The sequence below is a fragment of the Bradyrhizobium sp. USDA 3315 genome (assembly GCF_054056795.1).
This window is the reverse complement of sequence record NZ_JBSRYP010000001.1, coordinates 8,378,512-8,490,970: the sequence shown is the minus strand read 5'-3', so window position 1 is coordinate 8,490,970 and position 112,459 is coordinate 8,378,512. Positions and strand designations below refer to the sequence as shown.

General features: G+C 64.2%; 103 protein-coding genes and 1 pseudogene (1 of these 104 cut by a window edge). 59 read left to right on the top strand and 45 right to left on the bottom strand.

Annotation, left to right across the window (positions count from 1 at the left end; translation table 11 throughout):
* Positions 1-113: 113 nt before the first annotated feature.
* Both ACVIYL_RS39805 and ACVIYL_RS39800 read right to left on the bottom strand, forming a co-directional pair.
* Positions 114-1,220, bottom strand: coding sequence for a DUF2336 domain-containing protein (locus ACVIYL_RS39805; RefSeq protein WP_456781142.1), 1,107 nt, complete (start codon positions 1,218-1,220; stop codon positions 114-116).
* A gap of 57 nt (positions 1,221-1,277) precedes the next feature.
* Positions 1,278-2,426, bottom strand: coding sequence for a GGDEF domain-containing protein (locus ACVIYL_RS39800; RefSeq protein WP_456781141.1), 1,149 nt, complete (start codon positions 2,424-2,426; stop codon positions 1,278-1,280).
* Positions 2,427-2,843: 417 nt separating this feature from the next.
* Here ACVIYL_RS39800 and ACVIYL_RS39795 point away from each other — a divergent pair, with 417 nt between their 5' ends.
* The 4 genes from ACVIYL_RS39795 (at position 2,844) to ACVIYL_RS39780 (ending at position 6,895) form a co-directional block, all read left to right on the top strand.
* Positions 2,844-3,413, top strand: coding sequence for a sigma-70 family RNA polymerase sigma factor (locus ACVIYL_RS39795; RefSeq protein ID WP_016843228.1), 570 nt, complete (start codon positions 2,844-2,846; stop codon positions 3,411-3,413).
* Positions 3,410-4,129 (top strand): hypothetical protein, encoded by a 720-nt coding sequence (locus tag ACVIYL_RS39790; protein ID WP_310880737.1) that lies wholly within the window; start codon positions 3,410-3,412, stop codon positions 4,127-4,129. Before ACVIYL_RS39795 ends, ACVIYL_RS39790 begins: the two co-directional genes overlap by 4 nt.
* Before the next feature lie 483 nt (positions 4,130-4,612).
* A complete protein-coding gene (locus tag ACVIYL_RS39785) occupies positions 4,613-5,848 on the top strand; it encodes a S8 family serine peptidase (RefSeq protein WP_456781140.1) in 1,236 nt (411 codons plus the stop codon).
* A 552-nt stretch (positions 5,849-6,400) separates the two neighbouring features.
* The gene (locus ACVIYL_RS39780; RefSeq protein WP_456781139.1) at positions 6,401-6,895 is read left to right on the top strand and encodes a TIGR03809 family protein; all 495 of its coding nucleotides are present in this window, start codon (positions 6,401-6,403) and stop codon (positions 6,893-6,895) included.
* Positions 6,896-6,986: 91 nt separating this feature from the next.
* Here the strand turns inward: ACVIYL_RS39780 and ACVIYL_RS39775 are convergent, their stop codons facing one another.
* Positions 6,987-8,360: a TIGR03808 family TAT-translocated repetitive protein gene (locus tag ACVIYL_RS39775; RefSeq protein WP_456781138.1), complete on the bottom strand. Its 1,374-nt coding sequence runs from the start codon at positions 8,358-8,360 to the stop codon at positions 6,987-6,989.
* Between the two features lie 462 nt (positions 8,361-8,822).
* Between ACVIYL_RS39775 and ACVIYL_RS39770 the strand changes: the two genes are divergently transcribed.
* Complete coding sequence (locus tag ACVIYL_RS39770) at positions 8,823-9,113, top strand: hypothetical protein (protein WP_057015652.1); 291 nt, start codon at positions 8,823-8,825, stop codon at positions 9,111-9,113.
* 32 nt (positions 9,114-9,145) lie between these two features.
* Here the strand turns inward: ACVIYL_RS39770 and ACVIYL_RS39765 are convergent, their stop codons facing one another.
* From ACVIYL_RS39765 to ACVIYL_RS39705, 13 genes and pseudogenes are all read right to left on the bottom strand, one after another.
* The gene (locus ACVIYL_RS39765) at positions 9,146-9,793 is read right to left on the bottom strand and encodes a pyroglutamyl-peptidase I family protein (RefSeq protein ID WP_456781137.1); all 648 of its coding nucleotides are present in this window, start codon (positions 9,791-9,793) and stop codon (positions 9,146-9,148) included.
* A complete protein-coding gene (meaB, locus tag ACVIYL_RS39760) occupies positions 9,790-10,782 on the bottom strand; it encodes a methylmalonyl Co-A mutase-associated GTPase MeaB (protein WP_310880742.1) in 993 nt (330 codons plus the stop codon). The genes ACVIYL_RS39765 and meaB overlap by 4 nt, the downstream gene beginning before the upstream one ends.
* A gap of 303 nt (positions 10,783-11,085) precedes the next feature.
* Positions 11,086-11,868: pseudogene (locus ACVIYL_RS39755) on the bottom strand (RsiV family protein).
* Between the two features lie 57 nt (positions 11,869-11,925).
* Positions 11,926-12,132: a HepT-like ribonuclease domain-containing protein gene (locus ACVIYL_RS39750; RefSeq protein WP_456781136.1), complete on the bottom strand. Its 207-nt coding sequence runs from the start codon at positions 12,130-12,132 to the stop codon at positions 11,926-11,928.
* A 1-nt stretch (position 12,133) separates the two neighbouring features.
* Entirely contained in the window at positions 12,134-12,430 is a 297-nt protein-coding gene (locus tag ACVIYL_RS39745) for a nucleotidyltransferase family protein (protein WP_028345360.1), read from the bottom strand.
* Positions 12,431-12,464: 34 nt separating this feature from the next.
* Entirely contained in the window at positions 12,465-14,621 is a 2,157-nt protein-coding gene (gene scpA, locus ACVIYL_RS39740; RefSeq protein WP_456781135.1) for a methylmalonyl-CoA mutase, read from the bottom strand.
* 55 nt (positions 14,622-14,676) lie between these two features.
* Positions 14,677-15,147 carry a GFA family protein gene (locus ACVIYL_RS39735; protein WP_028331649.1) on the bottom strand — a complete coding sequence of 157 codons (471 nt, stop codon included), beginning with the start codon at positions 15,145-15,147 and terminating at the stop codon, positions 14,677-14,679.
* Positions 15,144-17,018 carry a methylmalonyl-CoA mutase family protein gene (locus ACVIYL_RS39730; RefSeq protein ID WP_456781134.1) on the bottom strand — a complete coding sequence of 625 codons (1,875 nt, stop codon included), beginning with the start codon at positions 17,016-17,018 and terminating at the stop codon, positions 15,144-15,146. Before ACVIYL_RS39730 ends, ACVIYL_RS39735 begins: the two co-directional genes overlap by 4 nt.
* A 105-nt stretch (positions 17,019-17,123) precedes the next feature.
* Positions 17,124-17,615, bottom strand: coding sequence for a 2-amino-4-hydroxy-6-hydroxymethyldihydropteridine diphosphokinase (gene folK / locus ACVIYL_RS39725; protein ID WP_456781133.1), 492 nt, complete (start codon positions 17,613-17,615; stop codon positions 17,124-17,126).
* Between the two features lie 6 nt (positions 17,616-17,621).
* Complete coding sequence (folB, locus tag ACVIYL_RS39720; protein WP_016842351.1) at positions 17,622-18,002, bottom strand: dihydroneopterin aldolase; 381 nt, start codon at positions 18,000-18,002, stop codon at positions 17,622-17,624.
* Positions 17,999-18,856: a dihydropteroate synthase gene (folP, locus tag ACVIYL_RS39715; protein WP_456781132.1), complete on the bottom strand. Its 858-nt coding sequence runs from the start codon at positions 18,854-18,856 to the stop codon at positions 17,999-18,001. Before folP ends, folB begins: the two co-directional genes overlap by 4 nt.
* An 87-nt stretch (positions 18,857-18,943) precedes the next feature.
* On the bottom strand, positions 18,944-19,351 hold the full coding sequence (locus tag ACVIYL_RS39710) for a DUF4332 domain-containing protein (protein ID WP_456781131.1): 408 nt from the start codon (positions 19,349-19,351) through the stop codon (positions 18,944-18,946).
* Positions 19,352-19,407: 56 nt separating this feature from the next.
* Positions 19,408-19,773: a hypothetical protein gene (locus ACVIYL_RS39705; RefSeq protein ID WP_016841849.1), complete on the bottom strand. Its 366-nt coding sequence runs from the start codon at positions 19,771-19,773 to the stop codon at positions 19,408-19,410.
* Positions 19,774-20,112: 339 nt separating this feature from the next.
* Here ACVIYL_RS39705 and ACVIYL_RS39700 point away from each other — a divergent pair, with 339 nt between their 5' ends.
* Positions 20,113-21,738: a helicase HerA-like domain-containing protein gene (locus ACVIYL_RS39700; RefSeq protein WP_456781130.1), complete on the top strand. Its 1,626-nt coding sequence runs from the start codon at positions 20,113-20,115 to the stop codon at positions 21,736-21,738.
* A gap of 95 nt (positions 21,739-21,833) precedes the next feature.
* Positions 21,834-23,234 carry a M20/M25/M40 family metallo-hydrolase gene (locus ACVIYL_RS39695; protein WP_456781129.1) on the top strand — a complete coding sequence of 467 codons (1,401 nt, stop codon included), beginning with the start codon at positions 21,834-21,836 and terminating at the stop codon, positions 23,232-23,234.
* 103 nt (positions 23,235-23,337) lie between these two features.
* On the opposite strand, the gene ACVIYL_RS39690 is transcribed toward ACVIYL_RS39695, so the two are convergent.
* Both ACVIYL_RS39690 and ACVIYL_RS39685 read right to left on the bottom strand, forming a co-directional pair.
* Positions 23,338-24,117: a class II aldolase/adducin family protein gene (locus ACVIYL_RS39690; protein WP_028331642.1), complete on the bottom strand. Its 780-nt coding sequence runs from the start codon at positions 24,115-24,117 to the stop codon at positions 23,338-23,340.
* 146 nt (positions 24,118-24,263) lie between these two features.
* Positions 24,264-25,913 (bottom strand): glycosyltransferase family 39 protein, encoded by a 1,650-nt coding sequence (locus ACVIYL_RS39685; protein WP_028331641.1) that lies wholly within the window; start codon positions 25,911-25,913, stop codon positions 24,264-24,266.
* A 339-nt stretch (positions 25,914-26,252) separates the two neighbouring features.
* Here ACVIYL_RS39685 and ACVIYL_RS39680 point away from each other — a divergent pair, with 339 nt between their 5' ends.
* Positions 26,253-27,140 carry a DUF308 domain-containing protein gene (locus ACVIYL_RS39680; RefSeq protein WP_456781128.1) on the top strand — a complete coding sequence of 296 codons (888 nt, stop codon included), beginning with the start codon at positions 26,253-26,255 and terminating at the stop codon, positions 27,138-27,140.
* Positions 27,141-27,317: 177 nt separating this feature from the next.
* Positions 27,318-27,731 carry a MucR family transcriptional regulator gene (locus ACVIYL_RS39675; protein WP_057015640.1) on the top strand — a complete coding sequence of 138 codons (414 nt, stop codon included), beginning with the start codon at positions 27,318-27,320 and terminating at the stop codon, positions 27,729-27,731.
* 4 nt (positions 27,732-27,735) lie between these two features.
* Here ACVIYL_RS39675 and ACVIYL_RS39670 read toward each other — a convergent pair whose 3' ends face one another.
* Both ACVIYL_RS39670 and ACVIYL_RS39665 read right to left on the bottom strand, forming a co-directional pair.
* Positions 27,736-28,170: a SufE family protein gene (locus ACVIYL_RS39670; RefSeq protein ID WP_456781127.1), complete on the bottom strand. Its 435-nt coding sequence runs from the start codon at positions 28,168-28,170 to the stop codon at positions 27,736-27,738.
* Positions 28,171-28,314: 144 nt separating this feature from the next.
* Positions 28,315-28,695, bottom strand: coding sequence for a DUF5330 domain-containing protein (locus tag ACVIYL_RS39665; protein WP_316394540.1), 381 nt, complete (start codon positions 28,693-28,695; stop codon positions 28,315-28,317).
* A gap of 433 nt (positions 28,696-29,128) precedes the next feature.
* Here ACVIYL_RS39665 and ACVIYL_RS39660 point away from each other — a divergent pair, with 433 nt between their 5' ends.
* On the top strand, positions 29,129-30,940 hold the full coding sequence (locus ACVIYL_RS39660; protein WP_253609530.1) for a PAS domain-containing sensor histidine kinase: 1,812 nt from the start codon (positions 29,129-29,131) through the stop codon (positions 30,938-30,940).
* Positions 30,933-31,697 (top strand): peptidoglycan-binding domain-containing protein, encoded by a 765-nt coding sequence (locus ACVIYL_RS39655; RefSeq protein ID WP_253609529.1) that lies wholly within the window; start codon positions 30,933-30,935, stop codon positions 31,695-31,697. The genes ACVIYL_RS39660 and ACVIYL_RS39655 overlap by 8 nt, the downstream gene beginning before the upstream one ends.
* 123 nt (positions 31,698-31,820) lie before the next feature.
* Here the strand turns inward: ACVIYL_RS39655 and ACVIYL_RS39650 are convergent, their stop codons facing one another.
* Positions 31,821-33,464 carry an ankyrin repeat domain-containing protein gene (locus tag ACVIYL_RS39650; RefSeq protein ID WP_456781126.1) on the bottom strand — a complete coding sequence of 548 codons (1,644 nt, stop codon included), beginning with the start codon at positions 33,462-33,464 and terminating at the stop codon, positions 31,821-31,823.
* Between the two features lie 225 nt (positions 33,465-33,689).
* On the opposite strand from ACVIYL_RS39650, the gene ACVIYL_RS39645 reads away from it, so the two are divergent.
* A complete protein-coding gene (locus ACVIYL_RS39645) occupies positions 33,690-34,034 on the top strand; it encodes a DUF1491 family protein (protein ID WP_016841837.1) in 345 nt (114 codons plus the stop codon).
* Here the strand turns inward: ACVIYL_RS39645 and ACVIYL_RS39640 are convergent.
* Positions 34,031-34,963, bottom strand: a complete 933-nt coding sequence (locus ACVIYL_RS39640) for a DUF2336 domain-containing protein (RefSeq protein WP_456781125.1) — start codon at positions 34,961-34,963, stop codon at positions 34,031-34,033. The two genes, ACVIYL_RS39645 and ACVIYL_RS39640, sit on opposite strands and share 4 nt — an antisense overlap.
* 295 nt (positions 34,964-35,258) lie before the next feature.
* On the opposite strand from ACVIYL_RS39640, the gene ACVIYL_RS39635 reads away from it, so the two are divergent.
* On the top strand, positions 35,259-35,453 hold the full coding sequence (locus ACVIYL_RS39635; protein ID WP_024579523.1) for a hypothetical protein: 195 nt from the start codon (positions 35,259-35,261) through the stop codon (positions 35,451-35,453).
* A gap of 16 nt (positions 35,454-35,469) precedes the next feature.
* Positions 35,470-36,237, top strand: coding sequence for a hypothetical protein (locus tag ACVIYL_RS39630; protein ID WP_038379546.1), 768 nt, complete (start codon positions 35,470-35,472; stop codon positions 36,235-36,237).
* Position 36,238: 1 nt separating this feature from the next.
* On the opposite strand, the gene ACVIYL_RS39625 is transcribed toward ACVIYL_RS39630, so the two are convergent.
* Positions 36,239-37,099, bottom strand: coding sequence for a LysR family transcriptional regulator (locus tag ACVIYL_RS39625; protein WP_456781124.1), 861 nt, complete (start codon positions 37,097-37,099; stop codon positions 36,239-36,241).
* Positions 37,100-37,190: 91 nt separating this feature from the next.
* Here ACVIYL_RS39625 and ACVIYL_RS39620 point away from each other — a divergent pair, with 91 nt between their 5' ends.
* Positions 37,191-38,033: an MBL fold metallo-hydrolase gene (locus tag ACVIYL_RS39620; protein WP_456781123.1), complete on the top strand. Its 843-nt coding sequence runs from the start codon at positions 37,191-37,193 to the stop codon at positions 38,031-38,033.
* On the opposite strand, the gene ACVIYL_RS39615 is transcribed toward ACVIYL_RS39620, so the two are convergent.
* From ACVIYL_RS39615 to ACVIYL_RS39605, 3 genes are read right to left on the bottom strand one after another with little or no spacing between them, the layout of a single operon-like run.
* Positions 38,030-38,650 carry a DUF1254 domain-containing protein gene (locus tag ACVIYL_RS39615; protein WP_057020197.1) on the bottom strand — a complete coding sequence of 207 codons (621 nt, stop codon included), beginning with the start codon at positions 38,648-38,650 and terminating at the stop codon, positions 38,030-38,032. The two genes, ACVIYL_RS39620 and ACVIYL_RS39615, sit on opposite strands and share 4 nt — an antisense overlap.
* On the bottom strand, positions 38,647-39,225 hold the full coding sequence (locus tag ACVIYL_RS39610) for a DUF1214 domain-containing protein (protein WP_016841830.1): 579 nt from the start codon (positions 39,223-39,225) through the stop codon (positions 38,647-38,649). The genes ACVIYL_RS39615 and ACVIYL_RS39610 overlap by 4 nt, the downstream gene beginning before the upstream one ends.
* A 1-nt stretch (position 39,226) precedes the next feature.
* Positions 39,227-41,500 carry a transglycosylase domain-containing protein gene (locus ACVIYL_RS39605; protein ID WP_253609526.1) on the bottom strand — a complete coding sequence of 758 codons (2,274 nt, stop codon included), beginning with the start codon at positions 41,498-41,500 and terminating at the stop codon, positions 39,227-39,229.
* A gap of 288 nt (positions 41,501-41,788) precedes the next feature.
* Here ACVIYL_RS39605 and ACVIYL_RS39600 point away from each other — a divergent pair, with 288 nt between their 5' ends.
* The 7 genes from ACVIYL_RS39600 (at position 41,789) to ACVIYL_RS39570 (ending at position 50,445) form a co-directional block, all read left to right on the top strand.
* A complete protein-coding gene (locus ACVIYL_RS39600) occupies positions 41,789-42,325 on the top strand; it encodes a YcgN family cysteine cluster protein (protein ID WP_016841827.1) in 537 nt (178 codons plus the stop codon).
* Between the two features lie 159 nt (positions 42,326-42,484).
* A complete protein-coding gene (locus tag ACVIYL_RS39595) occupies positions 42,485-44,080 on the top strand; it encodes an MDR family MFS transporter (RefSeq protein WP_456781122.1) in 1,596 nt (531 codons plus the stop codon).
* Between the two features lie 479 nt (positions 44,081-44,559).
* Complete coding sequence (locus ACVIYL_RS39590; protein WP_076833190.1) at positions 44,560-45,783, top strand: ABC transporter substrate-binding protein; 1,224 nt, start codon at positions 44,560-44,562, stop codon at positions 45,781-45,783.
* 93 nt (positions 45,784-45,876) lie between these two features.
* Positions 45,877-46,752, top strand: a complete 876-nt coding sequence (locus tag ACVIYL_RS39585) for a branched-chain amino acid ABC transporter permease (protein WP_018270667.1) — start codon at positions 45,877-45,879, stop codon at positions 46,750-46,752.
* 1 nt (position 46,753) lies between these two features.
* Positions 46,754-47,680 carry a branched-chain amino acid ABC transporter permease gene (locus tag ACVIYL_RS39580; RefSeq protein ID WP_057020202.1) on the top strand — a complete coding sequence of 309 codons (927 nt, stop codon included), beginning with the start codon at positions 46,754-46,756 and terminating at the stop codon, positions 47,678-47,680.
* Positions 47,681-49,159 (top strand): ATP-binding cassette domain-containing protein, encoded by a 1,479-nt coding sequence (locus tag ACVIYL_RS39575; protein WP_028331621.1) that lies wholly within the window; start codon positions 47,681-47,683, stop codon positions 49,157-49,159.
* 41 nt (positions 49,160-49,200) lie between these two features.
* On the top strand, positions 49,201-50,445 hold the full coding sequence (locus ACVIYL_RS39570) for an ABC transporter substrate-binding protein (protein ID WP_456781121.1): 1,245 nt from the start codon (positions 49,201-49,203) through the stop codon (positions 50,443-50,445).
* Between the two features lie 155 nt (positions 50,446-50,600).
* Here the strand turns inward: ACVIYL_RS39570 and ACVIYL_RS39565 are convergent, their stop codons facing one another.
* Together ACVIYL_RS39565 and ACVIYL_RS39560 are read right to left on the bottom strand one after the other, a co-directional pair.
* The gene (locus ACVIYL_RS39565; protein WP_456781120.1) at positions 50,601-51,815 is read right to left on the bottom strand and encodes an NAD(P)/FAD-dependent oxidoreductase; all 1,215 of its coding nucleotides are present in this window, start codon (positions 51,813-51,815) and stop codon (positions 50,601-50,603) included.
* A gap of 83 nt (positions 51,816-51,898) precedes the next feature.
* Positions 51,899-53,533 carry a thiamine pyrophosphate-requiring protein gene (locus tag ACVIYL_RS39560; RefSeq protein WP_456781119.1) on the bottom strand — a complete coding sequence of 545 codons (1,635 nt, stop codon included), beginning with the start codon at positions 53,531-53,533 and terminating at the stop codon, positions 51,899-51,901.
* Between the two features lie 424 nt (positions 53,534-53,957).
* Between ACVIYL_RS39560 and ACVIYL_RS39555 the strand changes: the two genes are divergently transcribed.
* Entirely contained in the window at positions 53,958-54,122 is a 165-nt protein-coding gene (locus ACVIYL_RS39555) for a Flp family type IVb pilin (protein WP_016841801.1), read from the top strand.
* A 30-nt stretch (positions 54,123-54,152) separates the two neighbouring features.
* Here ACVIYL_RS39555 and ACVIYL_RS39550 read toward each other — a convergent pair whose 3' ends face one another.
* Together ACVIYL_RS39550 and ku are read right to left on the bottom strand one after the other, a co-directional pair.
* Positions 54,153-54,380 carry a hypothetical protein gene (locus ACVIYL_RS39550; protein ID WP_016841800.1) on the bottom strand — a complete coding sequence of 76 codons (228 nt, stop codon included), beginning with the start codon at positions 54,378-54,380 and terminating at the stop codon, positions 54,153-54,155.
* Positions 54,381-54,434: 54 nt separating this feature from the next.
* The gene (ku, locus tag ACVIYL_RS39545; RefSeq protein WP_456781118.1) at positions 54,435-55,412 is read right to left on the bottom strand and encodes a non-homologous end joining protein Ku; all 978 of its coding nucleotides are present in this window, start codon (positions 55,410-55,412) and stop codon (positions 54,435-54,437) included.
* 264 nt (positions 55,413-55,676) lie between these two features.
* On the opposite strand from ku, the gene ACVIYL_RS39540 reads away from it, so the two are divergent.
* The 8 genes from ACVIYL_RS39540 to ACVIYL_RS39505 all read left to right on the top strand — a co-directional run bounded on the left by ACVIYL_RS39540 (position 55,677) and on the right by ACVIYL_RS39505 (position 60,220).
* The gene (locus ACVIYL_RS39540) at positions 55,677-55,829 is read left to right on the top strand and encodes a hypothetical protein (protein WP_016841798.1); all 153 of its coding nucleotides are present in this window, start codon (positions 55,677-55,679) and stop codon (positions 55,827-55,829) included.
* A 415-nt stretch (positions 55,830-56,244) separates the two neighbouring features.
* Complete coding sequence (locus ACVIYL_RS39535) at positions 56,245-56,403, top strand: hypothetical protein (RefSeq protein ID WP_168856472.1); 159 nt, start codon at positions 56,245-56,247, stop codon at positions 56,401-56,403.
* Positions 56,404-56,564: 161 nt separating this feature from the next.
* Positions 56,565-56,762: a hypothetical protein gene (locus ACVIYL_RS39530; protein WP_028331616.1), complete on the top strand. Its 198-nt coding sequence runs from the start codon at positions 56,565-56,567 to the stop codon at positions 56,760-56,762.
* Positions 56,763-56,931: 169 nt separating this feature from the next.
* The gene (locus ACVIYL_RS39525; protein ID WP_057020207.1) at positions 56,932-57,210 is read left to right on the top strand and encodes a hypothetical protein; all 279 of its coding nucleotides are present in this window, start codon (positions 56,932-56,934) and stop codon (positions 57,208-57,210) included.
* A 55-nt stretch (positions 57,211-57,265) separates the two neighbouring features.
* On the top strand, positions 57,266-57,682 hold the full coding sequence (locus ACVIYL_RS39520) for a hypothetical protein (RefSeq protein WP_456781117.1): 417 nt from the start codon (positions 57,266-57,268) through the stop codon (positions 57,680-57,682).
* 93 nt (positions 57,683-57,775) lie between these two features.
* A complete protein-coding gene (locus ACVIYL_RS39515) occupies positions 57,776-58,804 on the top strand; it encodes an NAD-dependent epimerase (protein ID WP_375166971.1) in 1,029 nt (342 codons plus the stop codon).
* A gap of 179 nt (positions 58,805-58,983) precedes the next feature.
* On the top strand, positions 58,984-59,241 hold the full coding sequence (locus ACVIYL_RS39510) for a hypothetical protein (RefSeq protein WP_225641843.1): 258 nt from the start codon (positions 58,984-58,986) through the stop codon (positions 59,239-59,241).
* A gap of 769 nt (positions 59,242-60,010) precedes the next feature.
* Complete coding sequence (locus tag ACVIYL_RS39505; protein ID WP_456781116.1) at positions 60,011-60,220, top strand: hypothetical protein; 210 nt, start codon at positions 60,011-60,013, stop codon at positions 60,218-60,220.
* Positions 60,221-60,407: 187 nt separating this feature from the next.
* Here ACVIYL_RS39505 and ACVIYL_RS39500 read toward each other — a convergent pair whose 3' ends face one another.
* The gene (locus tag ACVIYL_RS39500) at positions 60,408-60,596 is read right to left on the bottom strand and encodes a hypothetical protein (RefSeq protein WP_028331611.1); all 189 of its coding nucleotides are present in this window, start codon (positions 60,594-60,596) and stop codon (positions 60,408-60,410) included.
* Positions 60,597-61,262: 666 nt separating this feature from the next.
* Here ACVIYL_RS39500 and ACVIYL_RS39495 point away from each other — a divergent pair.
* Complete coding sequence (locus ACVIYL_RS39495; protein WP_018270679.1) at positions 61,263-61,637, top strand: helix-turn-helix domain-containing protein; 375 nt, start codon at positions 61,263-61,265, stop codon at positions 61,635-61,637.
* Positions 61,638-61,650: 13 nt separating this feature from the next.
* Here ACVIYL_RS39495 and ACVIYL_RS39490 read toward each other — a convergent pair whose 3' ends face one another.
* Entirely contained in the window at positions 61,651-61,956 is a 306-nt protein-coding gene (locus ACVIYL_RS39490) for a hypothetical protein (RefSeq protein ID WP_456781115.1), read from the bottom strand.
* Between the two features lie 119 nt (positions 61,957-62,075).
* On the opposite strand from ACVIYL_RS39490, the gene ACVIYL_RS39485 reads away from it, so the two are divergent.
* Positions 62,076-63,494: an undecaprenyl-phosphate glucose phosphotransferase gene (locus ACVIYL_RS39485; RefSeq protein ID WP_456781114.1), complete on the top strand. Its 1,419-nt coding sequence runs from the start codon at positions 62,076-62,078 to the stop codon at positions 63,492-63,494.
* Positions 63,495-63,522: 28 nt separating this feature from the next.
* Here the strand turns inward: ACVIYL_RS39485 and ACVIYL_RS39480 are convergent, their stop codons facing one another.
* The 5 genes from ACVIYL_RS39480 to ACVIYL_RS39460 form a co-directional block, all read right to left on the bottom strand.
* A complete protein-coding gene (locus ACVIYL_RS39480) occupies positions 63,523-64,107 on the bottom strand; it encodes a hypothetical protein (protein ID WP_456781113.1) in 585 nt (194 codons plus the stop codon).
* A gap of 16 nt (positions 64,108-64,123) precedes the next feature.
* Positions 64,124-64,900, bottom strand: coding sequence for a metallophosphoesterase family protein (locus ACVIYL_RS39475; protein ID WP_082190776.1), 777 nt, complete (start codon positions 64,898-64,900; stop codon positions 64,124-64,126).
* 7 nt (positions 64,901-64,907) lie between these two features.
* On the bottom strand, positions 64,908-66,191 hold the full coding sequence (locus ACVIYL_RS39470) for a hypothetical protein (RefSeq protein ID WP_456781112.1): 1,284 nt from the start codon (positions 66,189-66,191) through the stop codon (positions 64,908-64,910).
* 109 nt (positions 66,192-66,300) lie between these two features.
* Positions 66,301-66,585, bottom strand: a complete 285-nt coding sequence (locus tag ACVIYL_RS39465; protein ID WP_316394481.1) for a hypothetical protein — start codon at positions 66,583-66,585, stop codon at positions 66,301-66,303.
* A 104-nt stretch (positions 66,586-66,689) separates the two neighbouring features.
* Complete coding sequence (locus ACVIYL_RS39460; protein WP_456781111.1) at positions 66,690-66,998, bottom strand: hypothetical protein; 309 nt, start codon at positions 66,996-66,998, stop codon at positions 66,690-66,692.
* A 225-nt stretch (positions 66,999-67,223) separates the two neighbouring features.
* Between ACVIYL_RS39460 and ACVIYL_RS39455 the strand changes: the two genes are divergently transcribed.
* The 11 genes from ACVIYL_RS39455 (at position 67,224) to ACVIYL_RS39405 (ending at position 79,757) form a co-directional block, all read left to right on the top strand.
* A complete protein-coding gene (locus ACVIYL_RS39455; RefSeq protein WP_194295410.1) occupies positions 67,224-68,408 on the top strand; it encodes a polysaccharide biosynthesis/export family protein in 1,185 nt (394 codons plus the stop codon).
* Between the two features lie 31 nt (positions 68,409-68,439).
* Positions 68,440-69,945 (top strand): O-antigen ligase family protein, encoded by a 1,506-nt coding sequence (locus ACVIYL_RS39450; RefSeq protein ID WP_456781110.1) that lies wholly within the window; start codon positions 68,440-68,442, stop codon positions 69,943-69,945.
* Between the two features lie 58 nt (positions 69,946-70,003).
* Positions 70,004-70,669 (top strand): hypothetical protein, encoded by a 666-nt coding sequence (locus ACVIYL_RS39445; RefSeq protein ID WP_456781109.1) that lies wholly within the window; start codon positions 70,004-70,006, stop codon positions 70,667-70,669.
* A gap of 129 nt (positions 70,670-70,798) precedes the next feature.
* Positions 70,799-73,072 (top strand): polysaccharide biosynthesis tyrosine autokinase, encoded by a 2,274-nt coding sequence (locus ACVIYL_RS39440; protein ID WP_456781108.1) that lies wholly within the window; start codon positions 70,799-70,801, stop codon positions 73,070-73,072.
* A 13-nt stretch (positions 73,073-73,085) separates the two neighbouring features.
* Positions 73,086-73,898: a hypothetical protein gene (locus ACVIYL_RS39435; RefSeq protein WP_456781107.1), complete on the top strand. Its 813-nt coding sequence runs from the start codon at positions 73,086-73,088 to the stop codon at positions 73,896-73,898.
* Positions 73,895-74,653: a class I SAM-dependent methyltransferase gene (locus tag ACVIYL_RS39430; protein ID WP_310880760.1), complete on the top strand. Its 759-nt coding sequence runs from the start codon at positions 73,895-73,897 to the stop codon at positions 74,651-74,653. The genes ACVIYL_RS39435 and ACVIYL_RS39430 overlap by 4 nt, the downstream gene beginning before the upstream one ends.
* Positions 74,654-74,656: 3 nt before the next feature.
* Positions 74,657-75,772: a glycosyltransferase family 4 protein gene (locus ACVIYL_RS39425; protein WP_456781106.1), complete on the top strand. Its 1,116-nt coding sequence runs from the start codon at positions 74,657-74,659 to the stop codon at positions 75,770-75,772.
* Complete coding sequence (locus ACVIYL_RS39420) at positions 75,769-77,061, top strand: O-antigen ligase family protein (protein ID WP_456781105.1); 1,293 nt, start codon at positions 75,769-75,771, stop codon at positions 77,059-77,061. The genes ACVIYL_RS39425 and ACVIYL_RS39420 overlap by 4 nt, the downstream gene beginning before the upstream one ends.
* Positions 77,058-78,377, top strand: a complete 1,320-nt coding sequence (locus ACVIYL_RS39415) for a polysaccharide transporter (RefSeq protein ID WP_456781104.1) — start codon at positions 77,058-77,060, stop codon at positions 78,375-78,377. The genes ACVIYL_RS39420 and ACVIYL_RS39415 overlap by 4 nt, the downstream gene beginning before the upstream one ends.
* Positions 78,374-79,000, top strand: coding sequence for a class I SAM-dependent methyltransferase (locus ACVIYL_RS39410; RefSeq protein WP_456781103.1), 627 nt, complete (start codon positions 78,374-78,376; stop codon positions 78,998-79,000). Before ACVIYL_RS39415 ends, ACVIYL_RS39410 begins: the two co-directional genes overlap by 4 nt.
* An 85-nt stretch (positions 79,001-79,085) precedes the next feature.
* Positions 79,086-79,757, top strand: a complete 672-nt coding sequence (locus ACVIYL_RS39405; RefSeq protein ID WP_057020220.1) for a class I SAM-dependent methyltransferase — start codon at positions 79,086-79,088, stop codon at positions 79,755-79,757.
* A 21-nt stretch (positions 79,758-79,778) separates the two neighbouring features.
* On the opposite strand, the gene ACVIYL_RS39400 is transcribed toward ACVIYL_RS39405, so the two are convergent.
* From ACVIYL_RS39400 to ACVIYL_RS39390, 3 genes are all read right to left on the bottom strand, one after another.
* The gene (locus tag ACVIYL_RS39400) at positions 79,779-80,498 is read right to left on the bottom strand and encodes a class I SAM-dependent methyltransferase (protein WP_456781102.1); all 720 of its coding nucleotides are present in this window, start codon (positions 80,496-80,498) and stop codon (positions 79,779-79,781) included.
* Positions 80,499-80,506: 8 nt separating this feature from the next.
* Positions 80,507-81,817 carry a nucleotide sugar dehydrogenase gene (locus ACVIYL_RS39395; protein WP_456781101.1) on the bottom strand — a complete coding sequence of 437 codons (1,311 nt, stop codon included), beginning with the start codon at positions 81,815-81,817 and terminating at the stop codon, positions 80,507-80,509.
* Between the two features lie 78 nt (positions 81,818-81,895).
* Complete coding sequence (locus tag ACVIYL_RS39390; RefSeq protein ID WP_456781100.1) at positions 81,896-83,200, bottom strand: glycosyltransferase family 4 protein; 1,305 nt, start codon at positions 83,198-83,200, stop codon at positions 81,896-81,898.
* A 117-nt stretch (positions 83,201-83,317) separates the two neighbouring features.
* Here ACVIYL_RS39390 and ACVIYL_RS39385 point away from each other — a divergent pair, with 117 nt between their 5' ends.
* From ACVIYL_RS39385 to ACVIYL_RS39330, 12 genes are all read left to right on the top strand, one after another.
* Positions 83,318-84,568 carry a glycosyl hydrolase gene (locus ACVIYL_RS39385; protein ID WP_456781099.1) on the top strand — a complete coding sequence of 417 codons (1,251 nt, stop codon included), beginning with the start codon at positions 83,318-83,320 and terminating at the stop codon, positions 84,566-84,568.
* Between the two features lie 112 nt (positions 84,569-84,680).
* Entirely contained in the window at positions 84,681-86,861 is a 2,181-nt protein-coding gene (locus ACVIYL_RS39380; RefSeq protein ID WP_456781098.1) for a bi-domain-containing oxidoreductase, read from the top strand.
* Position 86,862: 1 nt separating this feature from the next.
* Positions 86,863-88,851 carry an alginate lyase family protein gene (locus ACVIYL_RS39375; RefSeq protein ID WP_456781097.1) on the top strand — a complete coding sequence of 663 codons (1,989 nt, stop codon included), beginning with the start codon at positions 86,863-86,865 and terminating at the stop codon, positions 88,849-88,851.
* Positions 88,821-90,002 (top strand): glycosyltransferase, encoded by a 1,182-nt coding sequence (locus ACVIYL_RS39370; RefSeq protein ID WP_456781096.1) that lies wholly within the window; start codon positions 88,821-88,823, stop codon positions 90,000-90,002. The genes ACVIYL_RS39375 and ACVIYL_RS39370 overlap by 31 nt, the downstream gene beginning before the upstream one ends.
* Positions 90,003-90,676: 674 nt before the next feature.
* Positions 90,677-91,948: a calcium-binding protein gene (locus tag ACVIYL_RS39365; RefSeq protein ID WP_456781095.1), complete on the top strand. Its 1,272-nt coding sequence runs from the start codon at positions 90,677-90,679 to the stop codon at positions 91,946-91,948.
* A gap of 459 nt (positions 91,949-92,407) precedes the next feature.
* Positions 92,408-93,022 (top strand): class I SAM-dependent methyltransferase, encoded by a 615-nt coding sequence (locus tag ACVIYL_RS39360; RefSeq protein ID WP_057020229.1) that lies wholly within the window; start codon positions 92,408-92,410, stop codon positions 93,020-93,022.
* A 194-nt stretch (positions 93,023-93,216) separates the two neighbouring features.
* Positions 93,217-95,451: a peptidase domain-containing ABC transporter gene (locus tag ACVIYL_RS39355; protein WP_057020230.1), complete on the top strand. Its 2,235-nt coding sequence runs from the start codon at positions 93,217-93,219 to the stop codon at positions 95,449-95,451.
* The gene (locus ACVIYL_RS39350; protein ID WP_456781941.1) at positions 95,441-96,787 is read left to right on the top strand and encodes an HlyD family type I secretion periplasmic adaptor subunit; all 1,347 of its coding nucleotides are present in this window, start codon (positions 95,441-95,443) and stop codon (positions 96,785-96,787) included. Before ACVIYL_RS39355 ends, ACVIYL_RS39350 begins: the two co-directional genes overlap by 11 nt.
* A complete protein-coding gene (locus tag ACVIYL_RS39345) occupies positions 96,784-98,820 on the top strand; it encodes a tetratricopeptide repeat protein (protein ID WP_456781094.1) in 2,037 nt (678 codons plus the stop codon). Before ACVIYL_RS39350 ends, ACVIYL_RS39345 begins: the two co-directional genes overlap by 4 nt.
* A 334-nt stretch (positions 98,821-99,154) precedes the next feature.
* Positions 99,155-101,359, top strand: coding sequence for a glycosyltransferase WbsX family protein (locus ACVIYL_RS39340; RefSeq protein WP_456781093.1), 2,205 nt, complete (start codon positions 99,155-99,157; stop codon positions 101,357-101,359).
* Between the two features lie 11 nt (positions 101,360-101,370).
* Entirely contained in the window at positions 101,371-102,294 is a 924-nt protein-coding gene (locus tag ACVIYL_RS39335) for a glycosyltransferase family 2 protein (RefSeq protein WP_456781092.1), read from the top strand.
* A 503-nt stretch (positions 102,295-102,797) separates the two neighbouring features.
* The gene (locus tag ACVIYL_RS39330) at positions 102,798-104,045 is read left to right on the top strand and encodes a glycosyltransferase family 92 protein (RefSeq protein ID WP_456781940.1); all 1,248 of its coding nucleotides are present in this window, start codon (positions 102,798-102,800) and stop codon (positions 104,043-104,045) included.
* A gap of 116 nt (positions 104,046-104,161) precedes the next feature.
* Here ACVIYL_RS39330 and ACVIYL_RS39325 read toward each other — a convergent pair whose 3' ends face one another.
* From ACVIYL_RS39325 to rfbA, 3 genes are all read right to left on the bottom strand, one after another.
* The gene (locus ACVIYL_RS39325; protein WP_225161215.1) at positions 104,162-104,728 is read right to left on the bottom strand and encodes a hypothetical protein; all 567 of its coding nucleotides are present in this window, start codon (positions 104,726-104,728) and stop codon (positions 104,162-104,164) included.
* 165 nt (positions 104,729-104,893) lie between these two features.
* A complete protein-coding gene (gene rfbB, locus ACVIYL_RS39320; RefSeq protein WP_057020236.1) occupies positions 104,894-105,961 on the bottom strand; it encodes a dTDP-glucose 4,6-dehydratase in 1,068 nt (355 codons plus the stop codon).
* A complete protein-coding gene (rfbA, locus tag ACVIYL_RS39315; protein WP_018270712.1) occupies positions 105,951-106,862 on the bottom strand; it encodes a glucose-1-phosphate thymidylyltransferase RfbA in 912 nt (303 codons plus the stop codon). The genes rfbB and rfbA overlap by 11 nt, the downstream gene beginning before the upstream one ends.
* Positions 106,863-106,971: 109 nt before the next feature.
* On the opposite strand from rfbA, the gene rfbC reads away from it, so the two are divergent.
* Both rfbC and rfbD read left to right on the top strand, forming a co-directional pair.
* Positions 106,972-107,526 (top strand): dTDP-4-dehydrorhamnose 3,5-epimerase, encoded by a 555-nt coding sequence (gene rfbC / locus ACVIYL_RS39310; RefSeq protein WP_456781091.1) that lies wholly within the window; start codon positions 106,972-106,974, stop codon positions 107,524-107,526.
* Positions 107,526-108,437: a dTDP-4-dehydrorhamnose reductase gene (gene rfbD / locus ACVIYL_RS39305; protein WP_456781090.1), complete on the top strand. Its 912-nt coding sequence runs from the start codon at positions 107,526-107,528 to the stop codon at positions 108,435-108,437. The genes rfbC and rfbD overlap by 1 nt, the downstream gene beginning before the upstream one ends.
* Before the next feature lie 135 nt (positions 108,438-108,572).
* On the opposite strand, the gene ACVIYL_RS39300 is transcribed toward rfbD, so the two are convergent.
* Complete coding sequence (locus ACVIYL_RS39300) at positions 108,573-109,880, bottom strand: UDP-glucose dehydrogenase family protein (RefSeq protein WP_456781089.1); 1,308 nt, start codon at positions 109,878-109,880, stop codon at positions 108,573-108,575.
* Between the two features lie 232 nt (positions 109,881-110,112).
* On the opposite strand from ACVIYL_RS39300, the gene ACVIYL_RS39295 reads away from it, so the two are divergent.
* Positions 110,113-112,455: a glycosyltransferase family 2 protein gene (locus tag ACVIYL_RS39295; RefSeq protein ID WP_253609492.1), complete on the top strand. Its 2,343-nt coding sequence runs from the start codon at positions 110,113-110,115 to the stop codon at positions 112,453-112,455.
* Here ACVIYL_RS39295 and ACVIYL_RS39290 read toward each other — a convergent pair.
* Positions 112,396-112,459 carry the 3' end of a glycosyltransferase family 2 protein gene (locus tag ACVIYL_RS39290; protein ID WP_456781939.1) on the bottom strand. The gene runs 2,216 nt beyond the window's last position, so the window shows 64 of its 2,280 coding nt (coding positions 2,217-2,280); the start codon falls outside the window, past its right edge — the gene reads right to left on this strand; the stop codon is at positions 112,396-112,398. The genes ACVIYL_RS39295 and ACVIYL_RS39290 overlap by 60 nt on opposite strands.

The following is a 112,459-nucleotide window of genomic DNA, read 5'->3' as shown; positions in this document are numbered from 1 at the left end:
GGGAAGGGGAAGAGAGCTTCGTAGCCCGGATGCAGCGGAGCGAAATCCGGGGCAGCTCCATCCGCGGATACAGGTCCCCGGATTGCGCTTCGCTGCATCCGGGCTACGGGAAATCAGGCCGCGGGCGCGGACTGCTGCATGCGATGGAAGCGTAGCACCTGCTGCGCGGTCGACGGCCGCAGCCGCTCGTAGGTGTCCTTGCATGCCTGCAGATCGGTCGGCTCGCCGCCCGAGATGTCGTCGCGCAGGTTGATGATCGCCCGCACCGTCGACCATGACAGGCCCGAGACCTTGGCCAGGATCATGACGCCCTCGGCGCGGGTTTCGATCATCATGTTCTCGGCGACGCTGACCGAGACGTTGGCGAGCGCGGCGAGCGAGGCATTGGTCTCGTCGAACTTGCCGGCCTCGGCGAAAGCTGCGAGCTGGAATTCGTCGAGCCGGCCGTCCTGGTAGAGCGACTTGACCAAGGCATGCGCGATCGTGGTGTCCGGCGTCACGGCGGCCGGCGCCGAGCGCGCGCGCCGCGTCGCTTCCTTCACCGCGATCGGAATCTCCTTGGCCTGCTGCGGATTGGCGGTCTCGAGCCGCTGCCTGACCGCGTCCGAGGCCTTGGCGACCAGCTTGAGATAGAGATGCCGCGGGATGTTCGGGCGCAGGCCGACGCAGGTCGACAGGTTGTCGTCGCCCTCGGCGCGGCTGACCAGGCGGGTGAAGCCGCGCTCGGTGAATTCCGCGCCGGGATTGTTGACCGCGCTCTGGATCACCTCGTCATTGCCGCGCAGCACCAGCACGTCGGTGACGGCGCCGCTCAGCGTCTTGCGGTTCGAGATCGCGAGCAGATGCGCCTGGCTCTTGCTGCGCGCCGTTTCGATCAGGGTGTCGTCGTCGAGCCGCGGCGACAGCGTCAGCACGGGGCCCGCGACCTCGATCAGGTCGTCGAAGGCAAGGGTGCGGATGGTCTGCGGCGGTGCGGTGTCGATCGGGGCGAGGCGGTCGGCGAGCAGCGCCTTGGCCGAGTTCTCGATGTGCTCGAGCAGGCATTGGAAAACGTCGTCGAACAGCACGATCTGCTCGTTGGAATAGTTCACCGAGCCGTTGATGAAGAGGTCGGTCACGCGGCGCAGCGTCTCGACGCGGCGTGCGACGGTGCCGTGCGCGAGCGTCGTCTGCAGCTCGTCGAGCAGACTTTCGGGGGCGGTCTCGGGCTTCAAACTCATGACTCTGTCCTGGAGCGGTGGCGACGGCTTCTCCGGCGCCGAAGAGGGAAATGGATTTCAGGCGCTGGCGATGCGGTTGCGTCCCCTGGCCTTGGCCGCGTACAGCGCGCCATCGGCGCGGGCGAGCAACGTATCGGAGTTTTCGCGCGGCTTGAGCGTCGTGACGCCCGCGGAGATCGTCACCCGCATGCCGGGCGAGAATGCGCTCCAGTCGAGATCGGCGATGATCGCGCGCAGCCGTTCGAGCGCGCGCATCGCCTGATCCTGCGACAGGTCGGGCAGCACCAGCAAAAATTCCTCGCCGCCGTAACGGCCGAAGCGATCGACGCTGCGGAGGTTGGCGAACATGCCGATGGCGAAGGTGCGCAGCGCCTCGTCGCCGATTGGATGGCCGTAGACATCGTTGATGCGCTTGAAATGGTCGAGGTCGATCAGCGCAACCGCGCAGGAGCTGCCGTTGCGGGCGCAGCGCGCGATCTCCTCCTCGAGCGTGCGCATGATGCTGCGGCGATTGGAGGCGCCGGTCAGTTCATCGAGCTCCGCGAGCTCCTCGATGCGCCGGTAGGCCTCCTTCAGCTTCAGTCCGCTCTGGTACAGCGATTGCTGCATCGAACTGGAGAAGATGCCGAGGCACATGCAGCGCCCGATCGTCAGCGCGAACACCAGCATGGTGGCGAGGCGATCGATCCGGGTCGCGGTCGGCATCCCGATCGCCTTGTCGGTGCCGAGGAACAGCGCGGCGAGGCCCAGCACCATGACGGTCCAGACGATCGCAGTCTGCCGCGCCGAGGTGCGCAGCGCACCGAAGCCGAACACCACGAACAGGTTGCAGAGAAACAGCACGCCGACTTCCGGCGCGATGTAGGTGAACACCAGCAGGTTCACCATGTTGATCGCCGATTGCGGCGCGACCAGATAGTGGTCGCGGAAGCGCTCGTGAAAGCCGCACTCGGAGAGCACCACATAGACGGCGACCAGACAGAGGCCGGTCAGCGCGTAGCCCGCCGCCACCCAATCCGACGTGGTGCCGCCATGCGCGTAGATCAGCAGCACGACGGCGTCGAGCACGAAGCAGGCCGCGATCATCGACTGGATCTGGCGGCGCTGCTTGGCCCGGCGCGCCAGGCGCTCGGCCGTCAGCCTGGGACGGCCGCTTTCCGATGCGCCCGCGATCGGACTGGGAAGTGACGACGCAGCGCTGCCCATGGTCTCGCCATTGGTGAAGTCCGGCGAAAATCTACGTAGGAAAGCCTTTAGGTTTGGTATCTTTTGGAACCAAATCTACCCCGGTGTAGCCCGGTCATCGCCCTTGTTTCGTAAGGGGAATCCGTTCGCAGAGGCGAGACGGGAGCGATGTGCGGCAAGCCTGCGCCGTGGCGGACTTCGTGACGGTGCTGGCGTGCCGATAAAGCCTTGGTATGGTCGCGCCGGATGGTGCCTGTCCGCGAGAGTTTCCACTATTATGATACCGTTTATCGAGTCTCGGCTGATTTTTCGTCATTGGAAGCGCCGACTGTGGCATAGATCACACATGCAGTGCGGACATTGCCGTAATGTGAAGAATCTTGGCTCTCGCGTCGAACCACGCACCGCCCCCTTCAGACCAACTTTGCGAGACGGGCATTGAGCGCGACACAGGCGGCTTCAGACGACGTTCTGATCGCTCGGATCGCTCAAGGCGACCGGCTTGCCATGCAGGTGCTGTACGGGCGGCACCATGTCAGGGTGTACCGCTTCGGGCTTCGGCTCGTGCGGGACGAACAAGTGGCGGAAGACCTCATCAGCGAGGTCTTCCTGGACGTGTGGCGTCAGGCGGGCAAGTTTGAGGGACGATCCGCCGTTTCGACCTGGCTTCTGGCGATTACCCGGTTCAAGGCGTTGTCTTCGCTGCGGCGAAGGAAGGACGCCGAGCTGGACGATGAGGCCGCGAACGCGATCGAGGACACGTCCGACGATCCGGAAACGGTGGTGCAGAAGAAGGACACCGGTGACACGCTGCGTAGGTGCCTGACGGGACTATCGGCGGAACATCGGGAAATTGTCGATCTTGTCTACTATCACGAGAAATCCGTGGAAGATGTCGCTGAGATCGTGGGGATTCCGGAGAATACCGTGAAGACGCGCCTGTTCTATGCGCGCAAGAAACTTGCCGAGTTGCTGAAGGCAGCCGGTGTCGAGCGAGGTTGGCCATGATGGCTGCGAGAACAAAGGTGCAAGAGCCTGACGATATCGAGATGCTGCTGCCCTGGCACGCGGCCGGCACGCTGAACGCGCGTGATGCGCGCCGCGTCGAGGACGCGCTTGCGAGCGATCCGGAGCTCGCCCGGCAATATGCCGTCATTCGCGAGGAATATGCCGAGACCATCGGCCTCAACGAGAGTCTCGGTGCGCCCTCGGCGCGCGCGATGCAGAAGCTGTTCGCCGCGATCGATGCCGAGCCGGAACACAAGCCGTCGATGGGCGCGCGCATGTCGGCCTCTGTCTCGGAGTTCTTTTCGAAATTGTCGCCGCGGACGCTGGCGTGGTCGTCCGGCCTCGGTGCGGTCGTGGTGTTGTTGCAGGCTGGCGTGATCGGCGCGGTGCTGATGCGCAGCCAGCCGGCCTTGTTCCAGACGGCGTCGCTCGATGTCGCCGAGCGCAGTGCGCCGGTCGCGCCCAGTGCGCCGATCACCCGCGACCTCGGCGCCAGCGTGGCGGCGACGCCGACCCGGCTGCTGGTGCGCTTCACACCCGATGCCAGGGTCGCCGACATCACGTCGCTACTCGACAATTACCAGGCCTCGATCCTCGACGGGAAGGGCGGGATGTTCCGGCTGCAGTTCCGCGCAATGGACAAGAGCAGCGTCGCTGCGCTGATTGCGCGTTTGCAGAAGGAGAAGATCGTCAGCCTCGCGGTCGAAACGCCGTAATCGGCGGCTGACGGTTCTGCGCCGAGTTGAGGTCACCATGGCCGCCAACGGCCGGACCAGATTGACGAACCACGCGATCGCCGCGGCCGCAGCCTTGTTGCTAGTCTGTGTTGCCGGCTCCGCCTCCGCTCAGAATTTCATGCGATCGCCGACCGGTGGCGCGCCACAGGTCTCGCCCGGGTTGCGGGCCAATCCCGGTATCGGAAGGGTTGGTGGCAATCCCGCCGGCGGGTTCGGCGGCCCAGTTGGCCGCATGCCGCCGACGGTGGACCGCGGCCCGGCCACGTCGTGGACCTACGATGGCCGCGATTGCGCGTGCCGTCCCCCGTGCGCCCCGCGCCCCGTCTCTCTGCCAGCTGCGATGACGGCGATCGCGGCCAATGTTCCGACCGGCCGGTTGCCGGCAACGGCGGCGGCAAGGGCGCAACGCGGAAGGGCAGGGCCGGCGGTGGCGGCAGTTTGCGTGCACAGGATGCGTCGAGCGTGCGAACCGTGCCGAATGAGCTCGTAGCCGAAATCGACGGTGCCTTGACGGAGGCGGAAGCAGATGCACTCGCGCGCCGTCATGGGTTGAGGCGGATCGCCTCGCAGAATGTCGCGCTGCTGGGTGCGACGATCGGCCTGTTCCGCATCCTGGGCAATCGTTCGGCCGAAACGGCGAGCCGCGAGCTCGCAAGCGATGCCGGCGTCCGCTCCGTACAGCCCAACTACCGTTACGCGCTGCAGGACCAGAAGGCGTCGGGCGGCAGCGATCCGGCGCAATATGCCCAGACACAGCTGCATCTGCCCGCGGCCCACAAGCTGGCGCGCGGGATGAATGTCACCATTGCCGTGATCGACTCCGGCGTCGACGCCGCCCATCCGGAATTGGCGAACACGGTCGCCGATACGTTCGATGCGCTCGGCAGCAAGGATGCTCCAAACGCCCACGGCACCGCCATTGCCGGCGCGATTGCGGCGCGTGTCAGGCTCACGGGGAGCGCGCCGGAAGTGCGGATCCTGGCGATCCGCGCCTTCGGTGCGGTCGCGGGCGGCGCCGGGAGCACCTCCTATGTGATCCTCAGGAGCCTCGACTACGCGGTGGCGCATGGCGCGCAGATCGTGAACATGAGCTTCGCCGGACCGAAGGACGCCCTGGTCGAGCGCGCGGTGGCCGCTGCCGTGATGCGGGACGTCGTGTTGGTCGCCGCGGCCGGCAATGCGGGTGCGACATCGCCGCCGCTGTATCCGGCCGCCCATCCCGATGTGATCGCGGTGAGTGGCACCGATGCCGGCGACCGGCTGATGGCCGCCTCGAACCGCGGCAGCCATATCGCGCTGGCCGCCCCGGGCGCCGACCTCCTCGTGCCGGTGCCTGACGGCAAGTACCAGCTGATGTCGGGCACATCGTTTTCGGCCGCGTTCGTCAGCGGCATCGCGGCCTTGGTGCTGGAACGGAATCCGGCATTGAAGCCCGCCGAGGTGCGACGGGTCCTGACCAGCACGGCGCGCGATCTCGGGACACCTGGACGTGACGATCTGTTCGGTGCAGGGGAAGCGGATGCGCTTGCCGCGGTGATGGCGGCGACCAGTGCTCCCGTTGCCTCTGCCGCGGGCAAACCGTCGCAGCCTGCACAGCAGGCCGACGGCAATAACACTTCCGTGAGCCGCATGTCGAATGACCCCGCGCCGTCGATCGCATCGGAGGATTCCGCAGCAAATCGTCGTGCTGCGCAGTGATTTTCGACGCCGAACGCCTGCAACGGTGCGATGGAACCGCGGCGCGAGAAGGTTAAAAAAATCGCCGGCGATTTGAACGTCCGCCTTCCTCTCACGACTTATGTGTGTGGGAGCGGTTTAACCCTCCCCGGCTATATCAGGCGCGAGCGCCCATCCACCCCAAGCGCCCATATGGCTTTGACCCGTCCGGTTGTCCCCCCGGACGGGTCTTTCATTTTGGGGGCACCCTTGCATGACGGACTCGACGGTGCGCGGCACGATGGCGCCGACCGATCGCAACGGGATGGGCAAACGCGCGACGGCGGCGGTTTGCTGTGGATCTTTCCGCCGTGCGTTGCCCGGGAGCGGTGCGCATCGCCACCATGGCAAGTCGATGACTTGAAGGCAGTTCGCGCGAGAAACTCCGTAGTAGAGCGGACTTCTTCGATCGCCCGTTCGCGATTAAGAATTTAGTTAGACTTTATTTACCTTTTCCACAGAATATCGGCGTCACGTCCAGTTGATTCGGTTCGGTTGCGTCTGCGTCCGTTTCTTTTCCTGCGGGCAAGTTGAATGACACATCGGACCGACGTGGCCAGAGGCCAGGAGATCGTTGCACGCTGGTGCAACCTCGCCGAGCAAAGGCTGGAGCACCTTACCGAACTGTTCGATACCGGGCGCTGGCGGCGCTATCACAGCGAGCAGGCCTTTCTCGAGAACATCAGGGAAGCCCGCGCCGCGGTCGACATCTGGCGCGAATTGCTGTCGCGCGAAGCCTCGCTCGACAATTCGCCGATCGATCTGTCCTGGCTCGGCCGCGGCAGGTCGAAACTGCCGCCGCCCCACATCTCGCCGCCGCCCGAGCGCCGGCCGGAGGCTGCGGTCCTGGCCGAGGCGGCGATGAAGGCGGTCGCGGCCGCGCTGGAAACGGCGGCCGAGGTGCTGGAGCAGCCGCCCACGGTCGCCGACGCGCCGCCGCTGGAAATGCCCGCTCCGGCTGCGCCGCCGCCGGTGCTCGATCTCGACACCATCCAGCGGCGCTATCCGCTGCTGCGCAACGCGCTGTAGGCGACCGCTCTCGCTTATTTTTGAGCATGATCTCCGCGCAAGCGCGTTCCGCGTTTGTCGCGAGGAAAAACCGCTTCGCCCTTTTCCGGATCTAGCGCCGCACCGCGTTCGCGCCGACCACGAGCTGCGCATATTGCTGGGCGCCGCCTGCCGACAGATCCGGCGTGATCGGGCGGGAATGGTCGAGCCCGACCACCGCGCCGCGCGGGGTTTCCGAGATCATGTTGTTGTTGATCAGCGCGGTGCCGGCGCCCGGCACCACCGAGACACCGATGCCGACGAAGGCGTTGCGGACCACGTTGCCTGATATCGCGACATCGCGCAGGTACTTGCCCCAGCCGGCGACGATGCCGAAGGTCGGCGCGTTCTCGATTACATTGCCGGTCACGGTGCTGTCGGCCTCGACATAGATGCCGATGCCGGCACCGTCGTTCGGGTCGGTGCCTGCAGGGCGCTTCGGCAGCAGGTTGCGGATGATGTTGCCCTGGACCACAGCGATGCGGCCGCCCTCGTTGAAATTGCACACGGAGACGCCGATCGCGGCGCCGTCGACGGTGTTGTTGGCGATCACAGCGGCCTCGAACGAGAACTCCGAATAGAGCGCGACCTCGCGGACATTGCTGACGCTGTTGTTGGTGATGTGGATGTTGGAGGCCGAATTGCCGCGCACCGCCGAGAAGTCGCAGTTCTTGATGCGGTTGCCGCGCACGATCACATTGCCGGCGCGGAAGGCGTTGATGGCGTTGCCGTACTGTCCGGAGCCCCCGGGGCCGGCCTTGATGTCCTCGATGCGGTTGTCGGCGACGATCGAGCCGTCGTCGCCGATCGCGGTGCGCAGGATCTCGATGCCGTTGTCGTTGGTGCCCTTGATGGTGTTGCGCGACACCATCAGGCCGAGCGCGTCGAACGACACCAGCGCCGTGGTCGCGATCTCGGTGAAGAAATTGTTGCTGACGTCGCCCGACATCTGCTCGAACCAGACGCCGTTGCCGCCGCTGCCGGTGAACCGGCAATCGGTGATGCGGATGTCGCGGCCGGACAGGCAGTGCACGAGGCCGCGCCGGTTCGGCAGCGGCACGTTGCCGCCGTCGAAGGTGAGGCCCATCAGGACGACGCCGCCGGCGCCTTCGCCTTCCAGCAGCGAGGCGCCGCCGTTGAACACCAGCCGGCTGGCGCCGCGCACGCCGATCAGCTGGCTGCCGGGGGCAAGCCGCAACGGGCCGGTCCGGTAGACGCCGGGCGGGAACGCGAGCGGCACCTGCGCCCGCGCGGCGTCATCGATCGCGCGCTGCAGATTGCGGGTCTGGTCGTCGGGGCTGCCGGGATGCACGCCATATTGCGTGACGTCGCGGCCGAGCGAGCCGGTCGACGGCGCTGCGGCACGCACAGCGTCAGGCGACATCGCAAGCGCGCCGGCTGCGCCGGCGGCGGTTGCTCCGATCAGATGGCGGCGGTTGACGTCCATGGGCCTGGCCCTCGCAACATTCGCGAGCGGTGACGTTCGCGGGTCGAGTGGTAGCGCGAAAGGCGGCGCGGCATGGTGAACACGCCGACGCAGCGGGGCGATTGTTGGCGGTAGGGTTAATCGCGGGTGCAACCGATTCACGTGTCAAACAGGCGTTCCCCGGTGTCATCACGCGCGCATGCGCGGGCCCGACACCGGGGAGATGCGGGCCCACGGCTCCTTCCCAGGCGTCGTCCCGGCGAAGGCCGGGATCCATACGCCGCGGCTTGTGTTGTGAACGGGACTCGTCATTGCAGCGACGCTCAACAATGATCTTTCGTGGTTATGGGTCCCGGCCTTCGCCGGGACGACACTGAATGGCCGTTGCAGACCTCGTCATTCGATCCAATTTTAGCATTTGCCGGGGTCTACGGTTGACGCGTCTGGAGTATTGCTCGCCCGCTGGCTTGAGAGGAGAGACCGGTGTTTGACGTAGGAGACCTGGTTGTCTGCATCGACAATGGCCCGAAGAAAGGAGCCATTGGGCCGGTAGTGCCCATCCATCATCTGCTGCACAAGGGGCGCATCTACCGTGTCAATTTCATCGGGACGACCTGGACGGGGAGTCTGACCGTCGGGCTAGCGGGCGTCGCGCTACCTCCTCCGATGATTGGGTTCGAGCCTTACAGATTCCGCAAGATCGATCCTGCGGAGCCTGAGTTCATTGAAATGATGCGCAGCTTGCGTACGCGTGAGTTGGAGGATGCCAACTAGGGGCGTGTACTTACACCGCCCGATCCGCACGCTCACGCGCGCGAGGCCTGCCGGGTCAGTTTCACCAGCTCCATCAGCATGGCCTCGCCGGCATCGACGAGCGCTTCCAGCGTGATCGATGATTTGCCGGGTGCAGCCGTGCCGTCATGGGCGAGCGGCGGAACGTGGACGAATTGCGCGAGGCGCAAGTCATTGTCGTGGTTCACGGCCTCGATCGCGCGCCAGCTCAGATAGTTGCAGAGATAGCTGCCGGCGTCGCGCGAGGCTCGCGCGTCGATCCCGGTCGCCAGCGCGGCGCGCAGTAATTTTTCAGTATGAGGCCCGAACATGCGCGCATCGGCGCCGCCCTCAATCGATCCCTTGCGTGCATGCTGGCGGCCGGCGTCGGGGAAGCGCGTGGTCACCGCGTTGCGGGCACGGCTTTCGATCCGCAGATAGTCGGTGCGGCCGGCGAGGCCGAACATCAAGAGCGCCTGCGGGCGGTGTTGTGCGATCAGCTCCGGCAATTCGCGATCGACGGCCGCGTAGGTGACGTCGAAGATGTGGCTCGACAGCGCGACGTCGTCGAAGGCCGGGCGGCGCAGAGCGGTCAGCCGCTTCACCAACGGCATGGTCGTGTTGAACGGCGCACCCGGAAACAGCCCGAAGCCGGTGACGAGGATGCGCAACTTGCCGCTCAATGCAGCATCTCCGCGATCTGTTCGGCCGCGACCGCAGGCGAGATGCGGCCGCCGGCGACCTCGGCCTCCATCTTCTTCACCCTGGCGCGGATCGCGGCATCGCTGCGCAGCCGCGCCATCATCCGGCTCTCCAGCATCGACCACATCCACTTCACCTGCTGCTCCCTGCGGCGGCCAGCGAACTCGCCCGAGGCGTTCATCGCGGTACGGTGGTCGAGGATCTTCTGCCAGAGCCGGTCGAGCCCGGCGCCGGTCAGCGCGGAATAGGTCTCCACCGGCGGATGCCAGTGCTCGGAGCGCGGCGCCAGGATGTGCAGCGCGCTGCGATAGTCGGCGGCGGCGAGGTTGGCGCGCTTGAGGTTGTCGCCGTCGGCCTTGTTGATCGCGATCATGTCGGCGAGCTCGACAAGGCCTTTCTTGATGCCTTGCAGCTCGTCACCGGCGCCCGGCAGCATCAGCGCCAGGAAGAAGTCGGTCATGTCGCAGACCGCGGTCTCGGACTGGCCGATGCCGACGGTCTCGACCAGCACGACGTCGAAGCCGGCGGCCTCGCACAGCAGCATCGCCTCGCGGGTCTTCGCCGCGACGCCGCCGAGCGTGCCCGAGGAGGGCGAGGGGCGAATGAAGGCCTGGTCGGAGACGGCGAGCCGCGCCATCCGGGTCTTGTCGCCGAGGATCGAGCCGCCGGTGCGCGCCGAGGACGGATCGACCGCCAGCACTGCAACCTTGTGGCCGCGCTCGATCAAGAACATGCCGAGCGCATCGATGGTGGTCGATTTGCCGACGCCGGGCGAGCCGGTGATGCCGACCCGCACCGCCTTGCCGGTGTCGGGCAATAGCGCCTGCACCAGCTCGCGCGCCGCCGCCTGGTGGTCGCCGCGCCGGCTCTCGACCAGCGTGATCGCCCGCGCCAGCGCGGCGCGGTGGCCAGCACGGAGGTCCTTGGCGAGGGCGCTGATGTCGGGAGCGGCAGGCTTCGGTGAGGTCATGGTGTTGGTTTACAACGGCTGGCCATGGCAGGCGAGGGGAACGCGGATCGGCACGTCGCAGGGGCGCACTGCCAAAATGTCGAAAACAACCCCTTGCAAAGGAGCCGGCGGCTGGCAGCCGGCGTGCGACAAGGCTACTTGACACGTCGGGCAACTCAGCGGCATTCTTCCATTATCCAGAAATCGTGCAGACACCCGTAGCCCGGGTGAGCCAACGGGTCGCGCGAACGCGCGCCCGATGACAGGCTCCGCGATGTCAGGGGAAACCGGCCCACATATCGCTTCGCTCATGCGGGCTACGAACTATTGCTGCTCGTCCGCATCGCCCTTCGGCCGCGCGCCGGCGAAGATTTCTGCGCCATCCGGCGTCAGATAGGGCTTCAGCGTCTCCCACGGAACGAAGATGACATACTGGCCTTCGGCGTAGGGGCCGACGGCATAGGGCGGGTAGTGGAAGGTGAGGCCGGAACTCTTGCCTGACACGGTCGACGGCGCCAGCGTCACGGCGCCGATCTTGAGCAGGGTTGGCTTCAACTCCTTGTACCACTCGGCGGTTGCGGTCTCGCCGGCGCCGCGCCGCTTCCTCTCGGCGTTGAGCGCGCTGACGATGGCCTTGCGCATCGCCGTCAGAGTCGGGCCGTTGTCCGTCGTCTCGGTGAAGAAGGGACGGATGCTGATGCGCTTCTTCGCCGTGGTGTCCCACAGGATGGTGTTGACGTCGGAGTTCGGATGCGCGCCGTGGGTGTCCATGTAGTCGCGCAGCACGCTCACATAGCGGCCGTCGACGACGGAGCGCTCGGAGTATTTGCGTTCGAACGAGTAGCCGCCGCGATCTTTGAAAAGCTCAGGCCCCTGCTTGCGGTCGGCCGCAGCCGCGGCGGCATTCTTCTCGATCTACTTCTTGCCTTCCGCGAGGCAGCCGGCTGCCAGCGCGCTGTCTGCCTTGATCTTGTCGTCGAGATAGACGTTGGCCTCGATGCTTGCGTTCCTGATCGTGGCATCAGGCTTGGGGTCTGCGGCGATGGCGAGGGAAATGAAGACGAAGCCCGATATCAGGGCAACGGCCCACTTCACGATGATAGTCAATGCTTCGATTCCCTGGCGAGTTGATCGACGAACGCCTTCAATGGCAACAGATCATCCTCAATCATGATCCAGAACAAGCCAGCGTCGGTCCGATGATAGGCATGGCGCAACTGCTTCGCTGATCATCTCAAGCAGCCGCTCCACGGCCAGCCGCATCACCAGATTGCTGGCGAAGCTCTCGCGGGTTTGCCCGGCCGTTATGTCCCGAATGCTATCGATCGCTGCGGCAATGTGGCCTATGCGGTCTGCAACGGTTGGCTGCACGTCAGAACACTTCGAGAATATCGTCGGCAATTCGTTGTGCCAGGCGAGGAGGAAGGGATCGCTTCATCGTTGCTTGCGCCTGCAAGCCCGTCGCGTCTTCAATGATATGCTCGACGCCGATCAGGTTGAGTAGCGAAAACGAGGCATCGGGCTCGACTTCAACCAGCACATCGACGTCACTGTCGGGCCGATAGTCGCCGCGCACGCGCGATCCAAAGATCGCAAGCTTCGACACGCCCTCTGCCTTGATGGCATCAGCATTCTCTCGTATCGCTGCCACGATCTCTTCGCGTGTCATGGTTTGGGACCTTGCAATCCCGCTAATCTATCATCTACTCCGCCGCCGCGCTATGGCCGAGCCGGGCGTTGAGCTTGTGGATCAGCTCCTCGGCGGCATCCGAGATCACCGTGCCCGGCGGGAAGATCGCCTCGGCGCCGGCGGCATGGAGCGCGTCGTAATCCTGCGGCGGCACCACGCCGCCGATGATGATCATGATGTCGTCGCGGCCGTGTTTCTTCAGCGCGGCCTTCAATTCGGGCACCGCGGTGAGATGCGCCGCGGCAAGCGAGGAGACGCCGAGAATGTGGACGTCGTTCTCGACCGCCTGACGGGCGGCTTCATCGGCGGTTGCGAACAGCGGTCCGATATCGACGTCGAAGCCGACATCGGCGAAGGCCGACGCGATCACCTTCTGGCCGCGGTCATGGCCGTCCTGGCCGATTTTCGCCACCAGGATGCGCGGGCGGCGGCCCTCGGCCTCCTCGAACGCATCGATCAGGGCCTGCACTTTTTCGACCTTGTTGGACATCGCCGCTGCCTCTCGCTTGTAGACGCCGGTGATGGACTTGATCTCGGCGCGGTGGCGGCCGAACACCTTTTCCATGGCGTCCGAAATTTCGCCGACGGTGGCTTTGGCGCGAGCGGCGTCGATCGCCAGCGCCAGCAAATTGCCGTTGCCTTCGCCCGCCGAGCGGGTAAGCGCGGCGAGCGCCGCATCGACGTCCTTCTGGTTGCGCTCCTTCTTGAGCCGCGCCAGCTTGTCGATCTGCAGCCGACGCACGGTGGAGTTCTCCACCTTCAAGACGTCGATCGGCTTCTCGTTCTCGGGCTTGAACTTGTTGACGCCGATCACCGCCTGGCGGCCGGCATCGATCCGCGCCTGGGTCTTGGCGGAGGCTTCCTCGATCCTGAGCTTCGGCACGCCGGCCTCGATCGCCTTGGCCATGCCGCCGAGTGCCTCGACCTCCTGGATGTGCCCCCAGGCCTTCTGCGCGAGATCGCGGGTCAGCCGCTCGACATAATAGGAGCCGCCCCAGGGATCGATGATGCGGTTGGTGCCGCTCTCCTGCTGCAGGAACAATTGGGTGTTGCGGGCGATGCGCGCCGAGAAGTCGGTCGGCAGCGCCAGGGCCTCGTCGAGCGCGTTGGTGTGCAGCGACTGGGTGTGGCCTTGGGTTGCCGCCATCGCCTCGATCGTGGTGCGCATCACGTTGTTGAACACGTCTTGGGCGGTCAGCGACCAGCCCGAGGTCTGGCAATGGGTGCGCAGCGACAGCGAGCGCGGATCCTTCGGATTGAACTGCTTGAGCAGCTTGGCCCACAACAGCCGCGCGGCGCGCATCTTGGCGACTTCCATGAAGAAGTTCATGCCGATCGCCCAGAAGAAAGAGAGGCGAGGGGCAAAACGATCGACGTCGAGGCCCGCGGCAAGCCCGGCGCGCAGATATTCGACGCCGTCGGCCAGCGTATAGGCGAGCTCGAGGTCCTGCGTCGCGCCGGCCTCCTGCATGTGGTAGCCGGAAATGGAAATGGAATTGTATTTCGGCATCCGCTGCGAGGTGTAGGCGAAGATGTCGGAGATGATCCGCATCGAGGGCGCCGGCGGATAGATGTAGGTGTTGCGCACCATGAACTCTTTCAGAATGTCGTTCTGAATGGTGCCCGACAGTTTCTCCGGCGGCACGCCCTGTTCCTCGGCGGCCGCGACGAACAGCGCGAGGATCGGCAGCACCGCGCCGTTCATGGTCATCGACACGCTCATCTGGTCGAGCGGGATGCCGGCAAACAGCGTGCGCATGTCGTAGATGGAATCGATCGCGACGCCGGCCATGCCGACGTCGCCGGAGACGCGGGGATGATCGCTGTCATAGCCGCGGTGGGTGGCGAGGTCGAACGCGACCGAGAGGCCCTTCTGCCCCGCGGCGAGGTTGCGGCGATAGAATGCGTTGGAATCCTCCGCCGTGGAGAAGCCGGCATATTGCCGGATGGTCCAGGGCTGGTTGACATACATGGTCGGGTAGGGGCCGCGCAGATAGGGCGCGATGCCCGGCCAGGTCTCGAGGAAGTCGATGCCTTCGAGATCGGCCTCGCCGTAGACGGACTTCACCGGGATGCCCTCGGGCGTCAGCCACGGCTCGGCGCTCGCAACCGGGGCCGTACTGGCCACGGGCTGGAAGGCGACATCGGCGAAATTGGGAATGCGGGTCATTCCTGGGCTTCCTCAAACTGGCGATTGCGTTCGATCAATCGCTGTAGCTTCTAACTCAATCATGATCCGGATGCTGATGGCTGACGATCGTCGCCATCTTGTCCGGTCCGTAATTCTGCATCGTGGTCTGGCTCGGCAGGTTGGCAATGCCGACCACCCAGCCGTGGCGGGACTCGGTTCCGAATTGCTGCGTCGGTATCACCCGGTCGGGCCGGTCGAAGGCGCCGGTCATGATCTCGATCCGCGGGCCGTCGATACGGCGGAAGCTCAGGGGTGTTCCGCAGGCCGCGCAGAAGTCGCGCTCGGCGATCGAGGAGGACCTGAACGCGGCGGGCTTGCCGCGGGTCCATTTGAAGTCGTTGCGATCGATGTCGGCGAAGGAGGCAAATGGCGCCCCGGACGCTTTCTGGCACATCCGGCAGTGGCAGATGCTGATCCGGGTCGGTGCCGCCGAGACGGCAAATCGGACGGCGCCGCACTGGCAGCCGCCGGTCAGAACGGGTGTCGATGGTGCCTCTGCGCTCATGTCTGCTCCATCTGCCGATAGGCGTCGCGCAATGTCGCCAGCGCATCACCGCCGGCGAAGACGAACTCGCCGATGCCGGCCGCCCGCAGCGCCGCTTCCTGGTCGCCGGGCCGCCCTGCCAGATAGATATGCCTTGCACCGGCGCCTTGAAGGGCCCTGGCGGCCTCAACGGCGCTGGCGGCATAGACCTTATCCGAGGAACAAATGCACGCCATCGCGGCGCCCGAGGCCTTGTAGGCCGCGGCCAGCGCCGCCGCGTCGGCAAAGCCCTCGCTGTCGATGGCCTCGATCCCGCCGGTTTCGAAGAAACTCTTGGCAAAGGTCGCGCGGGCCGTGAAGTCCGCGGCGGTGCCGAGATTGGCCAGGAATATCTTCGGCCGTGCGCCATGCGCCTTCAGCGCGGCATCCGACTTGTCGCGCAGCGCCTCGAACGGTTCGGCAAGCCGCGTCGGCGCGAGGGCGTCGAATTTCACCTTGGCGCCGGCGAGGGACGCCAACGCTGATGGTTTCACATCCAGCACCGCGGGGGCTGCCTCGCGCAGATCCGGAAATTCGCTGGCGCCGGTCAGCACGTCGCGGCGCTTCGCCACATTGGTCTCGCGCAGCAATCGCGTCGCGGCGACCTTGTTTTGCAGCAGCCCCTGCTCGAGCGCGGCGAAGATGCCGCCGGCCTTCTCGATCTCCTGGAACAGCGTCCATGCCGCCTCGCAGAGCTGCGAGGTCAGCGTCTCGATGCCGCCGGCGCCGGCCGCGGGATCGGACACCTTTGCCAGGTTGGATTCATCGAGCAGCACGAGTTGCGTGTTGCGCGCCACGCGCCGGGCGAAGTCGTCGGGCAGGCCGAGCGCCAGCGTGTGCGGCAGCACCGTGATCGCATTGGCGCCGCCGAGCCCGGCCGCAAAGGTCGCGATCGTCGCACGTAGCATGTTCACATTGGGATCGCGCTGGGTCAGCATCCGCCAGGCGGTTTGCGCGTTGACGAAGATCGGCTTCGGCGCAAGCCCGCAGGCCTCTTCGATCCTTGCCCAGAGGCGGCGCAGCGCGCGGAATTTCGCCATGGTCAGGAACTGGTCGGCATCGGCGCTGAGGCGGAACGAGATGCCCGCGCGCGCCGCATCGAGATCGATGCCGGCGCCTTCCAGCATGCGCAAATAGGCGAGGCCCAGCGCGAGCGTGAACGCGAGTTCCTGCACCTCGGAGCCGCCGGCATCATGGACCGGCCGGCCGTCGGCCAGCACGAACGGCCCCTTGAAGCCGCGCTTGATCAGGCCATTGGCGACCTGGCCGAACGACTTTGCGTAGTCGGCCCAGCTGGCTGCCGCAGCACCGCGCACGGCAATCGTGCTGAGTGCCTGGTAGTTGAAATGCAGGTCGAGCTTGGCCGGGTCGAGCTTGCGGGCCTCGACCATGTCGGCAAAGGTCTCGCCGGCGTTCTCGCGGCCGATCACCGGGTTGAGCGCGATCATGATGCCGGCATCGAGATGGACGCCGCCGCAGGCGCGCGCCAGCGTCTTCTTGCCGGCATCGGCAAGACCGAAGCCGCGCGCGCCGGGACCGCCAGCGAACTCGAATTCGAGGCCAGTCGCGCCGTTCTCGAGATCCTGCAGCGCTTGCGCATTGGCCTGTGCGGCATCGGGATGATCGACCCGTTGCAGGATCTGCCAGGGCGCAGCCGCGGCGCGGCCGGCAAGCGGGCTTGAATTGGTGGCGCGGCGGTAGATCGGATCGATCTTCAGGCCGTCATAGGTCTTGCCGACCAGCTTCTCGAACGGGGCACCCTTCAGCACGCCGTTGACCAGCTTGCGCCAGTCGTCATAGGTCGCAGGTCGAAAATCCGAAGCCAGAGCCAAATCGTCAGTCGAGGTCGTCATCCGCCCAAATCGTCCTTCACCGGCCCCGCGAGGGGCCCCTTGATTTGGCCGGAAATTGCCACGGGCGGGCGGCCAAGCCAAACGGTTGTTTGCGATGGTTTGGCTTTAATCGAGGTCCGCTAGACGGAAAATACCGTCTGTAGAGACCTTCGCCAGCGCATCGGCGACGCGGCGCCCGGCGATGACGCGGTCGGGAACGATTTCGGCGAGCGGCACCAGCACGAAAGCGCGCTCGAACAAACGCGGGTGCGGCAGCGTCAGTTCCGGCCTGTTCAGTGTGACGTCGTCATAGGCGATCAGGTCGAGGTCGAGGGTGCGTGGCCCCCAGCGCTGCTCATTGGCGCGGTCGCGGCCGAATTTGGCTTCGATCTTGTGCAGCGTGAACAGCAGCGCGTGCGGATCGAGACTGGTCTCGATCTCGATGCAGGCGTTGATGAAGCTGTGCTGCTGCTGCTCGCCCCAGGGCGGCGTCGAATAATCCGACGAGCGTGCGATAAGCGCGGCCTGGGTCATGCCGCAGATATTGGCGATCGCCTTGCGAAACGTGGTGCGGACGTCGCCGACATTGCCGCCGAGGGCGATCAGGACGTCAGCCATCTGCGTTCAACCCTGGGGCGGTTGATGGCGCGAGCGGGTCAGCACCACGCCGACATCGTCGAAGATCGCGGCGATCGGCGCGTGCGGCTTGTGCACCGTGACCTTGACCGCCCGGATGCGCGGGAAGCTCGCCAGGATGTCCTCGGCCACCGCACCGGCGGCGCGCTCCAGCAGCTTGTAGTTGGTGTTCTTGAATGCCGATGTCGCGGTCGCCACCACGTTGGAATAGGAGACGGTGTCGGAGAGGCGATCGGTGCGCGAGGATTCCGAGAGGTCGGTATAGAGCTCGAGATCGATGACGAAGCGCTGCCCGACTTCGGTCTCATGTTCCATCACGCCATGACGGGCATGGATGACGATCCCGGTGATGAAGATCGTGTCGGTCATTGTTGTCCCTCGATTGCTGCGGCCACGCGCAGCGCCTGAACGGTTTCGGCGACGTCATGCGCGCGGATGATGCGGGCGCCATTCTGCGCGGCGATCAGATGCGCCGCGATCGAGCCGCCGATCCGCTGTTGCGGCTCCGACGGCACGACCGTGCTGATGAAGCGCTTGCGCGAGGCTCCGACCAGCAGCGGCAGTCGGAACGCGTCGAGCTCGGAGAGCCGTGCCAGCGCGGTCATGCTCTGCTCAGGGGTCTTGCCGAAGCCGATGCCGGGATCGAGCACGATCCGATCGGGCGAAATGCCGGCGCTTGCGGCGATCGCGAGCGAGCGCTCGAAGAAGGCGGCGATGTCCTGCATGATGTCGATCGCCGGATCGGCCTGCTCGCGATTGTGCATGATGATCACGGGCACGCCGCGTGCGGCGACCAGCGGCGCCATGCCGGCATCGCGCTGCAGGCCCCAGACGTCATTGGCGATGACAGCGCCGTGGTCGAGCGCCCAGGCCACGATCTCCGATTTCATGCTGTCGATCGAGACCGGCACGCCAAGCGCGATCACGTCGGCCAGCACCGGTTTAAGCCGCGCCATCTCGGCCTCGGCGGTGACCGGCTGCGAGCCGTAGGGACGGGTGGATTCCGCGCCGATGTCGATGATATCGGCGCCCTCGGCGACCAGCTTGCGGGCCTGTGCCAGCGCCTCTTCGGGTGCGGCGAACTGGCCGCCGTCGGAGAACGAGTCCGGCGTCACGTTCAGGATGCCCATCACGGCCGGATAGGGCCGCGACAACAGCGCCGGCAGCACCGCCGATACGGCCGGGCCGGTCACCGTCGATGCTATAGGCTTGTTCGCCACCATGCGGTGGCTTTGCGCTGACCGCGGCGGCAAGTCAAGGTGTGGCGATGATGGGTGACGCGGCCGGCGGCCGAATGCCGTTAAGACAGGCTAATAGGTGATCTTGGGAGCCAGCTTGCGTGCCTCTTCGATCAGCAACTCGACCGACTTCTCCGACGGCATCACGCGGACGAGCTTACGCCGCACATTGGCGTCCTTCATGCTCTGCGCGAGCCGCGACGGGTTGCGGTGCGCGAGCTCACGCACGGTGGTGACGCCGGCGGCGCGGACCAGGCCGACCTTCGCCTTGCCCATGCCGGGAATCCGCATGTAGTCGGAGATGTTGGCCCATTCGAGCAATTGTTGTTCGCTGATCCCGGTCTTGGCGGCGAGCGCCTTGCGTCCCTTGACGGTGCGGGCGGCTTCAAGCAGTGCGTCGGTCGTGCGGATACCCTGCGATTTCAGTTTGGTGGCGCAATAGGCGGACAGGCCTTCGATCTCGGAGAGGGGGTATGTCATGATACTCGTATGCAGGTAGAAGGGAGCGCACGTGCAATGGCGTTTGGGAAAATGCTTCAGGCAAACTGGCTGAGGCCCGGTGTCCCCGAGATGATCTCGCCCATTTGATCCGCTCCGATTTTGTCGCGGCCGAACCTGAAAAGTTCACGCGCGACGTTCTGAATCTCACTCATGCTCAATCCAAGCGCCATCAGCCGGGTGCCGACAGCCATCAGACCGCCACCCATCAACCGCGATAGACCACCGCTGTTGTTGGAGGCGGCGATTGCCGCTTCGGCGCCGGGGATTTGGTCGATCAGAGCCTGAACTTTGTCGGAAGGTCCCTCGTTACGGAGGAAACCCAGAACGATGCCGATGGTTTTTTCAGCGACAGCACCGTCGATGCCGGCCTTCGCGGCCAGCTGCCCAACCAATTCGTCCATATTGCCCCGCCTCAACCGGTTTTTGCCGGATCATTCTTGAAGATTTATCTTGAGCGCCTGTGTCACGAAATACAAGCGATCCGCGCATTTCAGTTCATTTTCTTTTTCGATCGCGTCGGGAGTGTTGCACCTCTGCAAGATTGAGCGGCGGATTCACACCATCTTGTCGCAATGCGCAATGCCTTTCGTCACTTGGCCGGGAATAAAGTATGAGGAACTGGTGGAGCGACAATATACATCAGTGCGCGCCGATGGTTTCAATCGACCTGCAAGATGCAATATGATGTCATCGGTTCGAATGGATCGAGCCGATTTAAAATCGCGTTAAGAGGCGAAGCGATGGCGACGTCCGACACCAAGTTGGCCGACACCGATGAGAAGATCTTTATCGGCAAGGGCGAGGAAACAGCCTGGCTGACGCTTGCGCTGGCCAACCGCCACGGCCTTGTGACCGGTGCGACCGGAACCGGCAAGACCGTCACGCTGCAGGTCATGGCTGAAGGATTTGCGCGCGCCGGCGTTCCGGTTTTCGCAGCCGACATCAAGGGCGATCTTTCCGGTATCTCCGAAGTCGGCGAGGCCAAGGACTTTATCCTGAAGCGCGCCAAGGAGATGGGCCTGACCTTCCAGCCGGATCAGTTCTCGACCGTATTCTGGGACGTGTTCGGCGAGCAGGGCCATCCGGTGCGCGCCACCGTCACCGAGATGGGACCGCTGTTGCTCTCGCGGATGCTCGATCTGAACGACGTGCAGGAGGGCGTGCTCAATGTTGCCTTCCGTGTCGCCGATGAGAACGGCCTCACGTTGATCGACATGAAGGACCTGCGAGCGCTGCTGGATGCGATCGCCCCGGACGGCAGCAAGAAGGCTGCCGAGGACGAGGAAGATCCGCTGGCGCCGATCCGTAAGGCCGCGCAAGGCTACGGCAATGTATCCAAGGCGACCGTCGGAACGATCCAGCGTCAGCTCCTGGTGCTCGAGAACCAGGGCGGCGCCAAGTTCTTCGGCGAGCCGGCGCTGACGCTGAAGGATTTCATGCGCACCGACCGCGACGGCCGCGGCATCGTCAATATCCTGGTCGCCGACAAGCTGATGCAGAGCCCGCGGCTTTACGCCACCTTCCTGCTCTGGATGCTTTCGGAATTGTTCGAGGAATTGCCGGAGGCCGGCGACCTGCCGAAGCCGAAGCTGGTGTTCTTCTTCGACGAGGCGCATCTCTTGTTCACCGACGCGCCGAAGGCGCTGATGGACAAGATCGAGCAGGTGGTGCGGCTGATCCGCTCCAAGGGCGTCGGCGTCTATTTCGTCACCCAGAATCCGATCGACGTGCCGGACAAGGTGCTGGCGCAGCTCGGCAACCGCGTGCAGCACGCGCTGCGCGCCTTCACGCCGCGCGACCAGAAGGCGGTTGCCGCGGCCGCACAGACCTTCCGGCCCAATCCGAAGCTCGACACCGCGCGGGCGATCATGGAGCTCGGCAAGGGCGAGGCGCTGGTGTCGTTCCTCGAGGGCGGCGGCACGCCGTCGATGGTCGAGCGCGTCATGGTGCGCCCGCCGTCGGCGCGGATCGGGCCGATCACGCCGGAGGAGCGCAAGGCGATCATGGATGCGAGCCCGGTCAAGGGCAAATACGACACCGCGGTCGACGCCGAATCCGCCTACGAGATCATCCAGAAGCGGCTCGCCGGAACGGCGGCGCCGGCGGACGGCAGCGCTGCTGGCGGCGAGGGGGGCGGCATCCTCGGCCAGATCGGTTCGATCGCGTCCACGATCTTCGGCACCAACGTCAAGCGCGGCCGCATGTCGACCGGACAGGTGATCGCGCGCAGCGTCACGCGCTCGGTGACCGACAAGGTGATCGGTGGCGTGGCCGCCGATCTCGGCAAATCGCTCGGCGGTTCGGTTGGCGGCTCGATCGGCCGGGCGCTGGTGCGCGGCGCGCTCGGTGGATTGCTGCGCCGATAGCATAGCGCCGGTCGGCTGAAGCGGGAGACCGGCTTTGCCTCCCGCGGCGGGCGCGCTACAACCTGGCGCAACGTCCAACAAAAAGGATATCCGCGATGTCCAACGCCAAGCTGCAGCCCGTCCTCGACCGTATCGACGCCGATTTCGACAACAGTCTCGAGCGGCTGTTCACGCTGCTGCGGATCAAATCGATCTCGGCCGATCCGGCCTTCGCTGATGACTGCAAGGCGGCTGCCGATCATCTCGCCAACGATATCGCGACAGTCGGCTTCAAGACCGAAGTGCGGCCGACTGCCGGCCATCCGGCCGTGGTCGGCAAGCTGAACGGCTCGACCGACGGACGCCCGCACGTGCTGTTCTACGGCCACTACGACGTGCAGCCGGTCGATCCCTTGAATCTCTGGCACCGTCCGCCGTTCGAGCCTGTCGTGACCGACCATGCCGACGGGCGCAAGATCATCGTCGCGCGCGGCGCCGAGGACGACAAGGGACAGTTGATGACCTTCGTCGAGGCGTGCCGTGCCTGGAAGACGGTGACGGGATCGCTGCCGGTCGACATCACGATCGTCATCGAGGGTGAAGAGGAGATCGGTTCGAAGAATTTCGTGCCGTTCCTCGAGGCGAACAAGGACGACCTCAAGGCCGACTTCGCGCTGGTCTGCGACACCGGCATGTGGGACCCGAATACGCCGGCGATCACCACCTCGTTGCGCGGCCTGGTCTATGACGAGGTCAAGATCAAGGCCGCCAATCGCGACCTGCATTCCGGCGTGTTCGGCGGCGGCGCGCAGAACCCGATCCGCGTACTGACGCGGATCCTCGGCGGCCTGCATGACGAGAATGGCCACATCACCATCCCGGGTTTCTATGACGGCGTGAAGGATTTGCCGCCGGATATTCTGGCCCAGTGGAAGCAGCTCAATCTGACGCCGGAGAGCTTCCTCAAGCCGATCGGCCTCTCGGTGCCCGCCGGCGAAAAGGACCGGCTCCTGATCGAGCAGGTCTCCTCGCGCCCGACCTGCGACATCAACGGCATCGTCGGCGGCTATACCGGCGAGGGCTCCAAGACGGTGATCGCGGCCGAGGCGTCGGCGAAGGTCTCGTTCCGGCTGGTCGAGGGACAGGATCCCGAGAAGATCCGAAAGGCGTTCCGCGACTATGTGAAGGCGCGCCTGCCGGCCGACTGCAAGGCCGAGTTCACCGACCATTCCAGCGCGCCGGCGATCGCGCTCGACTGGAACATGAAGCCACTGGCAGCCGCGCGCCGCGCGCTGACCGACGAATGGGGCAAGGAGGCGCTGCTGATCGGCTCCGGCGCCTCGATCCCGATCGTTGCCGATTTCAAGCACACGCTCGGCCTCGACAGCGTGCTGATCGGCTTCGGACTCGACGACGACAACATCCATTCGCCGAACGAGAAGTACGACCTCAAGAGCTACCACAAGGGCATCCGCTCCTGGGCGCGGATCCTGGCGGCGTTCGGCGACGCCAAATAGCGCAAGGGTAATTCACGTAAAAACGCCGCCCGGAATTGGGCGGCGTTTTGATTCGGTAGTGCAGAGGGTGTTGGCCGATAGCCTACCCGAAGATTGTGAAATTTCAATCACGGTAGCCGGGATTGACTCGGTCGAGCTTGCGCAGCAGCGGCGGCCAGACCAGCTGGGTCGAGCGCAGCTCGGCGCGGTCCGGGTTGGAGAGCAGCTCAGTGTTCTTGTCGATCGCATGCTGGTCGACCGGATAGGCGATCGGTCCGAGCGCGCGGGTCGCCACCTGCATCGAGCAGGCGCGCTCCAGATGGTACATCCGCTCGAACGCGGATGCGACCGAGCGGCCGACCGTCAGGGTGCCGTGATTGCGCAGCAGCATGTGGTTCTTGCTGCCGAGATCGCGCTGCAGGCGCGGGCGCTCGTCATGATCGAGCGCGATGCCTTCATAGTCGTGATAGGCGAGGTCGTGGGTGACGAGCTGCGCGGTCTGGTTCAGCGGCAGCAGCCCGTCGGGGCCGCTCGACACCGCGGTGCCGTCGACGGTGTGCAGATGGAGCACGCAGCCGGCGTCCTCGCGCACCTCGTGGATCGCCGAATGGATGGTGAAGCCGGCCGGGTTGATGCTGTAGTCGCTCTTCGAAAGCTGGTTGCCGTCGAGGTCAACCTTGACGAGGCTCGACGCGGTGATCTCGTCGAACATCAGCCCGTAGGGGTTGATCAGGAAGTGATGCTCGGGCCCCGGCACGCGCGCGGAGATGTGGGTATCGACCAGATCGTCCCAGCCATAGAGCGCGACCAGCCGGTAGCAGGCAGCAAGATTGATCCGCTGCTCCCATTCCGCCGCACTCATATCCGACGGCACTTCCTTCAGGCGCGCTTCCGCTGGCGACATGGCCGATTGCTCCATTGATGGCGTTATTGCTTGGTCCAAGCGTAGCGCCGCCGCCGGACCGCAGCAAGGCAGGGTAACGGCGTGACAGTCATGTCGGCATGCGGCCCACGATCGGAACGGCAATCGTCAGTGGGCAGCGTGATGCGTTACGGCGCTGGGATCGCCAGCAGGCTCGAGATGCTGCGGCCGCGGATGTCGTAGACGCGGGCGAACACGACGTCGTCGCGCTTGATCTCGACCATGACCGGCGCGGCCAGCCCCTTGCAGTAGAATTCGCCGAGTGTCATCGCGAAGTCGGCGGCATTGCTGTCCCATCCGATCGTGAAATCAGGGCCGAGCGCGACCTGCGCGGGGCGCTGCGGTCCGCACACCGCGACCTTCCACTTGCGGTTCTGCGGCGGCACTTCCTGCCGCTCCGCCAGCTGCTCGCGCAGCCCGTCGGATGCCTGCTTCAGCGCCAGGCCCCAATAGTCCAGCATGAAGAAGTTGTCCGCGGTACGCACCGTGCCGGCGATGTGGTTGAAGTGCGTGTACTGATACGGATGCAGGCGGATCATTTCGCTGAGCGGCAGCAAGAGGCCGAACGCGAACATGGCGAGCGCCGCGGGCTGCCAGGCCCGGCGGTTCTCGCCGAGCCAGTCCATGCCGCGCGCGAATGCGACGCCGGCCAGCACCGTCATCGGCGGAATCACGAAGATGAAGTGGCGGATGCCGTTATAGAGCGCCGGCCGCTTCACCATCGCGATCACCAGCGGCAGCGTCGCCGCCAGCGTCAGCATCAGCATGATCGACTTGCGCTTTGCGGTGACGTCGTAGCGCGACAGCGACATCAGGGTGATGACGACGGCGGCTGCCAGCAGCACCAGCAACACTTCGGGAAGCTGCAGCGCGAACAAGGTGGGCAGATAGGACCACGGCATGTCCGGCACCGACACCAGCGCGCCGTCGAACATCTCCTTCCACGGTTTCTCGAAGAAGTGCGAGAAATAGGTCACCGCTTCGAGCGGATGTCCGGGCTCCATGATCGACCACGGCCAGATCAGGCCCATCACGAGATAGCCCAGCACAAGTCCCGGCAGCAGCACATAGACGACATGGGCAAAGCGGTGGGTCGCCTCGCGCGGGCCCTGCTTGCGGAATTCCTCGATCAGGAGCGGGACGAAGCCGACCACGGCGTAGATCAATGCGAGCCCGCCAAGCACGCGGCAGCCGATCGACAGGCCGGCCCCCAGGCCGACGATCAGGATGGTGCGCGGCGAGGGCGCCGGATATTCCTCGATCAGGCGCACCAGGCCCATGATCAGGACCACCATCGCCACGGCGAACGGCGCATCCTTCGGATTCATGAACATGTGGCCGTAGAAGGTCGGGCACAGCGCCAGCAGCAGCAGCGCCGCCAGTCCCGCCAGCGGGCCGCCGACGCGGCGTGCCAGGCGCCAGGTTACGGCAAGGCCGATGACGCCGACGATCGCGCCGAGCAGGCGGCGCGTCTCGAACAGTTCGAGCGGAATGATCTTGTGCAGCAGGGCCGCGGCCATGTCGAAGCCGCCGCCGTACATATACAGATTGGCAAACGACAGCGCGCCGGTGTCCTTGAACCCGGACTCGTACATGCGCAGCAGGAGGTCGGCATATTCAGCGTGGGTGTAATCGTCCCAGCCCAGACCGTAATCGCGGAACGTCAAGCCGGCGACCACGGCGACCACGCCGAGGACGAGGACAGCGAGATCGTCGCAGGTCTTCTCCACCGAGCGCCGCGCAGGCGCCTCGAGGGCAGACGTCGTAATCGATGACATAGCTAGTGATACCGGCGTGCCTGTGGCCCAGATTGGCGCTTTAGGGCCTCATTCCCCGGCATCCATAGCGCAGTTCCGTTTCCGAGTAATTGGTAATTGTGGCGTAATTTCCCAGATGCGTTGCAATAAATTGGCAGCAATTCGTAGCCAGTAAATCTACGGGAGCTGGCTGCCCGACAGCCACTGCGGCCGCGGTGAAGCAACGCATCGCGGCTTGGTTAAGCGGGATTTTAGGGAACTCTGTCTACAATTGGCGGTTGGCGGTGTGGGCAATATGACGGTATCGTGGCGTTGGTGGCCCGCGCCGATTTTCGGATGGGTCTCCCGGGGGTTAGTTCGATGAAGGTTGGTCTGTTGGTCGTCGGCGCGGGCCTGGTCGTGGCGGGCTTGGCGGCGATCGGCCTCGGAATTCCAAACAAGGAATTCAGCGTCGGCGGCACGTTGATCGCAACAGGCGTGACCGGCGCATGTACCGGCGTGATTGTTCTGGCCCTTGCCGCCATCCTTCGCGAACTCCAGGCCATGGGCGACCGGCTCGATGCCGTCGTGGCGGTGGGTCTGCGGTCCTTGTCGCCGTCTGCAACTTCCCCGCGCGGCACTCCCGACGATCCGGTGTTCCCGCCGCCTGAGCCGAAGGTCTCGGCGCCTCCGCCGCTGGCTCCAGCGTTCCCGCCATCCGTTCCCGCGGCGCCGCCGCCCTGGCACGACGAGATCGCCTCGCGCGGCGCATCAGGCGAGGTGCCGCCGCCCGCACCGGCGGCCGCGCTCGCGGATGGCGCTGCGCCGCCCAAGCGGCGCAATCTGCTGTTTTCCTCCTCGCGCAAGGAGCGGAGCCAGGGGCGTGCCGCCGAGCCGCTCACGCCGGATCTGTTGTCGCCGGAACTGCGTCCGAATCCGGGTGGTTCGGCCGAACCGGCGTCGGCAACCTTCGACGATGCCTGGCCGAAGGCCGACCGGCCGCGGCCGGTCGACGTCGCCCCGCGGCGCGGCCCCCGGACGCCATCCACCTTCGGCGAGGCCCAGTCGGCCGCCGCCGCCTCGCCGTCGTCGGGCCATCCGCCGCCGCCCCAGGAGCAGCCGCCGGTGACCGTGCTCAAATCCGGCGTCGTCGACGGCATGGCCTATTCGCTCTATTCGGACGGATCAATCGAGGCGCAGATGCCGGAGGGCATGATGCGATTTGCCTCGATCGACGAGCTCAGGTCGCATCTGGAGCAGCGGCCTTAAGATCCGGGCCAATACTTGCGCGCGGCCGGCCCGTAGCCGGAAACGCGGCCGTTGTTGTCAGATTTGCTGCAATTCGTGCATATTCGCAAAGTAGTACGCGATTCCATTAATGTATTGCTGCGCATGGATACTGTCCGGTGGGCGCCGGGCTGCCGATAGCACGGGGAAGATTGAGCCATGTCCGATACGTCAGGCAAAACGCCGGTCGAGCTGACCGCCAACATCGTTTCGGCCTATCTCAGCAACAATCCGACGCCGGCCTCGGACATTCCGAACCTGATCAGCCAGGTCCACTCCGCTTTGCTGCGGGTGTCGAGCGGACGCAACGACACGCCGAGCGAGCCGGCCAAGCCTGCGGTGTCGATGAAGAAGTCGATCACGCCCGAATATCTGGTGTGCCTCGAGGACGGCAAGCGCTTCAAGTCGCTGAAGCGCCATCTGCGCACCCAGTACAACATGACCCCGGAGCAGTATCGCGACAAATGGGGCCTGCCGGCCGACTATCCGATGGTGGCGCCGAACTATGCGGTGGCGCGCTCGCAACTTGCCAAGAAAATGGGCCTCGGCCAGCAGGCGCGGAAGCGGAAATAGGAGATTACGCGGCGGACGCCAGCGCCTCGCGCGCATCGTTCCGGATGCGGTCGACCATCGAGCGCAGGCCGTTGGAGCGCTGCGGCGTCAGATGGTCGCGGAAGCCGAATTCGTCGAACAGCGCGAGCGCGTCGGTGCCGAGGATTCCCTTGGGCGTTTGCCCGGAAAACAGCGTCAGCACGATCGCGACCAGGCCGCGCACGATGTGGGCGTCGCTGTCGCCGATATAGATCAGGCGCGGTTCGCCGTTGGTGGCATCGCGCTCGATCCGCTTCGACAGCCAGACCTGGCTGACGCAGCCCTGCACCTTGTTCTCGGCCGAGTGCTCCGCCTCCGACAACGGTTCGAGCGTGCGGCCGAGCTCGATGACATAGCGGTAACGGTCGTCCCACTCGTCCAGCAGCGCAAAATTGTCCCTGATTTCGTCGATCGTCGTCATCGTGGCCCGCGTCCTGTCCTTGACGGCTTATATAGGAAGGCGGGCCGCGAAAGCGATGAAAATGGAACCGGTTCCCGGCTGTTTTGACGCGTTTTCTTCACGCGAACCGGTGCCTGCCTCGCTCGACAGCGCCTTGGTTTCCGCTCACGGCGTCGGCGGCAGGCGGAATTCGATCGACTGATCCTCTGCGGTCAGCGTGTCGCGGAACGCGGTGGCTGAATCGGTATCGTCCTGGCCGATCGAGCCGGTGTGATCGGGTGGCTTCTTGTCGGTGATGATCTGGTAGAGCTTGCGCGCCCCGTCGGTCGCGCGCTGGCCGATTGCGGTCGCGGCCTGGCCGCCGACCTCGCAGGCGGACGGCTGGCGCTTGCAGAACTGACCCATGTCGTTGATCGTCGCGGTCGCGGCCGACACCGCGTCCGACGCGCTGATCTGCGGCGCCTTGTCCGCTTCAGGTGTTTTGTCTCTCGGCAGCAGCACGAGCACAAGCCCGAGCCAGAATGCCAAACGCAGCAGGAAGAACATGGCGCGATCCCGGTCGTCTGTCTTGTCTTGCTTCTTGCGCGGTCGATGCCGCTATTGGCCTTGAGGGTTAGCATCGGTCGATAAATCGGAAGTATCTGCCTTGAAGTAAATCCGCCGAAAAATCGCGGAAAATTCGCCTGAATTGATTCGCCGTAAATTTTCGATTGATGGCGGCCGACGCGTGCCGGATGCGCAGGATTCGCCGCGTCCACCATTTCGAAACCATAGAATGTCGCATCCGGAAACCAGCCGTTCACCATCCCCGACAAATGGCCGGTGAATAGCGGGTCAAACCCTCTCCAATGCACGGTGTTTGGCGGCAGGCCGCCCAGCCTTAGCGTTCGCTTAAGTTCGCTCTGACACGTTGACCTGCAATCACGAAGGAGGCGTTCCGGCGCGTCTGTGTTGACGATTGAGCCGAAGCGCGAGTGCTGTGAGTAGTTTGAGTCTGATCCGCGATTGCCTGGATGCGCTGCTGCATCCGTCGGCGCAATATGATGCGCTGACGCGTGCGCGCCATCGTGCCTTCATGGCGCCGCGGCTGCTCGGCAGCCTGGCGGCGCTTGCCTCGTTCCCTGCCTTTCTTGCGATGCGCGGTGCGCCGACGGCGATCGAGGTCGCGGCATTCGCCTGGCTGATCGCGCCGATTCTGCTGTCGTGGTTCCTGTCGCGCACCGGCCGCTATGAAGGCGCGCATGTGCTGTCGTCGCTGGCGCTCGCCGGTCTCGTGATGATGATCGCGGCGACGACCGGCGGCATCGCCTCGTTCGCCGCCGTGTGGCTCGTCGTCATTCCGATCGAGGCGGCGCTGTCGGCCTCGCGGCGTGTGGTGGCGTTTGCGTTCGCGCTGGCGATGATCTGCGCGGCGCTGCTGAGCGTGCTCGGCCATTATCATGTACTGCCGGTCGTCGATCCCGCGGTTGCTTCGAACAGCACGCTGGTCGGTTTCGGCGTCGTGTCGGCGATCTTCTACGCCGCCGGGCTCGCCTTCGGTGCGGAGTCGCTGGCGCGCACCAGCGTGGCGCTGCTCTATGTCGAGGAAGAGCGCTACCGCCTGCTCGCGCATAACATGAGCGACGTGCTGTCGCGGCACAGCCGCAACGGCGCGGTGCGCTTCATTTCACCCGCGGCCGAGAACATGCTCGGCGTGCCGGCATCGCGGCTGCTGGGCCATGGCCTGTTCGATCGCGTTCATGTCGCCGATCGCCCGGCCTATCTCACGGCGCTGTCGGACGCCGCGCGCGGTGACTCCCGCAGCGTCGAGTTCCGCGTGCGCCGTGACGGTGCGCGGGGCGAAGCCGTCGCCGAATTCATCTGGGCCGAGATGCGCTGCCGCCCGCTCGATCAGGCCGCCGCCGATGCCGAGGTCGTCGCCGTGATCCGCGACGTGACCGATCGCAAGGTGCAGGAGCAGGCGCTCGAACAGGCGCGCAATGTGGCCGAGCAGGCCGATGCGTCGAAGACGCGCTTCCTGGCCACCATGAGCCACGAACTGCGCACCCCGCTCAACGCCATCATCGGCTTCTCCGAGATGATCGCGCAGGAAGACGTGCTCGGCCTCGACGTGGCCCGCCGCAAGGAATACGCGCAGCTGATCAACGATTCCGGCCAGCATCTGCTGTCGGTCGTCAACGGCATCCTCGACATGTCGAAGATGGAGTCCGGCAATTTCGAGATTTCGCCGGAGCCGTTTGCGCCGCGGCCGGCGCTGCTCAATTGCTGCAATCTTGTGGCGTTGAAGGCGCGCGAGAGTGGCGTCGATCTCGTCACCCGGGTGCCCGACGATCTGCCGATCGTGAACGGCGATCCGCGCGCGTTCAAGCAGATCGTGCTCAATCTGGTCTCGAACGCCATCAAGTTCACCGAGCGCGGCGGTAAGGTCACCGTGTCGGCCGGCGTCGAGGGATCGCGGCTGGTGCTGCGTGTCTCGGACACTGGCGTCGGCATCGCCGCCGATGATCTCAAGCGGATCGGCGATCCGTTCTTCCAGGCCGGCAAGACTTATCAGCGCCGCCACGAGGGCACCGGTCTTGGTCTTTCCATCGTGAAGGGGCTGGTCGGCCTGCACCACGGCGAAATCAATGTGGAGAGCAAGGTGGGCGAGGGCACCATTGTATCGGTCGCGCTGCCGCTGGCGTTCACCCCGCCCGCCGCCGTCGAGCCGTCCAGCAACGTCTCGACCCTGAAGCCCGCGCTGCGTTCCGGACTACAAGAGCAAACCCATCAGGTGAAGAAGAGTGCCTAGACAGACTTTGGATGACGATGAAACGCCGCGCCGTCGCCGCGGCGCCAAGGCAGTGGCCATCGCGGCCGAGGAGGAACGTGGCCTCGTCCTGCGCCTGCTGCTGCACAGTCCGAAGGATCTGGTTGCCGGCGTGCTGGCGACGTCGGCCATCGTTGCGATCCTGATCAATGCGCTGTTCCTGCAGGCCGGCCGTCATCCGTCGCCGATGTTCGGCGGTTCGGTTGTCACGCTGCCGCCGCCGGCCCCGGTTGCCGCGGCCACCAGCCCGATACCGCGCCCGCGTCCGGCCGAGGCCGCTGCCCGATCGATTGAGCCGGCCGCCATGGAGCCGAGCAAGCCCGTCGACGTGAAGCCGGTGGAGACCAGGCCGGCCGAGACCAGGTCCGTCGAAGCCAAACCGGCAGAACCCAAGGTCGAGGCCAAGCCGGTCGATCCGATGGCCAATCTGGTGCTGAAATCGACCACTGCGCCGCCGGCCGCAGCACCGTCCCCGGCCGCCGCGCCGTCCAGCGTCATTCGTCCGCCGGCGTCGATTCCGACACAGCATCTGAGCCCGGCCGGCAAACGCATCGCCGCGGTCCAGCGTACGCTAACGGAGTATGGCTACGGCCAGCTCAAGCCGACCGGCACGATCGGCGCCGATACCCAGCACGCGATCGCGAAGTTCGAACGCGCCCGCAAGCTGCCGGTGACCGGTCAGATGTCCGATCGCCTGGTACGCGAGCTCGGCGCGATGATCGGCCATTCGATCGAGTAGTCGTCTCTCTGCGAAGGCATTGAATGCGTATTCGTCATGCCCGGGCTTATCCCGGGCATTGACGTCTTTGAGACTTGTTGCAGCCAAGACGGGGATGGCCGGGACAAGCCCGGCCATGACGAGTTAAGGCGCATCGCCCAGCAGAACGTCCCTGACCTCGTCGGAGAACAGCTTCCTGCGTCCGGCCACCAGCACCCATTCCGGATCGTCGCGATCCGGAATAGCGCGCGGCATCCCGTGATCGAGCAGGGCCTGCGCGCAACCCACCCAGTCGCCGCCGCTGACCGGCTCGTTGCAGGAGGCCCATGACAAGGAGCCGGACGTGTTGTCGCCGAAGCCGTGCTGCTCGGTCCACTCCGCGCCGTGCTCGAGTAGGAATCGCGTCAGGCCGGCATTGCCGCGGAACACCGCGTGATTGAGCGCCGACGCATCCCAGTCGCCGCCACGCACCGTGATCGGCCAGCCGAGCTCGACCATCAGCCGCACTGCATCGTCGCCGCTTGCCGCGGCGAGCTCCGGAAGCAACCGCAATTGCTGCGGTGAAAGTGAACCCGGAAGATCGGGCCGACCAGCCTGGATTCGCCGCGCCTCGCTCTCGTCACCACTGCTGCACGCCGCGACGAACCGCTCATCATCGGCAAGCGTCTCATCGCCGGTGCGTTCGCGCAGCAACTCGGCGACATCGGTCAGTCCGAACCGCAATGCGTAGCGGTAGGCGCTGAGCCCGCCTGGTGTTGTGATGCGCGGATCTGCGCCGGCGTCGAGCAGTATCGCGATGCAGGTTCGCGACCGCCGCCGGCGGATCGCCCACAGCAACGGCGAGCCGCATTCGGTCAGCGGCGCGTTGCCGGCGGGTTCGTTTGGATTGCCGCCGTGCCGCAGCAGCAGGTCGAGCGCCGCCACGTTCTCGTCATCGAGCACCTTGTACATCGCGTTGGTGCCGGTGATCCGCGCACCATGCTCGAGCAGCAGGCCTGTCGTCACCGAGCCTTCGAGCGAGTGGTAGAGCGATTCATTGTCGTTCGGATTGGCGCCCGCTTCGAGCAACAGTCTGGTCAGTTCGAGATCGTGGTTGCGGCCGGCGGCGCCATAGAGTGCTGACAGCGGATTGCTGTCATCGGGCGCCTCCAGCGATCCCGGCGGCCAGCGGCTGCTGATGTGCTGGTCGGGATCGGCGCCGGCCTGCAGCAGCAGGCGTGCGCAGCGATGCAGCCGCGTCTGAAATTCCGGAATCTGCAACAGGCCGGAATGCGTCACAGCGACCAGCGGCGGCAGTTTGAACGGACCGCCGGGACGGTTGACCCATGCTGGATCGTCGTTGGCGTTGCGTTGCACCGTCTCCTCGTCGCCGATGGCGCAGGCGAGATAGGGATCGTCGGCGACAAGGCCGGGATCCTCGGTGAGCATCCGCGCCGCAACGCGCGGGTTGGCGCGGTCGGTGGTGCCGGCGACGTCCGCGGCATAGACCAGCTGCAGCCATCGCCGCACGCGATCGGCCTTGCTTTTACCAAGCGGCAATTGTGCGTCGACATAGCGCCGCAGGTCCGGCCAGGAGGCGAAGCCGAGATCGCGCGCCACGCAGGACTGCGCATCGTGCAGCCGCAGATCAAGCGCGGCGATTTGAGCGTCGCTGCGCCCGGCCGCAGCCGGAAGCGCATGCCGGAAACGCGCGTAGGCCTCTGGCGCCTGCCGCCGATAAAGGCGAATGAGCTCCTTGGCCTGCTTCTTCAGATGATCGAGATTCAATCGCGCGGGCGATCGGTCCATGGAAACCTCCGTGCATCATCGCCGATGGTCCACAAAACCGGCTGCACAAAGGCTTGGGTGGCCGCTCAATTGATGCAAGTGGGTTCAACCCTTCCCGTGGACCCGGGCGCGGCTTGCACCGCGGATGCAAGGATATGGGTGACGATTGGTTCGGTCAACCCGCCGCGGCGTGACGACATCTGTGACAATTGGACGTGACCGCGCCGCTGGCTTATAGGTCGGCGCATGCGATTGAAAACAAGCATTTGGGTCGCGGCGTATCTGCGCCGCTGCCAGACCGAGGGCGTGTTCGGCGCGGTCCGCAAGAAGGGCGCCGAGGAAGCCGGGGCCGTGTTCGTCAAGGTGGCGCTGATGGACGGCAACGCGATGCTGTATGCGCCGGCGCCGCAGACGGTCTATGACGACAGCCGTCCGGTCGAGCGGCTGTTCGTGCCGACCGCACCACAGCCGGTATCCGAGCCGTCTGTCGAGGAGCGCTTGACCAAGGAGCTCCGCTTCGATCCCGATGCCTGGATCGTCGAGACCGAGGACCGTGCCGGGCGGCACTTCCTCGATCTGGCGAAGGGCTAACTTCCAGACTTCTGATTTCGGACAGCGGGCGCGCTGCCGGGTTGCAACGCGGGGCGCGTCTGCGAGGATGTCGCGCGCACGCGATGGCGCTCATCGTCATAGAGCGACGAGCGATACCTGGCGCGGGCCACCGCCATGGTCGAGCCGCGCCACGCCGCCAGCATCACCAGCGCCGAGCGCTCGCTCAGGCGATCGTAGAGCCGCGACAGCCGATAGACGTAATTGACCGAGGAGCCGGCTTCCGGATTGAGGAACATCAGGATCCGCTGGAACGCGGCGCTCGACACGTCGAGCGCCCGCATCGCGCAGGCGAGCGGCTCGCCGCCGGGATCGTTGACGACGTCCGCGGCGATCCGCGACGGCAGGATCAGCGCCTCGCCGAGTTCGAGCGTGAAGTTATCGAGGTCCTCGGCAAACGCTGCCATCTCCAGGATATGGATCGCGCGCGCGGCGCGCGCGGCCGGGATCCGCGCCGCAGCCTTCAGCGGCGTCTCCTGCAGATTGTGCAGGATCTGCGCGCGCTCCTTCGTGCTGGCGGCAAAGAACATGTCGGAGATTTCGGCGGCATCGTTCGGCCGCATGGCAAGGCTCGCGGCCATCCGTAGCTCGGCTTCGGTCGGGATCTTGGCCGGCATCGCGGAGGGGGCGGGCGCAGGAATTGGTGCGGCCGCCGGCATCGGCTGGTCGGGACCGACCCGGCGCAGCCCGAGCTTGTCCACGATCCGTGCGGGCGTCGCCGGATAGATCGCAAGCCGCGCGCGGACCGCGGCACGCGTCGCGTCGTCGACCTCGTCGATCAGGCGCGTCGTCAACTCGACGAACTGGCGCTCTTCATCGGCGGAGTGGGCGCTCGCCTGCACATAGAGGTCGGTCAGGACGCGCAGCAGCGTCGGGCGGATGTCGACGCCCTCGCGACGGGAGAGCGTCATCAGCCCATCGAAACCAGGAAATAGCGGAGCTGCGCTCATCTCGGGCGTACGCGACTTGCCAGTGAACTTCGGTTTGAAAGCCTTGTGGCAGCGAGCCTACGCAGGCTGTTTTAAGAGGCAGTTAAGGAAAACAAGCCGTGAAGGTGAATGCTCGGATTTGCGCGTGTCTATTAAGGCACAGCGCCATATCCGTAACCGTCCGTACCGGCGGCTTAAGATGTCATTAACCATGCGCGTTCTTAACTCGGCGTGCGCGGGGCAAATCATGTCCGTGCGGGGCCAGAGAGAACGGAACATGGGCACCATCGTTGAGTTTCCGGCGGATGCGGCTGCACGGCGGCCGAGCATGGCCGGTGCTGCTGGCGAAGGCATGGGGACCGTACTGATCCTTCCCGTCGTCCGGATCGAGCGAACGACGGAGGAGACCGGCGGTGGTCGCGGACCGGAGCAGGGCACTGCGCAGGGCCGCCGTCGCCGACGCCGCTCCTGATCGCGGACATCGGGCAATGCCGGAGCTTGTGCAGCGGACCGTCGCGCGGCGGTCACTCCCGGCGCTGATCCTGCTGCTGGCGGGCTCGGCGCTCGCCGGCTGCAGCGGCGGCGATTTCGGCCGCACCCGGGCCGATTTCCGCAACGACGATATGCATCGCTGGATCGGTGCCGAGGCGACCGGCAGCATCGGCAAGAACGCCTCGCAATTCCAGCTCACCGAACACGAACGTCAGCTGCGCGACCTCGCCTATCAGTTCATCGAGCCGCCGCTGTCGCGTCCGGCGTGGAAGAGCGTATTCGGCGACTACCAGCCGCTGCCTTCGCCGTGGCGGCAGAGGGTCGTGTTCGATCGCACCGCCTATGGCCGCAATTTGATCGACGAGCCGCATCGCTCGTTCGCCTCGCGCTATTCGCTGCTGATCGACGAGGTGCGCGACGACATCACCCGCTTCGAGCCGTTCTTCGCCACCGCGATCCAGGTGATCGAGCTCGATCGCAAGCGCAATGCCAGCCTCCACATGATCGCCGACGTGTCGCCGCGCGAGCGGGCCGATGCGGTGGCGCGGATGGAAGAGAACACGCTGATCGTGCAATGGGTCCAGCAGGCCCTTGAGCGGCGGATCTCGTCCTATCGCTGGGCGCTGGAGCGACTGGTGATCCAGGCGCCCGACGGCATGGCCGCCGACGCCGAACGCCAGATCAACGAGCTCGCCCGGCTCACCGCCAATGCGCCGCTCATATCCGCGCCGGTGACAGGCCAGGCCGTGGTGACGAAGGGCTAGTCTAGGCGCGCTTCGTTTTCTTCGCCGTCGATTTGACCCGGCGACTGTTGGCTTGCCGTGGCAAGCTCGCAATGAATGCCTTCAGCGCATCGGAGGGCGGGTGGGCCGAGGGGTAGGCGAGGCCGACCTGGCGCGTCACGTCGATATCGATCGCGCGCATTGCGACATCAGGATTGCCGCGCGCCACGCCCTCGGGGACGATGGCGATGCCGACTCCGGCTGCCACCAGCGCCATCGCCCACTCCTCGGATTCCGCGATCGCCACCGGCTTGCGCGGCGGTGACGTGCGCTTGAAGAATTCCTGCTGCTCGCAATGGCAGCGATCGATCATCGGAACGCCGGCGAAGTCGGTGGTCCGCAGCGTCTCCTTCAGCGTCAGGGGATGCGAGGGCGGCAGAGCCGCGACATAGCGCTCGCTCCACAGCGGGATGAAGTGCTCGCCGGCGCCGACCATGGTCTTGGCGACGATCCGCGCGTCGGCCTTCTCGCTGGCGCCGACCAGCCGGAGCGCAAGATCGGTATTGCCGGTCAACGGCTTCAGCAACGCGATCGTCCGGGCCTGATCGAGCGTCCGCAACAGGCCGAGCGTCAGCGCCTGCTGCGTCGCGGGCTTGCGGAAGAGATTTCGCGCCGCGTCCGCCTCGTCGATGATCCTGCGGGCGATGCCGTGAAACTGCGCGGCTGAGGCGGTCGGGGCCATGCCCTTCTTGTGCCGGATGAACAGCGTGGTGCCGAGCTCGGCTTCGAGATTGGTGATCGCCGCCGAGATCGACGGCTGCGAGATGAAGCAGCGCTTCGCCGCGGCGGTCAGGTTGCGCTCGCGGTAGACCGCGGCGAAGTAGCGGAGTTCGCGGATATCCATAGGCGTATCCTATCACATGGATAGAAAGACAATATTTTACCTATGGAAACGCGAGTGGCAAGTCTGCGCCTGTTACAGCGGAGGACCTGTCATGCGCATCCACCATCTCAACACCGGCACGATGTGCCCGATCGGAAAGCGGCTCGTGAACGGCAGCGGCAGCATCTTCCAGCGGGCGCGGATGATCTGTCATTGCCTGCTGGTCGAGAGCAATGACGGCCTCGTGCTGGTCGACACCGGGATCGGGCTCGACGACATCGGCGACCCGCCGCGGCTCGGACGCAAATGGGTGCGGCAGACGACGCCGCGGCTCGATCCGGCCGAGACGGCGGTGCGGCAGGTCAAGGCGCTCGGCTTCTCGCCGGACGATGTGCGCCATGTGCTGCTGACGCATCTCGACCGCGATCACGCCGGCGGCGTGCCGGACTTTCCGAAGGCCAAGGTGCACGTCGATCGCAAGGAGTACGACATGGCGGTAACGCATCAGGTCACGCCGCCGCAGGGGCGCTACATCACGGCGCAGTGGCAGCACGGGCCGGACTGGGCGTTCTATGGTGCCGGCGGTGAGGACTGGTTCGGCTTCAAGGGCGTGCGCGCGCTCGGCGACCGCGAGCCGGACATTCTGATGATCCCGTTGCCGGGCCACACGCTCGGCCATTGCGGGATCGCGGTGCGCGACAAGGACAGGTGGCTGCTGCACGCCGGCGACGCCTATTTCCACCACGCGCAGCTCGACGCCAGGCCGCGGATCCCGCTGGTGCTCGGCATGTTCCAGCGCCGGGCGGACATGGATCGCGCGATGCGCATCCAGAACCAGGAGCGGCTGCGGCAATTGAAGGCAGCGCATGGCGCCGATGTGACGATCGTCAACAGCCACGATCCCGTCGACTACGAGACCTGCCGCTGCGGCCGGCACGCGCTCGCCGCCAGCTAGCGCTTCCGTGCCGCAGGCGGCGGGGCCGGCACAGGCAGCGGCGGCGGCGCCTCCTGCTTGGCCGCGACCGGCTCGGTCTGCACCTTGCAGGAGGAGGCGGCGAGCGAGGCCTGCGCCTGCGGCATCAGGCCGGGCTCCGGCGCCAGCGCCTTCAGGAGGATCAGGCCGGTTGAGGTCGGCGAGTCGATGATCAGCCGGTCGGCAGCGGTGATTTCCTCGTCCTCCGGCAGCTCGTTGTGCTGCGCTTCCGTCATCAGGTCGAGCTCGATCACCTTCTTGCCGGCGGAGCGGTCGTTGATCGCGTAATAGGCGACCTCGTTGCGGGTGTAGAACGACACCGACGTATAGGCTTGGCTGACCGGTACGGTGAGCTTGAGCGGCCCGGTGGAGAGATCGTAGCGGCAGATCGCCACCGCGAAGGCCGGATCCATCAGCGGCATCGGCGAATGGCTCGGGTCGGCCAGCGGCAGCTGCGTCACCTCGTTGAGCTTGGTCATCGGCGTCAGCCGCGAATAGGCGTCCTGCGAGGCGATGCGCGGCAGCGCCAGCACGCTGACGAGATGCACCACGCCGCCGAGCAGCACGCCTGCGAGGATGGTGAGCAGCACGCGGATCATGGGCAGCCCGTCGTTGCGATCGACGGCATCGGCGCGTCGCGCTGGGTACGGGTCGCGACCCCGACCGGCGTGTCGTAGAGCCGCAGCATCAGCGCGTAGCGCTCGATGCCGCCGGTCGGCAGCCAGTTGCCGGCGCGCGAGCGCGAGGCGATGTGGATCTCGAACGTGCCGTCGGAGGCGCGCATGATCTCCTGGCTGGTGAAGCCGTAGCGCTGCAGCGTGTTGGCGACCAGATGCCCCTTGCGGTCGAACAGGGTCAGTGTCCAGAACCGCGCCGCCGGCGTCACGCCGCTGACCACGATGTCGCAGCGGCCGTCGAGCGGCTTGTTCTTGTCGTCTGTGGTTGCCGAGAACGCGATACCGTCGCCGGTGCCGATCGGCAGCTCGCCACTGCGCGCGATGGTGGCGCGCGAGTAGGGATCGACATCGGAGGTGCCGCTCTTCGGACGCGCGGTCCAGGCACCGATCTTCAGCGTGCCGAGATCGGTGCCGCGGGTCGCCGTCGCGTAGGTCAGGCCGAGGCCGACGGCGGTGGCGATGACGAGTGCCAGCAAAGTGGTGAGGAGGAGCCGCACGTTAGTTCTTGCGTGGCGGTGCCGGTGTCGCGCCGTCCGGCCCGGCCGCGGCAACGTAGTTTTCGGGGAACGCCAGCGCGCTCGAGGACTCGGCCTTGCCGGTCTTCGAGGACTCGTTCAGCGTGGTCTTGCCGGCGGTCCTGGCGGCGTCATCGAGCAGCTTCTCGACCCGCACCAGGATATCCGCGCCGCGCTTGGTCAAAACCGGCGGCGGGCCCGGCTTGGTCTCCAATACGCGCGGCGCCGTGTTGGCCTGGGCATTGGCCTGCGCCGGCTGCGGCGGCAGCTTCTGGCCCATGCCGACGCCGACCAGCTCCTTGACCTCCACGCCCTGATGCGCCGCGACCATGATGTCGTGCCAGGTCTGCGCCGGCAGCGAACCGCCGGTCATGCGGTTGGTCGGCGAATAGTCGTCATTGCCGTACCAGACCGCGCAGGTGAAGTTGCCGGTGTAGCCGACGAACCAGGCGTCGCGATAGGCGTTGGTGGTGCCGGTCTTGCCGGCGGTCGGAATGCCGTCGAGCGCGGCGCGGCGCGCGGTGCCTTCGCTGACCACGTGGCTCATCATGCCCGCCATATCGGCGGCGATGTTCGGCGGAATGGCTTGCCGCGGCTTCGGACCGTCGCGGTCCCAGCGCCAGACCAGGTCGCCGGCGCCGGTGCGCACCTCGAGCACGGAATGCGGCGTCACTGCCTTGCCGCGGTTCGGGAAGGTCGCATAGGCAACCGCGTGCTCCAGCACCGTGACTTCGTCGGAGCCGATCGGCAGCGACGGCGTATCGGGCAGCGGCGCCTTGAGGCCGAAGCGGCGCGCGACCTCGACGATCTTGGCGCGGCCCGCCTTCGGCCCTTCCTTGCCGCCCATCATGATCGAGAGCTTGACCGGCACCACGTTGATCGAGCGGGTGATCGCCTGCGTCAGCGTGACCTGACCCGAATAGGAATGGCCATAGTTCTGCGGGCACCAGTTGCCGATGCAGACCGGGCCGTCCACGATCTTCGAGTTCGGCGTGAAGCCGTTCAGCAGCGCCGTGGTGTACACATAGGGTTTGAACGATGAGCCCGGCTGGCGATAGGCGTCCGTGGCGCGGTTGAACTGGCTCGCACCGTAGTCGCGTCCGCCGACCATGGCGCGGATGCCGCCGTCGAGATCGGACACCACGGTCGCGGCCTGCGTCGCGTGATAGTCGCGCCCGAACTGTCGCAGCTGGTTCTCGATCGCTTCCTCGGCCGCCTTCTGCACGTTCATGTCGATCGCGGTGCGGACCACGAAGACGCGCTCGGTGTAGGATTTCGGGAAGGTGTCGACCAGCTTGCGCATCTCGTCGAAGGCATAGTCGAGATAGTAGTTCGGCGAGTTCTCGTCGCGCCGGTCGACCGCGACCGCGGGATTGCGGCGGGCACCGAACACCTGGCCCTCGGTCATGAAGCCGGCATCGACGAGGTTGTCGAGCACGACATTGGCGCGGGCGCGGGCCGCGGGCAGGTTGATGTGCGGGGCGTATTTGGTCGGCGCCTTGAACAGGCCGGCGAGCATCGCGGCCTCCGCGAGATTCACGTCGCGCACCGACTTGTTGAAGTAGAAGTGTGCCGCGCCGTCGACGCCGAAGGTGCCGCCGCCCATATAGGCGCGGTCGAGATAGAGCTTCAGGATCTCGTTCTTGGTGAGCCGCGTCTCCAGCCAGATCGCGAGGAAGGCTTCCTTCACCTTGCGCTCGATGGTGCGCTCGTTGTTCAGGAACAGGTTCTTGGCGAGCTGCTGGGTGATCGACGAACCGCCCTGGCGGACGCCGCCGGCCTGCGCGTTGGTGACCAGCGCGCGGGCGAGGCCCGGCACGTCGATGCCGAAATGGTCGTAGAAGCGGCGGTCCTCGGTCGCGAGCGTCGCCTTGATCAGATTGTCCGGAAAATCTTCCAGCGGGATCGAGTCATTGTGCTTGATGCCGCGGCTGCCGATCGGGTTGCCGTAGCGGTCGAGGAACGTCACCGCGAGGTCGGACTTCTTCAGCCAGTCCTCGTCGGCGGTCTCGCGGAAGGCGGGGATCGCGAGCGTCAGCATCAGGATCATGCCGCCGAGCCCAAGGGTTGCGGCCTCCGACAGGGGCTCGATGAACACCCAGCGCTTCCAGCGGCCGACATAGAAGCGGTCCATGAAGGTGGAATAGCGCTCGTAGAGCTCGCGCAGGCCCTTGCCCGACGAGAACAGCGTCGAGTCGATACGCGCATCGAGGTCCAGGAAGAAGTTCCGGACCCTCTGTTTCCAATGCGACGGCATGATCTGAAAGGACCGGACCCTTGATCAGTTCGACAGCGCTGCGGGCGCCCAAACCCGGCACAGGGCAGCGTCTTGCTTCGATGTTGCGGCAATCCCAAGGCGCTTTTGCGTCGATGGGGACTCGTTCGTTGTTCTATCCGAGCGGCTGCCATAAACCAATGGCGCGGCTTGTGAATTTAATGGGAGCCCTAACGCTGCCCACCGGCTTTTTCGACCCCGCAATACCACCCCCTTGCGCAAGCGTTGCCGGCATCCCAAGAAGAGTTGCACCGCCACTTCAGGGATATCATGACCGCACCGCCCAAGCGCCCGTCGGACCAGGAGGGATTCTTCTGGAAAACCAAGACGTTGGAAGAGATGTCCAACGCCGAATGGGAGAGCCTGTGTGACGGCTGCGCACGGTGCTGCCTGGAGAAGCTCGAGGACGAGGACACCGGCAAGATCTATTTCACCCATATCTCCTGCAAGCTGCTCGATTCCGGCCTCTGCACCTGCAAGGACTACCCGAACCGTTCCGACCAGGTTCCGGATTGCGTCCGCCTGACGCCCGAAAACGTCCGGACGCTGAACTGGCTGCCGCCGAGCTGCGGCTACCGGCTGGTGGCCGAGGGGCGGGACCTCTATTGGTGGCATCCCCTGATCTCGGGCGATCCCAACACCGTCCATGAAGCCGGCGTCTCGGTGCGCGGGCGGGTGGAGGGTACCGAACTCGACGTCAACGACGCCGATCTCGAGGATCATATCGTGCGATGGCCGGCTCTGCTGCCGAAACGGGCACAATTGAAGAAGCGGCCGAAAATGCTGGGCAAGACGACCAAAGCGTGACGTCGTCGCCGCGTCCGCGATCACGTCACCGCGAGAACATCGCGGCGGGATGCACCCATGCGCTGGGGTGCCTGCCTCAGCATTCAATTGCTGCATAAATTGCGAAGTAGAGAATGATTCCATCGCGGGACGCGCCCGCGCAGCAGCATTACGCCTCAAATGAACAAGTATGAACGGCAGAGCCGGATTCCTGCCGACCAAGAGACATTGCCCGACGACATTGCCGAAGAGCTGTCCCGCCTTCCGAGCGAGGTGATCGAACTCAGCGAAGCGCCGCCGTTGGCGCCGCCGGCACCGCTCAATCCGGACGAAGTCCGCACCATTGTCATCAGCCTGATGCTGACGATGTTCCTGGCCGCGCTCGACCAGACCATCGTCGCGACCGCGCTGCCGACGATCGGGCGCCAGTTTCACGACGTCACCAATCTGTCCTGGGTGATCACGGCCTATCTGCTCGCCTCCACCGCGGTGGCGCCGGTGTTCGGCACGCTGAGCGACATCTATGGCCGCCGCGTCATGATCATCACCTCGCTCAGCCTGTTCGTGGTCGGCTCGGTGCTGTGCGCAATCGCGCCCAGCATGACGATGCTGATCGTCGCCCGCGGCCTGCAGGGGCTCGGCGGCGGCGGCATCATGCCGGTGGTCCAGACCGTGATCTCCGACGTGGTGAGCCCGCGCGAGCGCGGCCGCTATCAGGCCTATTTCTCAAGCGTCTGGATGGCCGGCGGCATTCTCGGCCCGGTGGTCGGCGGCGTGTTCGCCGAGCATCTGCACTGGTCGATGATCTTCTGGATCAACCTGCCGCTCGCGGCGGCGGCGCTGGCGCTGCTGCTGCCGAAGATGGGCAAGATCCCGGTGTTCCACCGCAAGCGCAAGGTCGACTGGCTCGGCGGCATCCTGCTGATGGCCTCGGCCGTCGTGTTGATGCTGGTGCTGACCTGGGGCGGCACCCGTCTGTCCTGGCTGTCGCCGACCATCACCGCGATGGTGGGTGCCTCGATCGCGCTCGCCGGCGCCTTCGTCTGGCACGCGCGCCGCGCCGACGAGCCGTTCCTGCCGTTATCGCTGCTCGGCGGCTCGGTGGTGCCGTTCGCGATGGGGGCGGGCGGCTGTGCGCTCGGCGCCATGGTCGGCCTCACCGTGCATCTGCCGCTCTATTACGAGGTGGTCTATCATCTCACGGCCAGCGAGGCCGGCCTCGCGCTGATCCCGCTCGCGGCGATCTCGACCTTCGGTGCGGCGATCGCCGGCCGGACCATGGCGAAGGCCAAGCACTACAAGCGCGTCGCCATCGTCGGCACCTCGGTGGCCGCGATCTGTGCCGTCGGCATGGCGGTGACGACGCTGCCGCTGTGGGGATTATTGCTGTTGATGAGCGTGTTCGCGCTCGGCCTCGGCACCACATTCCCGATCAGCGTGGTGTCGTTGCAGAACGCGGTGGCGCGGCCGCAGGTCGGTACCGTGACCGGCGCGATGAACTTCTTCCGCGCGATGATGGCCTCCTTCACGGTCGCCGCCTTCACTACCATCCTGCTGATGACGCTGGGGACCGACATCTCGCTCGCCGGCGAGCATCATGCCGCCTCCGCCGGCACCGTCAGCGCGATCCCGATGGCCGACATGATCCATGCGTTCCGCTACGTGTTCGGCGCCGCCGCCGTGCTGCTGACCACCGCCTCGATCTGCATGATCACGATGGAAGAGCGCCCGCTCGCTGGTCCCGCCGCCCACCCGCCGGCGGAGATGGCGGAGTAGAGGCAGTCGCCTCATACACCGCTGTCGTCGCCGCGGCGGATGTTGTGAATCGGACTCGTCGTTCCAAATCGCGTAACAATGAGCATCCGTGGTTGTGGGTCCCCGCTTTCGCAGGGATGGCACTGAGCTTGTCGCACGGCCAGCGGGCAACAATCCGCGTTCTCGCGACATGAATTGCCCGAGCCGTGCTTTTCGTTCCGCTCTCTCCGCTTCGCTCGCCCCGCGTAATTTGCGCAGCGGGGAATGACGATCTGAGCGATCGGTGCACCACCACTTTATTCCCCCGCTGCCTCATGTTTGTTCATTTGGTGAGCGCCGACCCACTACTTTAGTCGCCGTCCTTGCATGGCGATCTGCGCGCAGTTTCACTTGCTGCGCATTTTGTCGCGGCTATAGTCGCGCCCCAAGAGCTCGAAGCAGCCGAAGAAAAAGAGGAGAGAAACAGGGTGACAAGAACATTGCGACTCCCCGTGCACGCGATGCAGAAACTTGCAGGAGCGGCCGTGTTGGGCCTGTTGGCTGCGGCGCCGAGCGGAGCGCTGGCTGCCGACACCCTCAAGATCGGCGTGATCGCCGAAGCGCAGGCGATTGCCGGTGCATCGATCCCGCAGGCGGCGCAGCTGGCCGCCGACGAGATCAATGCCAAGGGCGGCATCGACGGCCGCAAGATCGAGATCGTCAGCTACGACAACCACTCGTCCTCGGCGGATTCGGTGCGCGCGTTCCAGCGCGCGGTCAACGAAGACAAGGTCAACGTCGTCATTTCGAGCTACATCAGCGAAGTGGTGCTGGCGCTCGAGCCCTGGGCTTCGCGCCTGAAGACGCCGTTCGTCACGCCCGGCGCCGCCTCCAACGAGATCAGCAAGAGCGTCCACGCCGATTACGAGAAGAACAAGTACACCTTCCACGGCTACCTGACCTCGGCCGCGCTGGCGCTGTCGGTCTGCGACGCCGCCAAGGAGCTGCTGGTCGATCAGAAGCACATGAAGACCGCGGTCATCATGAGCGAGGATGCCGCGTGGACCAAGCCGCTCGATGTCGGCTACGAGGAGTGCCTGCCGAAGATCGGGCTCAAGGTCGTCGACCATATCCGTTTCTCGCCCGACACCACCGACTTCACGCCGATCTTCAACAAGGTCGAAGGCTCCAAGCCCGACGTGATCATCACCGGCATCTCGCATGTCGGCGTGCAGCCGACGGTGCAGTGGAAGAACCAGCAGGTGCCGATCCCGATGTTCGGCATTTCCTCGCAGGCGACCAACGAGACCTTCGGCAAGGACACCAACGATGCGGCGGAAGGCGTGCTGTATCAGGGCGTGTCCGGCCCGAACGTCGCGGTGACGCCGAAGTCGGTGCCGTTCGCGGAAGGCTTCAAGAAGCGCTACGGCAACTATCCGTCCTACGCGGGCTACACCGCCTATGACGAGGTCTACTACATCGCCGATGCGGTGAAGCGCGCCGGCTCGGTCGAGGCCGACAAGATGGTCGATGCGCTGGAGAAGACCGACTGGGAAGGCACCATCGGACGCGTCCAGTTCTACGGCAAGGACGATCCGTTCACCCACTCGATCAAGTACGGCAAGGGCCTGATCACCGGACTGATGCTGCAGTGGCAGGGCGGCAAGCAGGTCGCTGTCTGGCCGAAGGAGGTCGCCAAGAGCGATCTCAAGTTCCCGAGCTTCATCAAGGTCACCACGAACTGACTGATGATCATGCTCCCGGGCCCACCCGGGAGCATCCCTGTTCGGTTCTGTGTCCTCCACAACAGGCAGCCCAGCTGCCGCGGCCAATCTGAGATGCTTGCCTTACAAATCCTGATCGATGGCTTTGCCATCAGCGCGCTCTATGCGCTCGGCGCCACCGGTTTCACCCTGATCTTCGGTGTCTCCGGCGTCCTCAACCTCTCCCACGGTGCCATCATGGTGGCCGCGGCGGTCGCGGCCTGGGCCGCGGCCAGCGTGCTGCACCTCGACATCTACACCGGCGCGCTGTTCGGTGTCGGCGTCGCGCTGATCGTGTCGTTCGCGACCTATTTCGCGGTCGTCAAGCCGATCCAGAATTCCAGGCGGATCCCCAACGAGGAGAAGGAAATCTTCGTCCTCACCGGCACCCTGCTGTGGGGCATCATGATCCAGGAGCTGATCGCGTATTTCTTCACCAACAACGCCAAGACGGTGCTGCCGATCGTCGAGGGTGTCGTCGATATCTTCGGCAACCGCACACCGCGCAACAATATCTTCACCGCGCTGGTCTGCTGCCTCGTGATCGGCCTGCTGTGGCTACTGGTGAACCGCACCAGGACCGGCAAGGCGGTACTGGCGGCCTCGATGAACCCGCGCGGCGTCACGCTGCTCGGGCTCGAGCTCACCCAGATCTACATCGTGGTGTGGGGCATCTACGGCATTCTCGCCGGCATCGCCGGCGTGCTGCTCGGCATGTTCCTCGGCGTCAGCTCCTACAGCGTCGGGCCGCTGACCGCGAGCGCGTTCTCGATCGTCGTGCTCGGCGGCCTCGGCAGCGTGTCGGGCTCGCTGATCGCAGCCTTCGTCGTCGGCTATCTCGAGACCATCACGGCCTACATGATCTCGCCGGCCTATCGCACCATTCCGGCGCTGCTGCTTCTGGTGTTCGTGATGTATATCCGGCCTCAGGGCCTGCTCGGGAGGCGCTGAGATGGCCAGCTTCTTTTCCTCGCGCCTGTTCTTCATTTCGCTGGTCTGCGTGGTGGTCGCCGCGACGCTGCCGTTCTACGTCTCGGGCTACATCCTCGGGCTGCTGACCGTCGCGTTCTATTTCGGCGTGTTCGCGATGGCCTGGGACCTCTTGTTCGGCTTTGCCGGCGAGGTGAATTTCGGCCCGACCTTCCTGATCGGCACCGGCGCCTACACTGCAGGAATTCTCAACAACCAGTTCGGCTGGTCGGTCTATCTCTGCATCCTGCTCGGCGCGCTGGCGTCGGTCGTCGCGGGCTTCGTGCTGGCGCTGCCGGCGCTGCGGGTGAGAGGACCGTATTTCGGCCTGACCACGCTGGTGGCGGTCTTGATGCTGCAGAACTTCGTCGTGGTGTTCGCCGATCTCACCGGCGGCGAGATTGGGCTCACCATCCCTGACGTCATCACCATCAATGCCGGCGCCAATTACTGGATCGCGCTCGGCTTCATGACCGTGAGCGCGGCCATCCTGTACGGCCTGTCGCAATCGCCGGTCGGCCTCGTGCTGCAGGCGAGCGGGCAGGATCCGGTGCAGGCCGGCGCGCTCGGCTTCAACATCGTCAAGCACAAGCTCGCGGCCTTCATCGTCAGCGCCTTCTTCTCGGGACTGTCGGGCGCGCTGCTCGTGTTCTACTTCGGCACCGCCTCGGTCGGCACCGTGGTTGACGTTGCGGTCGGCGTGAACGTGATCGTCTCCGCCGTGCTCGGCGGCCGGCGCACCGTGCTCGGCGCCGCATTAGGCGCGATCTTCCTGATCGTCGCCGGCGAATTCCTGCGCCCGACCGGCGAGCTTGCGACCTTCATCGTCTCGGCGGTGGCGCTGCTCGTCGTCCTGTTCTTCCCCGGCGGTTTCCTCGGAGCGGCCCTGTCACGCGAGGCGCGCTCTTAAATGGATCAGACTGTGACCACAGCAACGCTCACCGTCCGTGGATTGACCAAAAGATTCGGCGGCCTGACCGCCGTGAAGAATCTCTCGTTCGACCTGCATCCCGGCGAGATCCTCGGCCTGATCGGGCCGAACGGGTCGGGCAAGTCGACCGCGATGAAGAGCGTGATGGGCATCGAGCGTCCGACCGCGGGCGAGGTGCTGTTCGAGGGCGAGAACGTCGCCGGGCTGCCTGCGCACAAGATCGCGCGCAAGGGTTTTGGCATGGTGTTCCAGCACTCGCGGCCCCTGAACCGGCAGACTGTGCTGGAGAACATCATGGTCGCGCTGTTGCCCGACAGCCTGTTCATGCTGTTTCCCGACAAGGCGCTGACTGAGCGCGCCAAGTGGATCGCCGAGCGCGTCGGGTTGGGGGCGGTGATGGACCGCCGCCCGCCGACGCTGCCGTTCGCCGACCTGCGCCGGCTGGAATTGGCCAAAGCGATCGCGCGCGACCCCAAGGTCGTGCTGGTCGACGAGCCCTTTGCTGGTCTCACCAGCGCCGAGGTCGGTACCTTCTCCGCATTGATCCGCAGCTTCCGCGACGAGGGCCGCGCGGTGATGCTGGTCGATCACAACGTCAAGAGCGTCGCGGCGCTGGTCGACCGCGTGCTCGCGATGTATCTCGGCGAGGAGATCACGACCGGCCGAGCCGAGGACGTGATGAAGAACGAGACCGTGCGGCGGGTCTATCTTGGCGGCGCGATCGAGACCCACGCGCGGCCCGAGACCTCGTTCAAGGATAAGGTGCCGCTGCTGCAGGTCGAGAATGTCAGCGTGCATTACGGCAAGGCGCAGGCGCTGGAGAACGTCTCGATCCACGTCCATGAGGGCGAATTCGTCTCCGTCGTCGGCCTCAACGGCGCCGGCAAGACCACGCTGTTCAACACCATCTCGGGCTTCCTGCCGTATACCGGCGAGATCCTGCGCGGCGGGCAGCCACTGCGCGGCACGGGACCCGCGAAGATCGCTCGCTCCGGCCTCGTGCAATGTCCGGAATCGCGCGAATTGTTCGGCGAGATGACGGTGCGGGAAAATCTCGACCTCGGCGGCCAACATCTCGACGACGCGGCGCGGGCCAAGCAACTCGCCTGGCTGTTCGAGCTGTTCCCGATCCTGAAGGAACGCCAGGGCCAGATGGCGCAGACGCTGTCCGGCGGCGAGCAGCAGATGCTGGCAATCGGCCGCGCGCTGATGATGCAGCCGCAGATCCTGATCCTGGACGAGCCGACGCTGGGGCTTGCTCCTGTTATCCTCGAGCTGCTGTCGAAGGCGCTGGAGAAGCTGCGTCAGACCACCAAGATCACGGTGCTGCTGGGCGAGCAGAACGTGACGTTTGCGCTTCCGCATGCCGACCGCGTCTATGTGCTGGAGCACGCGCGGATCGTCTGGGAGGGCGATCCGGGCCGGTTCGCCGCGGAGGCCGGCAAGGACTTTCTCTGACGTTCGCAGTTTGAAAAGAAGAAAGCAAAACAAGGGAGATCATGATGACGGCATATTCAACCGCGACCCGCGTGAGCCTGTTGGCCTCGGTGCTCGCGCTCTGCCTCGCCGCGCCGGCCTATGCGCAGTCCAAGGACCCGATCAAGATCGGCATCATTGCCGAAGTACAGTCGATCGCGGGTGCGGCGACGCCGGGTGGCGCGCAGATCGCAGCCGACGAGATCAACGCCAAGGGCGGCGTGATGGGCCGCAAGATCGAGATCGTCACCTACGACAACAAGAGCTCGTCGGCGGACTCGGTGCGCGCCTTCCAGCGCGCGGTGAGCGAGGACAAGGTCTCCGCCGTGATCGCGAGCTACATCAGCGAGGTCGTGCTGGCGCTCGAGCCGTGGGCTGCGCGGTTGAAGATGCCGCTGATCACGCCCGGCGCCGCCTCGAACGAGATCACCAAAGCGATCCACAACGACTATGAGAAGAACAAGTACACCTTCCACGGCTACCTGACCTCGGCCGCGCAGGCGCAGCTGGTCTGCGACGCGGCCAAGGAGCTGTTGGTCGACCAGCTCAAGTTCAAGTCGGTCGCGATCATGAGCGAGGACGCGGCCTGGACCAAGCCGCTCGACGTCGGCTACGAGGCCTGCCTGCCGAAAGCGGGCCTGAAGGTGGTCGAGCACATTCGCTTCTCGCCCGACACCACCGACTTCACGCCGATCTTCAACAAGATGGAAGCCGCCAAGCCCGACGTGATCGTCACCGGCATCTCCCATGTCGGCGTGCAGCCGACCGTGCAGTGGAAGAACCAGCAGGTACCGATCCCGATGTTCGGCATCAGCGCGCAGGCGCTGAGCCCGACCTTCTGGGGCGACACCAACGGCGCCGCCGAGGGCGTGCCCTCGCTCGCGGTGGCGACGCCTGATGTTGCCGTCACGCCGAAGACCAAGCCGTTCGCGGCGGCGTTCAAGGCCAAGTTCGGCACGCCGCCGGCCTATACCGGCTACACCGCCTATGACGAGGTCTACATCATCGCCGAGGCGATTCAGCGCGCCGGCTCGACCGATCCGGACAAGATGGTGACCGAGCTCGAGAAGACCGACTTCGAGGGCACGATCGGCAAGATCCAGTTCTACGGCAAGAACGACGAGTTCACTCACGGCATCAAGTCCGGTCCGGGCGCGGTGACCGGCCTCGTGTTCCAGTGGCAGGGCGGCAGGCAGATCACGGTCTGGCCGAAGGCGATCGCCGAGGGCCAGATGAAGTTTCCGAACTTTGTGAAGCTGTCGCAGTAGCAGACGTACGCGCCGTCGTTGCGAGGAGCGTAGCGACGAAGCAATCCATTTATCCCGGCGTGGAGGGGTGGATTGCTTCGCGGAGCCTGTCATCCGGCGGCGCTTCGCGCCGACCGGGTGGCTCGCAATGACGATCGGCGAATGTGAGTCCCAAACTACTTGCGCGTCGGCGGCGCCGTCTGGATCGTCGGCGCGGCCGCCGCGAGCAGCGCGGCGCGGTCGCCGTTGCGTGGCGGATAGATGCGCTGCTGGTTGATGGTCTGCTTGGTGAGCTTGGCGGCGGCGCCTGTGGTGTGCACCTCGCGGTCCCAGCCGGTGGTGTAGAGCGCACCCCAGGCGCCGAGATCGAGCACCGTCACATACCAGTCGATATTGAGCCGCAGCAACTTCTCGCCAAACAGGTCCGCCACCACATTGTGGCCGGCGAAGCGGCCCATCGGCCGCGCGAACTGGCACGACATCACGGTCGGGTGCTCGCCGTCGATCAGGCAGGCGGCGACGTCGCCGGCGGCGAAGACGTCCGCAAGGCCTTCGACGCGCATGGTATGGTCGACCTTGATCCGGCCGAGCGCGTCGCGCCTGGCCGGCAGCGAGGCGGCGAGGGGGCTGGCGCGCATGCCGGCGCACCACACCACGGTTTTGGTCGGAATGATCTCGCCGCCATCGAGCGTGATGCTGTCGGCGCCGACGGCACTGACCCGGACATTCAGCCGCGTCTCGACGCCGAGCGCGGCCAGCGCCTCGTTGATGACCGGGCGGCCATGCGCGCCGAAGGTCGCGCCGACGACGGGATTGGGATCGATCAGGATGACCCGATGATCGCCGGTGATGCCGGCGTGCGCCAGCTTGGCCGGCATCTCGGTCGCGACCTCGATCCCGGTGAACCCTGCGCCGACGACCGCGATGCTCGCGCGTGCCTCTGACGGCGGCTCTTTACCGAGCGCCGCCAGATGCGTGTCGAGCCGCATCGCTGCTTCATACGTGTCGACATCGAAGCCGTGGGCGGCAAGGCCCGAGATGGCGGGGCGGACCAACTCGCTGCCGGTGGTCAGCACCAGCCGGTCGTAGCTCACAACCTCCGCGCCCGCGCCCGTCCTCACCGTGACGGCGCGCGTCGCCGGATCGATCGCCGCGACCTCGGCCACCATGTGGCCGACGCCAACCGGATCGAGCAGGTCCTTGAGCGGCAGCGCGACGTCGCCGAGATCGACCTCGTAATTGCGCACCCGGATGTTGTGATAGGCGTTGCGATCGACGACGAGAATTTCGGCGTCTGCTGCCCGCGCACCGATCTCGTCGCGCTTGCGGGCTGCGCCGAGCGCGGCCCATAGCCCGGCAAAGCCGGCCCCCAGCACCAGGATGCGCGCCATCTCTCCCTCCGAAGTTGCACCGGAGGGAGCTTGCCTGTGCTGGCGCGGTCAAATCAAGTGGCAGAGCGGCGTGTGAGGTGCCCTCACGTCCCGGGCCGCGACACCTCGGTCTCCTTGCTGGTGATGAACTCCAGCAGCACCGGCACGCCTTCCTTGGTCTTCTGGATGCCGCGCTTGATCGCGGGGATGATGTCCTCGGGCTTGGTCACCCGTTCGCCGTAGCCGCCGAAGGCCCGGGCCATCGCGGCGTAATCGCCGGAGATGTCGGTCGAGCGGTATTTCTCGGTCGAGATCGGCATTACCTTCAATTCGATCGCCATCGAGAAATTGTTGAGCAGGATCGACATGATCGGAATCCGCTCGCGCACCGCGGTCTCGAAGTCCATCCCCGTAAAGCCGATCGCGGCATCGCCCCAGACATTGATGCAGAGCTTGTCCGGCTTTGCCAGTTTGGCGCCCATCGCAAGGCCGAGGCCGTAGCCGAGCTGCGTGGTCTTGCCCCAGCCGATATAGGACAGCGGCTCGACGGACTTCCAGAACGGCGAGAGCTGGTCGCGCGGGCTGCCGGCGTCGTGGGTGATGACGGTGTTGTGGATGTCGACGGTGTGCTGCAGGTCCCACAGCACGCGGTAGGGATTGAGCGGCGCGTCGTTGTGCGTCAGCATCGGCATCCACTTGGCGAGCCACTCCTTGTGGGAGGCGGCGATCTCCTCGGCGACCGCGCTTGCGTTGCGGTCCGAGGTCACGGTCTTGCCGATCTCCTCCAGCAGCGCGTCGAGCACCAGGCCGGCGTCGCCGACGAGGCCGACCTTGGCCTCGACATCCTTGTTGATGTGGTTCGGATCGAGCGTCGAATGGATGATGGTCTTGCCCTTCGGCATCGCGATGCCGAATGACGTCTCGGTGAAGGAGCAGCCGATGCCGAAGATCACGTCGGCTTCGGAAAGAAATTTCGGCACCGCGCGCGGCACCGCGAGGCCGCCGGAGCCGAGCGAGAGCGGGTGCGTCTCGGGGAAGGACGACTTGCCGCCGAGGCTGGTGGTGACCGGGATCGCGAGCCGTTCGGCGAGGCGCTTCAGCTGCGGCCAGGCCTTTGCATAGTGCACGCCCTGGCCGGCATAGATCACCGGACGCTTGGCGCCAACGAGCAGGGCGGCCGCTTCCTTCACATGGACGGGGTCGGCGCCGTAGCGGGTGCGCAGCACCGGCGTGTAGTTCAAGGGCTCCGGCACCTCCTCGTTCCACATGTCGGCGGGGATTTCGACGATGACCGGCCCGCCGCGGCCGTTCTTCAATTTTGTAAATGCCCGCCGAAAGATGTTGCAGACCTCGGCTGCGATGTTGATCGGCTCCGACGATTTTGAAAACGCCTTCATCGCCTGGCTGGAATTGAAGTTCGGGTCGATATTCGCGAGCCGACGCGCATAGCCCATCGGCAGCACCAGGACGGGCACGGATTCGCCGTAGCACTGCGCGACGCCGCCCATCGCGTTCTCCGCGCCGGGGCCGTGCTGCATGCAGAAGGCGCCGATCTTCTCGCCCGATGTGACGCGGGAGATTGCGTCCGCCATGTGCACGCCGATGCGCTCCTGGCGCACCATCACCGGGCGGATGTCGGCATTGGCGGCGTATTCTATCAAATGGTTGACCGGGTAGCCCGTGAGGATCTCGATCCCCTCGCGCTTCATGATTTCCGCGATCGCGGTGCCGAGCTTCATGACGGTCACTCCCTTCGTATGCGGCCGGTTCGTTCCGGCCTCGTTGTCGCCTGTCCGATAAAGGAACAGGATTCCGCGGCACCGGTAAAGCGCGGCCGGGGCCGGATCAGGTAGTTCTGATATGCGTTTACGACTGGAGCTGTTTCCGGTCAGACAGGATCAGAACGGAGCTCTAGATACTTGTTTTGACGCGTTTTCTTTGCGCGAGCCGGTGTCCACTTCGCTGGAAAGCGCTCCGGCCGCGGCCCGGTGCCTCGCCCGGCGGCAACCTGATGCAGGCAGAACTAGCAGGGAAATTCCCTGCAACCTTTAAGCGATCGTTCATCCTTTCCCTCAATGGGCCGTCAACCAATGTGGCCTAGTTTCGCAAGCATATTACTACGGCGCGGGAGAAAAAGCCGCGAGCGTCGGACAGGAGCTTTTCATGCGCGCGTTGATGGCAAGGTTTCTGCGTGATGAGGTCGGGGCGACGGCCATTGAATACGCCATCATCGCCGGTGGCATCAGCATCGTGATCGTCGCGGGCGTCAGGGGCATCGGCACCAGTGTAAGCGGCCAATTCAATGCCGTCAGTTCGGCATTCAAGTAAGCGCTGCCGGCAGTTCGCCATTTTCCGGATTCAGTCGTCCCCATTCAACGCGCGCAGCATCGCGATGCGCGCGAACATCAACCAGCCGGCACCTTGTTCCGCCGCATTGATCAGATGCTCGACCGCGATCTGCCAGCGCGTCTCCTGCTGGGTGTCTTCCGATAGCTTCATGATGTAGTCGGCAGCGTGCTGCAGCGTCACCAGCGTGCCGCCGCGATGCAGCGCGATCGGTTCGTCAAACGGCGTCGACCAGGGCATCTCGACCGGGACATCTCAGGCGCTGTGGACCGGGCTCATCTTGCGGTCGCTGCGCTAGCCTGCCTTCTTGCGCGCCGCGGTGCCCTGGGCGCGCGTTGTCTTCTCGGCCTTCTTCGGCTCGGGCTTGGCGGCCTCCTTGGGCTCGCGCTTGCCGCTGCCCGAAATCGGCAGCAGCATTTCGCGCTGGCCCTCGATGCGCTTCTTCGGCTTCTTGCCCTTCGCGGCCTTGGCCTCGGCCTTGGCGGGCGCGGCCTGCTTCTCGTTGGCGAGGCTCTTCTTCAGCGCGTCCATCAGGTTGATGACGTTGCCGCTGGTCTTCGCCGCGGGCTTGGCCACCTTGATGCCGTTGCGCTTCTGGTTGATCAGGTCGATCAGCGCCTGCTCGTAGCGGTCCTCGAACTCCTCCGGATCGAAGTCGGCGGACTTCTGCTCGACGATGTGCCTGGCGAGATCGAGCATGTCCTTGGTGATCTTCACATCCTGGATGTCGTCGAAATACTCCTTCTCGCTGCGCACTTCATACGGGTAGCGCAACAGTGTGCCCATCAGCCCGTTGTCGAGCGGCTCGAGCGCGATGATGTGCTCGCGATTGGTCAGCACCACGCGGCCGATCGCGACCTTGTTCAGGCTGCGGATGGTCTCGCGGATCACCGCAAAGGCGTCGTGGCCGACCTTGCCGTCGGGAACGAGGTAGTAGGGGCGGATCAGATAGCGGCTGTCGATCTCGCTGCGCGGCACGAATTCGTCGATCTCGATGGTGCGGGTCGAATCCAGCGCGATGTCGTCGAGCTCTTCCTTGGTGACCTCGATATAGGTGTCGGTGTCGACCTTGTAGCCCTTCATGATGTCTTCGGTGGAGACTTCCTCGCCGGTCTCGGCGTCGACCTTGGCGTATTTGATCCGGTGGCCGGTCCTGCGGTTGATCTGGTTGAAGGAGACCTTTTCAGTATCCGATGTCGCCGGGTACAGGGCAACCGGGCAAGTCACGAGCGAAAGGCGCAAAAAGCCCTTCCAATTGGCGCGAGGGGCCATGGGGGAACTCCAGGGAAACTCCGATTACGCAACCGACGGTACGGTCAAGGATAACACCGGGCACCCCAGTTTGAAACAACACGGCCCGGTGAATCTCGCAACGGCGTTAACCGTGCCCTCGCGCTGCGCCCGTTTGACGCGGCGGGCGGGATTGCCGTCGGCCCAGCCGTCAACGCCCTCGGAACATCGCTCCCGATCACGCGTTGGCTGTCGAAGGGGCGCGGCAAACGCCGGAATTACAGGCACTTAAGCAAAGAGGTTGCCATGGCAACGGAACGACACGGCCAAATTGTCGAAACCCCGACCGAGGCGCGGCAGGCCGAGCCTGGACCTTCGGTTCTCGCGCTGCTCACGGCCTCGACAGGGCTGGCCGTCCTGATCCTCGGCATTGTCTGGTTCGCCTTTTTCCGCGTGTGAGGCGATTATCATTGGTTGACCGCGTGCGAGGACTTGATTGTTAAACTGAGAGGCAGGGCGAAGCGGGCAGATTGCTCCCGGGAAGAATCCGTTCGGTCGCGCCGGCCTCCGGCGCGCGGCTATCCTGCATGCCGGCCACATCGCATGGTCAAGCTGCACGACCGTCTTGATCGACGTATGTGACGTCGATCGGGCGAGGATCCGAAGGGAAATTCCGGCGCGCGGGCCGCCGCGATCGCCGACGTAAAATTCCTGATCGTGTCGAACGGAATTTCCACTGCGCGATGGCGTGCGGCCTGGCGGCGTTTTGCAGCGGTGATCTGTGATGCGCGATGCGAATGGCTGCTGCGACGCGTCACGAGATCATCGAAATTGACTGCTAGCTGATTTGAATCAGTTACGCCTTGAGCCTGAGATGTTCTACTCGCAAGAAGAAAAAAACTCGTTGCTGGCGCGCTTCAAGGAGAAAAGCGTTTCAGGTGTCTTCGTCGGACTGACGGTGCTGGCGATGGCGGGGTGGATTTATCTTCTCAGCTCGATGTTCCTGAAATTCATGCTCTGGTGGTTCTCCTGAGACGTTCTCTCGCGAGAACAATTATTGTCGACGCCTGATCATTGATGCGTCGTTCGATTGCACAAAAATTCCAGCGGCTGAACAATCTTTCGGCGCGTCCAATCATGATGTCGTCACAACTTCGAATGTTAATAACATCGGGGCGAACGTGGACGGTTGTGATGGTTTCTCCTGCTCTGATTCTCGCGGCGGTGTTCGTCGCAGGCTTCTTCTCCGGTTTCGCCGCGCGCTCGTGGCGGTCGCACAAGCGCCGCGCGCAATATCGGATCTATGCACCGTATGTGGCGCCATCAGCCGCGAAATCGTCGAGGCGGGAACAGCCGGTCAGTGCGTTCGGCCACATGCGTCGCGCGTTCTAGCGGAGTAGTTCGATCGAGGTAGCGCGACGGTGTGCGGTGAGTTGGGGTTGGCTGGCAACATGCAATCGGTCATCATGTCGGCGTCCGTTGCGGCAGGCGGGTTGGTTGCATGCCAGCGTGCCCCTGATCTCGTCGCCAGCCCCGCGGATCGCAAGGGAACTTTCACGTCATGAGTGATCTCAGGGGGCATTCGCCAAGGCGGTATGTCGTCGATGTCAGTGGCAAGCGTGTGCTGGTCGGGTTGACGCTTGAGGAGACGTCGGAGTTCGAGGACCTGGACTCCTCGCTGCCGGGACTGGCGGACGGGCACGATAATGGGACGGGCCTGGTGCCGTCAGCCGGTGAGGGACGGTGGCTCGAACTCTATGACAAGCACGACAAGGCCTGGATCAAGTGGAAAGCCGACCTGAGAGCCGGGCATGAGGGCAATTCACCCTTTTTTAACTAAGACCGGGCGATTTTGACCTGTGCTGCCTCAATGGGCCCGAACCGGATACTGACAGATGTTTCAGCTGTTTTTGCGGTCTCGCGCGCACGACCTGATCAAATCGCGGCGCGGCGAGGAAGGGTTCAAGGCACGCTCGGCTGAGCGCGATGCCGAGACCGATCGCACCCGGATCGGATCGATCATGGCCGCGATCGAGGCCGCGTTGCAGGCGGCCGAAAGCGAGCAATCCGGTCTTGGCCGCCGCGTCGATGATGTTCTGGCCCGCGCCGCGGTGACTCTCGGCAACGGCACCGACGAATATCTGGAACGCGAGGCGCTTGACAACTATCATCAAGACCTGTTTGACGCCGAGATCTTAAACGGCCAGCGCCGGCTGAAGGAATTGGCGACCGAGATTGCGCACTTCAAGTTCATGAAGGCCGCGGTCCTGAGCCGTTTTCCGGACTACGAGCCTCCGGCCGCCAGCAGCTGACGCCTGGCGGCGCGCAACGCGAAGGCAGCCGCGGTTGCCGCGTGTAACGGCGTATCCGACGGTCCGGCGCAAGGCGAAAGGCACAGGCAAGACGTGGTGATCGCAGGCAATCTACTCGTCACGGGCTGCGCCGGCTTCATCGGCTTCCATCTGGCGGAGCATCTGCTGAGGGCAGGGCAGCCGGTCATCGGCATCGACAATCTGAACGACTATTACGACCCGGCGCTCAAGCGCGCGCGCCTCGATCTGCTCAAGCAGCACCGTGGCTTCACCTTCGTGGAGCTCGACCTCGCCGACCGCGCCGGCATGAAGGCGCTGTTCGAGCGTTATCGCTTCGAGGTCGTGGTGCATCTCGCCGCGCAGGCCGGCGTGCGCTATTCCCTGCAGAACCCGCACGCCTATGCGGATTCCAATCTGGAGGGTTTCCTCAACGTCCTCGAGGGCTGCCGGCACACTGCGTGCAGGCACCTGTTGTTTGCGTCCTCATCGTCGGTCTATGGCGCCAACACCAAGTTGCCGTTTTCGGTCCACGACAATGTCGACCATCCCGTCAGCCTGTACGCCGCAACCAAGAAGGCCAACGAGCTGATCGCGCATTCCTATAGCCATCTCTATCGCGTGCCGGCAACCGGGCTGCGGTTTTTCACCGTGTATGGGACGTGGTATCGGCCGGACATGGCGCTCTATGCGTTCGCCGACGCGATCACCAAGGGCAAGCCGATCCAGCTGTTCAACAATGGCAACATGCGGCGCGACTTCACCTATGTCGACGACGTGGTCGAGGCGATGGTGCGGTTGATCGGCCGCGCGCCGGAAGGCGACGTCAACTGGTCGGGAGCGCATCCCGATCCGGGTTCGAGCCGGGCGCCGTGGCGGGTCTACAATATCGGCAACAGCAGGCCGGAAGAACTGATGCATGTGGTGGCGCTGCTCGAGCAGGGCTTGGGGCGACAGGCCGAAAAGCAGTTGCTGCCGATGCAACCGGGAGATGTACTGGAGACGTCGGCCGACGTCTCCGACCTGGAGCGTGAAATCGGCTTCCGCCCGCAGACGCGGATCGAGGATGGCATTGCCAGGTTTGTCGCCTGGTATCGGGCCTATCACGACGTCGATCGGACCTAGGCGCCGCGAGAATCGTCGTCGTGTTTCAGCTCGCAGTCAGAGCTTGATCTTCGCGCAAATGCGATCCGCGTTTTGTTGCGACGGAAAACCGCTTCGCACTTTCGGATCATGCTTTAGTGCGCTCCTTGCGAGTCCGGGCTCGAGAAAAAAACTGATTCAGTTTGGAACGGAGTGTGGCAATGCGAGTTATCTCGGGTTTTGCGATCGCCTCAGCCGTGATCATGATCTCCAGCGCAATGGTTCCCGCGCATGCGATCGACGTGCAGGTGGCGCGCGCCTGCGATGCCTTGGTGGCGAAGGCATTTCCGCCGCTACAGCCCGGCAATCCCGCTTCCGGGAGCGCTCGGGGAGGCGCCAAAGCCCAGCGGGACTATTTCAACAAGTGCGTCGCCAATGGTGGCAAGATGGACGACGATACGCCTCCTAAATCGAAATAGCGCGCGATCGCGACGCGGGGCGAATTAGCGATGCTTATGGCGAATCTTCGCTGTCGCTGCTGTTCGTGGGGACTGTGCAAGCGCGTGCGAATGCAGCGACAGGCGCGCGAAAGGCGTTCACTCCCACTGTTCAAGCCGGACGCTTCGGTCCCGCTCATTTTAATTAGAATAGCGTTAGCGCGGTTGGGTCCGGCGGAGGCGAAATCGCGTTTGGTCCGATGTTCAGCGTTGAATTCATTTCGCTGGATTGCTCGAGCGCTTCTGGGCACCGTCAGCCGCTTCAATATTCGCAACCGGTCGAAACACTCTGCGATCCTTGATGGACGTGGCAGCAGCAGATTTTGCGTCTGCGGAGCAGCTTTGGTGGAATATCTTGTGTGCAGCTGAGCGCGTCCCTTGAAGCGCGATCGCTGTAACACGGCGACATTGTGATAGCCGGACAATGCACGTTCGGTTGAAACAACTCGGCAGCCATCAATGATCACCAAGCAATATCATGCGCTTGGTAGAGCTTCCGACCCACATTGAGCCGCGTTGTCCAGCCGCGCGCCTCATAGCTGCCGCTGCCAACTCATCTGTACGACACATCAAAGGCCGCCGATCGAGCGCTTCGCGATCAGGTTGTGGAACCTGATTGAGAAAATTTAACTCGGAGCCATGTTGGTCGCAAACCTGCCCCATTAACCGCCTTCCATGTGCGCGGAATAACCCTGTCATCGAAACTTCAATCACATCGCTCATACCCTTAACCGCAGAGCGAGGGCGCGCCATGAAGCAGCACAAAGTTCAACATTTGCATCAGCCGATCGAAGAGGCGTTGCTCGCGACCAATCAATCGCTGCGCAACGAAGTCGTTGCGCTGATGCTTGATATCGCTGAGTTACGTGAAATCCAGGAACGCTCGGGCTCGTCGCGTTCGTTCGGCATGTCTCGAGAGCAGAACACCCCGCGCGTCGCGCTGCGCCGGGTTCACAGCTGAAGTCCGTCAGCCTCTTTCTCATCGGCAGAATATGCGGCCACATCCTCGCCAATCCGGCGAGCATGCTGGCGCGCCTGCAGTTGCGGACATTTCAATTCTAAATTGAATGATGCGCTGGCCCGATGCTCGTCTAGGCGAGCTGGCGGACGTTTGCTGCGGATAATCGCGGTCGTGAGGGTTGGGGTGGTCAGTGCTCCAGCGGCACGGACTTGCGTGCCCCGACATCGGACAGACGCTCGCGCAGGATCCAATTCTGCAAGACCAGTTCGACCGCGGTATGCCGGAGCTCGCAATTCTCCGCGACGAGGCGTTCCAGGATGTCGGCCGCCTCGCTTGACGCGGGTTGGTTCCCCTCGAAGACCTTGAGACGCGCCATGGTGTCGATCCTCGCAAAAATGTTGATCAGAGACTGGCTCTGACAAGCGTCAGCACGGAATGGTTCGCGGATTATCGGGCGGACGTGGTTCCGCCTGATGGCCTCGGGTGGGAAAGCGCTTAATTGATAATTCGTGGATCGAGATATGAGTGTTAGGTTTCGTGAAAATAATCCTCAAATATGTTGAAACCCTCATGACACCTAACGTCCTAGTAACTACTGCTGGGCGTGTACGCCCGCAAGCGGCCGGACGCGAAACTCGCGGGATTAATTTGTTAGAAATTTGTGAAAGTTGCGCTTGACCGGTGGGGCGATTATCGCGGCGAGGCATGGCGCACTCACAATCTGTCGAGAGACCGATTGAATATTCTCATTTGCTTCCCGTTTGAGAATGCAAACAGTGCGCCAGTTATCCCGATCAAACTCTCATAACAGAAAGTCGTATAACTTTTTTTATCGGGCCCTTTCAGCGGAGGAATATTCCCCGTATATTCCGCTCAATACCTTGCAGCTTCGGCGTTTCTTCGCACTATGTGTTGCTGCCGACCGGCAAGTTCGAGGCTCCCGAAAGGCCCCCGGGAAACCCTCAATTTGAATTTCCTGTTGCATTTACATAGCTTATAGGCCATGCGATGATTGCTAATCTAGGGGGCAATGAGATGACCAATGAGGCGTCATTCTACTGAGGAGATCAGTTCCAAGGTCAAACAGGCCGAGGAACTCATGGCGCGGGGGCAGTCCCAGGCCCAAGCGTGCAAGGTGCTGGGCGTTAGCGTGATGACATTTCATCGCTGGCGCAAGCAGGAGGCCGCACGCGGCCACCAGGCGAATGGTACTGTTACCGAATTCGCCGCTCGCACCGATGATAGAGATGGGATCCCCCCTGTCCATAACCGTATTGATGAATTACGGCTGGAAAATGAACGGCTGCGCCGGATCGTGACCGACTTGCTGCTCGAGAAAATGAAGATCGAGGAAAAGCTTGCGCTCAGGTCCGGCGGCGGGAGCGGCTTGCCCCGCCGTGGTGAAGCCCAAAGCTGACGTAAGCTATCCGTTAGTGGATGCGTGAAGGCCTGGGAGCCAGCAGCAGCTGGTCGCTCAGATGTGCCTTCTCAGACCTTGCGCGCAGCTCTTCGAAGATCGGACGCAGTCTGGCCTGCGCAAGGTCCAGGCCCCTGACGATGTCCTGATTCGGCATGTCGGCCGGGAAGCGGGCCGCGCGCAGCTTTGTCTCGATCGCCTTGACCAGCAACTCGACGTCGTCGCGGTGCTGGCCCGCGACGAGCTCGGCGCCCATCAGGCGGATGAGGTGGAGGAGGGCCAGCAGCGCGGCCTCGGTTTCGCCAGCCGATGAACTCATGCGCGCTCTCTATCCGATATCCGCAGCAGGTCTTGCGAGCTCACAACCCGCCTGATAATACACATATGAATTGTTAACACGAATGTTAATTCCCGATGACCGACCTTTCGGACGCTCGATTGGCGAAGGTACCGGTTAACTTCGGCGCCTTCTCGTTCGCTTTCGCTTCCCTCGAGGCGTTTGCCGTCGCGTTCGAGATGATAATCGTCGTGCTGTCCAGCATCGTCGGCGGCGCGGCCTATCACCTCTTTTACTACCACACGGTTTATAGCAACAGCTTCGAGGGTTTTCTAGGGATCGGGGTCCTCGCCGCCATCCTTCACATGTTCGTGGCGAAGTCGCAGGGCCTTTACAATGCGCAGGTGCTGGCCGGTCTCGACCGGCGCTGGAGCAGCCTGCTCGGCGGATGGCTGCTGGTCGTTCTGCTGATGACCCTGATCATCTTCCTTTTGAAGGTGGGTTCCGGCGTCTCGCGCGGGTCGGTGCTGTCATTTGGCCTGATCGGCGGCCTCGGGCTGGTCGGCGGACGGATGCTGCTGCAGGCGCCGCTGCAACGCGCGATCGACCGCGGCATGCTGGCCACGCGCCGCGCGGTCGTGGTCGGGATGGCGGACGAATTGTCCCGGGTGCGGCAAGCGAGCCTGCTGCGCGATTTCGGCCTCAGCGAAGTGCGACGGGTCCAGCTCTCCGGATCGTCCGACGACACCGGCGACCGGGCCGCCGTCGCGTCGGCCATTCTTGCAGCCCGCGAGTGCGGCGCCGACGAGATCATCCTGGCCATGCCCTGGCAGCAGGAGCCGCGCATCCAGTTCGTGTGCGATCAGCTGCGGGCATCGCCGCTGCCGGTGCGGCTGCTGCCGGACCGGACCGCGGAGCGATTCCTGGCGCTGCGGATGGTGGCGACCGGCCCGATCCCGACGCTGGAAATGCAGCGCTCGCCGCTTACTTCGCTCGAGCGCGCCGGCAAGCGGCTGTTCGACATCGTGGCATCGAGCGGCCTTCTGGTGCTGTTCGCGCCGCTGCTGATCGGAACGGCGATTGCGATCAAGCTCGACTCCAGGGGGCCGATCTTGTTCCGGCAGCGCCGTAACGGCTTCGACGGCAAGCAATTCACCATCCTCAAATTCCGCTCGATGCACGTGCTCGAGGATGGCGATGTCATCACGCAGGCTCGCCCGAACGATCCGCGGCTGACCGGGATCGGCGCGACGCTGCGCCGCCGCAGCATCGACGAATTGCCGCAGCTGGTGAACGTATTGCGCGGCGACATGTCGCTGGTCGGGCCGCGGCCGCACGCGCTGGCCCATGACGACAAATATTCGAAGCTGATCGCGAGCTATGCAGAGCGTCAGCACGTCAAGCCCGGCATCACCGGTCTCGCGCAGGTGCAGGGGCTGCGCGGCGCGACGCCGGCGATCGAGGACATGCAGCTGCGCGTGGCGCACGACCTCATCTACATCAAGAGCTGGAGCTTCGTGCTCGACCTGCGCATCCTGCTGCGCACGGTCGGCGCGGTGTTGCGTCACAAGGGTATCTGACGGCTGGGCATCTGGCGCCAGGCGCGCGTTACTGCGGAATGCTCTGGTTGGCGTCCTTGAACTCCACCTCGATGATGCGCCGGTTGGCGTCGCCAGCCACGCGATAGGCCTGCCCGATCGCGCCCTTCAGTTCCGGCGCCCGCGTGAGGATCAGGCGGATCTGCCGCTGCAGCAGGTCGACCAATTCGACATCGCGCGTGGCGTCGACCTGCGCCAGGAGGATCAGGCGCGGCGCGATCAGATCGCTGCGGTTGAAGCCAGTATAGTAGGACATCTTGAGCGCCTTCGACGCGGTCGGGTTCAGCCAGTCGAACCGTCCGGTTGCCGAGGCGAGGCCGAACCAGGCGCCGGCGTCCATCGGCGAGAGGCGAAGCGCGCGCGTGAACGCGGCTTCGGCCGCCTCCGGTGACGTCTGCAATTGGCTCCAGCCGTCGCGCAGCCACAGCTCGCCTCTGACCATGCCGACCTCTGCGGCGATCGCCGGTTTGGCGCGCAATGCATCGGCGGCAAGCCACCAGGTCGACAAGGCCAGCGTCGCCGCGCCGATCGCAGCGGCGGCCGGCACGATGGCCGGCGAGAGACGCCTCGCATTCCGGCCGATCGCGTCAGCCATCGTGTTAGCCATCGTATTAGCCATGGCGCGCGGCCCGGTTGCCGGTCATCAGCAGGGTTCGCCGGGCTCCCTCGAGCTTGACGCAGGTCAGGCGGCCGGTCGCATAGGCACCGGTGTCGACATTGATGCGGTTGCGCAGCAGCTCGGCCTCATGCACCGGCGTATGGCCGTGGACCACGACCTTGCCGAAATCATCTTCCGAGATCAGGAAGTCGTCGCGGATCCAGAGCAGATCCTCCTTGCGCTGCTGGTTGAGAGCGACGCCGGGCCTGACGCCGGCATGGACGAAGAAATAGCGTTTGTGCACATAACAGAGCGGCAGCGAGCGCAGGAAGGCGAGATGGGCCGGCGGCATCTGGCGGATCAATTGCCGGGCGAGCGCCCTGCGTTCGGAAGCGTCGGGATTGGGCGAGGGCGTCAGGCCGTAGGACATCAGCGTTTGCAAGCCGCCAAACTGCCGCCATTGCGCGAGCATGTCGGGATTGACGAGAAACTCCAGCAGGCAGGCCTCGTGATTGCCGAGCAGGCAGACCATGCTGCGGGTGCGGCGGCGTTGATCGAGCATGGCGATGACATCGCGCGAATCCGGTCCGCGATCGATATAGTCGCCGAGGAACACCTGGATCGGTCGCGCCGGCCGGAACCGACGGATGTCGGCATCGATGCGGGCGCAGATCTCGTGCAGCAGGTCGGCGTGACCGTGGATATCGCCGACGGCGTAGATGCAGGTCTCGTCGCCCTCATGCTCGAGATCGCCGGTCTGGCCGACAAGACGCTGGAGGAAGCTGCGCATCTGGCGTCTAGCTCGCCTGCAACCGTGAACGGCTGATCCGCTGTGCCAGTCCTGTTCCGATCACGGCTCCCAACACGATCACTCCGGGCAGCGCCGGCAATTCCGGCAAGGTGAAGCTAGCCAGCAGCAGCGTCAGCAGGACGGCTGCGGCCGATGCAGGGTAGGACCAGTCGCGGCCGCGATTGCGCGCACCGGCCGTGAACGCTGCGATGCAGACGATGATAGCCGCGACTAAAGTCCAGAACATGGCGGAACCGAATTGCGCGATCAAGGCCGCGGCGCTGGTCGCAACCACGGGCCGCGTGGTGGCGCCCTGCCAGTCCATATAGGTCGACGCCAGCGTTGCCGTGGTGCCGGCGCCGCTGCCGAGCGCGGGCAGGTCGGCGAGCAGATTGTGGGTCGATTGCACGAACTCGGACGGTGCATGAGCAAAGGCGATCGCAAGCGGCACGTCGGGATGACGATTGCCGATCGCCGTCGCCAGGGCGATCAGCGCGATCGCTGTCGCCGCAGCAGCGCTGCTCCAGCGGTGCAGATGAAGTTTCCGCGCGGCGAAGGTCATCAGGACGAGGGCGATGCCCGCGGCGATCGCGATCGCGGCGCCGCGCCGCCCAACCCAGCAGGCGCTGGCGGCGCAGAGCAGCGCGCCGGCAGCGAGCAGCCAGCGCAGCCGTCTCAATTGGGCGGCGGTGCGGCCATCGGCGTGTCCGCCGACGTCGAGCGCGCGCGCAAGGCCGAGCGGAACGCCAACGAGAACGACGACCAGGAATCCGTTTGCCGTCTCATCGCGTGCAGCGCCAGACCAGACTTTGACCGGATCGCTTGATAGCAGCAGGATCAGGGCCGCGACGGCCGCGGTTGCTGCAACGGTGCGGGCCACCATATCGGCGCGGCGGGCGTCGATCGCGACAGCGGCGGCGGTGATCATGGCTGACATGAGTGACAGCCAGATCAGCAGCGCGCCGAAGCTTGCGCCGGTGTCGATCGTGATGCTGCCGCTGAGCTGTGCTCCCAGCGTTTCGCCGGCGAACTTCCACACCGGATGCGCCAGGGCCGCCAGCGGAAACATCTGCAGGACGATCCAGAGCACCGGCAGAAGCGCCGCCGCAACAGCGGGACCGGCGACCGACTTCAGGAACGACAGCTCACCCGGACGGATCGCCAGCAGGCTTGCGAGCAGCCCTAGCGACGTCGCCGCGCCGACGGCACCCGTCGCGAGCGATGCGTCGATGAGACCGAGCGGAATCGACGCCCCGATCAAGATGCAGATGAAGGCCGTGACGTTCCACACGAGAGGGGGAGGTCCTGCAGAGGATGAGACGCAAGGCAGCGGGATGCCCCGGGCTTGCCGCGAGGTCAACGGAAATCGGCCACGCCAAAGCGGGCAGTGTCATGCCCTGCTATTGCGAACGGCGCAGGGCGAGACGTGGCGTCGAGGTGCGAGACCAGAACAGCGGCGCGAAGGCGCCTGCCAGATATCCGATTTGCAGCGCTACGATCGCAGCGATCATGAGCAGCGCGGTTTCCGACCACGACAGGCGCCCGACTCCGATGGCGGCCAACAGCGCGAGTTCCGCGAGCGCCACCGGCGCCAGCACCAGACAGTGCTGGCGCAGACCGAGAACGGTGCCGCCGATCAAATTGCCAAGGAAAACAAATAACATAACCAAACCCTGCGCCCGCATGGTATCGGGCCGGGCCTAAGCCGGGGTTAACCCGCGCGTCGCCAGCGGGCCGGCGCGGTGCCGGCCGAGCTCGATGGCCTGTGGTTTTGTTAGTCGATTAACATTCAGAACGGGTGCAGATCGCCGTAACTATAGGCAGCCCAATAATCGCGGCCGCCATACGGTCCATAGGCGCCGTAGAGCGGCGCGCAGGAGTAGCGATCGGGACAGCCGTGCCAGCAAACCCGTTTCCACTGGCAGACGTCGCCACGACAATATTGCAGCCGCTGACAATTGCCGCTGACCCGTTGCACGGCGCGCGGGGCCGGGGAAACGCTTAGTTCTGCGGCGAAAACCCCGGAGCCGCCGAGGGCGCCTATCAGCGGCAAGGCGACCATTCCCAACGCGATCGCGGGTAGCTTCCTGCGGGCCATCGAACCCTCAATCGGTTAACTCAAACCATCTCATTCACAGATAACGGGGAGATCGGACGAAAGCAAAGCCGGAGTGACGGCGCGCGGGGCTTTGTCTCACGGCGGTGCGCCGGTGTCGCCGAATTGCCTCACCTCGCTAACATTATTTATCAATTGCATCGCAATATATCGCGGAAACTTGTGATTGTGATAGTCGGCGTGTTACGGCACGGCCGGAGTATTTAGATGTCGCGTGCGATTTTCATTCGGGTGATGTTATTGCTTGCGGCCGCCTGTTGGGTCAGCGGTTGCCATTACATGCCGACCAACGGTCCGACGAGCTCCGATGTCGTGGCCGGGCAGCGCGATCCTGAAAGCCTGCCCTATGCGATGGTCAAGATCACACCGCAGATCGAGAACGTGCTGGCGTCGTTCGCGCCGCAACTCGCCGGTGGCATCCAGGGCCCGCCGCCGAAGGACATCCGCTTCGGCATCGGCGACGTCGTCAGCGTCACGATCTTCGAGGCCGCCGCCGGCGGCCTGTTCATTCCGGTCGAGGCCGGCGTGCGTCCCGGCAACTACATCACGCTGCCGAACCAGAACGTCGATACCGACGGCAATATCTCGGTGCCCTATGCCGGCGCGATCCGCGCCAAGAACCGCACACCGACCGAAGTGCAGCGCTCGATCGTCGATGCGTTGAAGAATCGCGCGATCGAGCCGCAGGCCGTGGTCGCCCTGATCGAGCAGCGCACCTCGCTGATCTCCGTGCTCGGCGAGGTCAATTCGCCGAACCGCTTCCCCGCCAATGCCGCGGGTGAGCACGTGCTTGACGCCATCACGCGCGCCGGCGGCCCGAAAGGGCAGGGTTTTGACACATGGGTCATGCTCGAGCGCGACGGCAAACGTACTACGGTGCCGTTCGGCCAGCTGGTCTACGAGCCCAAGAGCAATATCTACGCCCATCCCGGCGACACCATTTATGTCTACCGCGAGCCGCAAACCTTCGTCGCCTTCGGCGCGTCGGGCGCGCAGGGCCAGTTCAATTTCGAGGCCTGGCGCATCTCGCTCGCCGAAGCCGTCGCCAAGGCGGGCGGCTTGAACGACTCCTCGGCCGATCCGGCCTCGGTGTTCGTCTATCGCGGCGAACTGCCGGAAGTGGCGGCCAAGCTTGGCGTCGACGTCAGCAAATATTCAGGGCCGATCATCCCGGTCGTCTACAACATCAATTTCCGCGATCCGGCCGGCTATTTCCTGGCCACGCGTTTCCAGTTGCGCAACAAGGACGTGCTCTATGCGTCGAACGCGGCATCCGTTGAGGACGCCAAGGTGATGCAGCAGATCCGGCTCGTGACCGCAACGGCGAACGATCCGATCGTGGCCGCCTACAACGCAACCTTACTTCGTAACTCGATCAAGCTTGCGCCCTGATACTGGGGCGTGAGCCGGCACGGCCGGCTTCATGACACGCGTAAGATTACCTTCCGGCTCAAGCGAGGCGACGGCATTGCCGTGGCCGGTGCGCTGGTCATCGTGGCTGTTCTGCGCCGTCATCGCTTTGGCGCCGCTGCCGCTCGGCTCGGTCGGTACAGTTGCGCCCGCGATCTGGTCGATCCTGCTCGGGATTGCACTGCTCGGAGTATTACCGATGCGCCTGCGCGGCAGTCAGCTCGCGATCCTCGCGGTGACGGCGCTGTTGACGGCGCTTGCCATGCTGGTGCTGCACGAGCAGTCGGCTGTCCGGCCCTGGTCGGGTGTGGCGCCAAACGCGTTGTGGGCGCAGGCCGGCAAATTGCTGCCTGCCGAGCTGCCGCCGGCCGCGTCGATGGCGCGCGGTCAGCCGTTCTATTCGATCGGCGTCGGAATCGTTTGCCTGCTCAGCTTCGCCATCGGCGTCGTGCTCGGTGCCAACCGCAGACTGGCGCGCGGGTTGTTGCGGGCGGTGGCCGCGGCGGGGCTGGTCTATGCGATCTGCGGCATCATCACTTTCACGATCGATCCCACCCGGATCTACCTGGTGCACGAGAAGCAGGCGCACCTGGCGTGGCTGACATCGCCCTTCGTCAATCGCAACACGGCCGGCATCTACTACGGTTGCTGCGCGCTGATCTGGCTGTTGTTCGGCTGCGAGTTGATCGAGCGGCATTGGCCGCCGCGCCGTGCCGGCCTGTCACGGCTGCTCGCGCGCCTCGCTATGCCGGCGCGGCGCCGGCTCGCCGGCCATGCGTTCGGCTGGCTCACTTGCCTGCTGGCGATGTTTCTGACCGGCTCGCGCGGCGGCGTCGGGATCTCGCTGCTCGCCGCGGTCGCGGCTGCCGCGATCTTCTTTCGCAACCGGGTGCCGCGCCGCTACGGCATGATCGTGGCGCTCGGGGTCGGCAGCCTGGTCGCGCTGGCACTGCTGCAGCTTCTCGGCGGCGGCGTTGGCGCGCGCTTCAGCACGATGGGCCTGTCCGATGAGGGACGGTTCTCGACCTATCGCGCAACGTTGCGGATGATCTGGGATCACCCGTGGCTCGGCGATGGTTTCGGGACTTTCGAATGGGTTTATCCGGCCTATCGCACCGACGACTTCTCGCTGCGCGGGACCTGGAACCGGGCACACAACAGCTGGCTCGAACTGGCGTCCGACGGCGGAATGTTAATGGCCGGCGCCGCCATGATCGCGCTGCTCGCGGCGTTCGTCGTGCTCGCGCATGGCGTGCGGACCCGTCGCCGCGACGTGATCGTGCCGCTCGCGGCGCTCTGCGCGTCGGCCGCCGGCGCGCTCCATTCGATGATCGATTTCTCGCTCCAGATCACCGGCTATGCCGTTGTTATCGCGGCCTTGCTCGGGGCAGGCCTGTCGCAATCCTTCCGCTCCGGCAGCGGCGCCGGCGGTGGCCGTGACGCCCGTGTTACGGTCGGGCAGCCGGTTAACGCTGATTTCGCGCACCACGGCCCGGCCGCGGCCGGCGAGGCTATTTAATTGGCGCGATAACTCTGACTATGCTAACGAACTGTTAGTATTCGTTAGGGAGATAGCTGTGTTCACATTTGAGCGATCCGGCGGCTTTTCCGCCCCGCGCCTGGCGACGTTGGTGGTGATGTTGGTGCTCGCGACACCCGGTGGCGCGGCGCTGGCGGAGACAACTGGCGGGCTGATCCAGCTGTCCCAGGCGGTCACCAATTTCAAGGCCAATCCCGAGCAGCTACTGACCCAGTATCCGAATGCAGGCGTGGAGTTGACCTCGCGGGCGCGCGATTTCGCCCTCAACGATCCGACATCGCTCGATCCGCTGATTGCGCTGCTCGCCAAGGCAAGCAAGGACCAGAAGACGGCGATCGCTGCCGGCCTCGCCCAGGCCGCGCGCATCGTGGTGCGCAGCAACCAGCCCTACGCGACGCGCATCCAGCAGGCGATTGCCGACACCAAGGATCTCGACACCGTGATGGCGTTTGCTGCTGCATCGGGTGACAGCGGCACCGCGGCGACCGGCGCCGGCGGCGCGGGCAGCGCCGGCGCATCCGGCGGCCAGACCAGCGCGCTGGGCGCCAGCGGCGCCGGCGGCGGCACGCTCGAGGCCATCGACGGCAACAGCGTGAACACCGGCATCTTCAGCTTCACCTCGTCGGTCAGCAGTTCGGGCAGCACGACGTCTGGTACGGCCACGGGCACCGGCACCACACTCATTTCAACAGTTACCCCCTGAGCGGACGTCCGATCGCCAATGGAGAACTTTCTGCAGCAACGCGCTTCGGTGTCAGCGGCGGGACGCTTCCCAGGATCATTGGAGGGCGCGAGGGCAGGATCCATCCTGCCGGCGCGACGATAGGACGAGATGCTTCAGCGCAACCAGATTTCGCCGTCTGTCGATCTGAGAAATCGTCCGGCCGAATTGCCGTCGCTGGCGGAAACCTTCGACGCCTTCGTCACCTATCTGCTCCGGCAATACTGGGTCATCCTCGGGACCGCCGCGCTCTGCCTGTTCGGCGGCATCTGCTATCTGGCGACGGCGGCGCCGAGCTATACGGCGCTTGCCACGATGATCATCGACACGCGCAAATTCCAGGCCTTCCAGCAGCAATCGCCGGTGAGCGAGGCCCCGGTCGATTCCGCCGCGGTCGAGAGCCAGGTCGAAATCCTGAAGTCGGAGAATGTGGCGCTCGCGGTGATCCGCGACCTCAAGCTCAACGAGGATCCGGAATTCGTTGGCTCCAGAGCCAGCGCGGTAGGAGCCGTGCTCGATTTCGTGTCCGGCCTGCTCGCCGGCGGGGCGCCGCCCACCGAATTCGACCGGACCCGGCGCGCGGTCCGCACGTTCCAGAAGCAGCTCGACGTCCGCCGCCGCGGCATGACCTATGTGATCGAGGTCAGCTTCCGCTCGCTCGATCCCGAGCGCGCGGCGCAGATCGCGAACGCCGTCGCCGACGCCTATATCGTCGATCAGCTCGATTCCAAATATCAGGCGACGCGCCGCGCCAGTGTCTGGCTGCAGGACCGCATCCAGGAGCTGCGCACGCAGGCATCCAACGCCGAGCGCGCGGTGCTCGACTACAAGAAGACCAACAACATCGTCACCTCCAGCGGCAAGCTGCTCAACGAGCAGCAGCTCGGCGAACTCAACACCCAGCTGCTCCACGTGAAGTCGCAGGTCACCGACGCCAAGGCCAAGCTCGACCGCATCGAGGCGGTGGTGAAGGGGGGCGTCCCCGATGCGACGGTGGCCGATACCCTGAACAACCAGGTCATCACCAAGCTGCGCTCGCAATATCTCGAGTTGGCCAACCGCGAGGCCGACTGGTCGTCGCGCTACGGCTACAATCATTTGGCCGCCGTCAACCTGCGCAACCAGATGCGCGAGATCCAGTCGTCGATTGTGGACGAGCTGAAGCGGCTCGCCGAAAGTTACAAGAGCGACTATGCGATCGCCCTGCAGCGCCAGAACGAGATCGAGCGCGCCGTGAACGACTCGGTGTCGCAGTCGCAGTCGACCAACCAGGCGCAGGTAACGCTGCGCGAGCTCGAGAGCTCGGCGCAGACCTATCGCTCGCTCTACGACAATTTCCTGCAGCGCTACATGGAAAACGTGCAGCAGCAATCGTTCCCGGTCAGCGAGGCGCGGGTTATCACCCGTGCCTCGCGTCCGCTCAGCAAGAGCCATCCGCAGACCTTGGTCGTGCTCGCGCTCTCGGCCCTCGGCGGCCTGATCGCCGGGCTCGGGCTCGGCGTGTTGCGCGACCTCTATGACCGGGTGTTCCGCACCGCTGAAATGGTCGAGACGATCCTCGAGGCCGACTGCGTCGCCATCGTTCCCCGCGTCTCGCCGGGCCAGATCAAGGCGCCGGTCGCCGGTCGTTCCAATCTGCCGATCGGCCCGCGCACGATCCGGCGCGGCGACGAGCCGGTGCTGTGGGCGGCGATCGATTCGCCATTCTCGCGGTTCTCGGAAGCGATCCGCTCGATCAAGGTCAATGCCGACCTCAACGTCACCAAGCCGTCGAAGATCCTCGGGCTGACCTCGGCGCTGCCCAACGAGGGCAAGTCGACGCTGGCCTTCGTATTTGCGCAACTGGTTGCCCAGAGCGGGGCCCGCGTGCTCCTGATCGATTGCGATCTGCGCAATCCCTCGCTCAGCCGCAAGGTCGCCGCGACTGCCGAGCGCGGCATCCTCGACGTGCTGTCGAACAATGCGACCTTGCAGGACACGCTCTGGCGCGATCCCGAGACCGGCCTCGCCTTCCTGCCTGGCGCCACGCGATCGCGCATCGCCCATTCGCACGAAGTGCTGGCCTCCGACCAGATGAGGGATTTCATCGACGGGGCCCGCAGCCATTATGACTACGTGATCGTCGATTTCCCGCCGCTCACGCCGGTGGTCGATGTCCGCATCACCGCCCACCTCGTCGATTCCTTCGTCTTCATCGTGGAATGGGGCAAGACCCAGGTGCAGGTGGTCGAGCGCGCGCTGCGCAGTGCGCGAGCGGTCAACGAGAACCTGCTCGGCGTCGTGCTCAATAAGGCCGATATTGCCGCGATGAGCCGCTATAGCGGCTATGGCGGCAAGAACTACTATTACAACTCGCACTATGGGCGATATGGCTACACCGAGTGAGACGCACGGCGGGATGCCCGGGCGCGCAGCCGCCTGGCTTGCGCGCGGCTTCCTTGCCGCGGTCGCATGCTCGTCCGTCGCCTGGGGCACGACCACTTTGCCGGCCTTTGTCGACCAGACCCGGCTCGACGGCGCAAAGGACCTGATCCTTCGCAACGTGCCGCTCAGCGACGCCGAGCTCGATGACCTCGGTCTGTTGCTGTCGCGCGCCGCGGCGGAGAAGGATTGCATGCCGGCCATCGATCGCAGCGCGGCGGTGATCCGGCTGCGGCTCGCCGAGAACGCGCTTGCATCCGGCGATCGAGTGGATGACCGGATGGGCGAGCTCGACGCGGCCGTCCGCAAATCGCTGGGCTGCGCGCCGGCCGATCCCTATCTCTGGCTCGTGCTGTTCTGGCTTCGCAATATACGGCAGGGCTTGAGCGACGCCAATTTCGACCTGCTGCGGATGTCGTACCGGCTCGGACCCAATGAGGGCTGGATCGTGGTCAAGCGCAGCGCGATGGCGCTCGCAATGTTCGACGCGCTGCCGCCTGATCTTTCGTCCGACGTGGTTGCCGAGTTCGCGCGTCTCGTGAAGACTGAGTTGTACACGGAGGCAATCGATCTGCTGAAGGGACCGGGCTGGGCGCACCGTGACACGTTGCTCGCCGGCCTTGCAGCTGTTCCGCAACGGAACGTCGATATCCTGACCCGCACCATGGCTGACATTGGATACGATCTCGACCGCCGCTCGCCGGCGGAGCGGCGCAATTGGGAGCGCAAATCGAACGACCGCCTCGACGAGCCTGCCCGAATGCCGCCGGAGGCGAGCGCTAGGCCATGACGATGGAATTTTGCATCGGACAGCACAACGCGCATTATGAGGGCGTCTATTCGGCGGAGGAGCGCGACTGGCGCCGCGTCTGCGCGGTCGACAAGGCCGATCATATCGCCGGCTTGCTCGGCGCAGCCGCCGCGAAGGTCGGCAATGTGCTCGAGGTCGGCTGCGGCACCGGCGCCGTGCTGGCGCGGCTGTCGGCGATCGGCATCGGCCGCGACTTCACCGGCATCGACGTGATCGATCCCGCGACCAATCTGGAGATCGACGGCGCCGCTTCAGCCCCGTTTCGCTGGTCCAGCTATGACGGTGCGACGATCCCGTTCGCCGACGGATCGTTCGACCTCGTCTATGCCAGCCACGTCCTGGAGCACGTGTCCGAACCGCGCGCATTCCTGCACGAGCTTGCCCGGGTCGCGCGGACCTTCGTCTATGTCGAGGTGCCGTGCGAGCTGCATGCGCGGACCAATCGCCGGGCGTTGCAATCGACGCTCGACATCGGCCATATCAATTTCTACACGCCCGACACGTTCCGCCTGGTGCTGGAGACGGCCGGGCTCCGCGTCACCGGCTTCGGCACCTATGATCACAGCCTGCCGGTTCATGCGTTCCATTCGTCGCGGGTGAAGGGGCTCGCCAAAAGCATTGTGCGGAAGTCGCTGTTGTCGGTCGGCCCGGCGTTCGCGACCAGGCTTGCGACCTATCATTGCGGGGCGCTCTGCCGGCGTGACGAGGCGCAGGCGCTGCCGCGGGACCGGTAAGCCATGGCGCCGCGCGTGGTCGTCTTCAACAACATGATCACACCCTACACCAACCGTCTCTACAATGAGCTGGCCAGCCGCGGGCTGGATCTCGCCGTGCTGTCCTGTACACAGCAGGAGGCCGATCGCTCCTGGGCCGGCTCGTTCACGCCGCGCTACATCACGCGCACGGTGCCGGGTGTATCGATTCCGCTGTCGCGGTCGCGTCACACCCATGTCAATATCGGGGTCGGGCGCGCCTTGAATGCGCTCGCGCCCGACCTGCTGTTCGTGAACGGTCTTTATCCCTCGATGCTGGCGGGCGCGGCATGGGCGCGCGCCAACGGCAAGGCGCTCGCGCTGACGATCGACGGCTGGCGCGAGACGATGCCCAACACCGCCTATCACCGTCTGGCGCGACCCTGGCTGCTGCGCCAGTGCGACGCAGTGGTGTGTTGCAGCGACAAGGGCAGGGCGTATTTCCGCGGCGAGGGTGTTCGCGCCGATGATCTCTTCGTGGTGCCGTTGGTGCCGGCATGGGATCCGCCGGCGGTTGTGCCGGCATTCCACGACCGTCCATTTCATCTGCTCTGGTGCGCGCGCCTCAATGACGACGCCAAGAACGCGATCTTCTTCGAGAACGTCGCGATCGCGCTTGGCCGGATCGTGCCCGGGCTGAAGGTGCGCGTGGTCGGGTCGGGCGCCGCCGAACGGCGCATGCTGGCGCGGCTCGGCGGTGCCGGCATCGATGTCAGCCACGACCGCTACCTGCCATGGCAGGCGATATCGGACGTCTTTCTGCAGTCGCGGTTGCTGCTGCTGCCCTCATTGCTGGAACCATGGGGCCTGGTGTGCAACGAGGCCCTGCAGTGCGGGGTTCCCTGCCTGGTGTCGCCCCATGTCGGGGCAGGCGGCGAGTTGGTCCGTGATCAGGGTAACGGCTATGTTTGTGCGCTCGATGAACAGGTTTGGGTCGCCGCGGCGCGCAGCTTGCTCGAACATCCCGCGCGCTGGGAGGCGATGTCGCGGCAGGCCCGGCAGAGCGTGCGACGCGATGCGCTTGCCGACGCCGCGGCGCGTTTTGCGGCCGCGGTCGATCATCTCTTGAGGGCTCCGGCCCGGCAGGAGGCCGTGCAATGATCGGCAGATGGTGGCTGCGAACCGATGTCTTTCTGCACGCCTATCTGGTGATGGTGCTCGGCTGCATCTATTTCCTGTTCAATTTCATCGAGGGCATCTCGTTCGCGGAAAGGGCCGGGGAATCCACGCTGTTCCGCGGCGCCTGGCTGCTGCTCTACATCCTCCTGGTGCTGCACATAGCAATCGATCGGAAGCGCTTCGGCCTGCTGATGCTGCAGTCGCATCTCTATCTGACGTTCATCGCCTTCGCCCTGGTATCACTGGCGCTGAGCACGGACCCCGCCGGCTCGTCGATCAAGTTCGCGATGTATCTGTTGACCACGATGTTCTCGGCATGGGTCGTGATCAGCTGCCCGGTCGATCGTCTCGTCGATACGCTGTTCCGGATCGGGATCGTGGTGCTGATCGTTCACGTCCTGCTCTTTCCGGTGATCGGCTCGCAATGGGATTACGACCCGCTGCACCGGCCGACGGTGCTCGGAACCCAGGCCTATGCCGGCGTGTTCGGTCACAAGAACCTCGCGGGCGCCTTTTTTGGCCTCATGGTGCTGATCTGCTTCGTGCGCATGCTGGCAGGGCCGCGGCGGCAATTCGGCTGGACGCTGCTGCTGATGGGATGTCATTTTTTCGCGCTCGCTGCGGCCGGCGCCGCAGGACCGCTGATCAGCATGTTGACGGCGCTTGCCGTAACCTTCGGGCTTCTGCTGGTGGTGCTCGGGCACAGGGGGGCTGCCTCGATCTATTGGCTCGGCCTCGCCTTTGTTTCGCTTGTCGTGTTCGCCGTGCCGAGCGACGAGTTGTACGGGCTGGTGGGCCGCAGCGGAAACCTGACCGGCCGCTCGTTCCTCTGGTCGGTCTGGCCGCACTTCTTCTGGCAGCACCCCTGGCTCGGCTACGGGTTTTCGGGATTCTTCAACGAACTGCCGAACTCGCCGGTGAACGAGCTGACGAGCATGGCGCCGTGGAATACCGAGTTCGGCTCGTTCGAGAACTCCTATCTTGACGCCTTTCTCCAGTTCGGCCTGCTCGGCGGTGCGCTCTATATGCTGCTGCTGGCGCGCGCGTTGTGGAACACGATCGTCTTTGCGTTCGAGCGGACAGGGATGTACTGGCTGGCACCATTCGCGATGCTGCTGTTCGTCGTGATCGCGTCGGCCAATGACTCCAGCCAGCTGCTGCACAATTATTTCGGCTGCGTGCTGGTGTTCTGGTGCTATTTCGGCCCGGAGGCCAGGCTGCAAATGGCGCCGCGGCGGACATTCAACAGATTGCGGGTGAGTGAGGCGTGAGTGCGTTGATCGACAGGCTGGACCGGGTGGCGGCTCAGGCCCGGGTCGCCGGTGCCGTGAGCGGATTACTCCGCCGGCTGCGGCGGGCCGGGGGCAATGTCGCGCTCGGCCTGATCGATCAGGCGCTGCTGAGCGGCTCCGCCTTCGTGCTGACGATCGTGCTCGCCAATGTGCTCGACATCAATTCGTTCGGCAGGTTCAGCGTTGCCTGGTCGCTGTCGATCCTGATCGAGGCTGTGTTTCTGCGCGGCCTGTTCGACGACGGCTTGCCGGCGACTGCGCACCGCATCCCGAAATCGCTATGGCCGCAACTGCGGCTCGGCCTCTATCTGTCGTCGCTGCTCGTCTCGGGTGCGCTCGGTCTGCTCCTGGCGGGTGCGGGCTTTGTGATCACAGCCGTCGGCGGGGAGGCCGGCGGGCTCGTGATCGCAACCGGGCTTGCGATCCCGGCGGTTCGGCTGCAGAGCATGTTCCGCCGGATTTGCTATCTCGATGGGCGGCTGCCGCGCGCGGTGGCGTCCTCGCTGACCTATTGCGTGGCGCTGGTCGTCTCGGCCGGGTTGATGATCGCCCTCAAGCTCACCGGCGCCGCTGCGGCGATGGCGTGCATCGCGATCTCGGCCGCGCTCGCCGGCAGCTTGCTGCTGGCCCACACCAGCGAGCTGGCCTGGCCGCAAGCCAGAATCTTCCGCGGCTCGCTGCGGCGGCTGCTTCGGAACGGGCGCTGGTTCGTCGCGACCTCGCTCACCTACTGGATCGGCAGCATCGGGCTGATCCCGGTCTGCGGCTTCCTGATCGGGCTGGACGCGAGTGCGTCGCTGCGGATCCTGCTGTTGGTGTTCGCACCGCTCAGCCAGTTCTGCGCGACGATGTTCTCGGTTCGCCTGCCGGAAATCGCGGCCGAACTGCGCGCCGGCCGGCGCAGCGCAGTCGCCGCTGCCGCGCGCGAGAATGCCCTGCTGCTTGGGTCGATCGCCGCCGCCTATGGCACGGCGGTCGTGCTGCTCGGCCAGCGCATTCTGGCGCTTGTCATCCACGGACAGAGCTATGAGATCGGCACCGGCAGCCTCGCCTTGATGGGCGCTGCGATGGCGCTCGACGCGGTGTGGCTCGGCCTCGCGCTGCCGCTGTTTGCGACCGGCAAGCCGCAGCGATTCATGCTGAGCCGGATTGCCGGCCTCGTCGCGCTGTGTTGCGTCCTGCCATTTGCGGCGGAGGCCTGGCAGGTGATGGGCGCGGTCGCGGCGATGGTGGCTTCCAGCGCTGCCTCGGTGATCACGGTTGTGCTGACCAATTCGGCGCGGGAGCGGACATGACCGACGACGCGCGCGGCGGCTCGCTCGAAAAGCTGCATATCGGCGCCTTCAATTGCGGCATCGCGGGCTGGATCAATACCGACATCACGATGCACCTGTGGATCGCGCGGATGCCGTTCGCGGCGAAAGCGCTGCATCTCGCCGGCCTGCTGAGCGATGCCCGCTATGCCGAGCATCGCCAGGGCAAGTTTGCCGGGCTCCGCCACATGAACCTGACCAAGCCGCTGCCGTTCGCGGATCGCAGCCTCTCGGCGGTGTTCAGCGCGCACGTCTTCGAGCACCTGTTTCCTGACGAGGTCGAGCGGCTGGCGCGCGAGATCGCGCGGGTGCTGGCGCCTGGCGGGGTATGTCGCATCGTCGTCCCCGACATGGAGCGGATCGTCGCGCTCTACGATCCGGCGGCGCCGCTGGCTTTCCTCAAGGGCGTTTTCGAGATCGATCGCCGCAAGGAGGCCGCCTTCGCGCATCACTGGGGCTTTACCCGCGCCTCGCTCGCCGCGCTATTCCGCAACGCCGGCTGTTCGGAAACCTACACCCGTGCCTATCGCGAGGGGGTCTGTCCCGACATCGACCGGCTCGACAACCGGCCGGACGAGTCGATCTTCTTCGAGGCCATCAAGTGAGCGCGACAGGAAAATCGATGCATCGTAGCGTGAGGGATCGCGCATGCCGTGCTAGACCGGACCGGCCGGTAGCAGGAGACTGACCTTGCTGGGTGCGATTCAAGCCCGATTTTCCAATGCAGCGCGCCAGCGGCGCGGCGAATTCCTCGTCCGCACCGTGAACCTGCCGCTCGATGCGAAAATCCTCGATCTTGGCGGCGGGACCGGCCGGCACATTCGCGCGATCCTGCCGCGCCATACCGACATCACGGTCTGTGACATCTCGGCCGACGATCTCAAAGCCGCGCGCGAGCGCTTTGGGTTCAAGACGGTCCTGCTCCGGGAGACCGAGCGCTTGCCGTTCGACGATCAGGCGTTCGACTTCTGCTTCTGCTCGTCGGTGATCGAACATGTCACCGGGCCGAAGCAGGATGTCGTGACGATCGAGGACGAAGCGGCGTTTCAGAGCATCGCGCGCGCGCATCAGAACCGTTTTGCGGGCGAGATCTCGCGGGTCGCAAAGTCCTTCTACGTGCAGACGCCGTACCGGTACTTTCCGATCGAAAGCCATACCTGGCTGCCGGGCATCATCGTCCTGCTGCCGAGGCGGCTGCAGATCGCGCTGATCGAGCGATTCAATCGCTTCTGGTTCAAGCGCACCGCGCCCGACTGGCATCTGTTCGACTGGCGCGAGATGACCGAAACGTTTCCGGACGCGAAGATCTATCGCGAACGCTATCTCGGCATGACCAAATCGCTGATGGCGATCAAGGCGTGAGGCAGCCATCCGCCTGTCAGGTCAATCGTCGCGCCGGGCCAGGATGTTGATCAGCGTGCCCACTGCGGGCTGGCGATCGAGTGCCGGCGGCAGCGGGGAGCCGGCAAAGCTGCTCCCCAGCATCGTGAAGCCGGGTTGTCGGAGCAGACCCTGCATGGCCGCCGGCGAGGTATCGAATTTGGAGAATGCGAGATAGCGAAACAGCGGCCGCGCCGACACGCGCGAAGAGGCCGCATGCGCGAGCTTGTAGCTCCGGCGCAGCAGCGATCCGCGGTTGGGGATCGAGAGCAGCAACAGCCCGCCGGGCATGAGCACGCGATGCATCTCGGCGAGGCACTGCGCCACGTCGGGAACATATTCCAGCACGCTCGCGCACAGCGTGCCGTCGAAGGATCGATCGGGAAACGGCAGGCTCGCGATGGTCGGAATCTGCCGGAATGTGAGCCGCCCCGCGAGCATGCCGTCGGCGCCGCGGCCGCGAGCCGCCGCAATCATCTCCGATGAGGCGTCGACGCCGGTGACGTCGCAGCCGCGCCCGGCGAGCAGGCGGGACAGCGTTCCAGTGCCGCAACCGGCGTCGAGCCAGCGCTGCCCATTGAGGTCTGCGTTCCCGAGCAGGCCGAACATCGCGGCCGTCCGCGCCCTGAAGGTGCGGCTCTGATGCAGCGTCTCCCACCCCGACGAAATCTCGTCGTGAAAGCGGATTTCGGGTCGCTCGCGGGTCCGGCCCATGGTGGCCATGATATTCCCTACCAGTGGAAGCCGCTCACTTTGGCGCGCACCTGCTCGGGCAATCCGATCTCCGACAGTTCGAGCACGACCTGGTCGGGACGGGTCGCCGTCAGCGCCGCAACGAAGCGCGGATCCGCCGTCGTCAGCACAATAATGTCGGCCCACTCGATGGTTGCCGTCACGTCGTCGTTCAACAGGCCGACCAGCTCCGGATTGCGCATCAGGAAATCCCGGTTGGCGCCGATCAGTTGCGAGAGCTGCACATTGGGGTCGTAGATCCGGATGTCGCGCCGCGCGCCGCGCAGGCTCTTCACCAGCCTCACGAAGGGACTGTCGCGGACGTCGTCGGTGCCGGCCTTGAAGCTGATGCCGAGGAACGCGATGCGGCGGCCCTCATGCGACAGGATCCAGTCGGCGCCGCGCGACATGATCATGTCATTGCTCGGCAGGATGCTCTCGAGCACCGGCGTCGACAGTCCGCGGCTGTGCGCAAGGTGTTTCAGCGCCTTGACGTCCTTGGGCAGGCAGGAGCCGCCGAACGCAAAGCCCGGCCGCAAATAGGCCGGCGAGATGTTGAGCCTTGTGTCCTGCATGAAGATGTTCATGACGTCGCGGCCGTCGATGCCGAGCGTCTTCGCGATCGTGCCGATCTCGTTGGCAAAGCTGACCTTGAGCGCATGCCAGCTGTTGTCGACATATTTCACCAGTTCCGCGGTCTCGACCGGTGGCGTGATCTTGGCGCCGGGCAGATCCTTGTAGAGCGCCATGACGCGGTCGGCGGTTTTTTGGTTGAAAGCGCCGACCACGGTCTTGGACGGCGCGTTGAAATCCGCAATGGCGCTGCCCTCGCGCAGGAACTCGGGATTGAAGGCAAGGTCGAAATCGCGTCCGATCCTGTTGCCGGAGGCTTCCTCGATCAGCGGCCCGACGGTACCGCGAGTGGTGCCAGGCAGCACGGTGGAGCGAATCGTCACGGTATGCGGCGCGTTCTTGGCGCGCAGTCCGTGGCCGATCTCGATCGCGACCTGTCGGATCGCGGTCAGGTCGAGGTTGCCGTTGCCGGACGAGGGCGTGCCGACGCAGACCATCGATATGTCGCTGTTGACGATCGCTTCGGTGGCGTCGGTGGTCGCGGTCAGCTGACCGGTTGCCACCGCGCGCGCCACCTTGTCCGAGATGCCCGGCTCGACGACCGGCGATCTGCCTCCGCGGATCAGGTCGACCTTCGCAACGCTTTTGTCGACGCCGATGATCTGGTGGCCGAGTTCGGTGAAGCAGGCGGCGCACACCGTTCCGACATAGCCGAGGCCGAAAATGCTGACATTCATGCTTCGACCTTCAACAATCCAGGACGTGCGCGTGGCCGCAGCCGCGTCGCGTTTGACATGAGTGAGGCGGCTGCGCGTTCAAGACGATGCCCGCCCGGCAGCTGCGTTCGCGCTGGAAGGTTGCGAGGTCGGCCGCTCGGCGGGTGCATGCGCGCGCGGTGCACGGCTTTGTGCGGGGGCCTTCCCGGCGAACAACGCCTCATAGGCCGCGAGCAGCTTCGGCTCCTCATGCGTCCACGACAGCGCGCGCTCGACGCGGTTGCGGCCAAATGCCCCCATCGTCTGCCGCAATGCCGGATCTTCGATCAACGTAATGATCTTGCTGGCGAAATCCCTCGGATCGTTCTTCGCGGCATAGAGCGAGGCGTCGAGCGCCGAGCGGCGGCCTTCGCGAACGTCGAACTGAACGATCGGCCGTCCGAGCGCCATGTATTCCATGATCTTGTTCATGGTGGAGATGTCGTTCATCGGCGTGACGCGGTCCGGATTGACGCAGACGTCAGCGGTCGAGAGCATCGTGAACAGCGCGTCATCCGCGATGGCGCCGGTGAAGTTCACGTAGTCGGAGAGCTGCATCTCCTCGCAGAGCTTGACCACGGCATTCCACTCCGGCCCGGTGCCAGCGATGTTGAACTGGATGTCGGTGCGGCCGAGATCGTGCACGATGTGGCCGATCGACTGCAGCAGAAGATCGATGCCTTCCGATTGGCCGATCACGCCGACATAGCCGACGCTGTAGCGCCGGCCACGGCGCCAGGCCGGATCGGCCGGCCGCGAGCGCACCCGGTCGAGATTGGGGCCGGATCGCACCACGAAAACCCGGCCGGCCGGCATACCGCCGCGCGTGATCGCGATCTCGCGATAGGATTCGTTAGTGGCGATCGAGATGCTCGCCGTCTTGAAGGTGAGATATTCGACCAGCCGCAGCAGCTGCCAGAAGAAGTCCCTGCGGCCGAATTTCGCCTCGTAGAGCTCGGGATTGACGTCGTGATGATCGAACACGAAGCGCTTGCCGCCGAGTTTGAACAACAGGCCGATCAGGAAGATCAGGTCGGGCGGATTGCAGCCCTGGATCACGTCGAAGCCGTGCTTCCACGCCACCTTGATCGCGAGCAGCGTTTCCCAGAACAGCGCGACCGGATATTCGATCAGGTAGGCGGCGATCCCGCGCGCTTCCACCGGCATCGGATGGCGATAAATGTGAATGCCTTCGAGGCATTCGTAGGATTCGTTATGACCCCGCCCCTTCGGGCAGATCACGGAAACTTCATAGCCCGCCTTGCGCAGCGACGTTGCTTCGCACCACACCCTGCGATCGAAAGGAACCGGAAGGTTCTCGACGATGATCAGGATCCGCCGCGGTGATGGTTCAGCTCTCGACATCTGAGATGATCTATACCATTGACCTAACAACATCACAATCCGACTAACATCGGCATTAACATGCGCGGCTTCCACTATGCAATCCCGGCACCGATGTGACGGCGACGAGACAGGGACATGGCAGGCAGAGTGAGGGATTGGGGCCAAAGGGCATTGATTGCGCTGGTTTTGAGCGCGCTGCTGCCGCTGGCCTACAAATGGCCGCTGCAGTGGAATGGTTCGACGTCAAGCGATGCGCTGAGTGCGAGCCGCGTGAATGCGGTGATCCCGCCTACGCTGTTCGGCATGACGATCAACGCAATCGGGCAGTCGCAGCCAAAGTCGCAGCCCTGGCCCGAGCTCAAATTCGACGGCGTTCGGCTATGGGGCGCGATCTACTGGGCACAGATCAATCCGGCGCCCGGCATCTACAATTGGGCGCGCTTCGATGCCATCCTGGCGGCGGCGGAGCGCGAGCACGTCGAGATCGTTCTCAATCTCGCCTATACGCCGCGCTGGGCCGCGTCGGTGAAGGATGCGCCGCCGGCGTTCACGCCCGGTGCAAGCTCGCCGCCGGCCGATCTCGCGTCATGGGATGACTGGGTGCGCGCGGCCGTGGCGCGAGCCGGCGGCCGCATCAAATACTGGGAAATCTGGAACGAGCCCGAGGATCCCAAATATTACTCGGGCGATATCGCAACCATGGTCCAGCTGCAGAAGCGGGCCTACGAGATCATTAAAGCCAGCGATCCCACCTTGACCGTGCTGACACCGCCGTCCAACGGCACACCGGACGGATATCGCTGGCAACAGGCCTTCATGGCGCAAGGCGGCGGACAATATGCCGATGTGTTCGCCTTTCACGGCTATACGAGCGAGCCCGAAGCGGTGATTGGAATCATTGCGCGCTTCAAGAAGATCCTTGTCGCGCACGACCTGTCCGCGAGGCCGATCTGGGACACCGAGGCCGGCTGGTCGTCCTATGAGGACAATCCGGACGGGTGTCTGGCACGCGCCTACATCCTGAAATGGATCAGCGGCGTCGACCGGTTCTATTGGTACGAGTTTGCCGGAGGCGGCAGCGACTTTGGAAAATTATGGGACCCGGCGCGCGGGCTGCTTCCGAGCGGAATTGCCTACCGCACGATCCAGTCCTGGCTGGTCGGTGCAAGCGTCGTGGCGGCAGGCAGGACGTCGCCGACGACCTGGCGCGTCGAGCTTCGCATGCCGGATGGCCGTAACGGTCTGATCCTCTGGACCACCAAAGGCCGGTCCGTTTATCGGGCCGACCCGCGTTTCAGCCTTTACCAGGGCCTCGACGGCGGCGAAGGGCCTGTCGCCAACGGCGAGGTCGAGATCTCGCCAAAACCGGTCCTGTTGCTGGAATGATAACAATGTTAAGTCTCCGGCAATGAGATAATTATGACGATGTTTCCTGGCTTCATTGCGGGCGTTGGGCGCGATACAAGGAGCGCTGTTAACTTGAGGCGATTGACCGACCGTGAAGCAGATCGCGCAGAACTATAAGAGCGGTGAGCTCAAGCTGATCGATGTGGCGGCGCCGCGCTGCCGTCCCGGCGGGGTTTTGGTGCGCACGGCGTTCTCGGCGGTGTCGACCGGCACCGAGATGATGAAGTTCACCGAAGGCCGCCTGTCGCTGCTCGGCAAGGCGCGCGCGCGACCCGACCAAGTTGCCAAGGTGGTGAGCTCGGTCCGTCAGCAGGGGTTGCTTGCGACCTATCAGAAGGTGATGAACCGCCTCGATTCCTACACGCCGCTCGGCTACTCGCTGTCGGGCACCGTCGTGGAAGTGGGCGAGGGCGTCGGTGGCTTCTCGGTCGGACAGCGTGTCTGCTGCGGCGGCAATCAATATGCAACCCACGCCGAATATAATTGGGTGCCGGTGAACCTCTGCGTGCCGCTGCCGGACAGCGCTGCGCTCGACCAGGCCGCATTCACCACGATCGCCTCGATCGCGCTGCAGGCGATGCGCCAGTCGGAGATCCGTTTCGGCGAGACCGCCTGCGTGATCGGCCTTGGCCTGATCGGGCAGATCATGGTGCGGCTGCTGCGCAGCGCCGGTGTCGTGGTCGCCGGGCTCGACAGGCTGGAGGCGCGATGCCGCCAGGCGGAGACTGCGGGCGCCGCGGTCTGTGCCGTCGCATCGGATGATGCCGCGGCCGAATTCCGCGCCCGGATCGACCAGCTGACCGCAGGCAACGGCGTCGATTGCGTGTTCATCACCGCAGGCAGCGACGATCCCGATCTCGCGTCGCGTTCGGCGGCGCTGCTGCGCGACCGCGGCCGCATTGTCGATATCGGCAAATGCACGCTGAACCTGCCGTGGAGCGAATTCTACGACAAGGAGCTCGACGTGCGCTTCTCGCGCTCCTACGGCCCCGGCCGCTACGATCCGCTCTATGAGGAGGGCGGCATCGATTATCCGATCGGTCATGTGCGCTGGACCGAGAAGCGCAATATGGAGGCGATCGTCGCGCTGCTCGCCGACGGGCGGCTCGATTTTTCCTCGCTGATTTCCGAAACGGTGCCGCTGGAGCAGGCGACGTCGGCGTTCGAGCGCATGAGCCGTGGCGAGGTCGGTCTCGGCATGGTGTTCGCCTATCCGGACGCCGCTCCCCGCGCGATGCAGATGACCTATCGTCCGGCGGTTGCCCTGCGCAGCGGCCGGGTGCGGCTCGGCGTCATCGGCGCCGGCAATTATGCCTCCAGCATGCTGTTGCCGCAGCTTGCGAGCAACCAGCGCGTCGATCTCGTCGAGGTCGCCACCAATACCGGCCTGAGCGGCGCCACGGCGGTCCGCAAGTTCGGCTTCGCGCGTGCCTCGACGGACGCGGCCTCGGTGCTCGGCGCCGACGACATCGATGCCGTGCTGATCGCAACGCGCCATGCCTCCCATGCCGACCTCGCGACGCAGGCGCTGCGCGCCGGCAAGGCGGTGTTTGTCGAGAAGCCCTTGGCGATCGATACAAGCTCGCTCGATCGATTGGAGCAGGTGATCCGGGAAACCGGCAACAGCCGGCTGATGGTCGGCTTCAACCGCCGCTTTTCGCCGCTGCTGCAGGGCATGCGCGCGGCGTTCGCGCCGGCAGGACCGCAGACCCTGCAATATCGCGTCATCGCCGGGCCGCTGGAGAAATCGTCCTGGTATCTGCAGGCCGAGAGCGAAGGCAGCCGCTTCGTCGGCGAGGGCGGCCATTTCATCGACGTGTTGTGCTGGTGGCTCGGCGCCGAGCCGGTGCGTGTCTCCGCGAGCACGGCGGGCAGGGACGTCGACAATCTCGTCGCCACCTTCGATTTTGCCGACGGGTCGGTCGCGAGTCTCAGCTATCTCACCGGCGGCGATCCGCGGGTGCCGAAGGAAGCGCTCGAGATATCGGCAAGCACGGGTTTTGCCGCCTTCGACAATTTCTCGGGCTTCGAGGTCTGGCACGCCGGACAGCGCACGGCGAAGACAGCGCGGCTCGACAAGGGCCAGCGGCCGATGCTGGATGCCTTCATCGCCGCGGTCGCATCGGGAGCCGCGATGCCGATCGCGCTCGACGGGTTGCTGGCGACCACGCGCGCAACGCTTGCCGTGCAGGAAAGCGCGGCCGCCGGGATGCCGATCGATCTGACGGTCGGCGCGGCAGAGCAGCGCGTCGCGCACGCCTCGACGGCGTGAGATGAATCCGGCCTGGTATCTGCGCAGGCTGCAGCGCATGGAGCCGTCCGAGCTTGCGGGGCGGGTGAACGACCAGGTGCTGCATCTGCTCTGGCGGATCACTCCGCCGGATATCGCGCGGCGCGCCAGCGCCAGGCTCGCTGCCGGCCCGCGGCAGCCGCGCCTGAAGCCGCTGCCTTCGCGGGCCAGCGCTCCGCAACAGGCCGCCGAACGGCTGATCCAGAGCTCCGATCGGATTCTCGCCGGGCACTGGCGGATTTTCGCCAGGGATCATGGGGCCCTCGGCGAACGGCCCGACTGGTTCGTCGATATCAGAAGCGGCAAGCGGGCGCCGGCCGGCGTGCACGCATTCGCGGTTCCCTATCGTGACGAAACCGCGGTCGGAAACATCAAATACATCTGGGAGCCGTCGCGTCACCACCATCTCACGGTGCTCGCGGCCGCGTATTACCTGAGCTCCGACGAGCGCTACGCCAGGCGCGCGGCCGAGCATCTGGTGAGCTGGTGGCGCGAAAATCCGTTCCCGCGCGGCCCGCACTGGATCAGCGGCATCGAGCTTGGCGTGCGGCTGATCTCATGGGCCTGGGTACGTCAGCTGCTGCAGAACTGGCCCGGCGCTGCCGCGCTGTTCGAGGACAACGAACTGTTCCTGACGCAGCTCTATGCGCATCAATACTGGCTGTCGCAGTTCCCAAGCCGTGGCTCCTCGGCCAACAACCACCTCATCGCGGAGGCTGCCGGGCAGTTCGTGGCGGCTTGCGTGTTTCCGTTCTTCCAGGACAGTGCGCGATGGCGCGAGCAATCGGCCGCCACACTGGCGCACGAAGCCGTTGCGCAGACGCTTGCCTGCGGCAGCAACAGCGAGCTCGCGACCGATTATCATGGCTTTGTTCTCGAACTGCTGCTGGCGGCGGCAGTGCAGGGCGAGTCCTCCGGACATCCGCTTGGCGATGCAGTGTGGACCACGATGTGCCGCATGAGCGACGTCATTGCTGCGATGCTGGACGATCGCGGTCATCCGCCGCGGCAGGGCGATGGCGACGACGGCATCGGCCTGTTGCTCGACGATCACGCCGGCAATCGCTGGCTCGGCTTGCTCGCCAGCGGCGCGCGCCTGTTCGGCGCTCTGCCATGGTGGCCCACATCGCCGGAGCCCGATCTGCGCAGCTTTGTGCTCACCGACGGCATCGAGGCCCGTGCGATCGCCGGGCGGCCCAAGCGCCGCCCGCATTTGCTTGAGGGGGCGGGACAGATCTTTCTGATCGATTCCGAGCGCGCGGTGTGGTGCCGTTGCGACCACGGCCCGCATGGCTTCGGCCGCATTGCCGCCCACGCCCATGCGGACGCGCTGTCGCTCGAATGCAGGATCGGCGGTGTCGAGATTCTCGCCGACCCCGGCACCTATTGCTACCATGGCGATCCGCGAAGGCGGGCCTACTTCCGCTCCACGCTGGCGCACAACACGCTGTGCCTGTTCGCGCGCGACCAGTCGGTCTCAGGCGGGCCGTTTCTCTGGACACGGCATGCGCAGAGCCGGCTTGTCGCAGCCAGCGGCCTGGACGATCGCGATGCAGATGCGAGCTGGGTCGCGGAGCATTCGGGATATCGCGACGAAGCAGGTGTCGTGCATCGCCGCTCGGCGCAATTGCAGCGTCAGGCGGCGCGGCTCGTCGTCACCGATATCGTGCTTGCTGATGAAGGGCTTGCGGTCCCGGCGAGCCTCAGCTGGCATCTCGGTCCCGACGTCGAATGCAGGCTCGAAGGGCACAGGGCGCAGCTCGCATGGCCCGGCGGGCGCGGCGAGCTCGATCTGCCGGCGACCCTCAGCTGGATGCCGTATCGGGGTGACGAGACCATGCCGGCCGGCTGGTATTCGCCGTCCTTCGATCTCAAGGTACCGGCGACGACCTTGATCGGCTCCGGTACGCTCGCGGGCGGCCAAAGCCTGGTGACCGAGCTGTGCTGGTTTTCAGACCCGGCCGGATCATGAAGATCCTGGTCGCTCACAACAGGTATCAGGGACGCGGCGGCGAGGACGTCGTGTTCGAAGCGGAAGTCGACCTGCTGCGCGCCGCAGGACACAGCGTCGAAACGCTCACGGTCAGCAACGCGGCGATCAATTCGCTCGCCGCGCGCATCACGACCACGCTGTCGATCGCCGACAACGCGGAGGGAAAGCGGGTCGTGGCGGAGGCGATCGACCGCTTTCGCCCCGACGTCGTGCATGTCCACAATTTCTTCCCGCTGCTGTCGCCTGCGGTATTCGATCTCTGCCGGCAAAAGCGCGTGCCCGCGGTGGTGACCCTGCACAATTATCGCACCATCTGCACCGGCGGCATGCTGCTGCGCGACGGCCGCATCTGCCACAAGTGCCTCGATCGCGGCCATCTCTGGGGCGTCGTGCACCGCTGCTACCGCGGATCGCTTCCGGGCTCGATGGCGTCGGCCTACATGATCGCGCGGCATCAGCGCCGCAGCACCTGGACGCGTCCTGGCCTGCGCCTGATCGCGTTGACGCAGTTTGCGAAAACCCTGTTCACACAGGCCGGCTTCGACGCAGACCGAATCGACGTGAAGCCGAATTTCATGGCCGATCCGGGGGCGCCCGATCCAGCCACGCCGCGCCGCGGGCTGCTCTATGTAGGACGGCTGAGCCGCGAGAAGGGCGTCGGCGTGCTGCTCGAGGCCGTTGCGGGGACCGGCGCGTCCTTGCGCGTCGTGGGTGAGGGACCGGAGCGTGCCGCGTTGGAGGCTCGGGCGCCCGATCATGTCACCTTCCTGGGCGGGCTCTCGCGCGATGAGGTGCTGCGGGAAATGGCGAATGCCCGGGCATTGGTGGTGCCGTCGCTGTGGTACGAGGGATTTCCGATGGTCGTGGTCGAGGCCTTCGCGCGCGGCACGCCGGTCATCGCCTCCGAGATCGGCGGACTTGCCGAGGTGGTGAGCGCCGGCAAGACCGGCGCGCTGGTGCCGCCGGGCGATGCGGCCACGCTCCGAAAGCGGATCGGTGAGGTTCTCGGCGCCGCCGGCCTGACCGCCGCATGGGGACGGGCCGCACGAGCCGCCTATCTCGAGCGCTACGCGCCGGACGAGAACCGCCGGCTGCTCGAGGCCATCTACGCGCGCGCCGCCGGGGGATGATCGCCGCAGGTCGGCGCTTTGCGCGCGATCGGGCATCGTCCCGCCGGTTCCATGCCGGCGTCGCTAACATATTGCGGCAAATCTGGTGTTAATTTGTTACAGCGGGATGTCTGATCGGCATCGCGCGCCAGGTTTTAATTCCGCGGGCGAACGGCGCTGATTCTGCGGGTGATTCCATGGATCTCGCCTGATCGAGCCCGCAATCTGCTGCCAAGCGGCGTTATAACACTAGCCGGTGGGGCGTCGGCCGCGAAATTTGACGCTTTTTTGCAGAACGTCTCATGCGATGCAGAAATATTTTTTTCAGATCAGAAAATCGCGTCGAAGCGCTCACGGCATCAGCGAAATTCTGCGCTCCCGCGGCATCCCGGGCCCCCGTGAAACCCCGTATAATCACTACCCTTTTTTGCGCCGCGGCTAACATTGGCGATGGGCGTGCTCTGAATGTTATAGTGCATCCGAAATGGTGCTAAGTCTCACATAAATCTCGTGGAACCGGGTGTTAACGGCGCATTGCTAATTGACACTCCGGCCTAGCGGACTTAACAATGGACTTAACAAGTTCGTAACCTGGGTCCACATTTGGGTTGCATCGCAACAAACCAGTTGTGAATCAACAGCTTAAGTGTGGGCGAGCGGCTTGAATCCTCGTATCCCAAGCAGGGGCTACATCGATGGCGACTTACAATCTCGACCAGACTGACCTCAAACACGCGATCAACGGAACGATCGATCACTCGACCCAGCAACAGATTCTTGACTATCTGATCAACGCGGGGATCGGATACACCAGCCCGGATAACGGCGCGACGATTCCGGTGCAGGAAGGGGCTGGGATCACCAACCCGGATCCGAACGCCAATGTTCTGATCGAAACCAACCCGATTAACACCGTTAACACCGACGCCAACCTGAAGGCGATCATCGAGGACACCAACAAGGACGTCACGCTGACGGTGAACGGCAGCACCCCGGTGCTGGTCGCGACCGGCCACGGCAACGATCAGGTGTTCATCAACAACACCGGCGACACGACGGTTCTCACCGGCTCTGGCAACGACACCATCTTCGGCGGTGCCGGTCACGACTCGATCGATGCCGGCTCCGGCAACGACGTGCTGGTCGACAACGTCTCCGGTCAGAGCACGCTGGATGGCGGCAAGGGCAACGATCTGCTGTTCGGCTCCGGTGCCGACACCCTGAACGGTGGCTCCGGCAACGACACACTCTACGGCGGCAGCTCGTCGCAGCTGAGTGGCGGTGACGGCAAGGACGTGCTGGTGTCCGGCAGCACCGCCGGCAATTCCAGCACGCTGGATGGCGGCAAGGGCAACGATGCGCTGTACGGTGGTGCGGGCAACGACAGTCTGGACGGCGGCGCCGGCAACGACTCGCTGTATGGCGGTTCCGGTGTCGACACGCTGCATGGCGGCAACGGCAATGACCTCCTTGTCGGCGGTGCCCAGACTGCTGCTGAGTTCGGCGGCAACGGCAAGGACGTGCTCTATTCGGGCAGCGATGCGTCGCACGCGACCTCGCTCGACGGCGGTGCCGGCAACGACTCGCTCTATGGCGGCGCCGGCAACGACACGCTGCATGGCGGTTCCGGCAACGATACGCTGGTCGCCGGCTCCGGCACGCAGACTCTGATCGGCGGCGACGGCAAGGACTCGTTCGTCGGCTCCGACACCGGTACGGCCTCGATGGTTGGCGGCTCCGGTCAGGACTACTTCTACCTGAACAACGCCACCAGCAGCGACACCATCGATGGCGGTGGCGGCAACAAGGACTCCCTGACCTTCCTGGATCACGCTTCGACCGACGTGAGCGACATCAGCTCTGGATCGAACGGTTCTATGGACATCACCTTCAGCAATGGTCAGGTGACCCAGATCAGCAACATTGAATACCTGATCTTCAACGATGGTAATTCGACCAAGCTGTAAGATCCTAGGTCTGCACTAAGCGAAAGCGCCGCCCCAACCGAGGTTGAGGCGGCGCTTTTTTCTTTGATCGCCAGCATGGCCGTCAGGAATGGGTAATTGAAATTGAACAATCGAATACGCTGCCGTTGATGATCATGACGCACCTGCGATGAGTTCGACGGCTCGCCTCAAGGGGAAGCGCATGCGCGCATCCCGATTGGAACTTTGTCGGCCGATTCGCGTCGGATGCATCGAATTAATCACAAGTTCCGCCCGGGGCATTTCCGCCAATGGATGTTATAAGTTAGTTCGTCACATTCGGACCACGTAGCTTTTGTAAAGCCGTGCCGCTCGCTTGACACAACGGAGCTGCGCCCGATGGCTATCTGCGGCCCTGGCACCTTTGTTCAAGACGAACGATCGCTGCAGAACTCAGCCGCTTAACGAACTCGCGGAGCTCTCGAATTGGCCAAGAAAAAAATGCTGAATGCCGGCGCTGGATCGACGGTTACCAAGCGCATCCAGCCGCTCCTGACATCGCATGAATGGGACGAGATTCGATTAGACGTCGACGGCGGCGTGAGCCCCGACGTCGTCGGGTCGATTACCGATCTTGCCCGATTGTTTCCGGCGGCCTCGTTCGACGCGATCTGGTGTTCTCATGTCATGGAGCATCTCTACGCCCATGAGGTTCACCCCACATTCGTCCAGTTCCGCCAAGTCCTCAAGCCGGACGGATTCGCGTTGATCATGTCTCCCGACCTCGAGGCGGTCGCGCAGCACATGTTGACGCGCGGCCTCGGCGCGATCGCTTACGTCTCGCCGGCTGGTCCGATCCGGCCATTGGACATGATCTACGGGCATTCCGGCGCGATCGAGCAGGGGCGCTATCACATGGCGCACAAGACCGGCTTTTCGACCGAGCGGATGGGAAACCTGCTGCTCAGCGCCGGCTTTCCGACGGTTTCCGTTCGGAGCGGGAATTTTGAGATCTGTGCATTGGCACTCATGCCGGAGGCCAGGGATGAGCGGATCAGGCCGCAGCTGGAGGCCTGCGGATTCGACTTCCAGGAGACGGTGACCGCCGACTCGTGATTTGTCGATGTTAAACAATGTTATAAGGTTCCCTGGTTAAATCGCGCGAGAACGTGCTCGAAATTGGCTTCGCGGCCTGCCGTGAAACATATCTTTTCGGGTGACGCGCTGAAAATGCTGCGTTAGCGAACTAACAGTGATACGTTATATCTCGCTGGGACCGGACCTTGCGCAGTCGAAACTTCGAGGCATCCATGACCAAACACCTCTCGCTCGTCGGCGCACCTTCGGTGGAGGCGCTGCCACCTTCGGGCCTCGCTTGTCTCGTCATCGTGGCAAGGCAGCATGGCTTGCATCTGACCCCGTCCCAGCTGATCCACGACAACCTCCTGGGCGATCAGGAAGTCACGCTGGCCGAGCTTTTGAAGTGTGCGAATTCCTCGGGCATGACGGCAAAGGCCGTCACGCTGGACTGGAAGGGTCTGAGCCATCTCAAGAGGGCGCTGCCGGCCATCGTTCGGCTGCGCGACGGCAGCCACATGGTGCTGCTGCGCCTCGAAGGCGACGAGAACAGCTCCCGGGTGGTCCTGCAGGATCCGAACGCGAGCGAGGACGCGCTGCTCGTCATCGATCAGCCGCGCTTTGAGGACATCTGGTCGGGCGACGTCGTCATGGCCAAGCGCGACTATGAGATTTCCGACGAGACGCAGCCGTTCAGCTTCGGCTTTGTCACCGCATTGTTGTTCCGCGAACGGCGCATCCTGCGCGACGTCGCGATTGCGGCGCTGATCCTGGGCTTCATGGGCCTGGCACCGATCATGTTCTGGCGGCTGCTCTCGGACAAGGTTATCTTCTACAAGGCCTACAACACGTTCTATGTGCTGTGTACTGCGATGCTCGTGGTCATCGTGTTCGAGGCGGCATTCTCGTTCCTGCGGCAGTATCTGGTTCAGCGTTTGACGGCACGCCTCGACGTCAAACTGTCGACCTACGTGTTCGAGAAGGTGCTCAATCTGCCGATCGACTACTTCGAGCAGAATCCCGTCGGCCTGATTTCCCGGGATATCCGCGAAGTATTTCGAATTCGCGGCTTTCTGACCGGGCAGTTGTTCGGGACCATTCTCGATTCGACGACGCTGTTCTTCTTCCTGCCCGTCATGTTCTTCTTCAGCCCGCTCATGACGCTGATGGTTCTTGCCTTTGCTGCGATGATCGTGACCTGGCTGATCGTGATGCTGCCCGCCTATCGGAAGAAGTCCTCGGCAACCCTGGCGGCCGAAGGGGCACAGGGAGCGTTTCTGATCCAGAGCCTGAACGGCATGCGGACCATCAAATCGCTGGCGCTCGATGCGCGCCAGCGCCACATGTGGGACGTGCTGGTGGCGCGCGTCGCCAAGGCGCGGCTTGCGGAAGGCATGACCGGAACCGCCATCCAGACGCTGGTGAAGCCGTTGGAGCGGCTGGCGGTGAGTGCTCCCTATGCGTTCGGCGTCTACATGGCCGTGTCGAGTGGCGATCCGGTCTATGTTGGCGCGCTGTTTGCCTTTCTGATGCTGTCGCAGCGCGTTGCCGGCCCCCTGATGCAGATGGCCCAGCTCATCAACCAATATGACGAGGCGCGCACCGCGGTCACGATCGTCGGCAGGCTGGTGAATCAGCCGGCCGAGGAGGGACGCTCCGGCCATGGGGTGAGGGTCCCGCTGAAGGGGCTGGTCGAATTCTCCGGCGTCACGTTCAAGTACAAGGGCGCGGTGTCGCCGGCGCTCAACAATATTTCCTTCGAGATTCCGCTCGGTACGACGCTGGGCGTGATGGGCAAGAGCGGCTCGGGCAAGACCACGATCACGCGGCTATTGCAACGCCTGCACTCCGACTATGGCGGACTGATCAAGGTCGACGGTATCGATGTCCGCGAATACGACGTCGACCATCTCCGGCGCAACGTCGGCGTCGTGCTGCAGGAGAACTTCCTGTTCAGCGGCACGATCCGCGAGAATATTGCGGCCGCAAAGCCCGATGCGACCTTCGATGACATCGTCAGGGCGGCGCGATTGGCCGGTGCCGAGGAATTCATCGACAAGCTGCCGCGAGGCTATGAGACCTATATCTACGAGGGATCCACGAATCTTTCCGGAGGCCAGCGCCAGCGCCTCGCGATCGCGAGAGCGCTGATCGTCAATCCGCCGATTCTGATCCTGGACGAAGCGACCAGCGCGCTCGATGCGGAGAGCGAGACGATCGTGAACGCGAATATTTCGCGGATTGCCCATGGCCGCACGCTGATCATCATCTCGCACCGTCTGTCGTCGCTGACGAAGGCCGACGCGATCCTCGTTCTCAACCGCGGCGTCGTCGACGATATCGGTCGTCATGAGGAACTTCTTGAACGGAACGACATCTACAGCTCGCTCTGGTACCAGCAGAACACTCACCTTGCGCCGGCGGGCCGCAATGAAAAGAATTTCAGGAGTCCGACCCTTGTCTCCTAATCAAGCTTCGCTCGCGACCGTTCGCCAGTTCCAGTCCGAGACCGATGCGATCCGCGAGGCCGCCGAGCCGTTGCTGGCCCGCGCAACGCTGTTCGTCCTGGTGGGGTTCCTCGCCGCCGTCGTGGCGATCATGTGCTTCACGCGCGTCGATCGCGTGATCACGAGCGTGGGCGGCAAGATCGTTCCCGTCGATCAGATCAACGTCCTGCAGGCTTTGGACGCGTCCATCATCAAGACGATCGATGTTCGGGAAGGTCAGCAGGTTGAGACGGGACAATTGCTCGCGACTCTGGACTCGACGTTCACGGCTGCCGATGTCACGCAGTACAAGCTGCAGGTTGCGAGCCTTGAGGCGCAGGTCGCCCGGGACGAGGCCGAATTGTCCGGAAAGCCGTTGTCGTACGGCCAATCCAACGATCCTGATGTCACCAGGTACAACTCCTTGCAAAAGGCGCTCTACGACCAGCGCGTCGCGCAGTACCACGCACAGGTGAACAGCTACGATTCCAAGATCAGCCAAACCGAAGCGACGATCCAGAAGTCGAAGAAGGACGACGAGCGGTACAGTCAGCGTGCCGAGATCGCCGGCAAGATCGAGGACATGCGCTCGACGCTCGCCGAAAGCGGCAGCGGGTCCAAGCTGAACCTGTATCTGTCGCAGGACACGCGCCTGGAGCTGTTGCGTCAGATCGACAACACGCACAACACTTTGCTTGAAGCGCAGCACCAGCTGGATTCCTTGAAGGCGGATCGCAACGCCTTCACCGAGCAGTGGAACGCGCAGCTGAGCCAGGATCTGGTCACGACGCGCAACAACCTTGATACGGCCCGCTCACAGTATGACAAGGCGATGAAGCATCAGGACCTTGTGCGGTGGACGGCTGCCGAGCCATCGGTCGTCTTGACCCTCGCCAAGCTCTCGGTCGGGTCCGTGCTGAAGCCGGGTGATCCCTTCATCACGCTGATGCCGCTCAAGACGCGGCTCGAGGCGGAGATCCAGATCCTGTCGCGCGACGTCGGCTTCGTCCGGCCCAACGACCCCTGCACGATGAAGGTCGATGCGTTCAACGCGGCGGAGCACGGTACGGCCGAAGGCAAGATTCGCTGGATCAGCGAAGGCGCCTTCACGAACGACGATGATGGAAAGCCTGTCGACGCCTTCTATAAGGCGCGGTGTTCGGTCGACCAGACCAACTTCAAGGATGTTCCGAAGACCTTCCGCCTCATCCCCGGCATGACGCTGCAGGGTGATGTCAATGTCGGCACCCGCTCGGTGGCGATGTATCTGCTCGGCGGCATGCTGCGCAGCGCAAAAGAAGCAATGCGCGAGCCATGACGGTATCGACGCGTTCCCTTCTCGACTTGCTGCGCCCCGGCTCGTCCCGTTCAGACTCGAAGCCGTTTGAACGGGGGCTGGAGGCGTACGAGAACCAGCAATATCTCGAGGCGTTGCGGTTTTGGCGGCTCGCCTCGCAAGCCGGCGATCCGGAGGCGGATTACCGGATCGGGTTGCTCTATGCGCGGAACGAGGGTGTTATCGGCAGCCTTCCGGATGCGGTCGCGTGGTACGAACGCGCCGCCCTGAAGGGACATACCGAAGCCCAATTCCAGCTTGGCTTGATCTACTTCAACGGCGTCAACGCCACGGTTGGACCGAACAGGCCAGAGATGTGGCGGCAATCCACTGCGGCGCGTCTGGGCGACAAGGCAGTCAACCTCCACGATCTGGTTTTCCCGAACGGAATCGGCGTGCCCAGGGATATCGACGCCGCGTTCCTCTGGTTATCGGTGGCGGCGGAGGCCGGCAAAGCGGAGGCGCAAGCGATCCTTGGCGATATGTACGCCAACGGGCAAGGCTGCACGAAAGATCACGCTGCCGCCCTGCGCTGGTACGAGGCCGCGGCCGAGCAGAAGGCGGCGGCCGGTGAGTTCGCGCTTGGCGATGTGTATTATCAGGGGCGGGGCGTTCCCGTCGATTTCGCGCAGGCCGCGATCTGGTATCACAAGGCCGCGGAACAGGGACATGTGCGCGCACAGGTTGCGCTCGCTTTCATGTGCCTCAAGGGCACCGGGCTTCCCCAAAATGTCGAGGAAGCCGCGCGACTGTTCCAGAGCGCCGCTGCCCATGACGATACGATCGCGCTCTACAACATTGCACTGCTGCGGTTGAGCGGCAAAGGGGCTGTCAAGGATCTCGACAGGGCCGAGACCGCATTGCGCAAGGCGGCGCGGAAGGACTACCTGCCGGCGATCCAGGCGCTGGCTGAGTTCTATGCGCTCGGAACTGCCGCCGAGCCGGATCTGCGCGAGGCGGCATATTGGTACGAGAAGGCGGCCGAGCGCGGCGATACGCAGGCGCAGTTCCTGACCGGACGCTTCTATGCCACCGGCACCGGCGTTCCGCCCAGCATTCGCCAGGCTGCGAAATGGTTCGAGCGTGCGGCGGAGGGCGGCCATGCCACGGCGGCCCACAACATTGCGGTGTTCTATCTCAATGGCAGGGGCGTGGCGCGCGATGTCGCCGCTGCGATCAAGTGGTTCGAGCGCGCATCCGAAGGAGGCATTAGCGCCGCCGGCGTACAGCTCGGCCGGCTCTACTCGGCGGGCAACGGCGTGCCGCGCGATCAAGCACGTGCGGCGGAGTGGCTCAGCAAGGCGGCCGACGGCGGCGATGCCGATGCGAAGACGGCCTATGCGATGTTTCTTATCCAGGATGAACCGTCCGCGGAGCGTCTTGCGCAAGCACGTGCGCTGCTGACCGACGCTGCCGAGGCGGGCCATCCGGCTGCGGCATTTCAGCTGGGCGGCCTTCACATGGGAAGATCCGGCGGCGCCGTCGACGTTCCGGCCGCAGCCCAATGGTTCAAACGCGCGGCGAGCGCCGGCCACGTCGAGGCCCAGCACACATTGGCGCTACTGTATTCCGATCCCAAGAGCGGCCTCAAGGATCCGCAGGCCGCCGCCGGCTGGATCGTCAAGGCCGCGGACGGCGGCAACGCTGCGGCGCAGTTCAAGCTTGCGGTGATGTATTGCACCGGACAAGGCGTCGAGCAGGACCTCGCCAACGGCGTCACGTGGTACGAGGCGGCGGCGCGCCAAGGCCATACGACGGCGCAATACAACCTTGCCGTGATGCTGGGCCGGGGACAGGGCCGCGATGCCGATCCGGCGAAGGCGGCCGAATGGTTCGAGGCCGCTGCGAAGCAGGGCATGATCGAAGCCCAACTCGCAATTGGCGATGCGCTGCGCGCCGGCAACGGCGTCGCACAGGATCGCGATCAGGCGCTGTACTGGTATCGACAAGCGGCACAGCAGAACAACGAAGGCGCGCGACGTCGTCTGCAGGCAATGGGCGAGAGCGTTGGCTGAGATTGTTGGAGGCGGCATCGCGTCGCGCGCAGGCAACGGCAGAGATGATGGACAGCTTTGTTTTTGAGCGCGAAGGCACGGAAGCGGGCAAGTCCGCGTGACAATCTAGGCAGAACTAACAATGGTTTTCACATCGACGACAGAGAGATTGCGCTAATGTTGCGTTCGCGGAAGAAATGTTCATTGTACCTCTGGTTGTGTGGAGATGATCGATAAGGATCAAGAGGTCACGATCCGGGCATGTCAGGCAGCGTGATCTCGGGATCGAACTTCCGCGCGACCGGGAAAGAGAAACTGGACCCGGCGCTGAGCGTTGGCAGGAGATTGAGTGGCAATGAACAAGATGGTCGAACGGAGCGTCAGGGATACAAAGGATATGTTGCCCGTTGCCAGTCCGGTTCAGCAGGACGACCATCCGCAGAGCCTGTTCCTGGATCCCGACGTAGGCGATCTCCAGTCAGGATCGCGTCTGCGCGGCGCGATACTGGAGTATTCGGGGCGTGGGATTTCGGGTTGGATTGTCGATGCCCAGTCGCCCGCTTCAACCGTTTCGATCGCGCTTTTTGTCGGTTCCCACTGTGTCGAGGAGGGACGGACAGGCCGATCTATGCCGGCCCGCGTAGGTCCGCGGAGCGTGATCGGACGTCCCGGATTTCGTATCGATCTATCCGCGTCGGGAGTGCGCCGTCGCTTGGCGCGCGCCCTGAGAAACGCGCTTGTGGAGCCTAAGCGTGCGCAGATCTATCTGCGTATCAGCCTGAATGATGGCGAGTACTACGAAATACCCCTGTTCGAGAACTATACGCCAGGCGAATTGATCGTCGCGCTGGGGTTCTCGACCGCGGACTACGACGACCTGTTGTTTCCGAGCAACAACAGGATCGTTGCTGGACTGGCGGACGCGCCTCCCAAGGAGGTGCGCTACATTTGCTTCTACCTCCCGCAATTCCATTCATTTGATGAAAATGACAGGTGGTGGGGGCCAGGGTTTACCGAGTGGACCAACGTCGCGCGCATGCGTGCCCAGTTTCCGGCACACGAGTCCCCATGGTTGCCGGCCGATCTTGGATTCTATGACGTCCGGCTGCCGGAAACGCGTCGTCAGCAGGGCGAGCTGGCGCGCCAGTACGGCATCGATGGATTTTGCTACTACGTCTATTGGTTCCAAGGCCGAAGGTTATTGGAAAAGCCGCTTCAGCTGCTGCTCGAGGACGGCGAGCCGAACCTGCCTTTCTGCATTTGCTGGGCAAACGAGAATTGGTCTCGTCGGTGGGACGGCTCGGACGCTGAGCTTCTGTTGGGACAAAACCACTCCCTGGACGACGATGTCCGCTTTATCGACGACATGGCCGACCTGCTGCTCGATGAGCGCTACATAACTGTCGACGGTCGAAAGGTCATCATCATCTACAGGCCGTCATTGTTGCCGGACAAGCAGCGCTTGTTCGAGATTTGGCGCGAGCGAGCCAGAGAACTCGGAATCGGCGAGCTTCTCATTTGCAATGCGATGACGTTCGGAGAGTTCGATCCGCGCGACGTCAATTGCGACGCGGCAATCGAGTTTCCTCCCCACACGGTCTCGACAAGGGAGGTGCCGCCGACCGAAGTCGATGCGCCGCCGACCTTCGCCGGAAAGGTGTACGACTATGTCGACGCCATGCGATCGTCGATCGGCAAGACCTACGACTTCCCGTTCTTTCCTGCGGTGATGCCGCGTTGGGACAATACGCCTCGCAAGGGGCCGCGCGGTCACGTCTTTACCAGGTCCAGTCCGGAAGCGTTTGAGGTTTGGCTTCGCGATGCAACCCTGCGTGCCAAGGGCAACAGCTTTTCCGAATCATTGGTGTTTATCAATTCCTGGAACGAGTGGGCGGAAGGTGCGCATCTCGAGCCGGATTCGCGCCATGGACGGGCGTTTCTCGAGGTCGTGCGAAGGGTCGCTTCGGCTGAGCCCATTTCGGCCCAGATTCGAAATAGCCCTGATTTGCTGGATTGCCTGAGTAGGCAGGAGCTTGAGTGGGCGGTAAAAGAAGCCTCGACGCATGTCGAAGTGCTCGCAAGCCTGCACCGGTCGGGCCTGACCCATTCGGGGGTGCAGCGCGTAAGAAGCGGCACGCCAGTGGAGGCAGAAGGCGCGTCCGGTAATCCGGCAGGTTCGTTGCTGGTGATCGAGAACATCAATTCTCAAACCGGCGAACGGGTGATTGTCGATCCGCGCTATGAGATATTGGTGCGGGGATGGATTTGCGCGGGCAACGCCTTTGAGGCCAGCCGACAGAGAACGGGATTCCTGGTCTTGTCGGGGCTTACTCCGGATGGCGCAGCAAACGGCGGCTATTGTCTGATCGTAGATTGGCACGAGCGCGTGGACGTGAAGGAGTATATGAAGGCCGAGAGCAAGGACTGCTATTTCGGTTTCCAGCTGTCCTTCTCGATTCGAGATTTGCCGGATGGTGAATATCAACTCGCGGTTCTGGAGGTCGGCGACGGGACTAGTGCACTCGTGCGGTCTCGCCATTCGATCATCGTGAGACGTTGAGGTCGCCACCGATGCTCGCAAGTGTTGTCATCGCGTGCTACAAGCATGAGCAGTATCTCGAGGAATGCCTTGAGACTGTCTATCAACAGACGTTTGCCGACATCGAGCTCGTCATCGTAGACGACAATTCGCCGGACAAGAGTTTTGAAGTCGCGCAGAGGGTCATCAAGAGGAGGTCGTTCGGAAAGCGCTTTGTTTCCTGCAAGCTGCTCAAGAACCCTCAAAATCTTGGCGCCCACTACACCTGGAACAGGGCATTATCGCTGACGAACGGCGACATGATTTTCCTTTTGAATTCGGACGATGCCTTTTCCAAGGATCGGGTTCGGCTGTTCGCGGATAAGCATGCCAATGATCGGCTGTTCTTCGGCTTCTCGGCGGTTGAGCCAATCGACGAACATGGAAAGTCGATCAGCAACTTCCAGTTTCCAACGCGCCTGCGCTATGCGATCGATCGGGCCCAGATCGCAGGTGCGCCGTTGTCATGGACATTTCTGGATTCTCAGATCGCGGCATCGACCGGAAACTTTGTCTTCAGCCGTGAACTGCTGCGGCAGGTGGGTTGGCTTGCCGATCTCAAATACTGCCATGACTGGGACTTTGCGTTGCGCGCGGTAACCAAGGTCGAGCCGACCTATCTCGAAACCGACCGCTATCTGTACCGACTTCATTCAACCAACAGTTTCCGAAGTCTGAGCAAGGTGGCAGAGAGCGAGACAAAGGCTTGCATGATGTCGTATTGCCTGAATGCAATCGCGTCACGGCCTCAGAACAAGACCTGCCTCAGTCCGTCGAATTTCGGCGATTCATTCTATGACTTCGTGAAGCTGCACCCGAACTTCAACTATTGGGTGAAGCAGATCTACGCGCCCTATCATGTAGAACACCGGACGGTGGAGTCGAACGATCGGACCCGGCCGGTTCGCTGGCGCTGATCGAGCAATGCAAGGCTAGTCTTGTCCGTTCCGACACAATCGGAACGGGGCCTTGATTGGGATGGAGACCGAGCGATTGCTTCGTCGCTTCGTCGGCTGGGAGCCTGGCGTCCGATCGAATTGCGCCGACGAGAGGTCTGGAGCGTGCCGCAGCCGCCGCAGGGTGCTGGAACTCAAAAAGCTGAACGCGCCGGGCGGGAGGCTTGCGGATAACGATGTCAAAAGCATCGTTCTTGTAAGCCCGAACGACTGGCGGACTGCTTCATTCCCGTCGTCCATCGGCGATCTCCGATCGTTCCGGTCCCGTGACGCGGTTTTCGTGCAAATGACGTCGAGCCCCTTGCTCTATTGTATTGATTTTCCTCGAAATAACCTTACAAGAGTTAATTGTGAGCACTGCGTGTTATAGCCTTATTCTTGTAGGATATGTGCGCTAATAGGGAATTCGTGGTGCGAACCAATGTTAATAGCTTGTTGATCTCGTGGAGCGGCTCAGGTTGGACATGGAAATTCCAGCATTGTCTAGTTTCAGCTCAGGCGTGAATCTCGATACGCTTCCAGCAAGTGAGATCGAGACAAGGCTTAGAGATTTCTTTTCCGGGCGGATCGCAAATCCGAAGCCCGACGAGCTGATCCAATCGGTCAAGCAGTTGGAGCAGCAATTCGGTGATTACAAGGAATTCCAGTTTGCAAAGGCGGCGGCGCTTGTGCAGGCATGCGATTTCGCCGGAGCGCGTGGAATCCTTCTCGACCTCGTCAAGCAGATGCCATCCGACTCGCGGGTGTTGCATCGCCTGGCAATCGCGGCCCTCAATATGGGGTCCGCCCATGAAGCGCAGGATGTCTATCTTGCCGCGCTCATTGCGGCCCCGAAAAGTGAAAATCTGCGGCGAGAGTTTGCCGGCCTCCTGCGCGTGATGGAGGCCAAGAAGCTCTACGCCGGGGTCGATCGCAAGAAGCACGGCTTGGCGGTGGTGTGCGCCATCAAGAACGAAGGCGACGATCTGCTGGAATGGCTACACTTCCACAAACTGGTCGGCGTTGATCACTTCTACCTCTACGACAACGGCAGCACTGATGATACTCGTGCCGTGATCGAGTCCTTCCCGTGGCCCGAAATGATCACCTATCATTTCGTGGAAGGGGAATTCGGCCAGATGCGCGCGTTCTCGCATGCGATCGACAGCTACCGCAATTGTGCCGAATGGTGCGCCTTCATCGATGCCGATGAGTATCTGTTTCCGACGCAGGCCGGCAACATCAAGGACGTCTTGACCGAGCTCGGGCCGGCGCCGGCGGTGGCGGTGCATTGGTTGAACTTCGGGTCGAACGGTCACGACGCGAGGCCGGCCGGTCTGTGCATCGAATCTTTCACGCGTCGTGCTCCGGACGATTTCCCGGATCATTTCATCATGAAGTCAATCGTGCGGCCTGACACCATCGTGTCCTATCTGCATCCCCATCAATCGCTTGTCTTGGGTTGCTACGTTCACGAGGACGGCACGCCTGTCTTCCCGATCGGCGGGCGCTGCACTGCTCCGAAGCGGAACAAGCTCGTGATCAATCACTACTACACGAAGTCGCGGCAGCAATTGCTGAAGAAGCGTGAGCGGGGCAGGCCGCTCGGCGATGGAGATCCTGAAAAGATCCGCGCAATGGAATTCTTCACGTTGCGCGATCGCAACGATGTCGAAGACGCCACGATCCAGAGGTTTCTTCCGGAGCTGAAGAAACTGATTCAGGGCTGCTGAATTCAAGGGAACAGCGATGTCCTCGCTGGAGGAGGGCGCGCCAGGCGGCGCGCCCGATCGTGTGCTTGAAGTGATTCTTGATCGCCGCGATCGGCTACTCTGGCCGCAGCGATCGGCTACAGCGGTTCCAGCCGGTATTTCGCAAGCAACTGCTGTGCGGCGACGAGATCAATCTCTGCCGGCCTTTGGAAGATCGACATGTTGTTGGCGCGCGCGATTTCGCGAGCGACCGTCCGCACCGAATGGTAGTGGGGACGATTCTCGAAGTCGTGAATTGCGATGAAGGCTCCCGGTGCGGCGTGAAGCACGCACTGTACGAAGCAAGCCACGCGAAACCGGCCGTCAACGAAATACAGGTCGGCGGTCTTGCTTTCCGGACGCTCCCAGACACGTTCGTGATACTCGGGCCACGAGCGCTCCTTGTCCTTTTCCACGGGATAACCCCACTCGCGCAGCTTGCCGATATCGACGTGCAGCAGCAAAGGCTTGGTGCTCGCGTCGCCCGTGGCGTCGGCAACGTTGGCGAGCCATTCCGCGGAGGAATCAATGGAAATGACCCACTCCTTCTTGGTTTGACAGGCCAGCCAAGTGCTTCCTCCCGAGCCAAATTCCAGATACCGCGTCGAGAGGTCCACGAAACTTTTGAACAGTGTCAGTTCCTGACCGTCCATTGCGATGTTCATGACGGGATTCCGTGGTTTCTCGAGTTGTTGTCTGGCGGGTGGCTGCCAATCCACCGTCGGAAGGCGGTCGCGGCTCGTCAAGCAGCGATGGTATCTGGTTGAGTCGTCATCGCGCTTCTCGACGTCCTGTTGGCCATCCACGCCGGTGATTGGAAAGATCGGCGACTACTGGTTCAGGCCGACGCGCTCCACCTTGTAGCCGCCCTCCAGGATGGCGCGCCACCAGGGTTGCTCGTCGACATACCAGCGCACGGTCTTGGCGATGCCGGTCTCGAAATTCTCCTCGGCGCGCCAGCCGAGCTCGGTTTCGAGCTTGGTGGCGTCGATGGCATAGCGGCGGTCGTGGCCGGGCCGGTCGGCGACGAAATTGATCAGCTGGCGGCGCGGGCCTGCCGCGGCCGGCACGACCTCGTCGAGCAGGTCGCAGATGCTCTCGACCACGTGCAGGTTGGTGCGCTCGTTGCGGCCGCCGACATTGTAGGTCTCGCCGACCTCGCCGCGCTCCAGCACCAGCGTCAGCGCCTTGGCGTGATCCTCGACGAACAGCCAGTCGCGGATGTTCTTGCCGTCGCCATAGACCGGCAGTGGCTCGCCGGCGAGCCCCTTGATGATCATGTGCGGGATCAGCTTTTCGGGGAAGTGATAGGGGCCGTAATTGTTGGAGCAGTTGGTCACCAGGGTCGGCAGCTCGTAGGTCTCGCGCCAGGCCCGCACCAGGTGATCGGACGATGCCTTGCTGGCCGAATAGGGCGAGTTCGGCGCATATGCCGTGGTCTCGGTGAACAGCCCTTCGTCGCCGAGCGAACCGAACACCTCGTCGGTCGAGATATGCAGGAAGCGGAACCGGTCGCGCTTCTCGGGCGAGAGCGAACGCCAGTGGCGCAGCGTCTCCTGCAGGATCGTGAAGGTGCCGACGATGTTGGTCTGGATGAATTCGCCGGGGCCGTCGATCGAGCGGTCGACATGGCTTTCCGCGGCAAGGTTCATCACAGCATCGGGCTGATATTTCTCGAACAGCCGGCGCAGGTTCTGCGCCTCGCAGATGCAGGCCTTCTCGAAGGTGTAATTCAGGCTTTCGGCGGCACGGGGCAGCGAGGCCAGGTTTGCCGCATAGGTCAGCTTGTCGATGTTGACGACGCGGGCGTGGGTGTCGCGCAGCAGGTGGCGGACCACGGCGGAGCCGATGAAGCCGGCGCCGCCGGTGACGAAGATCGTCGATCCCTTAAACCGCATGTTTGAATACCTCCGCCGCGCGCGGCTCGCCGTGGAATGAGCGGTAGACCGACAGCAGGTACTCGCCGTAGCTGCTCTTGGCGGTCTTCTGTGCGACCCTCGCGAACGCCTCGAGCGAGATGTAGCCCTGGCGCAGCGCGATCTCCTCGGGGCAGGCGATGCGCAGGCCCTGGCGCTGCTCCAGGATCTGGACGAAATGGCTGGCCTCGACCAGCGAGGAATGGGTGCCGGTGTCGAGCCAGGCAAAGCCGCGGCCGAGCACCTCGACATAGAGGTCGCCGCGTTCGAGATAGGCCTTGTTGACGTCGGTGATCTCGATCTCGCCGCGCGGGGATGGCCTGATGCCGGCCGCGATGTCGACCACATCATTGTCGTAGAAGTAGAGGCCGGTGACCGCGACGTTGGATTTCGGCCGCTTCGGCTTCTCCTCGATCGAGAGCGCCCGGCCGGTGCCGTCCAGCTCGATCACGCCGTACTGTTCAGGCGCGTTCACGACATAGCCGAACACGGTGGCGCCTTTCTTGCGGATCGAGGCGGACGACAGCATGCTCGGCAGGCCGTGGCCATAGAAAATGTTATCCCCTAACACAAGGGCAACGGAGTCATCACCGATGAAGTCGCGTCCGACGATGAAGGCGTCGGCAAGACCCCGCGGGGTCTCCTGCGTGGCATAGGCGAACCGGACACCCATCTCGCTGCCATCGCCAAGCAAGCGCTGGAACAGCGGCTTGTCCTGCGGCGTGGAAATGATCAGGATATCGCGGATTCCGCCCAGCATCAGCGTCGACAGCGGATAGTAGATCATCGGCTTGTCGAACACGGGCAGCAGTTGCTTGGAGACGACTGTCGTCACCGGATAGAGGCGCGAGCCGGTGCCACCGGCAAGGATAATGCCTTTCATGGTCCCTCACAATTTGACTATCAGAACATAACATATAGCGTGCGCTGCACAAGTTTGTTATGAGAAGGAAATTAACATTTCAAGCGCGTCAAACTGGAACAAATGTTAGATGAACGTCATCAAGACCGAGATTCCTGAAGTCCTGATCGTCGAGCCGAAGCTGTTCGGCGACCAGCGCGGCTTCTTCCTCGAGACCTACCAGGCTCCGCGTTATGTCGAGCACGGCATCACGCGTCCGTTCGTGCAGGACAACATGTCCCGGTCGGCCTATGGCGTGCTGCGCGGGCTGCATCTGCAAAACCCGGTCACCCAGGGCAAACTCGTCTCTGTGCTGCGCGGCAAGGTGCTGGACGTTGCCGTCGACGTGCGCGTCGGCAGTCCGAATTTCGGCAAGCATGTCGCGGTCGAATTGAGCGAGGAGAACCGCCGGCAATTATGGGTGCCGCGCGGCTTCGCCCACGGCTTCGTGGTGCTCTCGGAGACCGCCGACTTCTTCTACAAATGCGATGATTTCTACAGTCCCAAGGACGAGCTCTCGATCCGGTGGAATGATCCCGCGATCGGGATCAAGTGGGGCGTCGACAAGCCACAGCTGTCGGCCAAGGATGCGGACGCGCCGCTCCTCGCCGACGCCAGCAACCTTCCGACCTATGGACAAATCTGATGCGGATCTTGTTGACGGGAACACGCGGTCAGGTTGGCAGTGCGCTCAAGCCTTTGCTGGAGAGCCACGGCACGATCATCGCGCCGCCCATCGCGGAGTTCGATCTGTCGAAGCCGGAGATGCTGACGAGCCAGCTTGAGAGTCTGAAGCCCGATCTCATCATCAATCCGGCGGCCTATACCGCCGTCGATCGCGCCGAGGACGAGCGTGAGCTGGCGTTCCTGGTCAACGCGAAGGGACCTGAAGCGATCGCCAAATGGGCTGCAACGAACGGCGTGCCGCTGGTGCATTTCTCCACGGACTACGTCTTCAATGGTTCTGGCGACAGGCCGTGGCGCGAGGACAGCCCGACCGAACCGCTGTCGGTCTACGGCGCCAGCAAGCTTGCCGGTGATGTCGCGATCCAGGCGGCGGGCGGGGCGCATCTGATCGCGCGCACCTCATGGGTTTATGCCGCAAAGGGCACGAATTTCCTGCGCACCATCGCGCGGCTCGCCGGCGAGCGTAAGGAGCTGCGGATCGTGGCCGATCAGATCGGTGCGCCGACCACGGCATCAGCGATCGCCGGTGCGGTCGCCGGCATCGTCCTGCCGAACCTCACCACGTTGCACGATCAGCTCGTGCGCCGGGGAGGTGTCGTCAATCTCGTTTGCGCCGGCGAAACCAGCTGGCATGGCTTCGCAACCGCCATTGTCGGCGGGCTGAGGTCCCGCGGGGTCACGCTGGCGGTCGAGAACATCGCTCCGATCGCAGCGGCCGAATTCCCGACCAAGGCGATGCGTCCGGGCAATTCGCGGCTGGATCTGTCGCGGCTGAAGGCGCAGTTCGGCGTGGCGATGCCGACCTGGCAGGAAGCGCTGGCGCGCGAACTGGATGCGTTTGTCCAGCTCGGCGCGCCCGCCCACGCTTAGGGCCGCTTCGGAAGCGGATGCCGGTGCGCGTGAAGAAAACGCGTCAGACAAGAAAAGAGCCTTGGTTCTGATTTGATCAGAACCAAGGCTCAAGGATTGAACCGGCCGGCGGCTATCGTCGCCGGGCGCGAGCGCTCAGCGCGGCCGACCGATGCTGTCGTAGGTGAAGCCGTGCGCGGCCATCTCGTCCGGACGGTAGATGTTGCGCAGGTCGACGACGACCGGATGCTTCATCTCCTGCTTGACGCGCTTGAGATCGAGCGCGCGGAACTGGCGCCACTCGGTCACGATCACCAGCGCATCGGCCTGGCGCGCGCATTCATAGGCATCCTTGCAGTACTCGATCTCAGGCAATTCCTTGCGCGCCTGCTCCATGCCAATGGGATCGTAGGCACGAACCTTGGCGCCGAAGTCGATCAGGCCGTTGATCAGCGGGATCGAGGGCGCCTCGCGCATGTCGTCCGTGTCGGGCTTGAAGGTCAGGCCGAGCACGCCGATGGTCTTGCCGCGCAGCTCGCCGCCGAGCACGTTGGCGACCTTGCGCGCCATCGCGCGCTTGCGGTTGTCGTTCGCGGTCAGCGTGGCCTCGACGATTTTCAGCTGGACGTCGTGGTCGAGCGCGGTCTTGAACAGCGCACGGGTGTCCTTCGGGAAGCAGGAGCCGCCATAGCCGGCGCCGGCATGCAGGAACTTGGTTCCAATCCGGTTGTCGAGCCCGATGCCGCGCGCGACCTCCTGCACGTTCGCCCCGACCCTCTCGGAGAGATCGGCGATCTCGTTGATGAAGGTGATCTTGGTGGCAAGGAAGGCATTCGCGGCGTATTTGATCAATTCCGCCGTGCGTCGCGCGGTATAGAGGATCGGCGCCTGGTTCAGATAGAGCGGACGATAGACTTCGCCCATCACCCTCTTGGCCCGGTCGTCCTCGGTGCCGACGACGATGCGGTCGGGATGGCGGAAATCCTGGATTGCGGCGCCTTCGCGGAGGAATTCGGGGTTCGACGCAACGGCGAAATCGGCGTCGGGATTGGTTTCGCGGATCAGGCGTTCAACCTCGTCGCCGGTGCCCACGGGCACGGTCGACTTGGTCACCACCACGGTGAACTTCTTGAGCGCCGCGCCGATCTCCTTGGCAGCAGCATAGACGTAGCTCAGGTCAGCATGGCCGTCGCCGCGCCGCGAGGGCGTTCCGACAGCGATGAACACGGCATCGGCGTCCGCGACGGCGCCCGCGAGCTCCGTCGTGAAGGTCAGCCGTCCGGCCGCGGCGTTGGTGTCGACGAGCTTATCGAGGTCAGTTTCGTAGATCGGGATCTTGCCGCGCTTCAGGGCTTCGATCTTGCCGGCGTCCTTGTCGACGCAAACGACCTGATGGCCGAAATCGGCAAAACACGCTCCGGACACGAGACCTACATATCCCGTTCCAACCATTGCAATCTTCATGAATCCGCTCGTCGATCAGTGTGGAGAGGAGGAGTTAGCACTAGCACAATTGGCGCCGACAACGCCAAGTTTTATAACGCATAGTTTGTGTTGGAGGTCGGCGGCTTTTTGTGCAAACGGTGATCGCCCCAGTGCAGCTGAGCGCCCGCTAGTCACCTCGGGCGCACCATGGACACATTCTCAACTTGAAATCGACCGACATTCGAGCTGCCGTTTGAGGGTGGACATGAGCATGAAGACGATTAGCAAGCAGAAGCCCTCAGGAGCTGAATACGCGTCGTTGCAAACGCGGTTCTCCAGATCCGATCGCACGACGTTTTCCGGGTTTGTCTATGATCGCGCCGATCTCGGCCGGCGTTACACTGTCGACCTGCTCGTCGACGGCGAGCCATACATGTCATCATTGTGTGACGAGTTCGTAACAGAGCTTGCCGACGCCGGGATCGGCGACGCTCGATTTGGCTTTACGTTCAACGTGCAGGATCAGGTCAGCGCGAACGCCGGGATCATTGAGGCAAGGCTGGCAAATATCGGCACTCCCGTCGGTGCTCCGATTCGCTGCGATGTCGCTGCGCCGGAAGCGCGATGGCACCGGATCGGCGATATCGAGTGGGTCGGAGGTCTGCGCTTCGAAGGCTGGCTTGCTCAGGACATCGACGAGGACATCGAAATCCTGATCGCGCAACGCCCGGTGATGACCGTGAAGCCGACCGGGTGGACCAACGTTGCGCGGGGCGGCGAGTTCGGCGTCGGCCGCCGGATCGATTTTCATCTGCCCGAGCATTTTGCGGACGGTCGCATGCGTGGACTATCTGCGCGGACGATTTCGGGACGGAGCCTGATCTCGGAGCCGATTTCCTTCGTCGCTTTCGATCGCGGATTGGAGCAAACGCTCGCGGATCTCGGGCGCTGGGATAGCGAGCGGCTTCGTGGAGAGCTGTTCGACCGAGTGTTGCCGGCCTCGATGCCGTTTCACGCCTATCGCGGCTGGAAAGAGCGCTTCTCGCCGACGACACAATCTGAACAGTCTGACGTTGCATCCGAGGCGGCAGTCGTCCTGATCGGCGATGTCAGGGTGGACGAGAGCATCGAAAGCCTCGAAGCCCAACGGCACTCCGCCTGGTCGGCGGTGTCCCTGCCGGCGCGAGCGTTCAGTCAATTCGATCCGATGGCAGCGCGCGAGTTTGTCGACGGCGATGCCGCCGGCAGTGCGTTCTTTGTGTTTTGTCTGAGCGGAACGATCCTCGCGGAAGACGCCTTGCAGCGCTTCGCCGATCTCTTCGCGTCCGAACCCGGCTGCGATATGGTCTATGGCGACGTCGAAGTTGCTGCAGGCGCCGGCGCTGTCTGGCCGCTGGCGTTCTCCGCATTCGATCTCGAACGCGCGCTCGAGCAGGGCTATGGGGCGTATTGTTTTGCGGTGCGTCGGGAGCCTGCCGTGGAAGCGCTGCTATCGGCGACGTCGCTCTACGACATCTTCCTTTGCTGCGCGGAGCCGGATCGAACCTATCATCTTCCGGGATCGGTTGCGGCATTGCCGCGGATTGATGCATCGGCCGCAACCTCCGAACTGGTCGCCGCGAGCAAGGCGTATTTTGCCAGAGCCGGCATCGAGGCCAATGTCGAGCCTCGGAAAGCGGGTCTTCTTCCGGCCGTTCAGGTCAAGCGCGCCGTCGATTGGAGCGAGCGCACCACCATCATCATCCCGACCAGAAATCGCGCCGAGCTGCTCAAGCGATGCATCGAGACGGTCATGCCGGCGGCAAATGAGACGAACGCCCGGATCCTTGTCGTCGACAACAGCTCGACCGAGCCGGAAACGCTGGACTATCTGGACAGCCTGTCGGCGCAGGAAATCGACGTGATCTCGGTCGAGGGGCCCTTCAACTTCGCATTCATCAACAACGCCGCCGTCGCTTGCGTCGATACGGAGAACATCTGCTTTCTCAACAATGACGTCGAGGCGCTCGACGACAGTTGGTTGGCGGAGATGCTGTGGCGGCTCGCGGCTCCCGACGTCGGAGCCGTCGGTGCAAAGCTGCTCTGGCCGAGCAGCGTCGTGCAGCACGGCGGAGTGGTGCTGGGAGCCAATTTCTCGGCCGCGCACGCCTTCAACGACCGGATGGATGGTGATCCCGGCTATGGCGATTTGCTTCAGGTGGCGCACGAATGTTCGGCGGTGACGGGGGCGTGCCTCCTGATGCGCAAGCGCGATTTCGTGGCCGTCGGCGGCATGGACGAGATCCGCTTTCCGATCAGCTTCAACGATATCGATTTGTGCCTGAAGCTGCGCCAGCTCGGAAAGCGGATCGTGTTCACGCCGGACGCGAAACTCGTTCATCTGGAGTCGGCAAGCCGCGGTCGCGATTCCGCGCCGGATCGCAGGGCACGCTTCAGGCGCGAGCTGTCGATCCTGCGCGCGAAATGGGGCGAGGTGCTGCTCGACGATCCCTATTACAGCCCACTGCTGGGGCTGGATTCGACGCCGTTCTCCTCGCTTGCATGGCCGCCGCGATCATGGAAGCCGCGTGCCAACCTGCCGCCGGTGTCGACCGCTCCTCCGATCGGGTTGTAGCAGG

Excerpts from the sequence above, each read along its gene's own strand:
- ACVIYL_RS39530 (WP_028331616.1), top strand. The coding sequence starts at position 56,565 with ATGGTTTCTCCTGCTCTGATTCTCGCGGCGGTGTTCGTCGCAGGCTTC.
- ACVIYL_RS39670 (WP_456781127.1), bottom strand. The coding sequence starts at position 28,170 with ATGACGACGATCGACGAAATCAGGGACAATTTTGCGCTGCTGGACGAG.
- ACVIYL_RS39465 (WP_316394481.1), bottom strand. The coding sequence starts at position 66,585 with ATGCGGGCGCAGGGTTTGGTTATGTTATTTGTTTTCCTTGGCAATTTG.
- ACVIYL_RS39580 (WP_057020202.1), top strand. The coding sequence starts at position 46,754 with ATGGCCAGCTTCTTTTCCTCGCGCCTGTTCTTCATTTCGCTGGTCTGC.
- ACVIYL_RS39565 (WP_456781120.1), bottom strand. The coding sequence starts at position 51,815 with ATGGCGCGCATCCTGGTGCTGGGGGCCGGCTTTGCCGGGCTATGGGCC.
- ACVIYL_RS39590 (WP_076833190.1), top strand. The coding sequence starts at position 44,560 with ATGCAGAAACTTGCAGGAGCGGCCGTGTTGGGCCTGTTGGCTGCGGCG.
- ACVIYL_RS39295 (WP_253609492.1), top strand. The coding sequence starts at position 110,113 with ATGAAGACGATTAGCAAGCAGAAGCCCTCAGGAGCTGAATACGCGTCG.
- ACVIYL_RS39520 (WP_456781117.1), top strand. The coding sequence starts at position 57,266 with ATGTTTCAGCTGTTTTTGCGGTCTCGCGCGCACGACCTGATCAAATCG.
- ACVIYL_RS39550 (WP_016841800.1), bottom strand. The coding sequence starts at position 54,380 with ATGCCCTGGTCGACGCCGTTTGACGAACCGATCGCGCTGCATCGCGGC.
- ACVIYL_RS39790 (WP_310880737.1), top strand. The coding sequence starts at position 3,410 with ATGATGGCTGCGAGAACAAAGGTGCAAGAGCCTGACGATATCGAGATG.
- ACVIYL_RS39695 (WP_456781129.1), top strand. The coding sequence starts at position 21,834 with ATGTCCAACGCCAAGCTGCAGCCCGTCCTCGACCGTATCGACGCCGAT.
- meaB (WP_310880742.1), bottom strand. The coding sequence starts at position 10,782 with ATGACCTCACCGAAGCCTGCCGCTCCCGACATCAGCGCCCTCGCCAAG.
- ACVIYL_RS39685 (WP_028331641.1), bottom strand. The coding sequence starts at position 25,913 with ATGTCATCGATTACGACGTCTGCCCTCGAGGCGCCTGCGCGGCGCTCG.
- scpA (WP_456781135.1), bottom strand. The coding sequence starts at position 14,621 with ATGACCCGCATTCCCAATTTCGCCGATGTCGCCTTCCAGCCCGTGGCC.
- ACVIYL_RS39540 (WP_016841798.1), top strand. The coding sequence starts at position 55,677 with ATGGCAACGGAACGACACGGCCAAATTGTCGAAACCCCGACCGAGGCG.
- ACVIYL_RS39440 (WP_456781108.1), top strand. The coding sequence starts at position 70,799 with ATGCTTCAGCGCAACCAGATTTCGCCGTCTGTCGATCTGAGAAATCGT.
- ACVIYL_RS39615 (WP_057020197.1), bottom strand. The coding sequence starts at position 38,650 with ATGATCCGCGTGCTGCTCACCATCCTCGCAGGCGTGCTGCTCGGCGGC.
- ACVIYL_RS39340 (WP_456781093.1), top strand. The coding sequence starts at position 99,155 with ATGAACAAGATGGTCGAACGGAGCGTCAGGGATACAAAGGATATGTTG.
- ACVIYL_RS39420 (WP_456781105.1), top strand. The coding sequence starts at position 75,769 with ATGATCGGCAGATGGTGGCTGCGAACCGATGTCTTTCTGCACGCCTAT.
- ACVIYL_RS39300 (WP_456781089.1), bottom strand. The coding sequence starts at position 109,880 with ATGAAGATTGCAATGGTTGGAACGGGATATGTAGGTCTCGTGTCCGGA.
- ACVIYL_RS39705 (WP_016841849.1), bottom strand. The coding sequence starts at position 19,773 with ATGGACGAATTGGTTGGGCAGCTGGCCGCGAAGGCCGGCATCGACGGT.
- ACVIYL_RS39570 (WP_456781121.1), top strand. The coding sequence starts at position 49,201 with ATGATGACGGCATATTCAACCGCGACCCGCGTGAGCCTGTTGGCCTCG.
- ACVIYL_RS39435 (WP_456781107.1), top strand. The coding sequence starts at position 73,086 with ATGCCCGGGCGCGCAGCCGCCTGGCTTGCGCGCGGCTTCCTTGCCGCG.
- ACVIYL_RS39460 (WP_456781111.1), bottom strand. The coding sequence starts at position 66,998 with ATGGCCCGCAGGAAGCTACCCGCGATCGCGTTGGGAATGGTCGCCTTG.
- ACVIYL_RS39630 (WP_038379546.1), top strand. The coding sequence starts at position 35,470 with ATGCCGGAGCTTGTGCAGCGGACCGTCGCGCGGCGGTCACTCCCGGCG.
- ACVIYL_RS39560 (WP_456781119.1), bottom strand. The coding sequence starts at position 53,533 with ATGAAGCTCGGCACCGCGATCGCGGAAATCATGAAGCGCGAGGGGATC.
- ku (WP_456781118.1), bottom strand. The coding sequence starts at position 55,412 with ATGGCCCCTCGCGCCAATTGGAAGGGCTTTTTGCGCCTTTCGCTCGTG.
- ACVIYL_RS39355 (WP_057020230.1), top strand. The coding sequence starts at position 93,217 with ATGACCAAACACCTCTCGCTCGTCGGCGCACCTTCGGTGGAGGCGCTG.
- ACVIYL_RS39645 (WP_016841837.1), top strand. The coding sequence starts at position 33,690 with ATGCGATTGAAAACAAGCATTTGGGTCGCGGCGTATCTGCGCCGCTGC.
- ACVIYL_RS39805 (WP_456781142.1), bottom strand. The coding sequence starts at position 1,220 with ATGAGTTTGAAGCCCGAGACCGCCCCCGAAAGTCTGCTCGACGAGCTG.
- ACVIYL_RS39335 (WP_456781092.1), top strand. The coding sequence starts at position 101,371 with ATGCTCGCAAGTGTTGTCATCGCGTGCTACAAGCATGAGCAGTATCTC.
- ACVIYL_RS39745 (WP_028345360.1), bottom strand. The coding sequence starts at position 12,430 with ATGACACGCGAAGAGATCGTGGCAGCGATACGAGAGAATGCTGATGCC.
- rfbD (WP_456781090.1), top strand. The coding sequence starts at position 107,526 with ATGCGGATCTTGTTGACGGGAACACGCGGTCAGGTTGGCAGTGCGCTC.
- ACVIYL_RS39360 (WP_057020229.1), top strand. The coding sequence starts at position 92,408 with ATGCTGAATGCCGGCGCTGGATCGACGGTTACCAAGCGCATCCAGCCG.
- ACVIYL_RS39395 (WP_456781101.1), bottom strand. The coding sequence starts at position 81,817 with ATGAATGTCAGCATTTTCGGCCTCGGCTATGTCGGAACGGTGTGCGCC.
- ACVIYL_RS39480 (WP_456781113.1), bottom strand. The coding sequence starts at position 64,107 with ATGGCTGACGCGATCGGCCGGAATGCGAGGCGTCTCTCGCCGGCCATC.
- ACVIYL_RS39400 (WP_456781102.1), bottom strand. The coding sequence starts at position 80,498 with ATGGCCACCATGGGCCGGACCCGCGAGCGACCCGAAATCCGCTTTCAC.
- ACVIYL_RS39775 (WP_456781138.1), bottom strand. The coding sequence starts at position 8,360 with ATGGACGTCAACCGCCGCCATCTGATCGGAGCAACCGCCGCCGGCGCA.
- ACVIYL_RS39475 (WP_082190776.1), bottom strand. The coding sequence starts at position 64,900 with ATGCGCAGCTTCCTCCAGCGTCTTGTCGGCCAGACCGGCGATCTCGAG.
- ACVIYL_RS39735 (WP_028331649.1), bottom strand. The coding sequence starts at position 15,147 with ATGAGCGCAGAGGCACCATCGACACCCGTTCTGACCGGCGGCTGCCAG.
- ACVIYL_RS39585 (WP_018270667.1), top strand. The coding sequence starts at position 45,877 with ATGCTTGCCTTACAAATCCTGATCGATGGCTTTGCCATCAGCGCGCTC.
- ACVIYL_RS39730 (WP_456781134.1), bottom strand. The coding sequence starts at position 17,018 with ATGACGACCTCGACTGACGATTTGGCTCTGGCTTCGGATTTTCGACCT.
- rfbC (WP_456781091.1), top strand. The coding sequence starts at position 106,972 with ATGAACGTCATCAAGACCGAGATTCCTGAAGTCCTGATCGTCGAGCCG.
- ACVIYL_RS39430 (WP_310880760.1), top strand. The coding sequence starts at position 73,895 with ATGACGATGGAATTTTGCATCGGACAGCACAACGCGCATTATGAGGGC.
- ACVIYL_RS39455 (WP_194295410.1), top strand. The coding sequence starts at position 67,224 with ATGTCGCGTGCGATTTTCATTCGGGTGATGTTATTGCTTGCGGCCGCC.
- ACVIYL_RS39700 (WP_456781130.1), top strand. The coding sequence starts at position 20,113 with ATGGCGACGTCCGACACCAAGTTGGCCGACACCGATGAGAAGATCTTT.
- ACVIYL_RS39780 (WP_456781139.1), top strand. The coding sequence starts at position 6,401 with ATGACACATCGGACCGACGTGGCCAGAGGCCAGGAGATCGTTGCACGC.
- ACVIYL_RS39450 (WP_456781110.1), top strand. The coding sequence starts at position 68,440 with ATGACACGCGTAAGATTACCTTCCGGCTCAAGCGAGGCGACGGCATTG.
- ACVIYL_RS39345 (WP_456781094.1), top strand. The coding sequence starts at position 96,784 with ATGACGGTATCGACGCGTTCCCTTCTCGACTTGCTGCGCCCCGGCTCG.
- ACVIYL_RS39620 (WP_456781123.1), top strand. The coding sequence starts at position 37,191 with ATGCGCATCCACCATCTCAACACCGGCACGATGTGCCCGATCGGAAAG.
- folK (WP_456781133.1), bottom strand. The coding sequence starts at position 17,615 with ATGGCTGACGTCCTGATCGCCCTCGGCGGCAATGTCGGCGACGTCCGC.
- ACVIYL_RS39390 (WP_456781100.1), bottom strand. The coding sequence starts at position 83,200 with ATGTCGAGAGCTGAACCATCACCGCGGCGGATCCTGATCATCGTCGAG.
- ACVIYL_RS39325 (WP_225161215.1), bottom strand. The coding sequence starts at position 104,728 with ATGAACATCGCAATGGACGGTCAGGAACTGACACTGTTCAAAAGTTTC.
- ACVIYL_RS39625 (WP_456781124.1), bottom strand. The coding sequence starts at position 37,099 with ATGGATATCCGCGAACTCCGCTACTTCGCCGCGGTCTACCGCGAGCGC.
- folP (WP_456781132.1), bottom strand. The coding sequence starts at position 18,856 with ATGGTGGCGAACAAGCCTATAGCATCGACGGTGACCGGCCCGGCCGTA.
- ACVIYL_RS39490 (WP_456781115.1), bottom strand. The coding sequence starts at position 61,956 with ATGAGTTCATCGGCTGGCGAAACCGAGGCCGCGCTGCTGGCCCTCCTC.
- ACVIYL_RS39800 (WP_456781141.1), bottom strand. The coding sequence starts at position 2,426 with ATGGGCAGCGCTGCGTCGTCACTTCCCAGTCCGATCGCGGGCGCATCG.
- ACVIYL_RS39535 (WP_168856472.1), top strand. The coding sequence starts at position 56,245 with ATGTTCTACTCGCAAGAAGAAAAAAACTCGTTGCTGGCGCGCTTCAAG.
- ACVIYL_RS39640 (WP_456781125.1), bottom strand. The coding sequence starts at position 34,963 with ATGACGCTCTCCCGTCGCGAGGGCGTCGACATCCGCCCGACGCTGCTG.
- ACVIYL_RS39505 (WP_456781116.1), top strand. The coding sequence starts at position 60,011 with ATGAAGCAGCACAAAGTTCAACATTTGCATCAGCCGATCGAAGAGGCG.
- rfbA (WP_018270712.1), bottom strand. The coding sequence starts at position 106,862 with ATGAAAGGCATTATCCTTGCCGGTGGCACCGGCTCGCGCCTCTATCCG.
- ACVIYL_RS39710 (WP_456781131.1), bottom strand. The coding sequence starts at position 19,351 with ATGACATACCCCCTCTCCGAGATCGAAGGCCTGTCCGCCTATTGCGCC.
- ACVIYL_RS39600 (WP_016841827.1), top strand. The coding sequence starts at position 41,789 with ATGACCGCACCGCCCAAGCGCCCGTCGGACCAGGAGGGATTCTTCTGG.
- ACVIYL_RS39680 (WP_456781128.1), top strand. The coding sequence starts at position 26,253 with ATGAAGGTTGGTCTGTTGGTCGTCGGCGCGGGCCTGGTCGTGGCGGGC.
- ACVIYL_RS39375 (WP_456781097.1), top strand. The coding sequence starts at position 86,863 with ATGAATCCGGCCTGGTATCTGCGCAGGCTGCAGCGCATGGAGCCGTCC.
- ACVIYL_RS39365 (WP_456781095.1), top strand. The coding sequence starts at position 90,677 with ATGGCGACTTACAATCTCGACCAGACTGACCTCAAACACGCGATCAAC.
- ACVIYL_RS39500 (WP_028331611.1), bottom strand. The coding sequence starts at position 60,596 with ATGGCGCGTCTCAAGGTCTTCGAGGGGAACCAACCCGCGTCAAGCGAG.
- ACVIYL_RS39595 (WP_456781122.1), top strand. The coding sequence starts at position 42,485 with ATGAACAAGTATGAACGGCAGAGCCGGATTCCTGCCGACCAAGAGACA.
- rfbB (WP_057020236.1), bottom strand. The coding sequence starts at position 105,961 with ATGCGGTTTAAGGGATCGACGATCTTCGTCACCGGCGGCGCCGGCTTC.
- ACVIYL_RS39330 (WP_456781940.1), top strand. The coding sequence starts at position 102,798 with ATGGAAATTCCAGCATTGTCTAGTTTCAGCTCAGGCGTGAATCTCGAT.
- ACVIYL_RS39675 (WP_057015640.1), top strand. The coding sequence starts at position 27,318 with ATGTCCGATACGTCAGGCAAAACGCCGGTCGAGCTGACCGCCAACATC.
- ACVIYL_RS39555 (WP_016841801.1), top strand. The coding sequence starts at position 53,958 with ATGCGCGCGTTGATGGCAAGGTTTCTGCGTGATGAGGTCGGGGCGACG.
- ACVIYL_RS39410 (WP_456781103.1), top strand. The coding sequence starts at position 78,374 with ATGACCGACGACGCGCGCGGCGGCTCGCTCGAAAAGCTGCATATCGGC.
- folB (WP_016842351.1), bottom strand. The coding sequence starts at position 18,002 with ATGACCGACACGATCTTCATCACCGGGATCGTCATCCATGCCCGTCAT.
- ACVIYL_RS39425 (WP_456781106.1), top strand. The coding sequence starts at position 74,657 with ATGGCGCCGCGCGTGGTCGTCTTCAACAACATGATCACACCCTACACC.
- ACVIYL_RS39510 (WP_225641843.1), top strand. The coding sequence starts at position 58,984 with ATGCGAGTTATCTCGGGTTTTGCGATCGCCTCAGCCGTGATCATGATC.
- ACVIYL_RS39635 (WP_024579523.1), top strand. The coding sequence starts at position 35,259 with ATGGGCACCATCGTTGAGTTTCCGGCGGATGCGGCTGCACGGCGGCCG.
- ACVIYL_RS39525 (WP_057020207.1), top strand. The coding sequence starts at position 56,932 with ATGAGTGATCTCAGGGGGCATTCGCCAAGGCGGTATGTCGTCGATGTC.
- ACVIYL_RS39665 (WP_316394540.1), bottom strand. The coding sequence starts at position 28,695 with ATGTTCTTCCTGCTGCGTTTGGCATTCTGGCTCGGGCTTGTGCTCGTG.
- ACVIYL_RS39495 (WP_018270679.1), top strand. The coding sequence starts at position 61,263 with ATGAGGCGTCATTCTACTGAGGAGATCAGTTCCAAGGTCAAACAGGCC.
- ACVIYL_RS39690 (WP_028331642.1), bottom strand. The coding sequence starts at position 24,117 with ATGTCGCCAGCGGAAGCGCGCCTGAAGGAAGTGCCGTCGGATATGAGT.
- ACVIYL_RS39605 (WP_253609526.1), bottom strand. The coding sequence starts at position 41,500 with ATGCCGTCGCATTGGAAACAGAGGGTCCGGAACTTCTTCCTGGACCTC.
- ACVIYL_RS39385 (WP_456781099.1), top strand. The coding sequence starts at position 83,318 with ATGGCAGGCAGAGTGAGGGATTGGGGCCAAAGGGCATTGATTGCGCTG.
- ACVIYL_RS39650 (WP_456781126.1), bottom strand. The coding sequence starts at position 33,464 with ATGGACCGATCGCCCGCGCGATTGAATCTCGATCATCTGAAGAAGCAG.
- ACVIYL_RS39575 (WP_028331621.1), top strand. The coding sequence starts at position 47,681 with ATGGATCAGACTGTGACCACAGCAACGCTCACCGTCCGTGGATTGACC.